General features: G+C 66.1%; 105 protein-coding genes (2 of these 105 cut by a window edge). 56 read left to right on the top strand and 49 right to left on the bottom strand.

Translation table 11 applies throughout. The features are described 5' to 3' along the window. The 4 genes in view from phnE to BLR24_RS16800 are tightly spaced (at most 31 nt apart) and all read right to left on the bottom strand, a layout consistent with a single transcriptional unit that may run on beyond the window. Positions 1 to 713: the 5' portion of a phosphonate ABC transporter, permease protein PhnE gene (gene phnE / locus BLR24_RS30740; protein ID WP_254787354.1), read on the bottom strand. It extends 79 nt beyond the left edge of the window; the window shows 713 of its 792 coding nt (coding positions 1-713); its start codon is at positions 711 to 713; its stop codon lies beyond the left edge, outside the window. An 8-nt stretch (positions 714 to 721) separates the two neighbouring features. Next, positions 722 to 1,573 (bottom strand): PhnE/PtxC family ABC transporter permease, encoded by an 852-nt coding sequence (locus BLR24_RS30735; RefSeq protein ID WP_254787352.1) that lies wholly within the window; start codon positions 1,571 to 1,573, stop codon positions 722 to 724. Beyond that, positions 1,570 to 2,409 (bottom strand): phosphonate ABC transporter ATP-binding protein, encoded by an 840-nt coding sequence (locus BLR24_RS16805; RefSeq protein ID WP_093018868.1) that lies wholly within the window; start codon positions 2,407 to 2,409, stop codon positions 1,570 to 1,572. The genes BLR24_RS30735 and BLR24_RS16805 overlap by 4 nt, the downstream gene beginning before the upstream one ends. 31 nt (positions 2,410 to 2,440) lie before the next feature. Beyond that, positions 2,441 to 3,298, bottom strand: a complete 858-nt coding sequence (locus tag BLR24_RS16800; protein ID WP_093018866.1) for a putative selenate ABC transporter substrate-binding protein — start codon at positions 3,296 to 3,298, stop codon at positions 2,441 to 2,443. 119 nt (positions 3,299 to 3,417) lie between these two features. On the opposite strand from BLR24_RS16800, the gene selD reads away from it, so the two are divergent. From selD to BLR24_RS16770, 6 genes are all read left to right on the top strand, one after another. Then, on the top strand, positions 3,418 to 4,506 hold the full coding sequence (selD, locus tag BLR24_RS16795) for a selenide, water dikinase SelD (RefSeq protein WP_093018864.1): 1,089 nt from the start codon (positions 3,418 to 3,420) through the stop codon (positions 4,504 to 4,506). 104 nt (positions 4,507 to 4,610) lie between these two features. After that, a complete protein-coding gene (locus BLR24_RS16790; protein ID WP_139188768.1) occupies positions 4,611 to 5,102 on the top strand; it encodes a hypothetical protein in 492 nt (163 codons plus the stop codon). 13 nt (positions 5,103 to 5,115) lie between these two features. Beyond that, positions 5,116 to 5,559: a ribonuclease HI family protein gene (locus BLR24_RS16785; RefSeq protein WP_093018860.1), complete on the top strand. Its 444-nt coding sequence runs from the start codon at positions 5,116 to 5,118 to the stop codon at positions 5,557 to 5,559. Positions 5,560 to 5,607: 48 nt separating this feature from the next. After that, the gene (locus BLR24_RS16780; RefSeq protein WP_055804087.1) at positions 5,608 to 5,856 is read left to right on the top strand and encodes a DUF3297 family protein; all 249 of its coding nucleotides are present in this window, start codon (positions 5,608 to 5,610) and stop codon (positions 5,854 to 5,856) included. 215 nt (positions 5,857 to 6,071) lie between these two features. Continuing rightward, complete coding sequence (locus BLR24_RS16775) at positions 6,072 to 7,886, top strand: pectate lyase (protein WP_093018858.1); 1,815 nt, start codon at positions 6,072 to 6,074, stop codon at positions 7,884 to 7,886. 23 nt (positions 7,887 to 7,909) lie between these two features. Further along, complete coding sequence (locus BLR24_RS16770; RefSeq protein ID WP_093018856.1) at positions 7,910 to 8,431, top strand: O-acetyl-ADP-ribose deacetylase; 522 nt, start codon at positions 7,910 to 7,912, stop codon at positions 8,429 to 8,431. Between the two features lie 21 nt (positions 8,432 to 8,452). Here the strand turns inward: BLR24_RS16770 and BLR24_RS16765 are convergent, their stop codons facing one another. Continuing rightward, positions 8,453 to 14,473: an alpha-2-macroglobulin family protein gene (locus tag BLR24_RS16765; protein WP_093018854.1), complete on the bottom strand. Its 6,021-nt coding sequence runs from the start codon at positions 14,471 to 14,473 to the stop codon at positions 8,453 to 8,455. Between the two features lie 151 nt (positions 14,474 to 14,624). Here BLR24_RS16765 and opgC point away from each other — a divergent pair, with 151 nt between their 5' ends. Further along, positions 14,625 to 15,767 (top strand): OpgC domain-containing protein, encoded by a 1,143-nt coding sequence (gene opgC, locus BLR24_RS16760; RefSeq protein WP_093018852.1) that lies wholly within the window; start codon positions 14,625 to 14,627, stop codon positions 15,765 to 15,767. 9 nt (positions 15,768 to 15,776) lie between these two features. Here the strand turns inward: opgC and BLR24_RS16755 are convergent, their stop codons facing one another. Genes BLR24_RS16755 through BLR24_RS16745 form a run of 3 tightly spaced genes read right to left on the bottom strand, consistent with a single transcriptional unit; the run spans position 15,777 to position 17,965 of the window. Further along, positions 15,777 to 16,577, bottom strand: a complete 801-nt coding sequence (locus BLR24_RS16755; protein ID WP_093018992.1) for an SGNH/GDSL hydrolase family protein — start codon at positions 16,575 to 16,577, stop codon at positions 15,777 to 15,779. A 34-nt stretch (positions 16,578 to 16,611) separates the two neighbouring features. Further along, the gene (locus BLR24_RS16750; RefSeq protein WP_093018850.1) at positions 16,612 to 17,364 is read right to left on the bottom strand and encodes an anti-sigma factor; all 753 of its coding nucleotides are present in this window, start codon (positions 17,362 to 17,364) and stop codon (positions 16,612 to 16,614) included. Positions 17,365 to 17,389: 25 nt separating this feature from the next. Beyond that, positions 17,390 to 17,965, bottom strand: a complete 576-nt coding sequence (locus BLR24_RS16745; protein WP_254787349.1) for an RNA polymerase sigma factor — start codon at positions 17,963 to 17,965, stop codon at positions 17,390 to 17,392. A gap of 165 nt (positions 17,966 to 18,130) precedes the next feature. Between BLR24_RS16745 and BLR24_RS16740 the strand changes: the two genes are divergently transcribed. Together BLR24_RS16740 and BLR24_RS16735 are read left to right on the top strand one after the other, a co-directional pair. Beyond that, positions 18,131 to 18,667 (top strand): hypothetical protein, encoded by a 537-nt coding sequence (locus BLR24_RS16740; RefSeq protein WP_093018846.1) that lies wholly within the window; start codon positions 18,131 to 18,133, stop codon positions 18,665 to 18,667. A gap of 13 nt (positions 18,668 to 18,680) precedes the next feature. Beyond that, positions 18,681 to 19,985, top strand: coding sequence for a tetratricopeptide repeat protein (locus tag BLR24_RS16735; protein ID WP_093018844.1), 1,305 nt, complete (start codon positions 18,681 to 18,683; stop codon positions 19,983 to 19,985). A gap of 12 nt (positions 19,986 to 19,997) precedes the next feature. Here BLR24_RS16735 and BLR24_RS16730 read toward each other — a convergent pair whose 3' ends face one another. Then, complete coding sequence (locus tag BLR24_RS16730; protein ID WP_093018842.1) at positions 19,998 to 21,473, bottom strand: rhomboid family intramembrane serine protease; 1,476 nt, start codon at positions 21,471 to 21,473, stop codon at positions 19,998 to 20,000. A 12-nt stretch (positions 21,474 to 21,485) separates the two neighbouring features. After that, complete coding sequence (argH, locus tag BLR24_RS16725) at positions 21,486 to 22,883, bottom strand: argininosuccinate lyase (RefSeq protein ID WP_093018840.1); 1,398 nt, start codon at positions 22,881 to 22,883, stop codon at positions 21,486 to 21,488. Positions 22,884 to 22,905: 22 nt separating this feature from the next. On the opposite strand from argH, the gene BLR24_RS16720 reads away from it, so the two are divergent. Genes BLR24_RS16720 through BLR24_RS16710 form a run of 3 tightly spaced genes read left to right on the top strand, consistent with a single transcriptional unit; the run spans position 22,906 to position 26,014 of the window. After that, a complete protein-coding gene (locus BLR24_RS16720; protein ID WP_093018838.1) occupies positions 22,906 to 24,006 on the top strand; it encodes a sensor histidine kinase in 1,101 nt (366 codons plus the stop codon). After that, a complete protein-coding gene (locus tag BLR24_RS16715) occupies positions 24,003 to 24,749 on the top strand; it encodes a LytR/AlgR family response regulator transcription factor (protein WP_093018836.1) in 747 nt (248 codons plus the stop codon). The genes BLR24_RS16720 and BLR24_RS16715 overlap by 4 nt, the downstream gene beginning before the upstream one ends. After that, a complete protein-coding gene (locus BLR24_RS16710) occupies positions 24,746 to 26,014 on the top strand; it encodes an AI-2E family transporter (RefSeq protein ID WP_093018834.1) in 1,269 nt (422 codons plus the stop codon). The genes BLR24_RS16715 and BLR24_RS16710 overlap by 4 nt, the downstream gene beginning before the upstream one ends. Positions 26,015 to 26,038: 24 nt before the next feature. On the opposite strand, the gene BLR24_RS16705 is transcribed toward BLR24_RS16710, so the two are convergent. Further along, positions 26,039 to 26,563 carry a GNAT family N-acetyltransferase gene (locus tag BLR24_RS16705; protein WP_093018832.1) on the bottom strand — a complete coding sequence of 175 codons (525 nt, stop codon included), beginning with the start codon at positions 26,561 to 26,563 and terminating at the stop codon, positions 26,039 to 26,041. Between the two features lie 48 nt (positions 26,564 to 26,611). On the opposite strand from BLR24_RS16705, the gene BLR24_RS16700 reads away from it, so the two are divergent. Further along, positions 26,612 to 27,562, top strand: a complete 951-nt coding sequence (locus tag BLR24_RS16700; protein ID WP_093018830.1) for a LysR family transcriptional regulator — start codon at positions 26,612 to 26,614, stop codon at positions 27,560 to 27,562. On the opposite strand, the gene BLR24_RS16695 is transcribed toward BLR24_RS16700, so the two are convergent. The 3 genes from BLR24_RS16695 to ppc form a co-directional block, all read right to left on the bottom strand. Continuing rightward, positions 27,543 to 28,790: an MFS transporter gene (locus BLR24_RS16695; RefSeq protein ID WP_093018828.1), complete on the bottom strand. Its 1,248-nt coding sequence runs from the start codon at positions 28,788 to 28,790 to the stop codon at positions 27,543 to 27,545. The genes BLR24_RS16700 and BLR24_RS16695 overlap by 20 nt on opposite strands. 169 nt (positions 28,791 to 28,959) lie before the next feature. Then, the gene (locus BLR24_RS16690) at positions 28,960 to 29,499 is read right to left on the bottom strand and encodes a hypothetical protein (RefSeq protein ID WP_093018826.1); all 540 of its coding nucleotides are present in this window, start codon (positions 29,497 to 29,499) and stop codon (positions 28,960 to 28,962) included. A 52-nt stretch (positions 29,500 to 29,551) separates the two neighbouring features. Next, entirely contained in the window at positions 29,552 to 32,398 is a 2,847-nt protein-coding gene (gene ppc / locus BLR24_RS16685; protein ID WP_093018824.1) for a phosphoenolpyruvate carboxylase, read from the bottom strand. An 81-nt stretch (positions 32,399 to 32,479) separates the two neighbouring features. On the opposite strand from ppc, the gene hemC reads away from it, so the two are divergent. The 4 genes from hemC to BLR24_RS16665 all read left to right on the top strand — a co-directional run bounded on the left by hemC (position 32,480) and on the right by BLR24_RS16665 (position 36,673). Then, entirely contained in the window at positions 32,480 to 33,406 is a 927-nt protein-coding gene (gene hemC / locus BLR24_RS16680) for a hydroxymethylbilane synthase (RefSeq protein WP_093018822.1), read from the top strand. Between the two features lie 19 nt (positions 33,407 to 33,425). After that, entirely contained in the window at positions 33,426 to 34,214 is a 789-nt protein-coding gene (locus tag BLR24_RS16675; RefSeq protein ID WP_093018820.1) for a uroporphyrinogen-III synthase, read from the top strand. Continuing rightward, positions 34,211 to 35,302 carry a uroporphyrinogen-III C-methyltransferase gene (locus BLR24_RS16670; RefSeq protein WP_093018818.1) on the top strand — a complete coding sequence of 364 codons (1,092 nt, stop codon included), beginning with the start codon at positions 34,211 to 34,213 and terminating at the stop codon, positions 35,300 to 35,302. Before BLR24_RS16675 ends, BLR24_RS16670 begins: the two co-directional genes overlap by 4 nt. 87 nt (positions 35,303 to 35,389) lie before the next feature. Continuing rightward, positions 35,390 to 36,673 (top strand): heme biosynthesis protein HemY, encoded by a 1,284-nt coding sequence (locus BLR24_RS16665; RefSeq protein WP_093018816.1) that lies wholly within the window; start codon positions 35,390 to 35,392, stop codon positions 36,671 to 36,673. Between the two features lie 123 nt (positions 36,674 to 36,796). On the opposite strand, the gene BLR24_RS16660 is transcribed toward BLR24_RS16665, so the two are convergent. Beyond that, complete coding sequence (locus tag BLR24_RS16660) at positions 36,797 to 40,024, bottom strand: Rne/Rng family ribonuclease (protein ID WP_093018814.1); 3,228 nt, start codon at positions 40,022 to 40,024, stop codon at positions 36,797 to 36,799. A gap of 561 nt (positions 40,025 to 40,585) precedes the next feature. Between BLR24_RS16660 and BLR24_RS16655 the strand changes: the two genes are divergently transcribed. The 4 genes from BLR24_RS16655 to BLR24_RS16640 are packed head-to-tail and all read left to right on the top strand — an operon-like array spanning position 40,586 to position 43,774. Beyond that, positions 40,586 to 41,683 (top strand): RluA family pseudouridine synthase, encoded by a 1,098-nt coding sequence (locus tag BLR24_RS16655; RefSeq protein ID WP_093018812.1) that lies wholly within the window; start codon positions 40,586 to 40,588, stop codon positions 41,681 to 41,683. Continuing rightward, on the top strand, positions 41,676 to 42,347 hold the full coding sequence (locus tag BLR24_RS16650; protein ID WP_093018810.1) for an HAD family hydrolase: 672 nt from the start codon (positions 41,676 to 41,678) through the stop codon (positions 42,345 to 42,347). Before BLR24_RS16655 ends, BLR24_RS16650 begins: the two co-directional genes overlap by 8 nt. A 10-nt stretch (positions 42,348 to 42,357) precedes the next feature. Further along, complete coding sequence (locus tag BLR24_RS16645) at positions 42,358 to 42,729, top strand: Rieske (2Fe-2S) protein (protein ID WP_093018808.1); 372 nt, start codon at positions 42,358 to 42,360, stop codon at positions 42,727 to 42,729. 1 nt (position 42,730) lies between these two features. Continuing rightward, entirely contained in the window at positions 42,731 to 43,774 is a 1,044-nt protein-coding gene (locus tag BLR24_RS16640) for a S49 family peptidase (protein ID WP_093018806.1), read from the top strand. Positions 43,775 to 43,788: 14 nt separating this feature from the next. On the opposite strand, the gene BLR24_RS16635 is transcribed toward BLR24_RS16640, so the two are convergent. The 3 genes from BLR24_RS16635 to BLR24_RS16625 are packed head-to-tail and all read right to left on the bottom strand — an operon-like array spanning position 43,789 to position 46,282. Continuing rightward, complete coding sequence (locus tag BLR24_RS16635) at positions 43,789 to 44,940, bottom strand: MFS transporter (RefSeq protein WP_093018804.1); 1,152 nt, start codon at positions 44,938 to 44,940, stop codon at positions 43,789 to 43,791. 2 nt (positions 44,941 to 44,942) lie between these two features. Beyond that, positions 44,943 to 45,704 (bottom strand): SAM-dependent methyltransferase, encoded by a 762-nt coding sequence (locus tag BLR24_RS16630; protein WP_093018802.1) that lies wholly within the window; start codon positions 45,702 to 45,704, stop codon positions 44,943 to 44,945. Beyond that, positions 45,701 to 46,282, bottom strand: coding sequence for a Maf family protein (locus BLR24_RS16625; protein ID WP_093018800.1), 582 nt, complete (start codon positions 46,280 to 46,282; stop codon positions 45,701 to 45,703). Before BLR24_RS16625 ends, BLR24_RS16630 begins: the two co-directional genes overlap by 4 nt. An 82-nt stretch (positions 46,283 to 46,364) precedes the next feature. Here BLR24_RS16625 and BLR24_RS16620 point away from each other — a divergent pair, with 82 nt between their 5' ends. The 22 genes from BLR24_RS16620 to nagZ all read left to right on the top strand — a co-directional run bounded on the left by BLR24_RS16620 (position 46,365) and on the right by nagZ (position 65,827). After that, positions 46,365 to 46,922, top strand: coding sequence for a YceD family protein (locus tag BLR24_RS16620; protein WP_093018798.1), 558 nt, complete (start codon positions 46,365 to 46,367; stop codon positions 46,920 to 46,922). Between the two features lie 146 nt (positions 46,923 to 47,068). Then, positions 47,069 to 47,251 (top strand): 50S ribosomal protein L32, encoded by a 183-nt coding sequence (gene rpmF, locus BLR24_RS16615; protein WP_007830466.1) that lies wholly within the window; start codon positions 47,069 to 47,071, stop codon positions 47,249 to 47,251. A 61-nt stretch (positions 47,252 to 47,312) separates the two neighbouring features. Next, positions 47,313 to 48,410: a phosphate acyltransferase PlsX gene (plsX, locus tag BLR24_RS16610; RefSeq protein WP_093018796.1), complete on the top strand. Its 1,098-nt coding sequence runs from the start codon at positions 47,313 to 47,315 to the stop codon at positions 48,408 to 48,410. Beyond that, positions 48,410 to 49,387 (top strand): beta-ketoacyl-ACP synthase III, encoded by a 978-nt coding sequence (locus BLR24_RS16605; RefSeq protein WP_093018794.1) that lies wholly within the window; start codon positions 48,410 to 48,412, stop codon positions 49,385 to 49,387. The genes plsX and BLR24_RS16605 overlap by 1 nt, the downstream gene beginning before the upstream one ends. A 51-nt stretch (positions 49,388 to 49,438) precedes the next feature. After that, entirely contained in the window at positions 49,439 to 50,392 is a 954-nt protein-coding gene (gene fabD / locus BLR24_RS16600) for an ACP S-malonyltransferase (RefSeq protein ID WP_093018792.1), read from the top strand. Positions 50,393 to 50,417: 25 nt separating this feature from the next. After that, positions 50,418 to 51,161, top strand: coding sequence for a 3-oxoacyl-ACP reductase FabG (gene fabG / locus BLR24_RS16595; protein ID WP_093018790.1), 744 nt, complete (start codon positions 50,418 to 50,420; stop codon positions 51,159 to 51,161). Positions 51,162 to 51,263: 102 nt separating this feature from the next. Next, positions 51,264 to 51,503: an acyl carrier protein gene (gene acpP, locus BLR24_RS16590; RefSeq protein WP_007830471.1), complete on the top strand. Its 240-nt coding sequence runs from the start codon at positions 51,264 to 51,266 to the stop codon at positions 51,501 to 51,503. A 96-nt stretch (positions 51,504 to 51,599) separates the two neighbouring features. Beyond that, the gene (gene fabF / locus BLR24_RS16585) at positions 51,600 to 52,844 is read left to right on the top strand and encodes a beta-ketoacyl-ACP synthase II (RefSeq protein WP_093018788.1); all 1,245 of its coding nucleotides are present in this window, start codon (positions 51,600 to 51,602) and stop codon (positions 52,842 to 52,844) included. A gap of 13 nt (positions 52,845 to 52,857) precedes the next feature. Then, a complete protein-coding gene (locus tag BLR24_RS16580) occupies positions 52,858 to 53,340 on the top strand; it encodes a hypothetical protein (protein ID WP_093018786.1) in 483 nt (160 codons plus the stop codon). Between the two features lie 9 nt (positions 53,341 to 53,349). Beyond that, positions 53,350 to 54,024 carry an RNA polymerase sigma factor RpoE gene (rpoE, locus tag BLR24_RS16575; protein ID WP_254787347.1) on the top strand — a complete coding sequence of 225 codons (675 nt, stop codon included), beginning with the start codon at positions 53,350 to 53,352 and terminating at the stop codon, positions 54,022 to 54,024. 17 nt (positions 54,025 to 54,041) lie between these two features. Further along, positions 54,042 to 54,704, top strand: a complete 663-nt coding sequence (locus BLR24_RS16570; RefSeq protein ID WP_093018784.1) for a sigma-E factor negative regulatory protein — start codon at positions 54,042 to 54,044, stop codon at positions 54,702 to 54,704. Between the two features lie 21 nt (positions 54,705 to 54,725). Further along, positions 54,726 to 55,796 (top strand): MucB/RseB C-terminal domain-containing protein, encoded by a 1,071-nt coding sequence (locus tag BLR24_RS16565; protein WP_093018782.1) that lies wholly within the window; start codon positions 54,726 to 54,728, stop codon positions 55,794 to 55,796. Between the two features lie 97 nt (positions 55,797 to 55,893). Next, positions 55,894 to 57,387, top strand: coding sequence for a DegQ family serine endoprotease (locus BLR24_RS16560; RefSeq protein WP_093018780.1), 1,494 nt, complete (start codon positions 55,894 to 55,896; stop codon positions 57,385 to 57,387). Positions 57,388 to 57,909: 522 nt separating this feature from the next. Continuing rightward, positions 57,910 to 59,721, top strand: a complete 1,812-nt coding sequence (lepA, locus tag BLR24_RS16555; RefSeq protein ID WP_093018778.1) for a translation elongation factor 4 — start codon at positions 57,910 to 57,912, stop codon at positions 59,719 to 59,721. A gap of 8 nt (positions 59,722 to 59,729) precedes the next feature. Beyond that, a complete protein-coding gene (gene lepB / locus BLR24_RS16550; protein WP_093018776.1) occupies positions 59,730 to 60,695 on the top strand; it encodes a signal peptidase I in 966 nt (321 codons plus the stop codon). 31 nt (positions 60,696 to 60,726) lie between these two features. Further along, positions 60,727 to 61,095, top strand: coding sequence for a DUF4845 domain-containing protein (locus BLR24_RS16545; protein ID WP_093018774.1), 369 nt, complete (start codon positions 60,727 to 60,729; stop codon positions 61,093 to 61,095). A 17-nt stretch (positions 61,096 to 61,112) separates the two neighbouring features. Next, positions 61,113 to 61,799 carry a ribonuclease III gene (rnc, locus tag BLR24_RS16540; RefSeq protein ID WP_093018772.1) on the top strand — a complete coding sequence of 229 codons (687 nt, stop codon included), beginning with the start codon at positions 61,113 to 61,115 and terminating at the stop codon, positions 61,797 to 61,799. Between the two features lie 8 nt (positions 61,800 to 61,807). Next, positions 61,808 to 62,773, top strand: a complete 966-nt coding sequence (gene era, locus BLR24_RS16535; protein WP_093018988.1) for a GTPase Era — start codon at positions 61,808 to 61,810, stop codon at positions 62,771 to 62,773. A 1-nt stretch (position 62,774) separates the two neighbouring features. Continuing rightward, positions 62,775 to 63,548 carry a DNA repair protein RecO gene (gene recO / locus BLR24_RS16530; protein ID WP_093018770.1) on the top strand — a complete coding sequence of 258 codons (774 nt, stop codon included), beginning with the start codon at positions 62,775 to 62,777 and terminating at the stop codon, positions 63,546 to 63,548. Beyond that, entirely contained in the window at positions 63,545 to 64,312 is a 768-nt protein-coding gene (locus tag BLR24_RS16525) for a pyridoxine 5'-phosphate synthase (RefSeq protein ID WP_093018768.1), read from the top strand. Before recO ends, BLR24_RS16525 begins: the two co-directional genes overlap by 4 nt. A gap of 13 nt (positions 64,313 to 64,325) precedes the next feature. Beyond that, positions 64,326 to 64,727: a holo-ACP synthase gene (acpS, locus tag BLR24_RS16520; protein ID WP_055804225.1), complete on the top strand. Its 402-nt coding sequence runs from the start codon at positions 64,326 to 64,328 to the stop codon at positions 64,725 to 64,727. Next, the gene (nagZ, locus tag BLR24_RS16515) at positions 64,724 to 65,827 is read left to right on the top strand and encodes a beta-N-acetylhexosaminidase (RefSeq protein WP_093018766.1); all 1,104 of its coding nucleotides are present in this window, start codon (positions 64,724 to 64,726) and stop codon (positions 65,825 to 65,827) included. Before acpS ends, nagZ begins: the two co-directional genes overlap by 4 nt. Before the next feature lie 7 nt (positions 65,828 to 65,834). On the opposite strand, the gene BLR24_RS16510 is transcribed toward nagZ, so the two are convergent. From BLR24_RS16510 to BLR24_RS16495, 4 genes are all read right to left on the bottom strand, one after another. After that, on the bottom strand, positions 65,835 to 66,362 hold the full coding sequence (locus BLR24_RS16510; protein ID WP_093018764.1) for a M48 metallopeptidase family protein: 528 nt from the start codon (positions 66,360 to 66,362) through the stop codon (positions 65,835 to 65,837). Then, positions 66,359 to 67,621 carry an Hsp70 family protein gene (locus tag BLR24_RS16505; protein WP_093018986.1) on the bottom strand — a complete coding sequence of 421 codons (1,263 nt, stop codon included), beginning with the start codon at positions 67,619 to 67,621 and terminating at the stop codon, positions 66,359 to 66,361. Before BLR24_RS16505 ends, BLR24_RS16510 begins: the two co-directional genes overlap by 4 nt. 2 nt (positions 67,622 to 67,623) lie before the next feature. Further along, positions 67,624 to 69,186: a lysine--tRNA ligase gene (gene lysS, locus BLR24_RS16500; protein ID WP_093018762.1), complete on the bottom strand. Its 1,563-nt coding sequence runs from the start codon at positions 69,184 to 69,186 to the stop codon at positions 67,624 to 67,626. Positions 69,187 to 69,309: 123 nt separating this feature from the next. Continuing rightward, entirely contained in the window at positions 69,310 to 69,957 is a 648-nt protein-coding gene (locus tag BLR24_RS16495; protein ID WP_254787343.1) for an LON peptidase substrate-binding domain-containing protein, read from the bottom strand. A 49-nt stretch (positions 69,958 to 70,006) separates the two neighbouring features. On the opposite strand from BLR24_RS16495, the gene BLR24_RS16490 reads away from it, so the two are divergent. Then, a complete protein-coding gene (locus tag BLR24_RS16490) occupies positions 70,007 to 70,567 on the top strand; it encodes a YggT family protein (protein ID WP_093018758.1) in 561 nt (186 codons plus the stop codon). A 144-nt stretch (positions 70,568 to 70,711) separates the two neighbouring features. Here the strand turns inward: BLR24_RS16490 and accD are convergent, their stop codons facing one another. From accD to BLR24_RS16395, 19 genes are all read right to left on the bottom strand, one after another. Next, positions 70,712 to 71,584, bottom strand: a complete 873-nt coding sequence (accD, locus tag BLR24_RS16485) for an acetyl-CoA carboxylase, carboxyltransferase subunit beta (protein WP_093018756.1) — start codon at positions 71,582 to 71,584, stop codon at positions 70,712 to 70,714. Between the two features lie 68 nt (positions 71,585 to 71,652). Next, a complete protein-coding gene (gene trpA, locus BLR24_RS16480; RefSeq protein WP_055804246.1) occupies positions 71,653 to 72,498 on the bottom strand; it encodes a tryptophan synthase subunit alpha in 846 nt (281 codons plus the stop codon). Next, positions 72,498 to 73,775, bottom strand: coding sequence for a tryptophan synthase subunit beta (gene trpB, locus BLR24_RS16475; RefSeq protein WP_093018754.1), 1,278 nt, complete (start codon positions 73,773 to 73,775; stop codon positions 72,498 to 72,500). The genes trpA and trpB overlap by 1 nt, the downstream gene beginning before the upstream one ends. Positions 73,776 to 73,825: 50 nt before the next feature. Continuing rightward, positions 73,826 to 74,551, bottom strand: a complete 726-nt coding sequence (locus BLR24_RS16470) for a phosphoribosylanthranilate isomerase (RefSeq protein WP_093018752.1) — start codon at positions 74,549 to 74,551, stop codon at positions 73,826 to 73,828. Further along, complete coding sequence (gene truA / locus BLR24_RS16465; RefSeq protein WP_093018750.1) at positions 74,548 to 75,360, bottom strand: tRNA pseudouridine(38-40) synthase TruA; 813 nt, start codon at positions 75,358 to 75,360, stop codon at positions 74,548 to 74,550. Before truA ends, BLR24_RS16470 begins: the two co-directional genes overlap by 4 nt. 26 nt (positions 75,361 to 75,386) lie before the next feature. Then, positions 75,387 to 78,200 (bottom strand): FimV/HubP family polar landmark protein, encoded by a 2,814-nt coding sequence (locus BLR24_RS16460; RefSeq protein ID WP_093018748.1) that lies wholly within the window; start codon positions 78,198 to 78,200, stop codon positions 75,387 to 75,389. Between the two features lie 166 nt (positions 78,201 to 78,366). Then, on the bottom strand, positions 78,367 to 79,509 hold the full coding sequence (gene asd, locus BLR24_RS16455; RefSeq protein WP_093018746.1) for an aspartate-semialdehyde dehydrogenase: 1,143 nt from the start codon (positions 79,507 to 79,509) through the stop codon (positions 78,367 to 78,369). Between the two features lie 92 nt (positions 79,510 to 79,601). Beyond that, positions 79,602 to 80,690 carry a 3-isopropylmalate dehydrogenase gene (leuB, locus tag BLR24_RS16450; RefSeq protein WP_093018744.1) on the bottom strand — a complete coding sequence of 363 codons (1,089 nt, stop codon included), beginning with the start codon at positions 80,688 to 80,690 and terminating at the stop codon, positions 79,602 to 79,604. Positions 80,691 to 80,728: 38 nt separating this feature from the next. Continuing rightward, positions 80,729 to 81,379 (bottom strand): 3-isopropylmalate dehydratase small subunit, encoded by a 651-nt coding sequence (leuD, locus tag BLR24_RS16445; protein ID WP_093018742.1) that lies wholly within the window; start codon positions 81,377 to 81,379, stop codon positions 80,729 to 80,731. Between the two features lie 24 nt (positions 81,380 to 81,403). Next, on the bottom strand, positions 81,404 to 82,825 hold the full coding sequence (leuC, locus tag BLR24_RS16440) for a 3-isopropylmalate dehydratase large subunit (RefSeq protein WP_093018740.1): 1,422 nt from the start codon (positions 82,823 to 82,825) through the stop codon (positions 81,404 to 81,406). A 50-nt stretch (positions 82,826 to 82,875) separates the two neighbouring features. Further along, positions 82,876 to 83,832 (bottom strand): LysR family transcriptional regulator, encoded by a 957-nt coding sequence (locus tag BLR24_RS16435; RefSeq protein ID WP_093018738.1) that lies wholly within the window; start codon positions 83,830 to 83,832, stop codon positions 82,876 to 82,878. Between the two features lie 234 nt (positions 83,833 to 84,066). Next, positions 84,067 to 84,207 (bottom strand): entericidin A/B family lipoprotein, encoded by a 141-nt coding sequence (locus tag BLR24_RS16430; protein WP_093018700.1) that lies wholly within the window; start codon positions 84,205 to 84,207, stop codon positions 84,067 to 84,069. A gap of 146 nt (positions 84,208 to 84,353) precedes the next feature. Next, positions 84,354 to 85,664, bottom strand: coding sequence for a citrate synthase (gene gltA / locus BLR24_RS16425; protein WP_055804278.1), 1,311 nt, complete (start codon positions 85,662 to 85,664; stop codon positions 84,354 to 84,356). 24 nt (positions 85,665 to 85,688) lie between these two features. After that, positions 85,689 to 86,012 (bottom strand): FAD assembly factor SdhE, encoded by a 324-nt coding sequence (locus BLR24_RS16420; protein ID WP_055804281.1) that lies wholly within the window; start codon positions 86,010 to 86,012, stop codon positions 85,689 to 85,691. 18 nt (positions 86,013 to 86,030) lie between these two features. Then, positions 86,031 to 86,732: a succinate dehydrogenase iron-sulfur subunit gene (locus BLR24_RS16415; protein ID WP_055804283.1), complete on the bottom strand. Its 702-nt coding sequence runs from the start codon at positions 86,730 to 86,732 to the stop codon at positions 86,031 to 86,033. A 27-nt stretch (positions 86,733 to 86,759) separates the two neighbouring features. Continuing rightward, entirely contained in the window at positions 86,760 to 88,568 is a 1,809-nt protein-coding gene (gene sdhA / locus BLR24_RS16410; protein WP_093018698.1) for a succinate dehydrogenase flavoprotein subunit, read from the bottom strand. Between the two features lie 13 nt (positions 88,569 to 88,581). Next, positions 88,582 to 88,947, bottom strand: coding sequence for a succinate dehydrogenase, hydrophobic membrane anchor protein (sdhD, locus tag BLR24_RS16405; RefSeq protein WP_093018696.1), 366 nt, complete (start codon positions 88,945 to 88,947; stop codon positions 88,582 to 88,584). 13 nt (positions 88,948 to 88,960) lie between these two features. Continuing rightward, entirely contained in the window at positions 88,961 to 89,407 is a 447-nt protein-coding gene (sdhC, locus tag BLR24_RS16400) for a succinate dehydrogenase, cytochrome b556 subunit (RefSeq protein WP_093018694.1), read from the bottom strand. A 233-nt stretch (positions 89,408 to 89,640) separates the two neighbouring features. Then, on the bottom strand, positions 89,641 to 90,399 hold the full coding sequence (locus BLR24_RS16395) for a GntR family transcriptional regulator (RefSeq protein ID WP_093018984.1): 759 nt from the start codon (positions 90,397 to 90,399) through the stop codon (positions 89,641 to 89,643). A 184-nt stretch (positions 90,400 to 90,583) separates the two neighbouring features. On the opposite strand from BLR24_RS16395, the gene BLR24_RS16390 reads away from it, so the two are divergent. From BLR24_RS16390 to BLR24_RS16370, 5 genes are all read left to right on the top strand, one after another. Continuing rightward, entirely contained in the window at positions 90,584 to 91,570 is a 987-nt protein-coding gene (locus tag BLR24_RS16390) for a malate dehydrogenase (protein ID WP_093018692.1), read from the top strand. Positions 91,571 to 91,584: 14 nt separating this feature from the next. Continuing rightward, on the top strand, positions 91,585 to 92,361 hold the full coding sequence (gene tam, locus BLR24_RS16385; RefSeq protein ID WP_093018690.1) for a trans-aconitate 2-methyltransferase: 777 nt from the start codon (positions 91,585 to 91,587) through the stop codon (positions 92,359 to 92,361). After that, positions 92,358 to 93,356, top strand: coding sequence for an HpcH/HpaI aldolase/citrate lyase family protein (locus BLR24_RS16380; RefSeq protein ID WP_093018688.1), 999 nt, complete (start codon positions 92,358 to 92,360; stop codon positions 93,354 to 93,356). Before tam ends, BLR24_RS16380 begins: the two co-directional genes overlap by 4 nt. A gap of 31 nt (positions 93,357 to 93,387) precedes the next feature. Continuing rightward, complete coding sequence (locus BLR24_RS16375) at positions 93,388 to 93,927, top strand: hypothetical protein (protein ID WP_093018686.1); 540 nt, start codon at positions 93,388 to 93,390, stop codon at positions 93,925 to 93,927. A gap of 76 nt (positions 93,928 to 94,003) precedes the next feature. After that, positions 94,004 to 96,592 carry a bifunctional aconitate hydratase 2/2-methylisocitrate dehydratase gene (locus BLR24_RS16370; protein WP_093018684.1) on the top strand — a complete coding sequence of 863 codons (2,589 nt, stop codon included), beginning with the start codon at positions 94,004 to 94,006 and terminating at the stop codon, positions 96,590 to 96,592. A 75-nt stretch (positions 96,593 to 96,667) separates the two neighbouring features. Here the strand turns inward: BLR24_RS16370 and BLR24_RS16365 are convergent, their stop codons facing one another. Continuing rightward, positions 96,668 to 97,504, bottom strand: a complete 837-nt coding sequence (locus BLR24_RS16365; RefSeq protein WP_093018682.1) for a helix-turn-helix domain-containing protein — start codon at positions 97,502 to 97,504, stop codon at positions 96,668 to 96,670. A gap of 134 nt (positions 97,505 to 97,638) precedes the next feature. Here BLR24_RS16365 and BLR24_RS16360 point away from each other — a divergent pair, with 134 nt between their 5' ends. From BLR24_RS16360 to BLR24_RS16350, 3 genes are all read left to right on the top strand, one after another. Continuing rightward, a complete protein-coding gene (locus BLR24_RS16360; protein ID WP_093018680.1) occupies positions 97,639 to 98,052 on the top strand; it encodes a hypothetical protein in 414 nt (137 codons plus the stop codon). A 152-nt stretch (positions 98,053 to 98,204) separates the two neighbouring features. Beyond that, positions 98,205 to 101,075, top strand: coding sequence for an aconitate hydratase (locus tag BLR24_RS16355; RefSeq protein WP_093018679.1), 2,871 nt, complete (start codon positions 98,205 to 98,207; stop codon positions 101,073 to 101,075). Then, positions 101,072 to 101,530, top strand: a complete 459-nt coding sequence (locus BLR24_RS16350) for a metallophosphoesterase family protein (RefSeq protein ID WP_093018677.1) — start codon at positions 101,072 to 101,074, stop codon at positions 101,528 to 101,530. The genes BLR24_RS16355 and BLR24_RS16350 overlap by 4 nt, the downstream gene beginning before the upstream one ends. 552 nt (positions 101,531 to 102,082) lie before the next feature. Here BLR24_RS16350 and BLR24_RS16345 read toward each other — a convergent pair. Together BLR24_RS16345 and BLR24_RS16340 are read right to left on the bottom strand one after the other, a co-directional pair. Beyond that, a complete protein-coding gene (locus BLR24_RS16345; protein WP_093018675.1) occupies positions 102,083 to 102,640 on the bottom strand; it encodes a TIR domain-containing protein in 558 nt (185 codons plus the stop codon). Between the two features lie 7 nt (positions 102,641 to 102,647). Next, entirely contained in the window at positions 102,648 to 103,502 is an 855-nt protein-coding gene (locus BLR24_RS16340; protein ID WP_093018673.1) for a macro domain-containing protein, read from the bottom strand. Positions 103,503 to 103,930: 428 nt separating this feature from the next. On the opposite strand from BLR24_RS16340, the gene BLR24_RS16335 reads away from it, so the two are divergent. The 4 genes from BLR24_RS16335 to BLR24_RS16320 are packed head-to-tail and all read left to right on the top strand — an operon-like array spanning position 103,931 to position 107,642. Next, on the top strand, positions 103,931 to 104,239 hold the full coding sequence (locus tag BLR24_RS16335; RefSeq protein ID WP_093018982.1) for a FeoA family protein: 309 nt from the start codon (positions 103,931 to 103,933) through the stop codon (positions 104,237 to 104,239). Further along, on the top strand, positions 104,232 to 106,130 hold the full coding sequence (locus tag BLR24_RS16330) for a ferrous iron transporter B (RefSeq protein WP_093018671.1): 1,899 nt from the start codon (positions 104,232 to 104,234) through the stop codon (positions 106,128 to 106,130). The genes BLR24_RS16335 and BLR24_RS16330 overlap by 8 nt, the downstream gene beginning before the upstream one ends. Before the next feature lie 28 nt (positions 106,131 to 106,158). Beyond that, the gene (locus tag BLR24_RS16325; protein ID WP_093018670.1) at positions 106,159 to 106,446 is read left to right on the top strand and encodes a DUF6587 family protein; all 288 of its coding nucleotides are present in this window, start codon (positions 106,159 to 106,161) and stop codon (positions 106,444 to 106,446) included. Between the two features lie 5 nt (positions 106,447 to 106,451). Continuing rightward, positions 106,452 to 107,642: an FAD-dependent monooxygenase gene (locus BLR24_RS16320; protein WP_093018668.1), complete on the top strand. Its 1,191-nt coding sequence runs from the start codon at positions 106,452 to 106,454 to the stop codon at positions 107,640 to 107,642. A gap of 17 nt (positions 107,643 to 107,659) precedes the next feature. Here the strand turns inward: BLR24_RS16320 and BLR24_RS16315 are convergent, their stop codons facing one another. The 5 genes in view from BLR24_RS16315 to kynB are tightly spaced (at most 58 nt apart) and all read right to left on the bottom strand, a layout consistent with a single transcriptional unit that may run on beyond the window. After that, positions 107,660 to 108,910, bottom strand: a complete 1,251-nt coding sequence (locus BLR24_RS16315) for an SMI1/KNR4 family protein (RefSeq protein ID WP_093018666.1) — start codon at positions 108,908 to 108,910, stop codon at positions 107,660 to 107,662. 58 nt (positions 108,911 to 108,968) lie between these two features. Further along, positions 108,969 to 109,805 carry a tryptophan 2,3-dioxygenase gene (gene kynA, locus BLR24_RS16310; RefSeq protein ID WP_093018664.1) on the bottom strand — a complete coding sequence of 279 codons (837 nt, stop codon included), beginning with the start codon at positions 109,803 to 109,805 and terminating at the stop codon, positions 108,969 to 108,971. A 16-nt stretch (positions 109,806 to 109,821) separates the two neighbouring features. Then, a complete protein-coding gene (locus tag BLR24_RS16305) occupies positions 109,822 to 110,307 on the bottom strand; it encodes a hypothetical protein (RefSeq protein ID WP_093018662.1) in 486 nt (161 codons plus the stop codon). A gap of 13 nt (positions 110,308 to 110,320) precedes the next feature. Beyond that, positions 110,321 to 111,607: a kynureninase gene (gene kynU / locus BLR24_RS16300; RefSeq protein WP_093018659.1), complete on the bottom strand. Its 1,287-nt coding sequence runs from the start codon at positions 111,605 to 111,607 to the stop codon at positions 110,321 to 110,323. Between the two features lie 10 nt (positions 111,608 to 111,617). After that, on the bottom strand, positions 111,618 to 111,737 hold the final stretch of the coding sequence (gene kynB / locus BLR24_RS16295; protein ID WP_093018657.1) for an arylformamidase. Its footprint extends 531 nt past the window's final position; only the last 120 of its 651 coding nucleotides appear in the window; its start codon lies beyond the right edge, outside the window — the gene reads right to left on this strand; it ends in the stop codon at positions 111,618 to 111,620.

Below are 111,737 nucleotides of genomic sequence, written 5' to 3'. Positions count from 1 at the left end.
ATCAGTACGGTCATGGCCTGCTGCTGTTGAAAGATCGATAAGTGAAAGTAGAGAAGCTGCCCCAGGCCACCGCCGCCGACGAAGCCCAGCACCGCGGCCATCCGGATGTTCATTTCCCAACGATACAGCGCATAGGCGATCCATTGCGGCAGCACGAGCGGAAGGCTGCCGTAGCCGAAGGCCGCCACCGCGCCGGCACCACCCAGCGCCAGCGCCTGCTCGGGTTCGCGCGGCGCGTTCTCCAGGCTTTCGGCGAACAGGCGGCCGAGCACGCCGGTGGTGTGCAGCGCGAGCGCCAGCGCGCCCGCAAACGGGCCGATGCCCGCGGCCAGCACCATGAGCGCGGCCCACACCAGCTCGGGCACGCTGCGCAAGAAGTTGAGGACGAAACGGCAGCCCTGCCGCACCAGCAGGCCCGAGCGGCCGGAGGCTGGCAGCGCGAGCGCGGCGGCGCCCGCGGCCGCCAGCAGCGTGCCGAGCGCCGACACGGCCAGCGTCTGCAGCGCGCCCCGTGCCGTCTTGGCAAGGAAGGCGCTCGAAAGATCCGGCGGAAAGAACTCGGCGATGAACTTGCTCATGAGGCCGATCGATTCGGCCGTGAAGAGAGCGCTGTAGTCGATGGCCAGGTAGGCGAAGCTGGCTACCACGCCCGCGAGCACCAGCGTCGATGCGACCCAGCAGCGGATGCAGCGAGGCGGTCCGGCCAAGTTCACGTGCCCTTTCATGCCAGCAACCGGCGCAACGCATTGCTCAGCGCGTCCGCGAGCAGCACCAGCACCAGGAACACCAGCAGGATGCTGCTGGCTTCGCCACCGTTGAGCATCTTCATCGATTGGTCCATGAGCTGACCCAAACCGCCCGCGCCCACGAAGCCCATCACGACCGAGGCCCTGACGGCGCATTCCCATCGGTACACGGTGTACGAGATGAGCTCCTGCCCGCAGTGCGGCAACAGGCCGTAAACCAGCGCGGCCATGCGGCCGCTGCCGCTTTCCATCAATGCGCGGGCAGGCCGCGTGTCGGTGGATTCGAGCACCTCGGCATATACCTTGCCAAGCATGCCGCCGTAGGTGATGGCCAGCGCCAGCACGCCGGCCGCGGGCCCGAGGCCGAGCGCGCGCACGAAGACCAGCGCCCAGACGATTTCGGGAATGGCGCGCAGCACCATCAGCACGGATCGCCCGGCTTGCCGCACCACTGCCGCCTGCGCACGCCCCGGGCCGGGCCCGATGCGCGACACCGAGAGCGCGCGCGTGGTCACGAAGGCCAGCGGCGCACCGATGAGGAAAGCCAGCGCAGTGCCCGCCGTGGCCATGGCCAGTGTCTCCAGCGTGGCCTTGCCCAGCATCGCAAGAAAGTCCGGCGCGGTCTCCGGCGGCATGAAGCCGGCCAGGAAGCCGCCGATGACCTGCAGGTTGCCCGGCGCGAACAGGGCAGAGGGCGCGAAGCCCGACAGCTGCAGCATCGGCCACGCGATGACGAGTGCGGCCAGGAGCCAGACCAGGCGCTGGCGCGCCAGCGGATCGCGCAGTGCAGGCAGCGTGCGTGGCGGCAGCGGTTGCGCGGTGGTCACAGGCAATCCGGGCGCTCGACGGGATTCGCGGAAACGGCGGCGAACGTCCTGGGCGCGATGTCCAGAGGCAGCCCGGGTGCCTGCATCGGCAACCCGCCCTCACTCGCATAGAGCGCCGCGAGCATCGGCTCCGTCACGTTGCCGACGGGCTCGTCGAACACCACCTGCCCGTTGCGCATGCCTACGATGCGCGGAAACCAGCGCAGCGCCAGGTCCACCGCGTGCAAGGAGGCCACGAGAGTGGCGCCCGTTGCTTCGCTCTGCGCCACCAGCTGCTGCAGCGTGGCGTCGGCCAGCGTCGGATCGAGCGCGGACACCGGCTCGTCGGCCAGCATCAGCGCGGGCCGCTGGTAGAGCACGCGCGCAATGCCCACGCGCTGAAGCTGGCCGCCCGAGAGCCGGTCACATCGGTCGAACAACCGGTCCTCGAGCGAGAGCCGCGACAGCACTTCGTGCGCGCCTTCGAGGTCCGACGGACGCAGCAGCGAACCGAGCGCGCGCATCGCGCTCCATTGCCCGAGGCGCCCCGAGAGCACGGCGGTGACCACGCGCAGGCGCGGCGCGATCGGCGGGCTCTGGTGCACGGTGCCGATGCGCGACCGCAGCTTGCGCAAGGCCGGTGCGGCCAGTCGCCAAGGTGCTTCGCCGAGCAGCTGCACCGTGCCTTCGCCGGGCCGCAGCGCGGCGCCGAGCACGCGCAGCAGCGTGGTCTTGCCGGCACCCGAGGGGCCGATGACGGCCAGCCGTTCGCCGCCGCGCGCGGCAAGCGACACGTTCTGCAGCGCGCGATGGCCGTTCGGGTGCACCAGCCCGGCGTCGTCGAGCGAAAAGCTCACGCGACGGCTCCGGCGGTGCGCCCCGACGGCATCACTTGACCAGACCGGCCGACTTGGCAGCGGCTTCGATGCCGTCGTAGTTCGACGACTTGGTGGGCACGAACTTGCTCGCGCGCTGCAGGTTCATGATCTCCTTCATGGCCGGGTCCGTGGGGTCGAGCTTCAGGAAAGCCTCGGTGAGCTTCTTGGTCAGTGCCGGGTCGAGGCCAGGGCGCACCGTCCAGTTGTAGTCGTAGTAGGTAGGGGTGGTGGCCAGCACGCGCACCTTGGCGGCGTTCGGGTTCTTGCTTTCGACCAGCTTTTCCCACACCGACGCATTCAGCACGCCGGCTTCGGCCCGCGACGCAGCCACGAAGGCCACGGTGGCGTCATGCGCGCCCGAGAAAGCGACGGTCTTGAAGTCCTTCTCCGGATCGATGCCGGCCTGCATCAGGAAGTAGCGCGGCATCAGGCTGCCCGAGGTGGAGGAGGGCGCGCCGAACGCGAAGGTCTTGCCCTTCAGGTCAGCCAGCGTCTTGGCGGTGCTATCGACCGGCACGATGAACTTGCTGGTGAACACCTCGTCTTCGGCACGCTGCACGATCGGCACCGCGCCGCCATTGGTGCGGATGCGGGCCTGCACGAAGGTGAAGCCGCCGAGCCAGGCCAGGTCGATCTTGTTCGTCGCCAGGCCCTCGACCACTGCGGCGTAGTCGGTCACGGGCGTGAACTGCACGTCCATGCCGGTCTCCTTCTTCAGGTAGTCGCCCAGAGGCGTGAACTTGCGCTGCAGTTCGGTGGGCGCCTCGTCGGGGATGGCGGACACGCGCAGCACCTTGCCTTGTGCCGAGGCACCCAGGGCGAGGACGGAGAGCGAAAGCGCAAGGGCAATGCGGAAGAGGGGTTTCATGGAATGGCGCAGGGTGGCGCAAGAGAGGACGGACAACCCTCGATTGTAGAAACCCGCGCGCGGACGCCATTCCTGGCCCCCTTCGATAATGGACGACCGCCTCTGATCCGAATTGCGCCATGACCGACATACCGACAGTTTCCGCCCCCAACCCGCTCAACCCACTGGCGCCGCTGCGCCTCACCAGCTTCTCGCACGGCGGCGGATGCGGCTGCAAGATCGCGCCCGGTGTGCTGTCGGAAATCTTGAAGAACAGCGGCGGCGGCCTGATTCCGCCCGAATTGATGGTGGGCATCGAAACCGCCGACGACGCGGCCGTGTACCGCCTGAACGACAGGCAGGCGCTGATCGCGACGACCGACTTCTTCATGCCGATCGTCGACGACCCCTACGAGTTCGGCCGCATTGCCGCCACCAACGCCATCAGCGACGTCTATGCGATGGGCGGCAAGCCGATCATGGCGCTGGCGCTGGTCGCCATGCCCGTCAACCAGCTGCCGGTGGAAGTCATCGGCGACATCGTGCGCGGCGGGCAGGACGTGTGCCGCGCGGCCGGCATCCCCATTGCAGGCGGCCACACCATCGATTCGGTCGAGCCCATCTACGGACTCGTGGTGATGGGCCTCGTCGATCCGGCTCACGTCAAGCGCAATGCCGAGGCGCGCGCGGGCGACGTGCTGGTGCTGGGCAAGCCGCTGGGCGTGGGGGTGCTCTCGGCCGCGCTCAAGAAAGAGAAACTGTCGGTTGCCGGCTACCGGCAGCTCATCGAAAACACCACGCGGCTCAACACACCGGGCATCGCACTGGCCACCATGCCCGGCGTGCACGCGCTGACCGACGTCACCGGCTTCGGGCTGGCCGGCCATGCGCTGGAGCTCGCGCGAGGCGCCGGGCTCACCGCCACCATCGACTGGCCGCGCGTGCCGCTGCTCGATGGCGTGGCCGCGATGGTGGCGGACGGCTTCGTCACCGGCGCCTCGGGGCGCAACTGGGCCGGTTATGGCGAGGACATCGAGCTGGCAGACGGCCTGCACGCCACCGCGCAGGCGCTGCTGAGCGACCCGCAGACCTCGGGCGGGCTGCTCGTGAGCTGCGCGGCTGAATCGGCCGATGCGGTGCTGCAGGTGTTTCGGGGCGAAGGCTTTGCGCAGGCCGCCGTCATCGGCCGGATGGAGCAGGGCCCCGCGCGGCTGCGCGTCTCGGCGTGAAAACCGCGAAGGCCACGCGGGCCGGCGCGAGGCGCGACTTCGGGCCAGAATGCGGCTCAGGGGAGACGCGGTCGTCTTCGGCAGTCCACAACGGAGGTCGCATGATGCGCACATCGGTTCTCTTCATTCCGACCCTCGCCGCTGCGGCCGTCGTCGCCGCCCTCGGCGCGCAGGCTGCCGACGTGGTCCGCTGCACCGATGCCAGCGGAAACATCGTCTACACCGACGGCCCTTGCCCCGCGGGCAGCAGGCTTTCGCGCCAGGTGCCCCTCACCGAGCCGCTGTCGGTGGTCCCGCCTGTTTCGTCCGGCGAAGCGCGCCGGCCGTCGTCCACGCCTCCGCCGCGCGCGGCGCTGCCGCAGCCGCAGGCCGGCAATGCGCCGCAGGGCCCCGCCATCATTCCGCGCAGCGTCGACGAGCCGCGCCAGGTGACCGAGCCGGCACCACCCGTCTACAGCTGGGGACCGGAGCCCTACTACGACGGTGGCCGCCCCATCGTTCGTCCACGGCATCCCCGCCCGCAGGAAGACCCGGGCCCGCCGCCGGGCCAGCGGCCCTGCCAGAACCTGGCCGGCATCAAGCGCAATAACTGCTGAGCCGCCGGAGCCGATGCCTCTTCGCCACTGGACCGTGTACTGCGACGGCAGCGCGATGCCGAACCCCGGCCGCATGGGGGCCGGCGCGGTCATCACCGAGCCCGACGGCACCCGCCACACCTTGTCGCTCGCGAGCCATGCCATTGGCTGCAACAATGAAGCCGAATTGAGGGCGCTGACGCTCGCGCTCGAAGAACTGAAGGCAAGGGGCGCGACGGCGGTGCTGGCCTATACCGACAACAGCATCCTCGTCGAGCAGCTCGGCGCGCCCGGTGCGAGGCCGATTGAACGCATGGCCGGCCTGTTCGAGGATGCCCGCGCCTTGCTCGGCTCGTTCGAAGAGGTGAGCCTGCGATGGGTGCCGCGGCACCGCAACCACGAGGCCGATGCGCTCGCGCGTGCCTCGCTGGGCTTTGCGCCCAAGCCTGCGGCCAGAACGACGAAGAAGAAACGCTAGCGCTGGCGACGATCGGGGGGATCGGAGAGACGCCATATCATCCGCGTCATGACAGAAGCCACTCCTCTCCCGCCTCTTCCCGACCACCTCTCCTGCGACCCGCGCAGTCCGCATCACGTGGCAGCCGTTTTCGAGCACGACGTCGGCATCCGCTTCAACGACAAGGAACGCCTCGACGTGGAGGAATACTGCATCAGCGAAGGCTGGATCAAGGTGCCCGCGGGCAAGACGGTGGACCGCAAGGGCAAGCCGCTCTTGATCAAACTGAAGGGCAGGGTCGAGGCGTTCTACCGCTAGGCCTCTTTGGCCTGATCCCTTCCGGGGCGTGCGCCCCGGGCTCCTTCCTGAAAAACATTTCCATACAAAAAAAGCCGCCCATCTTGCATCTTTAGTTGTCGTACAACTTGGAGATAAAACTGCCAAAAATGGCAGAATTTCCAGCGACTCATCGGACATCGTATGAGTTGAAAAGTACCAAAGCGGTCAAACCGCTCTTCAACTGGAGACATAAGATGAAACGCAGGAACTTCGTCATCTCGACCCTTTCCCCGCTGGCGCTGAGCGCATGCGGAGGCGGCGGCGGAGATGGTCCCACCTTTCCGCCGTTCCCAGTTCCCCCGCCCGCGCCGGCTCCCGAGCCGCCGCCAAGCACCGAGATGCTGGCGCGCAAGGCAATGCGGCGCGCCGCGGGCTTCATGGACGAAACGGTGTCGTACCGCGGCGGCTACGTGTGGGCCTACATGCCGGACTTCTCGACCCTCTGGGGCGAGATGGAGGCGCGCCGCACCATGTGCTGGATCCAGCCGCCGGGCACGCCGACCGCGGGGCACTGCATGCTCGACGCCTATCACGCGACGGGCGATGAACTCTTCTACAACGCCGCCGAGCGCACGGGGCTCGCGCTCATCGAGGCGCAACATCCGTCGGGCGGCTGGAACTACATTCACGACTTTGCCGGCGAAACATCGCTGCGCGACTGGTACGCCACCGTGGGCGCCAACGGCTGGCGCCTGGAAGAGTTCCAGCACTACTACGGCAACGCCACCTTCGACGACGCGGGCACGGCGGTGTCGTCGCAGTTCATGCTGCGCATGTATCTGGAGAAGAAGGACCCACGCTTTTTGGCGGCGCTGCAAAAAGCCATCGGCTTCGTCACGCAGGCGCAGTTCGTCGGCGGAGTGGCCGAAGGCGGGTGGCCGCAGCGCTATCCGCCGTCGCCCGACGCGATCTCTTCGATGCCCTTGCCCAATCCGCAGCAGCTGCCCGCGGGCGCTACGGCGGGCATGGAAGACGGCGACTACACGCGTCACGTCACCTTCAACGACGACGTGGCGGGAGAGAACATCAAGTTCCTGCTGATGTGCGTGGTGGCGCTTGGCGACCAGAGCCTGGTGCCGTACATCACCCGCGCAATGGACTGCCTGCGCCGCATGCAGCAGCCCGGGCCGCAGGCCGGCTGGGGCTTGCAGCACCTGGCCACGGACCAGAACGGCCGCCTGGCCGGAGAGCCTGCCGGCGCGCGCAGCTACGAGCCGAGATCGCTGGCCACGCACACCACGCAGACCAACGTGCAGCAGCTGTTCAACTACTTCCGCCTCACGGGCGACCGCGGCTTTCTTGCGCGCGTGCCCGAGGCGCTCGACTGGCTGGACAGCTGCAAGCTTACCGACACCATGATCGCGGAGAACCCACTGCTCAAGGGGCGTACGCATCCCACCTTCGTGGAGCTCGGCACCAACCAGCCGCGCTTCGTGCACCGCTACGGCTCGAACATCCACAACGGCGCTTACTATTTCGACCACGACCATCGCAACACGCCGAGCCACTACTCGGCGGGCCGCAACATCGACATTGCGGGCATGCGCCAGACCTACGCCCAGCTGAACGGCATGACCGACACCGCCATTCAGCAGATGGTTGCGGCTTCGCCGCTGCGCCATGGAGAGCAAAGGCCGCTGCCGAAGTACTTCTCGCTGCGCGAGGTGGACTTTGCCGACCTGTTCGCAGACCGCGTGATGACCAGCCCTGTGGTGAGCGCCACCGATGCGGTGGCAGTGATGGACAAGCTCGACCCGAAGGGCTATTGGCTCGCGCCGCTGTCGGCCGTGACCAACCCCTACAAGGGCGACGGTCCCACCACGCCGTACACGGGCGATGCCTATCGCAGCAAGCACGTGGGCGATGTGTTCGACACTTCGCCCTACGATCCGGCGGACCCGCCCTTCATCGAGCCTTACGTGAAAAAGGAGCAGCCGCAGGGAATCACGGTGGCCAGCTTCGTCAGCAACATGGGCAAACTCATCGCCTTTACTGCGCCTGTCGTCTAATTCGCGCTGAAGGGGGCCACGTCATGCAGAAAGCTCTTCGTGCCATTCGCGGCGACATCACCACGCTGCGGGTCGATGCCATCGTCAACGCAGCGAATTCTTCGCTGCTGGGCGGTGGCGGCGTCGATGGTGCGATCCATCGCGCGGCCGGACCCGAGCTCGTGCATGAGTGCCGCCTGCTGGCGGGCTGCAAGACCGGCGATGCCAAGCTGACCAAGGGCTACCGGCTGCCGGCTCGGTTCGTCATTCACACCGTCGGGCCGGTCTGGCGCGGCGGCTCGAGCGGCGAGCCGGGGCTGCTCGCATCGTGCTATCGAAAGTCGATGGAGCTCGCGGCGCAGTGCGGCGCACGGACTGTTGCGTTTCCGTCGATCAGCACGGGCATCTACGGCTACCCGATCGAACTCGCGGCGCCCATTGCGGTGGCGACGGTCCGGTCGGCGCTGACGGAGGGTGCCAGCGTGGAGGAGGTCACGTTCTGCTGCTTCTCGGACGCGGACCTTGCCGTGTACCAGGTGGTGCTTGCGGCAACGGGGGCTGCATAGAAAAGCAACCCCCGCCGAGCCTTACTTCGCCGCCTCCACTTTCACGCGCGCATTCGGCGTCTCGCCGAACATCTCCGGCGCATACATTGCCTCCACGCGGCTCGGCGGCAGCGCGAAGTCGCCCACGTTGTTGAGGCGCACGGTGTATTCGATCTTCACCACGCCTTTGGGCACGTACTCGTAGTAGCTGCGGAAGGCCTCGAAGCTGCGCTCTTCGAACGCCGGCCAGCCGGCGCCCGACTTCTTTTCGCCTTGCGTGGCGATCTGCGAGTCGCGGCCCAGGCCGCTACCCAGAATGGTGGCGCCGCCCGGAATCGGGTCGCTCACCACGACCCAGGTCATGTCCGCGCTGGCGCTCACCTCGACGGTCACGCGCAGCACGTCGCCGCGGGTGTACTTGCCCGCTGTGGCCTGCTCGACCGGCGTGATGGTCTTCTTGATGGCGTAGCCGGCGGCAAACGGCGCCTTCAGCTGCACCGCCGCAATCGACTGCATCGTGAGCCACGGCTTGCCGGTGCCCTGCTGGGTGACCAGCAGCGTGTCGCGCACCGGCGCGCCCGCGGGTGAAGCGGACCAAGGCAGGAACATGGTGTTGTTCTTCAGGTTGCCCGGCGATGCGGGCGCGCCAAAGAAAGTGGCCTGGTTGGGTGCACCGGCCGGGTCGGTGGTCTTCACGCGCGTGACGTTGCGCCAGTCGACCTGGGCCTTCACCGCACCCAAGGTGGCGGCGGTGACACCGGCCACCGGCGTGCTTTCGAACACCTTGGAGAACTTCTCGAGCGCGAGCCCGCCCCACAGGTTGGCGGTGGTGGTGTGCCAGGCGCCGTTCTGCTGGCGGCCGATGAAGCCGTTGGCCAGCTTGCCTATGTCGTCCTTCCAGGCCGGATCGTCCATCACGCTGAGCAAGAGGCGCGCGGTGTTGACGTCGCCGTTGGTCATGAGCCACCACCAATAGTCGTCCTGCTCGGTGCTGAAGACGAGCTTGGTGCCCTGGTACGACAGCCGGGCCTTCAGCACGTTGTTGGCCTCGTCCAGGCGCTGCTGGCGTTGCGGCACGTCCTGCACGCGCTTCAGGATGTTGAGCCAGTCGATCACGGCGCCGGTGGGCCACTGGTTCGGCGCAATCGTGATGCTGCCCAGCATGCTGCCCTTGGCCGAGCCGTAGCGCGACAGGGCCTCGAGCGCGGCGAGCTTGCGCACGTCCAGGTCCTTGCGCGGGCTCCAGAACTCGCGCTGGATGCGGCCTTCGACAAAAGCGATGAGGCCCGACTCCATCGGCGCGCGCGCTTCGTCGGGCAGCGCAAAGGCCGGGTTCAGTGCCGCCGCCTCATGCGTTGCCGCCAGCAGGTATGAGGTGAGGATGTCGCTGCCGCGGTTGGACTCGCCGTCGCGCGGCGGAAAGTAGCTGGCCAGGCCGTCGCTGTCCAGGTAGGTCGGCAGTTGGGCCAGAACGCCCTGCCACATCTTCGCGTCGCGCAGGCCGACCGACTTGCTGGTCTTCTGTTCGAGGCAGCTGAAGGGGTAGTTGGCGAACCAGTCGCGCACGCCGGGCAGGCCTTCGGCCAGCTTGGGTTGCAGCGACATCTTCAAGCCGCCGCGGCCGGGCAGGGCGTCGGCGGGCGGCGCCACGTCGAGCGTGAACGGACCGTCGAGCTGCACCAGCGTGGCCTGCTGCACCGTAAGCGGCACCGAGGGCACGATGCGCTGGCGCACCTTGAGCGCATCGCGTGCGCCGCCGAGCGTGTCTTTCGCCTCGATCTCCCACAGGATGGCTTCGGCGCGCGTCTGCGCGAGCTGCGCGGGCGCGGTCACGTTCCATGCCACTTCACGCGCTTCGCCGGCCGGAATGTCGACCGTCTGCGTCTCCAGCGTGAGCAGCGTGGCGCGCGGCGTGGCTTCCACCTTCATGGGTTTTTGCGTGGTGTTGCGCAGCGTGATCTGGGCGCGGAACTGGTCGTCCTCGCGCACCAGCGGCGGCAGGCCGCTGATGATCTGCAGGTCTTGCGTGGCCTGGATGCTGGCCTGGCCGGTGCCGAAGAGGCTGGTGCCTGAATCGGCCACGGCCACGATCTTGAAGGTGGTGAGCGCGTCGTTGAGCGGCACCGTCACCACGGCCTGGCCGTTGGCGTCGAGCACCACCTTCGGGTTCCACAAGAGGAGGGTGTCGAGCAGCTCGCGCGTCTGCCCCTTGCCGCCGCCACCGCCAGCGGGCACGGCCTTGCGCCCGTAGTGGCGCCGGCCGACGATTTCCATCTGCGCGGTAGACGTGCTCACGCCCCAGCTGCGCCGCTGCAGCATGGCGTTGAGCAGGTTCCAGCTGTCGTTGGGCATGAGCTCCAGCAAGGCCTGATCGACCGCGGCCAAGGCCACTTCGGCACCGGCTGCGGGCTTGCCGTCGGGCAGCTTGGCGGAGATGGTGATCTGCGCCTTGCTGCGCACCGGGTAGCTGGGTTTGTCGCTCGTGACGGTCACGTCGATCTGGTGCGCGCGCGTGCCGACGCGGATCTCGGCCATGCCGAGGCGGTAGGCGGGCTTGCTCAGGTCGACCATCGCGGTAGGGGCGACGTATTCCTTGCCTTCGTACCAGAAGGCGGTCCACCACTCGCGCGGTGCCTTGAAGCCCCAGGTGAAGAAGCTGTACCACGGCACCTCGCGCAGGCGGCCGCGCAGCGCGAGCACGCTCACATAGGCGTTCGGCCCCCACTCGGGCTTGACCTGCAGGCTCACGGTCGGGTCCTTGCCGTCGAGCTGCACGACGCGGGTTTCGATGATGCCTTCGCGTTCCACCGACACCAGCGCGGTGGCGAAGCGGAACGGGCTGCGCACCTGGAACTTGGCGGTCTCTCCGGGTTGGTAGCTCTTCTTCTCGGGCAGCACGTCGATGCGGTCGTTGTCCTCGCCGCCGAACCAGAGTTCGCCCTGCTTGGTCACGTAGACCGAGCTGGCGGCGCGGCTGTCGCGGCCGTCGCTGTCGGTGGCGCTGGCCACCAGCTCGACCTCGCCGGGTTCCTTCAGCTCGGACTCGCACAGCAGCAGGCCGCGCGCGTCGCTCTTGCCGCTGCAGACGGTGCCGATGTCCTTGGTCTCGGTCTTGTTGTCGTAGGTGTAGAAGCCGCCCACCATGCGCTTGCGGCTGGTGGTGGTGATGCGCGCCACGGCGCGCACGTTGAGCGTGACGCCGGCCTGGGGCTTGCCCGAAAGGTCGAGCGCGAGTGCCTGGTACTTGAGCTTCTGGCTCGTCGACACCCAGCCCTCGGTCTTGATGCCCGCGATGACCGACGCGGGCCACAGCGTCTGCGTGCTGCGGATGGTCTGCACCTCGCCGTTCGGATCGGCATAGGTGGCTTCGAGCAGCAGCTCGCGCGCGGCCTTGACCTTGGGCACCTTGTCGATCGTGACCTTGCCGGCGCCGTCCTTGTTGAGCGTGAGAGGCAGCTTGTCGGCAATCACGCGGGTGTCGCTGGCGCTGTTGATGTCTTCTTCGCCGCCTGCTGTGTCGGCCGCGGCCGCTTGCGCGCCATCGGCCTGCACGCGCGGCGGGTTGAAGCTGAAGGCGTCATGGTCGGCAAAGCTCAGGCTCTTGCCGCGCACCATGGCCGACACGCGCACCGGCAGGTTGGCGGCGCCGCCTCCGGCCACGTAGTTGATCTGCACGTCGGCCGGCACTGAGAGCGCGTTCACCAGCGGCTTCTTGTCGGTCGGGGCGATGCGGCCTTCGAGCACGGGCAGGCGGAATTCCTCGACGCGGAACTGGCCGGTGGAGAAGCTGCGGTTGCGGCCGCTCTCGTCGCCGTCGCCTTCGGAGTCGCCGCTGTCGGCATCCTTGCCCTTGCCGGTGCGCAGCATCACTTCGTACACGCCGAGCTTGGCGGCCGGCGGTATGGCGAAGGTGTTCTCCGCGCTCAGGCCGCCGGTCGGCGTCTTGCGCCAGGCCAGCGGCTGCGTGAATCGCTGGCCGCTGCCGGTGTGGGTCACCACCAGCGTGTCGGGCCGGTTCTCGGGCAGGCGGAAGCCCTTGCTGGTCTGGGTGCGGATCAGGTGCTTCATCGACACCGTTTCGCCGGCGCGCAGCAAGGTGCGGTCGAAGATGGTGTGCGCCACGCGGTCGGGCTCGGGCTGCAGGTTGGTCGGCACATTGAAGCGCCAGGGCTCGATGCCGCGCTGCCAGTCGCTCCAGGTGAAGGCCAGGTCCTCGACGCCCTTGTCGTCCTTGGCGCGGGCGCTGACGAACCAGGCGCCCGCGTTGTACTCGTCCGGGCCGTTGCAGTTGGGCGCCTCGGGCGAGACGCCCGTGAGGTTGACGATGCCGTTGGCGTCGGTGGTGCCGGTGGCCACGGCCTTGCCGTCGCAGCCGGACACGCGCACTTCGGCACCCGCCACCACCTTGCCCTTGTCGAGCGTGGTGACCCAGGCCATCGAGTTTTCGCGGCCGAGCTTGAAGTGCACGGCCAAGTTGGTGGCCAGCGCGGTGGTGCGCACGTACATCGTGCGGCTGGCGCCGTAGCGCTCGTCGAGCAGCGCGTCGCCCAGCTTTTGCGAGGCAATCTCGAGCACGTGGAAACCGGGCGTGAGCGGAATGCCGATCACTTCGAACGGGCGCGGATCGCCACTCTCGGCCTTGGGCATGTCGAGCGCCTTCACGCCGGACTGGCCCGCGAGAAGAGAGAGCATGCGGCTCTGCACGCGGCTGCGTTCGCTGGATTCAATGACGGCGGGCAGCGCGCCCTTGACGTCCTTGCGTGCCTGGTCGCGACTCACGGTGTACTCGTCGTAGCGACGCACCTTGCGAAACCACGCGATGATTTCGGCGTCGGTCTTCGGGTTCATGTCGCTGACCTTGCCGGGCGTGAGCGCCTGCACCATGAGCGCGGGCTCCACGCGCCGCACGGTCACCGGCATCATGGCCGGGGTGCCGGGTTCGGCGAGCCGTTCGACCACGCCGAAGGGCGAGGCTGCGAACTTGGCCAGCGGCGGCATGGCGCCGGTCGCCACCTTCAGCGGAAAAGTGCCGGGCGAAGCCAGCGGCCGGCCCGAAGCATCTTCGAACTTGGCCGGCAGCTCGATGGTGAACTTGGTGTCTTCCGCGAACGGCGGCGCGAAGCTCGCGGCGCTGACCACGTCGTCTTCGCTGGGCGTGCCGCCATCGTTCTCGAGTGTGGCGGCCACGGTCTTGCCGCCGCCCTTGAGCTGGATCTGCGAGGCCATCTTGCGCGTGACCGGCGCATTGAACTGCAGCTGCATCGGCCGTAGCGGCAGGCAGGCGGCCTGCGCGTTCTCGCGCTCGCAGGTGAAAGACACCGCGAACGGCTCGCGCACCTGAAAGCTCAGGCGGCGCTCCACGTTGTTGGCCACACCCGATGGCGTGGCCACGCCCTTGCCGTAGACGATCTGCACTTTGCTGCCCGGCGTGAGCGTGCGGTTGCATTGCAGCGCAATGAAGCGCAGCGGGTCCTTGGCGGCTTCCTTTTCGCGGCTGAAGGCCTTGAGCAGACCGGTGCGCTGCTCGTCGTTGAGCAGCTTGACCGGAATGCGCTCACCGATACCGTCCGCTGCGCACCAGACGTTCTGGCGCACGCTCTCCACCGTGGCCGCGCCGTTGAGTTCGAGCACGAACATCTGCTGCTCGTCGATCCGGCCATAGCTGCCCGGCATGAAGTTGCGCACGAACGGCCCGCCGCTATTGAATTGATAGCGATCCGACCCCGTCAGCTCGCCGCCGGCGCTGGGCTTGAAGGTGGGGATGCGCGTGACGGTGCAGCGCACGCCGGGCGGCAGGTCGTTCTCGAAGTCGTAGACCCACTGCTTGGCATCGGTCCAGCGGCCCGTGCCCTTGCCGGCTTGCGCGTCGGTGCAGCTCACGGCGAGCGGCGCCGGCGCCTTCGGGTCACCGAAATTGACGGCCGGCTGGTCGAACTTGGCGACGATCTGTCGCACGCGTGCCACTTCGCCTTGCGGCGTCAGGCTGGTGATCTGGAGGGCATGGCCCGGCGCGGCAAAAAAGGCACTGCCGGCCAGAAGCAATGCTGGAATGGTTCTTTTCAATTTTTTTCTCCACCTTGAAGCACGCGCAGCGTAGCCGATTTGCAAGGCGGTTCGGCTGTGCCAGTCGCCATATGCCTCGCTGCGACTTCATACAATCGGCACCGTCGTGCGTGCGCCGCGCGGACCGCCACCAAGACCTCGCCGCCGACCGATGAAACGCTACTGGGAAATAGACGCCTTGCGCGGGCTGATGCTCGTGCTGATGACCGTCACCCATTTGCCGACACGCCTCACCGACCCGCTGGGCCAGCCCTTCGGCTTCGTTTCGGCCGCGGAAGGCTTCGTGCTGCTGTCGGCCTTCGTGGCCGGGCTGGTCTACAGCCGCATCGGCCACGTGCGCGGCGTCGATTCGATGCGCCAGGCCTTCTGGCGGCGCGTGGTCAAGGTGTATCTCTGCCAGGCGGCGATCCTGCTGTTTCTGTTCACCGTGATCGCGGCGCTGGGGCTGCACATCGACCAGCCGGCGGTGAAGAACCTGGTGTCCTACTACCTCGCTGAGCCGCGCGACGGCTTCCTGTTCGGCTTGCTGCTCATCTACGAGCCCCCGTTGCTCGACATCTTGCCGATGTACATCTTCTTCATGCTGATGAGCCCGTGGGTGCTGGCTTTTGCCATGCGCCACGGCTGGATGCTGGTGATGGGCGCCAGCGCGACGCTGTGGGCGCTGGCGCAATTCGGCCTGAGCGAATGGATCTACGAGTTGGCGCAGCGGCACCTGGGCCTGCCGGTGCCGTTCCACGAAATGGGCGCCTTCAACACCTATGCGTGGCAGTTCCTGTGGTTTTCGGGCCTGTGCCTTGGCGCCAGCCGCAACCAGCCCGAGGCGCGGCCGCTGCGCTTTCCGGCCTGGCTGTGGGTGCCGGCGCTGGCCATTGCGCTCTATGGGTTCTGGTGGCGCCACCACGGCATCAACGGCCAGGCGCCGTTCGGTGGCGACGTGGAACTGAACCTGCTGTTCGACAAATGGCAGCTGGGGCCGCTGCGCATCGTCAACCTGGTGGCGCTGGGCATCCTGGCGGTGCGCTTCGGACCGTGGTTCATGCGCAAGATCCCGCGCCTGCACTGGCTGGAAGCCATGGGCTCGGCCTCGCTCCCCGTGTTCTGCGCGCACCTGGTGGCAGTGCTGCTGGTGTTGGCCTTCTATGGCGACAACCAGATGGCGCGGCCCTGGTGGGGAGACGGCCTGCTGCTGCTCACGGTGTTCGCGGGCATGTACGCGGTGGCGCGCTTCACGCGCGGGGCCGACCTGCCGCCGCCGGCGGACGATATGCCCACGGAGCCGGCGCGGGCCTGAGAAGGCGCTTCAGGGCGGCGAAGCCGCCGGCGAGGTCATCGGTAGCGGCATCGGCATCGGCACCGACGAAATGGCCGGCCCCGCTGCGGGCAGGCGTGCCGCGATGATTGACTGCCACAAGCGGTAGCCCTCGTCCGTCAGGTGCAGCCGGTCGCTGCGGAACAGTTCCGGCCGCGGCCGGCCGTCGGCGCCGAGCATGGGCGTGAAGATGTCGATGTATTCGCTGTCGGGCAGCCGGTTGAGGTAGGCCGAGATGACGTTGTTGGTTTCGCGGATCAGCGGCATCAGGTGCTCGCGCGAGGGACTCGGCTTGACCGAGATGAAGCTGATGCGCGTGTGGGGCAGCTCGGCGCGCACGGCGTTGGCAAACCGCGCAAAGCTTTCGAGCACCTGCAGCGGCGTGCGGCCTTCGGCCAGGTCGTTGTCGCCAGCGTACACCAGCACTTGCCTGGGCTTGTAGCGCACCACCAGGTCACGCGCGAACAGGCTGCAGTCGGCCATGGTCGAACCGCCGAAGCCGCGATTGACGATGCCGGGCACCTGGCGGAAATCCTGCGCGAGGTTCTTCCACATGCGCACGGTGGAACTGCCCACGAACACCACGCCGCCGGGTGGGGGAAATTGCTGCTGGTCGGTCCGGGCGAAGGCGGCGAGCTCGTTGTGCCAGCGCGCCTTTGCGGCAAGGTATTCGGAGGAAGCGTCCGCGGCGGTGGCGCCGTCCGCTTCGTAGGGGAAGGCGGCCGACGCGGTCTGGGCATGGGAGCCAAGCACTGTCGTCAGCAGTGCGGCCGCGAGAAGCGCGGATTTCATCGAAGGCGGCATCGGGAAGACAACAAGAAGCAAATCAGATGGTTTTCTCAATCAGGGCGCCCTTGAACACAACGGGACCCTTCGGACCGCTGCCCGGTGGCACGCCGCCCTTGGCTTCCAAGGTAACGGCCAGGGCCGGCACGGCGTGGACATCGGATTCTGACGCAGGCAGCCGCAATGCTGGCGCGTGGTCGAGCACGCCGAGCGAGCGAGGCGCACCGCCGGGCGGCAGGGCCCAGAGCTGCAGCGACTTGTCGCCGCCTTCGTCGTAGCTGCCCACGCGCTGCAGCAACAGCTGCCGCTTCCTGGGATCGAAGGTCACAAGCATCGAGGCGGTGGCCTTGTCGTCGGACAGCACCGCCACGTACTGGATCGCCGGCGCGTTCTGCAACTGGTCGCGCAGGTTCAGGCCGACCACCACCGCCATGACGGTGGCCAGCGCGCCGGCCGCCGCGGCGCCGCGCCAGAGTGCGAGGCTGCGCAGCCAGCCGCTCGGTGACGCAGAAGCGTTGGGGGTCGCACCGCGCTGCCGCTCGATGGCGTCCCGTGCCTGCTCGGCATCGATCATGTTGCGGATACGGGTCCACACCGCGGCGTCGGGGACGACCGGGCTTTGCAGCTCGGTCATGCTCGCGAGCCGACCCTGCCACACCAGCGCTGCGGCGCGCACGGGCGCCTGTTCGCGCGCCAGGGTCTCGAAACGCCTGCGGGCGCCGCCGCGCAACGTGCCTAGCGCATGGCTCGCGGCCAGCAGCTCGAGCAGTTCGGGATGGGCGAGAAGGTTCATTGAATGCGTGCCTTTGACGTCGCGGCTAGGCGAAGCGCCCCATGCACAGGCGCAGTTTTTCGAGTCCGCGCCGGATCCAGGTCTTGACCGTGCCCAGCGGCAGCTTGAGCTGCTCGGCCAGCTCGCCGTGGCTCAGCTCGCGCAGGTAGGCCAGGCTCACGACCTCGCGCTGGCGGGCCTCGAGTTGGCTCAGGCACTGGTGCAGCGCCCAGGCCTGCTCGCTGGCGTCGGCTGTGTCGGCGGGGTTGGGCGCGTCGGATTCGATGGTCTCGGCCATCAGCTCGTCGAACTCCTGGGTGAGCTGGGCGCGGTCGGCGGTGCGGCGGCGCAGCAGGTCGAGCGAACGGCTGCGCACGATCAGCCCCAGCCACGCAAGCGGCGGGCTCAGCGTGCCGCGGTAGTCGCCGGCCACGCGCCAGACCGTCATGAACGATTCTTGCAGCACGTCCTCGGCCCACTCGCGCTGCCGCACGACCCGCATCGCCAGGCCCATGAGTTTGGGCGCTGTCCGGTCGTAGAGCAGGCGCAGGGCGGCCTCGTCGCGGCGGCCGATGCGATCGATCAGCGCGATCAATTCGGCGTCGGGGCTCGGTGCTGTCATGGGCGGATTGTGGGGCATTGGCCTGCATGGAAAAGATACGGCCGGGCCGCTCGGGCGGATTCAATTCCTCGGTCGCGAAGCCCCGCCCGCCGCTCTCAGGAAACAATCGGCAACGTATACTGCCTCGCAAAATCGGAGCGGGACGCACCAAGGTGCGGGGCGGGAATGAAGCAAATTGCGATCGTTGTCGCGCTCTGCGTGGGCGCGTGGTACTTCTTTATCGGCGGGCGCAAGCTCGACGAGGCCATGGTGCGCCAGTACTACGAGAAAGAGGCGCACGCCATCTACTCGCGCGACGCGGAGAAGCTGTGCGAGCAGCTCAGCAAGAAGGCCGTCATCCAGAGCAAGACGGTCATGATGGGCCGCACGCAGGAGACCACCAGCGACCGCGAAGAGGCCTGCGATTCCGTGCGCAAGACCTTCAAGATGTTCGAGACGGTGGGCGAGGGCATGGGCGGCATTCTCACCATCGAGTACGAATACCACATCGACAGCGTCGAGATCGCGAGCGACCGCAAGAGCGCCACCGTCGCAGGCACCAGCGTGCTGAAGATGGGCGAGGCGGCGATGCAGTTCAAGAGCAGCTTCACGCAGCGTCTGGAGCGCGAGCTGGGCCAGATGCGGCTCGTGCGCGGCGACGACGTCACGGTGGTGCGCCTGGGTGGGCGCGGCGCCATGAGCCAGAGCGACTTCTTCAAGTAAGGGCGCCGCCATCATGCTCGCCAACGATTCGCTGCCGCCCCCGCCGCCTTTCTGGCACCGCCTCAACAGCTTCTTCGCGTTTCCGTTCCAGCTGCGGCCGTTGATGTACGGCCTGGGGCTCGCGTTCTGCAGCCTGCTGTTCGAGGCGCTTCCCTTTGTCCACCCGGGGCTGTCGCTGCTGCTCATCGAACTGGGTATCGTGCTCGCGGCCAGCCGCTATGGCTTCAAGGTGACCGCGCTCGGTTCGCGCGGCATCTGGCGCTCGGCCGATTTTCCGCGCGAGCTGAACGAGGACTGGGTCAGCCTGCCGTGGAAGCTGTTCGCCATTTCGGTGGTGCAGGGCGCGCTGATCGGCTGGCTGGCATGGTTCGAGCCGGTGCTCGGTACCGTGGCGCTGTTCGTGGTGTCGTTCACCTTTCCGGCCGCGGTGATCGTGCTGGTGCAGTCGGGCAGCTTCTTCCAGGCCATGAACCCCGGCCATGTGATGGATGCGATGCGCATCATCGGCTGGCCCTATGCGCTGCTGTGCTTCTTCCTGTTCCTGCTGAGCACGGGGGCGCAGATCGCCATCGGCGTGCTGCTGCCGATGATCAATGGGGTCATCGTGCTGCCGATCGCCAATTTCGCATTCATCTACTTCGGCTGGGTGATGGCGAGCCTGCTGGGCTACGTGATGTACCAGCACCACGACGCCTTCGGCATCGACCTCTTGCCCGGCGGCGGCGTGGACGACGGCGCGCCGGTGGACCGCCGCACGCCGGAGCAGATCGCCGCGCAGCGCACCGATGCCGAAGTGGCACAGCTGGTCACCGAGGGCGACCTGGCCGGCGCGCTGGGCGTGGCCTACGAGGCGCAGCGCGTGGCACCGGCCGACGACCTGGCGGCGCAGCGTCGCTACCACCGCGTGCTGCTGGTCTCGCCCGACAAGGCGGCCACCTTGCTCGACCATGCGCGCCGCTACATTCCGCTGCTGCTGCGGCGCGACCTGGCGTCCGAGGCGCTGAAGGTCTTCAGGGCCTGCCGCGAGAAGGACAAGGCTTTTGCGATCGACGACGCACCCACGGTGATGTTGCTGGCCAAAGCCGAATGGCGCAACGGCGATGCCCATGCCGCGCTGGCGCTGCTGTCGGGCTTCGATCGGCGGTTTCGCGGGCATGCGGCCATTCCGCAAGCCTATGAGCTGGCAGCTCGGGTGCTGGTGCAGGGGCTGGGCCGCACCGACATGGCGCAGCCCATTCTCACGACGCTCGAATCGCGTTTTCCCGACAGCGAGCAGACGCAGGAAGTGCGCTGGCTGCTGCGGCCCACGGCCTCCTGAGTTGCGGTCAGGCTAGGCGCGCTCGAGGGCGCGCGTCACCATGTCGTTGGGCGCGATCCGCAGCAGGTGCGGCAGCCATCCGACGGCCATGTCGCGCTCGCCGGCATGCAGCAGGCCATTGGCGCAGACCGACAGCGTGTCGGCCAGCTCGGGATGGTCGGGGGCGGTCTTCAGCAGCACGCGGCACAGCTTGTCGGCATCCTGGAACTGGCGCGCGCGTGTGAAGCGGCGCGCGAGCCGGGCCATGTCGTCGGGCTTGAGCCGGGCGCCCGGCTTGGCCTGGTCGAGGTAGGTGGTGTAGCTGGCGTGTTGCAGGGCCAGCGTGTCCGGATCGGTGGCCGGCAGGCGGAAGATGCGGCGCGCGGCGTGATGGAAGTCTTCGCCCGCGGGCTGCAGCCGCGCGGTGTTGAACCAGGCGCGCAGCGTGTCGGTGTCGCGGGGGCGCAGCGCGGCGGCGGCACGCCATTCGGCCGTGGCGGCCTCGAACTTCATGGCGGCGCCCAGTCGGCGCGCCGCGGCCACGTGGCGATCGAAGTCGCCGTTGTCGGCCGATTGTTCGGAGGCCACCGCCTCCGGCGTCTTCACCCGGCCCAGTGCCATGGCGCAGGCCATCAGCGTGGCGCCCGCCAGAAGGCCGCCCAGGTGCGCCATGTAGGCAATGCCCTGGCCGCCCACCAGATGCTGGAGCAACTCGTTGGCAATCCAGGCCGGCAGCAGCAGCAGGGCCGGCGCGGTGACGTAGTTGAAATAGAAGAAGAGCTGGTAGAAGAAGCGTATGCGCCGCAGCCGGTACATCACGGCGTACATGCCCATCAGCGCCGACACCGCGCCCGAGGCGCCGAGGCCGTAGCTGCCCTTGCCCGCATAGGCCCAGTCGGCCTGCATCGATGCACCCACCGCGCCCAGGATGTAGAAACTCAGGTAGGTGCCGCGGCCCAGCGCCAGCTCGACCGAAAACCCGAACAGGAAGAGGAACAGCATGTTGCCCAGCAGGTGTCCCGTGCTGCCATGCAGGAAGGCGGCGGTGACCCAGGTCCAGGGCTTGAATTCGGCGTCCTTGGTGTAGTCCTGCGCCCAGCGCTCGGTAAACGGCGCGGGCCGCATCGAGTCGTACTGCTGGCGGTCGCGCTTCCACTCGGCGTAGCGCGGATGGGTGGGCGTGACGACGGCGTCGGCCCGCAGTTTCTGCAGGAACACCTTCTCGTGCTGCATGCCGTCGAGCAGCAGCCCTGTTTCCTCGTGCGCCAGCAGGCGCCGGGCGGCCTTGGCGCGGGGCGAGCGCGTTTCCTCGAGCCAGGCCACGAAGGGCGGCAGCTCCAGCTCGGGCAGCACGCTGTGCGCGTAGTAGTGGGCCGCGCGTTCGTCGGCCTTTTCTTCGCTGCGCTGCGGGCCCCAGAACACGATCATGTTCACGAGGATCAGCAGCACCGTCATCCACGGTGGATTGCGCCAGCTCGGCTTGTTCTCGAGCGGGATGGCGTAGAACAAGTGGGCTTTCGCTCAGGCCAGTCGGGTGCGATGACGCGCGATTTGCGCTTTTACCTGCGCGGGCGCGGTGCCGCCAAGGATGTTGCGCGCATTGAGCGAGCCGCGCAGGCTCAGCACGTCGTACACGTCCTTTTCGATCTTCGGATTGAACTGCTGCAGCACGGCCAGCGGCAGCTCCGCGAGATCGACCTTGTGCGAGGTGGCGGCCTTCACCGCATGGGCCACGGTCTCGTGCGCGTCGCGGAAGGGCAGGCCCTTCTTCACGAGGTAGTCGGCCAGGTCGGTGGCGGTGGCGTAGCCGCGCAGGGCGGCGGCTTCCATGGCCTCGGGCTTCACGGTGATGCCGCCGATCATCTCGGCAAAGATCCGCAGCGTGTCCTTGAGCGTGTCGACGGTGTCGAACAGCGGCTCCTTGTCTTCCTGGTTGTCCTTGTTGTAGGCCAGCGGCTGGCCCTTCATCAAGGTGATGAGCGCCATCAGGTGGCCGACCACGCGGCCGGTCTTGCCGCGCGCGAGTTCGGGCACGTCGGGGTTCTTCTTCTGCGGCATGATCGAAGAGCCGGTCGTGAAGCGGTCGGCGATCTGGATGAAGCCGAAGTTCTGGCTCATCCAGAGAATGAGTTCCTCGCTCATGCGGCTGATGTGCACCATGCACAGGCTGGCGGCGGCGGTGAACTCGATGGCAAAGTCGCGGTCGCTCACGGCGTCCAGGCTGTTCTGGCACACGCCGTCCATCTTCAGGGTCCTGGCGACCAGTTCGCGGTCCAGCGGATAGCTGGTGCCGGCCAGCGCGGCGGCGCCCAGCGGCAGCCGGTTCACGCGCTTGCGCACGTCCTGCAGGCGCTCGGCGTCGCGGCTGAACATTTCTACGTAGGCCAGCATGTGGTGGCCAAAGCTCACCGGCTGCGCCACCTGCAGGTGCGTGAAGCCGGGCAGGATGACCTCGACGTTCTTCTCGGCGATGTCCACCAGCGACACCTGCAGCGCGACGAGCAGCTCGGCAATCAGGTCGATTTCGCCGCGCAGCCACAGGCGCACGTCGGTGGCGACCTGGTCGTTGCGGCTGCGGCCGGTATGCAGGCGCTTGCCGGCGTCGCCCACGAGTTGGGTCAGCCGGGCCTCGATGTTCAGGTGCACGTCTTCCAGGTCGAGTTTCCACTCGAAGGCGCCCGATTCGATTTCGCTGCGAATCTGCGCCATCCCACGCTCGATCTCGGCGTGGTCCTGCGTGGCGATGATGCCCTGGGCGGCCAGCATGCCGGCATGCGCCAGAGAACCCTCGATGTCGGCCTGCCACAGACGCTTGTCGAAGAACACGCTCGCGGTGTAGCGCTTCACGAGGTCGCTCATGGGTTCGGAGAACAGGGCCGACCAGGCTTCGGATTTCTTGTCGAGTTGGTTTTGAGTCATGGGAGCCGTTCGAGAGGCAATAATGGGTTGGTTACCCAATGTATCTGTGATGCGCAACCCGGCGATTTTATCGGCCACCTCCACCCCCACGCCTCCGTCCCCGCCGGAAAGAGGGCGTTTGCCTGCGCGCGGCAGCCCCGGGCTGTTCGACGCCTGCCAGATCGGCGTGGTTTTGCGCACGGTACTCTTCGTGGAAGCGCTGGTCGCGACCGCCACGCTCTTCGTGTCGTCCTCCCCCGCGGGATGGCTGGTGCAGACTGCCACCGTCACGGGCGGCGCCTTGCCTGCCACCTTGTTATGGCTGGTGGCCGCCTGCGGGCTCAAGAAACCGCTCGGGCGCCTGCCGCGGCAGGCGCAGTACGCGGCCGGTGCCGCGCTCGGTGCCCTGTCCGCGCTCTATGGCTGCGGCCTGCTACGGCTCACCGGCGTTCTTGGCACGGCGCCGTGGCTTGCCAGCGCCGTGGCGGGCGCCTTCATTGCGGGCCTGGTCATGGCCGCGATGGTGCTGCGGGCGCGCGGCCAGACGCCGGCCGCCATGACGGCCCGGCTGGAGGAACTGCAGTCGCGCATTCAGCCGCACTTTCTGTTCAACACGCTCAACAGCGCGATTGCGCTGGTTCGCGAGGAGCCCGCCAAGGCCGAGACCATGCTGGAAGACCTGGCCGAGCTGTTTCGCCAGGCGCTGGCCGACCCGGGCGAATCCGGCACGCTGGCCGACGAAATCGCGCTGGCCGAGCGCTACCTGGCGATCGAGCAGGTGCGTTTCGGCGACCGCCTGCGCATCCGCTGGGACCTCGATGCCGCGGCCAGCAACGCCCGGCTGCCGCCGCTGCTTTTGCAGCCGCTGGTGGAAAACGCCATCAAGCACGGCGTGGAGCCCAGCCCCGAGGGCGCCAAGCTGCGCATCCGCACCGAGCGCCGCGGCAGCGTGGTGGTGATCGAAGTGGTCAACAGCCTGCCGCCCCTGCGCTGGGCCGACGAGCCTTTGCCGCGCGGCCATGGCATTGCGCTGGCCAACGTGCGCGACCGGCTTCGGCTGCTGCACGACATGCAGATGCAGTTCAGCGCCGGCATGGATCAGAAGAATTACCGCGTACGCATTGCCATTCCCGCCGAACCATGACTCTCAAGACCCTGATCGTCGACGACGAAGCCCTGGCTCGCTCGCGCCTGCGAACCCTGCTGCGCGACTGCCAATCGCCCGCTGCCGAGGTGGTGGCCGAGGCCGCGCAGGGCGCCGAGGCACTGCAACACCTGGAGAGCATGGCGCTCGACCTGGTGCTGCTCGACGTGCACATGCCCGGCGTCGATGGCATCGAGGTGGCGCGCGCCTTGCGCAACCAGGCCGATGCGCCGGCCGTGGTGTTCGTGACCGCCCATGCGGCCCATGCGGTGACCGCCTTCGAACTCGACGCGGTCGACTACCTCACCAAGCCGGTGCGGGCAGAGCGCCTGCAGCAGGCGCTGCAGAAGGCCGAGCGCTATCTCAAGGAGCGGCGCGCGCTGCAGGCGAACGCCCTGCAGGAGAGCGTGCTCATCCAGGACCGCGGCCGCGCCGAGCGGGTGCCGTTGTCCGAAGTGCTCTACCTGAAATCGGAGTACAAGTACCTCACGGTACGCACCGCTTCGCGCAGCCACATCCTGGACGGCTCGCTGAATGAATTCGAGGAGCGGTATCCGGGGCGCTTTTTGCGGGTGCACCGCAATGCGCTGGTGGCACGCTCGGCCATCCGCGCGCTCGAGAAATACGACGACGGGGAAGACGCCGAAGGCTGGGCGCTGCGGCTCGACGCGATCCCCGAACCCGTCGCGGTGTCGCGGCGGCAACTGGCTGCAGTGCGCGAAGTGCTGAAGGAACCGCGATGAGCGACGACAAGAAAACAGCCGGCCAGGATGCGGCGGTGCAAGAGGAGCCGCAGGCCGTGGAGCCTCCGCCGGAACTGCCCCCCGAACCCGTGCCGGAGCCGCTGCGGGAAGCCACGGAACCGGAACCGGAAACAAAGCCCGAACCGGAACCCGAGCCCGACCGCGTGCTGCTGCACATGCCCGTCGACGTGCGCAGCGCAGCGCTGGTGGTGCTCGCCGTGCTGGCCAGCGTCTTTGCCTTGCAATGGGCGGCGGCGGTTTTCATTCCGCTGATGCTGAGCCTCCTGATGAGTTACGCGCTGTCGCCGCTGGTCGACGTGCTCGAGCGCTGGAAGGTGCCGCGCTGGATCGGTGCGGCGGTGATCCTGCTGGGCCTGGGGGGCGCCCTGGGCTGGACCGGCTATTCGTTGTCGAGCAGCGCCTCCGAGCTTCTCGACGCCTTGCCGGTGGCGGCGCAGAAGCTGCGCCAGGCTGCGCGCAGCGACAAGAACGCCGCCGCCACGCCGCTGGACAGCGTGCAGCAGGCTGCCGCGCAACTCGAACGCGCGGCCGAGGAAAACTCGGCCCGCGTCGCGGCGCGCAAAGGCGTGGCGCGCGTCATCATCGAGCGGCCGCCCTTCAACGTGCGCGAGTACCTGTGGAGCGGCACCGTTGGGCTGCTCGCCGCCGTGGGGCAGCTCACCCTGGTGGCCTTTCTCACCTTCTTCGCGCTGTGCTCGGGCAACACGTTCCGGCGCAAGCTGATCAAGATCACCGGCCCGAGCCTGGAGAAGAAAAAGATCACGGTGCATGTGCTGGACGACATCACGCAAAACATCGAGCGCTATCTGCTGGTGCAGATCCTGACCAGCGGACTGGTCGGCGTTGCCACGGGGCTGGCCTTCTGGTACATCGGCCTGGACAACGCGGCCGTCTGGGGCATCGTGGCGGCGGTGACCAATCTCATGCCGTACATCGGCTCGGTGATCGTCATGTCCGCGGCGGGGCTGGTGGCCTTCGTGCAATTCAACACCATCGAAATGGGCCTGCTGGTGGCCGGCACGTCGCTGGTCATCCACACCCTCGTCGGCAACCTGCTGGTGCCCTGGCTCACCAGCCGCACCAGCCGCATGAACCCCGTGGCGGTGTTCGTCGGCGTGATCTTCTGGGGCTGGCTGTGGGGCGTCTGGGGGCTGCTGCTGGGCATTCCCATCACCATGGTGATCAAGTCGATCTGCGACCGGGTCGAAGACCTGCAGCCGATCGGCGAGTTGCTGGGGGAATAGGCCGGGCCGGTGTGTCAGCCGGCCTCAGCGCAGCGCACGTTGCATGAGCACGGTATCGACCCACTGCCCGAACTTGAAGCCGACGTTGCGCAGCACGCCCACCGTCTCGAAGCCGAGGCTCTGGTGCACGCGCTGCGAACCCGCGTTGGCGCTGTTGCCGACCACTGCCACCATCTGCGTGAAGCCGCTCTCTGTGCAGCGTCGGATGACCTCCTGGAGCAGCGCCTTGCCGATGCCGTGGCCTTGCATGCCCGGCGCGACGTAGATCGAATCTTCCACCGTGTGGCGGTACGCCGAGCGGCTGCGGTAGGGGCTCGCATAGGCATAGCCGGCCACCTCGCCATCCTTCATGGCCACGAGATAGGGCAGGCCGCGCGCAATCACGTCGGCGCGGCGTGATTGCATCTGCGGGACCGTGGGAACTTCTTCCTCGAAGGAGCACAAATCGTGCAGCACGTAGTGGCCGTAGATGGCCTGCACGGCCGGCATGTGGTGCGGATCGGCATCGAGGATCTCGACCGCGGTGGAAGCAAGGATGGGTGAAGGCATGCGCCGATCTTGACGCCACGGTATCGATAAGTGAAGCTTCGTCGATCTATGCAAGGCATAAGAAATACTTTGGACAAGACACTGAACCTCGATCAGCTGAAATCGTTCGGACTGGTGATCGAAACCGGCAGCTTCTCGGCCGCGGCCGACCGGCTCGGCCTCACGCAGCCGGCGGTGAGCCTGCAGATCCGCCAGCTGGAGCGCAAGCTGGCAGTGCGCCTGGTGGAGCGGGTCGGCAAGCGCGCCAAGGCGACGCCGGCCGGCGTAGAGCTGCTGCGGCACACCCACCATATCGAGACCGCGGTGGAGAACGCCATCGACGCATTGGCGGACCATGCCAGCGGCGTCACGGGCCGCGTCCGCCTGGGCACCGGCGCAACGGCCTGCCTGTATTTTTTGCCGGCGCTGCTGCGCGGCCTGCGCGAGCAGTTTCCGGCGCTCGGCATCGTGGTGAGCACCGGCAACACCGACGACCATGTGCGCAGGGTGGAAGAAAACAGCATCGACCTTGCGCTGGTCACGCTGCCGGCCGCGGGGCGCTCGCTGAGCGTGGTGCCGGTGCTCGACGACGAGTTCGTCGCCATCGGCCGCAGCGATCTTGCGCCGCTGAAGGCGCGCGTGGCGCCCGCCGAACTGGCCGCCTTGCCGCTGGTGCTTTTCGAGCCCGCGGCCAACACGCGCAAGCTGGTCGACCGCTGGTTTGCGGCCGATGGCCTGCAGCCGCAGCCCGTGATGGAGCTGGGCAGCGTCGAGGCAATGAAGGAGATGGTGGCCGCGGGGCTGGGCTACGGCATCGTGCCGCGCATGGCCATGGCGGGCCGCGGCGCCCATCCCGGCCTGAGGGTGAGCCAACTGAACCCTCGCATGCACCGCACGCTGGCCGTCGTGATCCGGCGCGACAAGCCGGTCAACAAGGCGCTGCGCGTGGTGCTCGACGCGATCGTCGCGGCCGGCAAGAAGGGCAGGGCCGCGCCGCTTGCTACTCGGCCGAAAAAGTAGCCAGGGTGGAGCCACCGCGCGCGCGGCCCAGCGTGCCGACGATGAGCGCGGCAATCAGCACCAGCACGCCGCTGAGCACCATCGCGCTCGAGATGCCGTAGTTGTCGACCGTGACGCCGCCGATCAGCGCGCCGGAAGCAATCGCCACCTGGAAGCCGCTCACGAGCAGCGCCTGGCCGGCTTCGGGTGCATCGGGCACGGCTTCCATCATCCAGCCCGTGAGCGCCACCGGGATCAGGCCGAAGGCCACGCCCCAGATGAAGACCACCACCGCGCCGGCCACGAAGCCGCTGCCGATCACCGTGGACAGCAGCAGCGCCGTCGCAAGCATCAGCGCCGCGAGCAGGGTGGTGCCGCGCACGCTGCGCGCCACCAGGCTGCCGCCGATGAAGGTGCCGATGAATCCCACCGCGCCGTAGACCAGCAGCAGCGTGGAGACCGAGTTCGGCGCCAGCCCGAACACCTGCTGCAGCAGCGGCTTCAGGTAGGTGTAGGCCGCGAAGTGGCCGGCGATGAAGAACAGCACCGCGAGCAGGCCGACCTGGGCCATGCGCCGCGTCAACGGCGTGAGCAGGTCGCGCGCACCGATGGCGCGCACCGGCGGTATTGCGGGCAGCAGCCACAGCTGAACCACCAGCACCAGGGTCGCGAGCGCACCGGTCACCGCGAAGGAAGCGCGCCAACCGAACAGCGTGCCGAGGAACGAGCCCGCGGGTACGCCGAGCACCGTGGCGGCGGAGACGCCCGCCAGCACCAGCGACATGGCCCGGGCCTTCGAGGCATCGGGCACCAGCTGCGTGGCCGCGGCCGGCGCAAAGGTCCAGAAGCCACCGACGCTCAGACCCAGCATGAGCCGCGCGACCAGCATGGTGGCAAAGTTGGGCGCAAAGGCGGCGAGCAGGTTCGAGGCGATCAGAAGCGTGGTGAGCGCGATCAGCACGGTGCGCCTGTCGAGCCGGCCCGAGGCGACGATCAGCGCCGGCCCGGCGAAGGCGGCCAGCACGCCGGGCATGGTGATCATCAGGCCGGCCGTGCCGTCGGACACGTTCAGGCCGCGCGCGATGTCGGTCAGCAGGCCGATGGGCATGAACTCGGTCGACACCATCGCGAAGGTGCCGACGGCAATCGAGCCGACGGCCAACCAGGCGGAACGGGTGGAGCGGGCGACCTTGGCCGGCTCGTGCGCAAGATCGTCGAGGCAGGGGTTGCTGCTGGGTGAATTCATCATGAGAAGGAGTCCTGGGATCGCATCGGCGAAGCGCGGGCCGACACGTTGTTGCGAAAGAACACCCAGTGTCCAGGCGCAAGGGCCCTTCACAAAGGGGCTCGCCAGCAGTTGTCAGTTTCCCCAGGGCGAACAATCGACCCTTTTGCCTTGTCCGGCTCTACTCGATCCGCTAGATGTGGGCTGCGCGCGGCTGCAGCACGCGGCCGTCGGCGATGAAAGAGTCGCCCACCAGCACACGAAAGGCCTCACCTTCAGGGAAGTGCGCTTTCGCCGTGTCCGGCGTCAGCAATTCGACGTCGAGCGCATGTGGCGTTCCCCGCTCGAGCACTTCGCCCTGCGGCACGAACCATCGCGCGGAGAAGCCCTGGTTGCCCACCACCAGCGCACAGCGGTATTCCCCCTCGGACAGCGGCACGTTGTGCGAAAGCAGGGCGGTGGGACGCAGCGTGAGTTCGATCCGAAGATGCGGCGTGAACGCGCCCGCCGCGTCGAAGCTCACGGGCTCGGCCGGCGGCGTGCGCCGCGGCAGCTTGCCGATGAGCCAGCCAATGACGTTGCCGATGATGGGCACCCACAACACCATCAGCAGCGTGGCGATGTCGCGCGTGGTGGACCCGCGCTGCGCGTAGTGGCGCACGAGCCCACCCCCGATCGCCACGCACAGCAGGATGATGACGATGAGTTTGCGGCGGGACTGGATGGTGGTCATGAATGTGCAGGTGGAATCGGCCCGCGATTTCCTGATCGCTTCGCCGAGCCGTTCAACCGGTGTTGCGCAAGCCCGCCGCAACCCCGTTGATCGAGATGTGGATGCCGCGCTGCAGCCGCTCGCCGCCTTCGCCCGCACGATAGCGCCGCATCAGTTCGACCTGCAGGTGATGCAGCGGGTCGATGTACGGAAAGCGGTGGCGCACCGAGCGCTGCATCTCGGCATTGCCTTCGAGCCTCTGCTTGGCGCCGGTGATGAGGGTGAGCGCGTCGGAGGTGCGGTGCCATTCGGTGTCGATCATCGAGAACACCTTCTGGCGCAGCTTGCGGTCGGTCACGAGTTCGGCGTAGCGCGAGGCCAGCGCGAGGTCGCTCTTGGCAAGCACCATGTCCATGTTGGAGAGCAGCGTGCGAAAGAACGGCCACTGCGCATACATGCGGCGCAGCAGGGCGACGCGTTCCTTGCGCGCGGCCGGCGTTTCGGCCGACGCCAGGAACTGCTCCACGCCCGAGCCGAAGCCGAACCAGCCGGGAATGGTGAGCCGGCATTGGCCCCAGCTGAAGCTCCATGGCACGGCGCGCAGGTCGTCGATCTTGTGGCTCGGGTTGCGCGAAGCGGGACGCGAGCCGATGTTGAGTTCGGCAATCTCGCGGATCGGCGTGGAGCCGAAGAAATAATCGCCGAAGCCCGGGGTTTCGTACACCAGCTTGCGGTAGGCCGCCATGCTCGCAGTCGATAGCTCCCCGGCTGCCGAAAGGAATGTGGCGGGCGCCGACTTGGCCTGGGGCAGCAGCGTGGCTTCGAGCGTGGCGGCCACCAGCGTCTCGAGGTTGCGCCGGCCGATCTCGCGATTCGCGTACTTCGAGCCGATGACTTCGCCTTGCTCGGTGAGGCGGATCTGTCCGCGCACCGTGCCCGGGGGCTGCGCGAGGATGGCCTGGTAGCTCGGGCCGCCGCCGCGTCCCACCGTGCCGCCACGGCCATGGAACATGCGCAGACGGATGGGGTTGGTTTTCTTCTTCTTGTTGAGCTCGTCGAACAGCGACACCAGCGCGATGCCGGCGCGATAGAGCTCCCAGTTGCTGGTGAAGATGCCGCCATCCTTGTTGCTGTCGCTGTAGCCGAGCATCACGTCCTGTTCGGCGCCCGAGCGCTCGATCAGCGCCTGGATGTTCGGCAGCGCATAGAAGGCGCGCACGATGGGTGCGGCGTTGCGCAGGTCTTCGATGGTTTCGAAAAGCGGCACCACGATCAGGTCGCAGGTGGCGTTGCCGTTCATCGCGCCGCGCAACAGGCCCACTTCTTTTTGCAGCAGCAGCGCTTCGAGCAGGTCGCTCACCGTTTCGGTGTGGCTGATGATGTAGTGGCGGATGGCCGCCGCGCCGTATCGCGCACGCGCGATGCGCGCGGCCGCGAAGATCGCGAGTTCGCTCTTCGCGAGCGGCGAGTATTCGGCATCGGGCACGCGCAGCGGACGGGCGTCGTCGAGCAGCTTGAGCAGCAGCGTCTGCTTGGCCTCTTCGGCCAGCGAGGCGTACGCGGGCTCGATGCGCGCGGTGGCCAGCAGCTCGGCGATCACGGCCTCGTGCTTGTCCGAACTCTGGCGCAGGTCGACCGTGGCCAGGTGGAAGCCGAACACCTCCACCGCGCGGATCAGCGGCCGCAGGCGCGGTGCGGCCAGCACGGTGCCGTGCTTCTCGGCGAGCGACTGTTCCACGGTGTGGAGATCGGCCAGAAAATCCTCGGCCCGCGTGTAGGGGTTTTGCGGCGGCACGGCATGGCGCGCGGCCTCGCCGCCAGTCAGGTCGCGCAGTGTGGCCGCAAGGCGCGCATACACCCCGGTGAGTGCGCGGCGGTAGGGCTCGTCCTTGCGGTGTTCGCTGGTGTCCGGCGAGCGTTCGGCCAGCGCCTGCATCTCGACCGACACGTCCACCAGCGTGGCGGAAAGCGAGAGTTCGCTGCCCAGGTAATGCACTTCGGTGAGGTAATGGCGCAGTGCGAGTTCGGCCTGGCGGCGCAGAGCGTATTCGAGCGTTTCGGCCGTGACGTTGGGATTGCCGTCGCGGTCGCCGCCGATCCACTGGCCCATGCGCAGGAAGGGCGCCACCGAAGGCACGGTACCGCCCTGGCCCAGCGCCTTTTCGAGATCGGCATAGACGCGCGGGATTTCGCGCAGGAACGTGGCTTCGTAGTAGCTCAGCGCGTTCTCGATCTCGTCGGCCACGGTGAGCTTGGAGAAGCGCAACAGGCGTGTCTGCCAGATCTGCGTGACGCGGATGCGCATCTGCGTTTCGTTCTCGGCGAATTCGAGCGGGGAGAGCGCGTCTTTTCCGCCCGCGTAGGCGTTCTGGCGCAGCTTGATCTCGTCGCGCGTGGTGAGCAGCAGGGCAATGGCGCGCTCGGCGTCGAGGATGCTCTTGCGCTGCACTTCGGTCGGGTGCGCGGTCAGCACCGGCGACACGTAGCTGCGGGCCAGCGAAGCCACCACCTCGTCGGGCTTGATGCCGGCCTTGCGGATGCGCGCGAGGGCCGTTTGCAGATCGCCGTCGGCACTTTCGCCGGCGCGGTCGGCCTCGGTGCGGCGGCGGATCTGGTGCCGGTCTTCCGCCAGGTTGGCCAGGTGGCTGAAATAGGTGAAGGCGCGAATCACGCGCACCGTCTCGGCCGCGCTGAGACCCTTGAGCAGGTTCTTCAGCGCGCGGTCGGCCGCATGGTCGGCATCGCGGCGGAAGGACACCGACAGCGTGCGAATCTTCTCGACCAGCGCATAGCTCTCCTCGCCCTCCTGTTCGCGGATCACGTCGCCGAGGATTCGGCCCAACAGCCGGATGTCGTCGATCAGCGGCTGGTCTTCGGTTTGGCGGCGCTTGGGCGGGGCAGGGGTCTTGCTGGCTTTCATTCGATGTTGTTCCTGGACTTGAATGGGTGCGCCGCCTGCGTTGCTGCGGCGCAACATGCTAGCATTCCGGAGGTCTGAAACTTGTACTTTTTGGGAGCGGTCTTGAGCAATATCGTGATCGCCACGCGCGAAAGCCGGCTGGCCCTGTGGCAAGCCGAACACGTGCAAGCGCTGCTGCAAGAAAAAGGCCACGCGGTCAGCCTGCTGGGCATGACCACGCGTGGCGACCAGATCCTGGACAAGTCGCTCAGCAAGGTGGGCGGCAAGGGCCTCTTCGTGAAGGAGCTCGAGCTCGCGCTCGAGGAAGGCCGCGCCGACATCGCGGTGCATTCGCTCAAGGACGTGCCGATGGATCTGCCCGAGGGCTTTGTGCTGGCCTGCGTGCTGGAGCGCGAAGATCCGCGCGACGCGCTGGTGTCGCCGCGCTATGCCTCACTCGACGAACTGCCCCAGGGGGCTGTCGTCGGCACCTCCAGCCTGCGGCGCGTGGTGCTGTTGCGCGCCCTGCGGCCCGACCTCCGCATTGAGCCCCTGCGCGGCAATCTCGACACCCGCCTGCGCAAGCTCGACGAAGGCCAGTACGACGCCATCGTGCTCGCGGCGGCCGGGCTCAAGCGGCTGGGCCTCGAAGAGCGCATCCGGGTCGCATTCGAGCCCGACACCATGCTCCCGGCCGCGGGGCAGGGCGCACTCGGCATCGAGGTGCGGGCCGACCGCGCCGACCTGATCGCACTGCTTGCGTCCCTTTCGCACCGAGGCGATTGGCTGGCCACCGCCGCCGAACGCGCGGTCAGCCGCTCGATGGGCGGAAGCTGTTCGATGCCGCTGGCGGCCCATGCGCGTTGGCAGGCCGACGGCGCATTGCGCATCGATGCCGCGTGGGGCGATCCCGAGGGTAACGCGCCGTTGGTGCGAGTTCATGCAGAGGCTGAAGCGGCCGATTTTGCGCAGGCCGGCGTGCTCGGCGAGCAGGCCGCCGCGCTGCTGCGCGCCGCCGGCGCTCATTGAACCAGGCGACTCAACAGACATGGCTGCCGCCAAGCCCGTGATCGTGACGCGGCCGGCGCGCGAGGCCGTGCAGTGGGTGGATGAATTTCGCGCTGCGGGGCTCGAGGCGGCTGCGCTACCGTTGATCGCCATCGAGCCCGCCGTCGACGCCGATCCGCTCCGGGCCGCCTGGAAGCGCCTGTCGGACTACGCGGCGCTGATGTTCGTGAGCGCCACGGCGGTCGAGCATTTCTTTCTTTACGCGGAAGGCGCACAAGCAAAAGACGCGATCGCGGCGGGCCTGCGTTTCTGGGCCACCGGTCCGGGCACCGAGCGCGCGCTGCTGCGTGCGGGTGTGCCGAAAGAGGCCGTCGATGCACCTGCGACCGACGCCGCCCGCTTCGACTCCGAAGCGCTGTGGGAACGGGTGCGAACCCAGGTCTCGGCGGGCGTGCGCGTGCTGATCGTTCGTGGCGGCGATGCGGCCGGCCATCCGAGCGGACGCGACTGGCTCGCCAACGAAATCGAAGCCGCGCAGGGTTGCCGCGACACTGTGGTCGCCTATCGGCGCCTGCCGCCGTCCTTCGACGACGCGGCGCGCGCGCTGGCGCTCGAGGGCGCCGCGGGCCGTGCGATCTGGCTGTTCAGCAGCTCCGAAGCCATCGCGAACCTGTGCGATGCGATGCCCGGCACCAAGTGGCATGCGGCCAGCGCCGTGGCAACCCATGCCCGCATCGGCGAGGCCGCGCGGGCCGCGGGATTCGGTGTGGTGCGGGTGTGCAAGCCGCTGCGTGAGGCAATGATCGCGTCGATAGAATCCTTCACATGAGTGCCGCGTCCCCGTCCGACGACTTCTCCCCCCCATCCGCCACCGCGCCGGTGCCTGCCACGCTGGCGGCATCGCAGTCGCCGGAGTCGCTGGCGGCCGCCGCAACCACGCTCTCCCGCATCGGGCTCGGCCTCTTGGCCATCGTGTCCCTGGCTGCCCTGGTGATCGCCATTTCTCTCTGGCAGAAGGTCAGCGGTATGCAGGAGCAGCTGGCGCGCCAGAGCGCGGATGCGCAAGCCCAGTCGCTCGAGGCGCGCACGCTCGCGCGGCAGGCCATCGAGACCGTGCGCGACACCGCGGCGCGCGCTGCCCTCACCGAAACCCGCGTCGCCGAGGTCGCGCTCCAGCGCTCGCAGCTCGAAGAACTGATGCAAAGCCTTTCGCGTTCGCGCGACGAGAACCTGGTGGTCGACATCGAGTCGGCCGTGCGCCTTGCCCTGCAGCAGGCCCAGGTCACGGGCAGCGTGGAGCCCTTGCTTGCGGCCCTCAAGGCCGGCGATCAGCGCATCGCGCGAGCCGCCCAGCCCCGGCTTGCGCCGCTGCAGCGTGCCATGCAGCGCGATGCCGACCGCCTGCGCAGCAGCGCCAGTGCCGACAGCGGCGAAGCGCTGCAGAAGATCGATGAGCTGACGCGAAGCGTGGACGACCTGCCGCCGCTCAATGCGGTGGCCATGCGCGGCAACGGGCTCAATGCCTGGCAGGCCGAACCCATTCCGGCCGACGCACCCTGGTGGGAACGGGCGCTTCTCACGGTGCGCGCGGAGGCCCGGTCGCTGGTGCGGGTCGGGCGCATCGATCGTCCGGAGGCCGTGCTGCTGGCGCCCGACCAGACATTTTTCCTGCGTGAGAACCTCAAGCTCAAGCTGCTCAATGCCCGCCTCTCGCTGCTGTCGCGGCAGGTGGATGTCGCGCGCAGCGAACTCGCCACGGTTTCGGCAACGCTGAACCGTTACTTCGATCCGGCGTCGCGGCGCACACAGGCGGCTGCCACGCTGTTGCAGCAACTCCAGGCCCAGGTGAAGACTTCCGAAGCTCCGCGCATCGACGACACGCTGGCCGCGCTGGCAACCGCAGCCGCCGGGCGCTGATATGAGCCCCCACGCTCTTCACTTCGTGTATTCGCTGCCCCCCGAGGGGGCGCAGGCCTGCCTTGGGGCGGCCCGGCGGGAGGCCTGATGCGAGCGGCACTCTGGCTCCTGGCACTGTTCGCCATCGCGGCAGCGGTGGCTCTGTTTGCCGGCAACAACCAGGGCACGATCACCGTGTTCTGGCCGCCATGGCGGGTCGATCTTTCGCTCAACCTGGTGCTGGTGATCCTGCTCGGCGCTTTTGTCCTGCTGCATCTTGCGCTGCGAGGCTTGGCGGCGCTGTTCTCTCTGCCGACCCAGGCCCGCCAATGGCGGTTGCAGCAGAAGGAACGCGCGCTGCATTCGGCCTTGCTCGATTCGATGGTGCAATTGCTGTCGGGACGCTTCTCGCGCGCACGCAAGGCCGCGCAAGCTGCGCTGGTCCAGGAAAGAACGCTGGCGGCCCTCGATGCGAGCCTGCCGCAGGCCCATCAGGTTCGCGTGCTGTCGCACCTGCTGGCCGCCGAGAGCGCGCAGGCGCTGCAAGACCGGCCGGCGCGTGATGCGCATCTGCAGCAAGCCCTCAATGAAAGCGCCGACCGCACCATGCTGGCGAGCCCGGAGACGCGCGAAGGCGTGCAGTTGCGCGCCGCGCGCTGGGCGCTCGAAGACCGCGATCCTGCGGCGGCGCTGGCCCGGCTCGAAGAGCTTCCGCAAGGCGTGCAACGGCGAACCCTCGCCCTCCGTATTCGCTTGAAGGCGGCACGCCAGGATCGGCGCACGCTCGAGGCGCTGGAAACCGCGCGCCTGCTCGCCAAACACGGCGCGTTCTCGGACGCTGCGGCGCAAAGCATCGTGCGCGGCCTGGCAACCGAGTTGTTGTCCGGCGCGCACGATCCGGCGCAACTGCTTCGTGCCTGGACCGAGCTCGACACGACAGAACGCGAAATGCCCGAGGTGGCGATTCATGCCGCCCAGCGCATGGTGGCCCTGCGCGGCGACCTGGCACTGGCGCGCGAATGGCTGCTGCCTGCCTGGGAGCGCATGGTGTCGCAGCCCCGCGCACTGGGCGATATGCTGCGAGTCAAACTGGCGCGGGCGCTCGAAGCGGGGCTCGATTCAGTGGACGCCGACTGGCTCGCCCGCATCGAATCGGCCCAGCGAAACAATCCGCGCGATCCGAACCTGCAGTACCTCGCGGGCATGGCGTGCATGAAGCGACAGCTCTGGGGCAAGGCCCAGCAGTTGCTCACCCAGGCCGGCCTGGGCCTGCAGGACACGGACCTCTATCGCCGTGCATGGCTCGCGCTCGCAGAACTGGCCGAAGCGCGCGGCGATGCAGAGCACGCGGCCGAGGCCTGGAAACGCGCCGCGCAGACCGAGAAGGTCTGAAGGGCGCGGTTGGCTCGCCAGGCATTCACTGCTCCTGCGATGCCGCAGTTTCACTCTCCATAAAAAAACGGCGCCAGGATGGCGCCGTTTTTCATGGGCTCGGGCCGTCGGCCCGAAGCTTCTTCAGTTCACGCCTTGCGCGTCGGACGGTGCCTTTTCGAAAGGCAGCGTCATCGAACCGAGTTCGCGGCGGGTTTCGACAAGCACCAGCGGACCGGCATCGAGCACGATGGCCGGCGGGCGTTCGCGCGGCACATGCACCGGCTTTGGCTCGGCCGCCATGGCCGCACGGGCCTGCGCAATGCGATCGGCGTCGGAGTTGACCCACTGCAGGCCCGACCCCTCGGCGATTTGTGCCAGTTCGCTCAGCGGCAGTTCGAAGGGCTGAACCTTCGGCAAGGCGCGGCCGTTGGCGGCAGGCTTGCTGCTGCTTTCGATCACGATGGGCGCCGCGATGGGAACCACGACAGGCGTTGCGGCAACCGCAGCGACGGGTGCGGGTGCGGGTGCAGGTGCAATTGCGGGTGCCGGTGCAGGACGGTCGAAGTAGCTGCGCGGTGCGGGTGCTTCTTCGAACGCTGCAGCGCGGGCTTCGGCGTGTTCCGGCTGCTGCCGCATCGGCGCTTCATTCGCGTCGATCGGCGCGCCAGCCACGTTGGCTTCGCTCTCGTCGCGCGGACCGCGTTCGCGGCGGTCGCGGCCATAACGGTCGCGCGAACGACCGCGGCGCTCTTCGCCTTCGCGGCGCGGCGCCTGCTGCTCGTTGCCACCGGTCTCGCCTTCGTCGTTATTGCCAGGTGCGACGTCGGCCGGCTCGGCGGCGCGGAGACCCGCTTCATCGGCAGCTGCCGGTGCTTCGCCGTTGGCGAAACGCGGCTGGCCTTCACCGCGGCGATCGCGGCGGCCTTCGCCGCGCTCACCACGCGGGGCGCGCTCTTCACGGCCGCCGCGCGGGGCGCGTTCGGCTTGCGTGCCGTCCTGGGGGGCGGCGTTGTCGTCACCGGCCGCTTCGCGCGGTGCCTCGGACGCATTGCGCTGGTCGCCGCGTTCACCGCGGTCAGCACGTTCACCGCGCTCGCCACGTTCCCGGCGTTCGCCGCGTGCGCGGGGCGCGCGTTCTGCCGGTGCATTGCCTTCGTCGCCGGCCGGCGCGTTGGGCGCCAGTTGCTGTGCTTCGAGGTTGCCGTCGAGTTCGGCAGCCACCGGCCGTGCCTCGCGGCCTTCGCCTTCGCGGCGTTCGCCACGTCCGCCGCGGCGTTGTTCGCCTTCACGAGGACCGCGTGCTTCACGGGGTTCGCGCTGCTCGCGGGGTTCGCGTTGTTCGCGAGGCTCACGCTGCTCGCGCGGTTGGGCGGCTTCGCTGCGCAGTTCGCTGCTGCGGCCTTCACCACGGCGCTCGCCACCACGTCCGCCACGGCGTTCGCCGTCACGGCCACCGGAGCGGCCACCGTTTTCGCTGCGGCCTTCGCCACCGCGGCCACCGCGGCGCTGTTCGCCATCGCGGGCGCCGCGCGCTTCGCCGTCGCGGCCAGAGCGGCCGCCATCACGGCGCGTGGGCTTCGGTGCCTCGACCGGAATCACGGCCGGTGCGGGGGCCGGTGCCGGCGTGCCGCCGAACCAGCTCTTGAGGCGCGCGAAGAAGCCCATTTCGGCCGGAGCCGGTGCACTCGCCACGGGCGGTGCGACCGGCGCCGGGGCCACGGCGGGTGCGCGCACGGCTTCGGCCTTGGGCGGCACCACGGGCGCCGGGGCGTCGGGCAGCACGCCCTTGATGACCGGCGTCTGCTTGTTGGTGGGTTCCTGCGAACGGCGCGTCACGGCGGTCGGGTCTTCGATCTCGTCAGCCATCTTGTAGCTGGCTTCGATGTGGTCGAGGCGCGGATCGTCGTGCTTCAGGCGCTCGAGCTTGTAGTTCGGCGTCTCGAGCGTCTTGTTGGGCACCATCAGCACGGTGACGCGCTGCTTGAGCTCGATCTTGGCGATTTCGGGGCGCTTTTCGTTCAGCAGGAACGACGCCACTTCGACCGGCACCTGGACGTGCACGGCGGCCGTGTTGTCCTTCAGGCACTCTTCCTGAATGATGCGCAGGATCTGCAGCGCGCTCGATTCGGTGTCGCGGATGTGGCCCGAACCGCCGCAGCGGGGGCAGGGGATCGACGAACCTTCCGAGAGCGCCGGCTTCAAGCGCTGGCGGCTCATTTCCATCAGGCCGAACTTGCTGATCGAGCCGAACTGCACGCGGGCGCGGTCTTGGCGCAGCGCGTCGCGCAGGCGGCTTTCGACTTCGCGGCGGTTCTTCGACTCGTCCATGTCGATGAAGTCGATGACGATCAGGCCGCCCAGGTCGCGCAGGCGCATCTGGCGGGCCACTTCGTCGGCGGCTTCGAGGTTGGTGCGGGTGGCGGTTTCTTCGATGTCGCCGCCCTTGATGGCGCGGGCCGAGTTCACGTCGACGGACACAAGTGCTTCGGTGTGGTCGATCACGATGGCGCCGCCCGAAGGCAGTTGCACGGTGCGCGCATAGGCCGACTCGATCTGGTGCTCGATCTGGAAGCGGCTGAACAACGCGGCATCGTCGCGGTAGCGCTTCACGCGGGCGGCATGCTCGGGCATGACGTGCGCCATGAACTGCTGCGCCTGGTCGTAGATGTCGTCGGTGTCGATCAGGATGTCGCCGATGTCGTGATTGAAATAGTCACGGATGGCGCGAATGACGAGCGACGATTCCTGATAGATCAGGAAGGCGCCCTTGCCGCCCTTGGCGGCGCCGTCGATGGCGCCCCAGAGCTTGAGCAGGTAGTTCAGGTCCCACTGGAGTTCGGGCGCCGAGCGGCCGATGCCGGCGGTGCGCGCGATGATGCTCATGCCCTTCGGGTACTCGAGCTGATCCATCGCCTCCTTGAGCTCAGCGCGGTCGTCGCCCTCGATGCGCCGGCTCACGCCGCCGCCGCGCGGGTTGTTGGGCATCAGCACGACGTAGCGGCCGGCCAGCGAGATGAAGGTGGTAAGGGCCGCGCCCTTGTTGCCGCGTTCTTCCTTTTCGACCTGGACGACCAGTTCCTGGCCTTCCCGGATGACGTCCTGGATGCGCGCCTGGTTGGCGGAAACGCCTTCGGCGAAGTATTGCTTGGAGATTTCCTTGAACGGCAGGAAGCCGTGGCGGTCTTCACCGTAGTCGACGAAACAGGCTTCGAGCGAAGGCTCGACGCGCGTCACGACGGCTTTGTAGATGTTGCCCTTGCGCTGTTCGCGCCCTTCGATCTCGATTTCGTAGTCGAGGAGCTTTTGCCCGTCGACGATGGCCAGGCGGCGTTCTTCGGCCTGCGTGGCATTGATCAGCATCCGCTTCATGATGCGTTGTCCTTATATGTATCGTTCTACCGGCCCATGACGGGCCAACGATGCACGGACGACGCCCGCGAAACGAGGGGAATTGCCGCTTGGCCCCGGTTGCTGTCACTGCCGCGGCAAGCGCGAGCAGAGGCCTCTCGAGCATCAGCTCAAGAAGACAGCCGGGGTGGGGGCGCGTGGATGGGCGCGAGCCAGATTCGGTGTTGAGCAGCTATCTTATTGATAGCTGGTTGCGCAATGGTGGCGCGCGGTGCGGATGACTCGATGCCTGAGGCCGCTGGCAGAAGCCAGGTGGGCCAGCGCAGGCACATTTGAATCAGCAGCATCAACACAAGGGACTCGCTTCGATCCGCTTGCAGCTTGGAAGCTGCAGGCTGGGTATTCCGTATCGGTGTTTCGTGGGTGTCGGCTTGACTTGGGCGCAGGGTCTGCCACTTTGCGCAATTGCGCGGGGTTTGCAGTCTCGGCGCCAAAGCGGCATCGACCTCGCAGCGTTGTCCTGGGTGTTTGACTGCAGTGATCTAAACTTCTGTCTAATCAAGCACTTACACGACCGCGCTGGTGAAAAACATTATAGGTGCGAAGCAAAGCCCTGCGGCCGCTCCAAATCCCGCAGATCAAAAAGCCGCGGCCGATGCCGGGGCGCCGCACGCGTCCATCAAATTCATTACTGTGGACGCCGAATCCGCTGGGCAACGGCTGGACAACTTCCTGTTCCGCCATCTGAAGGGCGTCCCCAAGACACATGTCTACCGGATCATCCGGTCGGGCGAGGTGCGCATCAATAAGGGGCGGGCGCAGGCCGACTCCCGCATCGAGACCGGCGACGTGTTGCGGCTGCCGCCGGTGCGGATATCGCTGCGCGCCGAAGAGGGGGCCACTGCACCCGCGCCCGCGCGCGAATTTCCGGTGCTGCTGGAAGACGACGCGCTGATGGCCATCGACAAGCCCGCCGGCGTGGCGGTGCATGGCGGCAGCGGGGTGAGCTTTGGCGTGATCGAGCAGCTGCGAACGGCGCGGCCGGGCGCCAAATTCCTGGAGCTCGTGCACCGGCTCGACCGCGAGACCTCGGGCATCCTGCTGGTGGCCAAGAAGCGCAGCGCGCTGGTGGCGCTGCAAGACCAGTTCCGCGAGCGCGAGACGGGCAAGACCTACCTCGCGCTGGTCGAAGGTGCCTGGCCTGCCAACAAGAAGGTGCTCGACGCGCCACTGGCCAAGTTCCTGCTGCCGGGCGACGGTGCCGGCGCCGGCGAGCGCCGCGTGCGCGTGGTTGCCAAGGACCATCCCGACGCGATGCGCGCGGTGACGCTGGTGCGCGTGCTGGCGAGGCTTACGCTGCCGGGCGATGCCGCGCCGCTGTCTCTGCTGGCGGTCACCATCAAGACCGGCCGCACGCACCAGATCCGCGTGCACCTTGCATCGGCAGGTCATGCGATTGCCGGCGACGACAAGTACGGCGACTTCGAACGCCAGCGTGTGCTCCATAAACTCGGCCTCCGGCGCATGTTTCTGCATGCCTGGCGGTTGCAGTTCAACCATCCCTCGACCGGCGAGCGCGTGGCGCTGCAGGCCGGCCTGCCGCCCGAACTGCACGCGTTGATGCCGCCCCAGGCGCTCGAGGCGCTTGCCCAACATCCGACTCCTACGGCCAATGACTGAATCTTCCAGACCTCTGCGTTTCGACCTGATCGCCTTCGATTGGGACGGCACCCTCTACGACTCCACGCGGCTCATCGTGCGCTGCATCCAGGCAGCCGTGATCGATGTGGGCGGTGCCAAGCCCAGCGAGAACGATGCCGCATGGGTCATCGGCCTGGGCCTTGCAGAGGCCCTGGCGCGCGCGGCCCCCGACGTGCCGAAGGAAAAATACGCCGAGCTCGGCGCACGCTACCGCTATCACTATTTGCAGCACCAGGACGACCTTGTGCTGTTCGACGGCGTGCTGCAGATGCTCGATGCCTTGCGCGCGCGGGGCCACAAGCTCGCGGTGGCCACCGGCAAATCGCGCCGCGGCCTCAACGAGGCGCTGAAGTCGATGGCGCTGCGCGACCGCTTCGATGCGTCACGTACCGCCGACGAGACTTTCGGCAAGCCCCATCCGCGCATGCTGCTGGAGCTGATGGAAGAGCTCGACATTCCGGTCGAGCGCACGCTGATGATCGGCGACACCACACACGACCTGCAGCTGGCGCTCAATGCCGGCTGCGCCAGCGTGGGCGTGAGCTATGGCGCGCACGAGCCCGAGAGCTTCGACGTGCTGAAGCCGTTGTTCGTCGCCCACTCGGTGGCCAGCCTCGAGGCATGGCTTCTGGACAACGCCTGAAAATCTCGCGATGAGCGAAGAAAAGCCCATCCCCCTGTGCAACGCCTCGGACCTGGTCGAGGGGGGCCGGGCCGTGCCCTTTGATGTGGTTTACGGCGGCGAAACATGCCGCGCATTTGCCGTGCGCTTTGAAGGGCAGCCGCATGCCTATCTGAACCGATGCAGTCATGTAGCGATGGAACTCGATTTCCAGCCTGACCGCTTCTTCGACGACAGTGGGCAGTGGCTGCTCTGCGCCACGCATGGCGCGGTCTACAAGCCGGACACCGGCGAATGTGCCGGCGGCCCATGCCGCGGCGGCCTTGTGAAGATCGCCCTCAGCGAACGTGACGGCGTGGTGCACTGGCATACTGCCTGGAACCTCCATCCCCTGACTTTTTGAAATGACCGACCCGAACCGCACGGAACCCGAAGGTTTTGATCCTTTTGAGCCGGCCACTCCTATTGCGTCCTCGCAGGGCGCTCCAAGAAACATGGCCAAAGATCCCACGCAACGCCCAGGGTGGGAGCGCGCAACGCTCGAGAAGCTTGCCTTCGCCTCCCTGAACGAGCAAAGGGCCGCGCGCCGTTGGAAGACCTTCACGCGCCTTTCGTGGCTCGCGTTCTTCATCTTCCTGGTCTGGCTCGCGATGTCGCGCAACGCGCCGAGCGCCGCCAAGACCACGGCCCACACCGCTGTCGTCGAAATCAAGGGCGAAATCGCCAACGGCGGCGACGCGAGCGCGGAATTCGTCGTGGCGGCCATGAAGACCGCTTTCGAGGACGAGGGTGCCAAGGGCATCGTGCTGCTGATCAACTCGCCCGGCGGCAGCCCCGTGCAGGCCGGCATCATCAGCGACGAGATCAAGCGCCTGAAGGCCAAGCACAAGAAGCCGGTCTACGCGGTGGTCGAAGAAACCTGCGCCTCTGCCGCCTATTACATTGCCGCCGCCACCGACAAGATCTTCGTCGACAAGGCCAGCATCGTCGGCAGCATCGGCGTGCTGATGGACGGCTTCGGCTTCACCGGCGTCATGGACAAGGTCGGCGTGGAGCGACGCCTGCTCACCGCCGGCGAGAACAAAGGCTTCCTCGATCCGTTCAGCCCGATGAGCGATGCGCAGCGCGCTCATGCCCAAACCATGCTGAACCAGATTCACACGCAGTTCATCAACGTGGTGAAGGCCGGGCGCGGCGACCGGCTCAAGCTCGACACCCCGGGACTTTTCAGCGGCCTGTTCTGGAGCGGCGAACAAGCCGTTGCGTTCGGCCTGGCTGACCAGCTCGGCAATGTCGACTACGTCGCACGCGAGGTGATCAAGGCCGAAGAGGTGACCGACTACACGCGGCGCGACAACGTGGCTGAAAAGCTGGCCAAGAAATTCGGCGCCGCGATGGGCGACGCCACCGTGCGCTCGCTGCAGTTCGCTACGCCGGCGCTGCGCTGAGGTCGGCGGCCGGCTCAGCTTGGGCTGCCGCTGTCCGTGAAACGGGCCGATGCGGCCAGCGCCGCGGCAAAAACCACGACCACATAGAGCGCGGCCGTCAGCGAAGTGGCCCGGGCCAGCAGCCCGATGACGGCGGGTCCGGCCATGAAGCCCAGGTAGGCGATGGCCGAGACGGCCGCGATGCCCGTTGCGGCTTCGACGCCGGGCACGCGGGCCGATGCACCGAACAAGATCGGCACCACGTTCGCGAACCCCACGCCCACTCCCGCAAAGCCGATCAGCGCGAGCCAGGGCAGGTCGGTCAGCAGAACCAGCGTCATGGCCGCCGCCGCAAGCAAGCCGCTGCCGAGCAGCAGCGCAGCCGGCGAGAAGCGCGCACGCATCGCATCGCCACCGAAACGCGCGGCTGCCATGGCGGCCGAAAAGCTTGCATACGCCAGCGCGGCCTGCTTTTGCGGGCTGCCGAGTTCCTGCTGCATGTAGAGCACGCTCCAGTCGTAGATCGCGCCTTCGGCAATCAGGCCCAGCGCGGCGAGCAAGCCCAGCACCGCGAGCACGCCGCGAGGCAGCCGAAATGCGTGGTCGGCCGGGGATGCGTCGCTGGTGGCAGGCGGCTTGGGGAGCATGTGCCACGAAGACGCGGCCACCACCAGCACCATGGCCACCGCGACCCACAGGAGGTGGGCCTGGGCTTCGAGCCCGGCCGCCAGTGCCGCGCTGCCGCTCGCGGCGCCGGCCATGCCGCCCAGGCTGAACATGCCGTGCATGCCGCTCATCAGCGGTTTGCCGCCATGCAGCTCGAGTTGCGCCGCTTCGGCATTGATGGCCACGTCGAACACGCTGGTGACAAGACCGAAGACAGCCAGCAGCGCCAGCAGGAAGAGGTAGCCCGGCATGGCAATCAACCCGCCAAGCAGCAGCGCGTAGACGCAGCCGCAGAGGGCGGCCATGCGCCGCGGGCCGTGGCCGCCGATCCAACGCCCGGCGCTGGTCAAGCCGAACATCGCGCCGGCACCGGCCGCGAGCATGGCCAGCCCCAGTTCGGCTTCGTCGATGCCGTAGTGCGCCTTGACCGTTGGAACGTGCACGCCCCAGGTCGCAAAGATGAAGCCGGAAGAAAAGAACTGCGCGCGCGCGGCCCAGCGGGTGCCGGCAGTCACCACCATCGTCAGCGCCCGATCGCGAACACCGCGGGCAGGCGCTCGTCCGTCGGGCTTTGCGCCTTGGAGCGCCAGGCCTTCACCGTTTCGCTGCGCACCTGGGCTGTTGCGAGCGTCAGCCCGCGCGCCACGGCGAGCCGCGTGTTGTGCTGCAGCGTTTGCACGAGGGCCTGGAGCAGCGCGGCATTGCGGTAGGGGGTTTCGATGAAAAGCTGCGTCTGGCCGGTCTTGAGGGCCAGCGCCTCGAGTTCCCGGATGCGAACCTGGCGCTCGCCCGAATCCTGCGGCAGGTAACCGACAAAGGCAAAGTTCTGTCCGTTGAGGCCGCTGGCCGCCAATGCGAGCAGCAGCGACACGGGGCCGGTGAGCGGGACTACGGCAATGCCAAGCTCGTGCGCGGCGCGCGCCACCGAGGAGCCGGGGTCGGCCACCGCCGGCATGCCGGCTTCGCTGAGCAGGCCGACGTCGTGGCCTTCGAGTGCGGCGGCCAGCAATGGCTTGGCATCGAACTGGCCGGCGTGGTCGCCTTTCTTGTGCACCTCGCGCGGCAGTTCCCGGATGTCCTGTGCCTGCAGGGGCGCAGCCAGTGGAACGACTGCATCGATGCGCTTCAGGTAGGCGCGTGCCGACTTGGCGTTCTCGCAGATCCAATGGGTGATGCCGGCGGCCGCCTGCAGCGTACCGAGGGGCAAGGCGTCCTGCAGCGGCGCTTGTGTATCGCAGCCGAAGTCGAGCGGCGCGGGCACCAGGTAGAGCTTGCCGCGGGTCACAGCAGATCGACCCCGGCGGAACGCAGCATCCGGCAGGTGCGGATCAGCGGCAGGCCGACCAGGGCAGTCGGGTCGTCGCTGTCGATCGCGCTCAGCAAGGCGATGCCGAGGCCTTCGCTCTTGGCGCTGCCCGCGCAGTCGTAGGGTTGTTCGGCCTGCAGGTAGTGCTCGATGGCTGCATCGCTGAGTTCGCGGAACACCACCCGAACCGGCGCCAGGTCGCGCTGGACGAAGCCCGTGGCTTGGCAGACGACGGCCACGGCGGTCTGGAATACCAGCGTCTGGCCGCGCATCCGGCGTAGCTGGGCTGTGGCGCGTGCGTGGTCGCCCGGCTTGCCGAGCGCCTCGCCGGCGAGGTCGGCCACCTGGTCCGAACCGATCACCACGGCCTCGGGAAACCGCGCGGCAACTGCCTGGGCCTTTTCCAATGCCAGGCGCTCGGCCAGCTCGCGCGGGGTCTCTCCGCTCTGGGCGGTCTCGTCGACTTCGGGGGGCTGCACGTCGAAGGGTAGGTGGAGGCGGGCCAGCAATTCGCGGCGATAGCGTGAGGTCGAGGCAAGGATCAAGGGGCGTTGCATGGCGACGATTGTGCGTGAGCTGCCAAAAAGCCTTTGGCGGCGCTCCGCCAATTCCCGCGGCCGGCGCGCTAGACTGGAGCGGATGAAGAGAGAATTTGTTCCCGAACGGCTCGACGTGGCCGCCTTTGCCGCCGAAGCTGCGGCGCTTTCAGCCGACGATCCGGTCCCCAACTATCCCCGGCTGGCGCAGGAACTCGCTTTGCCGGCGCCTAATGCCGTGGTCAGCTGGGAAGCCGTGGGCGAGCAGCGCCCCGGCGCCTTGGGCAAGGCCGAGCCCTGGCTGCACTTGGTGGCCGAGGCGACCGTGCCGTTGGTTTGCCAGCGCTGCCTGGCGCCTGTGGACACGCTTGTTGAGTCGGACCGCTGGTTCCGTTTCGTGGCCGACGAGGCCACGGCCGACGCCGAGGACGACGAATCGGAAGAAGACCTGCTCGTCGTGAGCCGCGATTTCGACCTTCACGCACTGATCGAGGACGAGCTCCTGATGGAAATTCCCGTCATGCCGGTGCACGAGGTCTGCCCCACGCCGATCCAACTGTCGTCCAGCGACGAAGATTTCAACGCCGCGGAAGAAGCCAAGCCCAACCCGTTTGCGGTGCTCGGCGCGTTGCGTTCGCGCAAGCCGGAAGAGGGCAAGTAGCCCTTTTCCTCAGGCTAGGCTATAATCATGGGCTTCGCGCGCGCCGCCGTGAGCAGCAAGACAGACCAAGGCATTCCATACATGCCCCTGTATTGCCACCGCCAGAGAGCGCATCCAATCACTCACCTAACAGTCCAGGAGCCATCATGGCCGTCCAGCAAAACAAGAAGTCGCCTTCCAAGCGCGGCATGCACCGTTCCCACAATGCGCTGGTCGTGCCCGGCATCGCCGTGGAACCGACCACCGGCGAAACGCACCTGCGCCACCACATCAGCCCCAACGGTTTCTACCGTGGCCGCCAGGTGCTCAAGAACAAGTCCGAAGCCTGATCTCGCATCCCAAGGCCAAGGCCCGAAGCTACTTTTGCCGTAGCGTCGGGCCTTTGTTTTGATGGCTACGCCTTCTTCCCCCGAAATCACTGCTGCGCCTTCCGCAATCACGCTCGCCGTCGATTGCATGGGAGGTGACCATGGGCCGCGCGTCACGCTCGCGGCCTGCCGCGCGTTCCTTGAGCGGCACAGCGAAGCTTCGTTGCTGCTGGTTGGTGCGCCTGCCGCATTGGCCGGGTTTGCTGCGCATCCGCGTGCGCGCATCGTTGCCGCCAGCGAAGTGGTGGGCATGGACGATCCTATTGAAATCGCCCTGCGCAAGAAGAAGGACTCTTCGATGCGCGTTGCGATCCAGCAGGTCAAGGACGGTGCCGCTCAAGCGGCCATTTCGGCCGGCAATACCGGCGCCCTGATGGCCATTGCGCGCTATCTCCTGAAGACGCTCGACGGCATCGACCGCCCCGCCATTGCGCCCCAGCTCCCGAACGCCAAGGGCGGCGCCACCACGGTGCTGGACCTGGGTGCCAACGTCGATTGCGATGCCGAAGACCTGCTTCAGTTCGCCGTGCTCGGCTCGGCCCTGGTCTCCGCGCTCACCGGCAACGAGGCTCCATCGGTCGGCTTGCTCAATATTGGCGAGGAAGCCATAAAGGGCAGCGAAACGATCAAAAAAGCAAGCCAACTGCTGCGTACAGCCGCCAACTCGAAGGATTTGAACTTCTACGGCAACGTGGAGGGCAACGATATCTTCAAGGGCACGACCGACATCGTGGTTTGTGACGGCTTCGTTGGCAACGTCGCGCTGAAGGCCAGCGAAGGCGTGGCCTCGATGATCGGCGAGTTCATTCGTATCGAGTTTTCGCGCAATATTTTGACGAAAGCGGCGGCAATTGTTGCCTACCCGGTGCTAAAAGCGTTTAAAAATCGCTTGGACCATCGTCGGTACAACGGCGCTGCCCTGTTGGGCCTTCGCGGGCTGGTGTTCAAGAGCCATGGCTCGGCTGACGAAGTGGCTTTCGGCCACGCGCTGGATCGCGCTTATGATGCCGCTCGCAACAACCTGCTCGACCGCGTGCGGGCCCGCATTGCTCACGCCGCGCCATTGCTCGCGCGGCAGGAGCCGGCGGTGCCTGCCGACGCGGCGGCCCTTCACGTTTGATGAGCTCTTATTCACGCATCACCGGCACAGGCAGCTATCTGCCTCCGCGCCGGGTGACCAACGACGACCTTGCCAAGGAATTGGCAACACGCGGCATCGAGACTTCGAACCAGTGGATCGTCGAACGCACCGGCATCCACGCGCGGCACTTTGCGGCGCCTGAAGTCACGAGCAGCGATCTCGGCCTCGAGGCCGCCCGGCACGCGCTGGAAGCCGCGGGGCGCAAGGCGGAAGACGTCGACCTGATCATCGTCGCCACGTCGACGCCGGACATGGTGTTTCCGTCGTCGGCTGCCATTCTCCAGAACAAGCTCGGCATTGCCGGCTGCGCGGCATTCGATGTCCAGGCGGTCTGCAGCGGCTTTGTGTATGCGCTGACCGTGGCCGACGCGATGATTCGCACCGGCAGCGCGCGCTGCGCGCTGGTGATTGGCGCTGAAGTGTTCTCGCGCATCCTCGATTTCAACGATCGCACCACCTGCGTGCTGTTCGGCGACGGTGCCGGCGCAGTGGTGCTCGAGGCCAGCGACGAGCCCGGCATCCTCGCGAGCGACCTGCATGCGGATGGCAAGCATGTCGGCATTCTTTGCGTGCCGGGCCACGTCTCGGGCGGCAATGTGCTGGGCACGCCGCTGCTGCACATGGACGGCCAGGCCGTGTTCAAGCTGGCGGTGCGCGTGCTCGAAGATGCGGCACGCGCCACGCTTGCAAAGGCAGGCAAGACCGAAGCGGACATCGACTGGCTGATTCCGCACCAGGCCAACATCCGCATCATGGAAGGCACGGCCAAGAAGCTGAAGCTTCCGCGCGAGAAGCTCATCGTCACGGTCAACGAGCATGGCAACACCTCGGCCGCCTCGATTCCGCTGGCGCTCGACGAAGCCGTGCGGTCCGGCAAAGTGAAGAAGGGCGAAACCGTCATGCTCGAAGGCGTCGGCGGCGGCTTCACCTGGGGCGCGGTGCTATTGAACCTGTAGCCATTGCAATGCCCCTCGCGGTGGGGCTGCAGTGCGACATACGCTGAAACAATGAAATCCTTTGCTTTTGTCTTTCCGGGCCAAGGCTCGCAGGCGGTCGGTATGCTCGACGCCTGGGGCGACCACCCGGCCGTGGCCGAAACCCTGCGCGAAGCTTCCGAGGCGCTGGGCGAAGACGTCGCGGCGCTGATCAAGAACGGCCCCAAGGAAGAACTGGCGCTCACCACCAATACCCAGCCGGTGATGCTGGTGGCCGGCGTTGCCGCCTGGCGCGCATGGCTGGCCGACGGTGGCGCGGCCCCTTCCGTCGTTGCGGGGCATTCCCTTGGCGAGTACTCGGCGCTGGTGGCGTCTGGCGTTCTCAGCTTGGCGCAAGCCGCGCCGCTGGTGCGTTTTCGGGCGCGGGCCATGCAGCAGGCCGTGCCGGTCGGGATGGGTGCCATGGCGGCCGTCCTCGGCATGGAAGCGGCCAAGGTGGTGGCGAGCTGCGCGGAAGCAACAGCGTCCTTCGGCGCCGGAAGCGCCGAGATCGTCGAGGCGGTGAATTTCAACGACCCGATGCAGACCGTGATCGCGGGTAGCAAGGCGGCCGTCGACAAGGCCTGCGAGCTGGTCAAGGCCAACGGTGCCAAGCGCGCACTGCTGCTGCCCGTGTCGGCACCCTTCCACTCCAGCCTGATGAAGCCCGCCGCCGAGGCGCTGCGCGAAAAGCTGACCACGATCACGTTCGCTGCGCCGCAGATTCCGGTGCTGAACAACATCGACGTGGCCGTTGAAACCGATCCCGAACGCATCCGAGACGCCCTGGTGCGCCAGGCGGCCGGGCCGGTTCGCTGGGTTGAAAGCGTGCAGGCCTTGAAACTGCGCGGTGTAGCCGCCATCATCGAGTGCGGGCCGGGCAAGGTGCTGGCCGGTATGGTCAAGCGCATTGCCCCCGAACTCGAAGCCGCGTCCGTGTACGACCCGGCGACTCTCGCGGACACCCGACAACTGGTCGCCGGCTGAACGGCGCAAGGCCCCCGATACTTTTATGAGCATTCCCAAATTCGAAGGGCAAGTCGCCCTGGTCACCGGCGCGTCGCGCGGCATCGGCGCGGCGATTGCGCTTGAACTGGCGCACCGCGGCCTCAAGGTGGTCGGCACCGGCACCACCGAAGACAGCGCAGCAAAGATCACCTCGGCCTTGAGTGCCTTCGACGGCCGCGGCCGGGCGCTCAACGTGAACGACGCCGCAGCCGTCGAGGCGCTGATCGACGAAATCGTGCAGGCCTACGGTGCGATTCACGTGCTGGTCAACAACGCCGGCATCACGCGCGACACGCTCGCCATGCGCATGAAGGACGACGACTGGGATGCGGTGCTCGACACCAATCTCAAAGCCGTGTTCCGCCTGTCGCGTGCGGTGATTCGCCCGATGATGAAGCAGCGCTACGGCCGCATCATCAGCATCACGAGCGTGGTCGGTGCCTCCGGCAATGCCGGCCAGGCCAACTATGCGGCTGCCAAGGCCGGTGTCGCGGGCATGACCCGCGCACTCGCCCGCGAACTCGGCAGCCGCAACATCACGGTCAACTGCGTCGCGCCGGGCTTCATCGAGACCGATATGACCGCCAGCCTGCCCGAGGCTCAGCAGCAGGCGCTGCTCCAGCAGATCCCGCTGGGCCACCTTGGCAAGCCAGCCGACATCGCACATGCCGTGTCCTACCTTGCATCGCCCCAGGCGTCGTACGTGACGGGGCAGGAACTGCACGTCAACGGCGGCATGCACATGTAATTGCCGCAAGGCGCAAACTTTCCCCGTACCGGGTGCACGGCAAATGCCACAATGCGCCCGGCTAAAATCCACCGATTACCTACAACCCTCAGAGGGAACCAAATGAGCGATATCGAAGCACGTGTCAAGAAAATCATCGCCGAGCAACTCGGCGTGGAAGAGTCCCAAGTAACGAACGAAAAGGCTTTCGTGGCCGACCTCGGTGCGGACTCGCTCGACACGGTCGAACTGGTGATGGCACTCGAAGACGAGTTCGGCATCGAGATTCCCGATGAAGACGCCGAGAAGATCACCACGGTGCAAAACGCCGTCGACTACGCCACCAAGAATCAAAAGGCCTGATCGGGCCAGCTGGAACTGCCACGGCCGGCGGCGCTTTTCATCGAGCCCGTACGCGCCGACCGCAGTTGTTCAGCGCTTCCAGAAAGGTTTGCCGGCATGACCAAACGCCGCGTCGTCGTGACCGGACTCGGTTGCATCGCTCCTGTCGGAAACACCGCAACCGAATCCTGGGCCAACCTGTTGGCCGGGAAGTCGGGTATTGCGAACATCACCGCGTTCGATGCAAGCGCTTTCGCCTGCAAGTTCGCCGGTGAGGTCAAGGGTTTCGACATCACCCAATACATCTCGGAGAAAGAAGCGCGCCACATGGACCGCTTCATTCATCTGGGGCTTGCCGCCGCCATCCAGGCGGTGCAGGACAGCGGATTGCCGACCGGCGAAACGCTGTCCTATGAAGAAGCCGTGCGCATCGGCTGCAACATCGGCTCGGGCATCGGCGGACTGCCGATGATCGAACAGACGCATGGCGAATACGCGAGTCGCGGCCCGCGCCGCATTTCGCCGTTCTTCGTGCCGGCGTCGATCATCAACATGATCTCGGGCCATGTGTCGATCAAGTACGGCTTCAAGGGCCCGAACATCGCCGTGGTTACCGCCTGCACCACCGGCCTGCATGCCATTGGCACGTCGGCACGCATGATCGAGTACGGCGATGCCGACGTCATGATCGCGGGCGGCGCCGAGTCGACCATTTCTCCGCTCGGCATCGGCGGCTTCACCGCGCCGCGTGCACTCAGCACGCGCAACGACGATCCCGCCACGGCCTCGCGTCCATGGGACAAGGACCGCGACGGCTTTGTGCTGGGCGAGGGCGCCGGCGTGCTGGTGCTCGAAGAATACGAGCATGCCAAAGCGCGCGGTGCCAAGATCTACGCGGAAGTGGCGGGCTTTGGCCTGACCGGCGACGCGTACCACATGACCGCACCCGACGTCGACGGCCCCCGCCGCTCGATGGCCATGGCGCTGGCCAATGCGGGCGTCAACGCCGACGAAGTGCAGTACCTCAATGCACACGGCACCTCGACGCAGATCGGCGACGTCAACGAGACCAATGCGGTCAAGAAGGCCTTTGGCGACCACGCGAAGAAACTGGTCGTCAATTCGACCAAGTCGATGACCGGCCACTTGCTGGGCGGCGCCGGAGGCATCGAGTCGGTGTTCACGGTGCTGGCATTGCATCACCAGAAGAGCCCGCCGACCATCAACATCTTCAACCAGGATCCGGAGTGCGACCTCGACTACTGCGCCAACGTGGCGCGCGATCTCAAGATCGATGTCGCGGTCAAGAACAACTTCGGCTTCGGCGGCACAAACGGCACGCTGGTGTTCAAGCGCGCTTGAGCATTGCTCTTTCATGCACAGCGCACCGTCGGTGACATACCCGGTGGGGCGCTCGCGCGGTGCCACCCGGATTCTGGTCGCCACATGGGCCTTGGGCGCAGCGTGCGCGGGACTGTCGTGCTATCTGTTCGATAGTGCCGGTTGGCGCCAGTTGCTGCTGGTGCTGAGTGTGCTGTTGTCGGGCCTCGCGGCCGGGCTCGGGCTGCGAAGCGACGGCGCGGGGGTGCTGCACTTCGACGGATTGGGCTGGACGCTCACGGGCGCCCATCCGGGCCGTGCCGTTCATGCGGCCCGCGCCGCCGTCGCACTCGATCTCCAGTCGCTGCTGCTGGTCCGGCTGACCCAGCCGGGCCGCGCGAGCCGATGGATCTGGATCGAGCAGCGCGCCATGCCGGAACGCTGGCGCGACCTGCGCCGTGCGGTATATTCGCGCGCCCCGTCGGCGCCGCCCGCCGGCGAGCCTTGGCGAGCGACCGCTCCCGCCGATGCGCCCTGAACCTCCTCGATGACCACTTCTCCGCCGCCAGTGCCACCGGACTCCGGCTTGCCCGATGTGTCCGCCGAGGCGCCGCGTCCGGGCGAGGTCGACCTGCTGCTGGTCCAGCGCACGGTCGCGGGTGATCAGAAAGCATTCGAACTGCTGGTCATCAAATACCAGCGCCGGATCGAGCGCCTGATCGGGCGCATGGTGCGCGACGTCGATCTGGTCGAAGACATCGCGCAGGAAACATTCATTCGCGCCTACCGCGCGCTCCATCAGTTCCGCGGCGACGCGCAGTTCTACACCTGGCTTTACCGGATTGCGGTGAATACCGCCAAGAAGGCACTGGTCGACATGAAGCGCGACCCGACCATTTCCGAAAGCGCCATGCGGCCGTCTTCTGAAGACGACGATGAAACTTACCGGCCCGGAAACGAACCAATCAGCGACGAAACCCCCGAATCGGTCCTGGCGGCAAACGAAATCGCCCGCGTGGTCGAGGCGGCCATGGAGGCGTTGCCGTCCGAGCTGCGCCAGGCTGTCACCCTGCGCGAGATCGAGGGCATGAGTTACGAAGAGATTGCCGAGGTCATGGATTGCCCGATCGGCACCGTGCGCTCGCGTATTTTCCGGGCGCGCGAGGCCATTTCGGCCAGGGTCAAACCGCTGCTGGACAACCAGTCCGGCAAGCGTTGGTAGGTAAGCAGGTGAATGAAATGAATCAGACAATGACGGTTCGTGAGCAGGTGTCCGCACTGGCGGATGGTCATTTGCAGGGCGAGGACTTCGCGCGGGCCATCGAGGCTGTCTGCGCGGGCGACGAGGCCCATCGGGCTTGGCGTGCCTATCACGTGGTGGGCGACGTGTTGCGCGCGGGCGCGCATTCGCCATGCAGCGATAGCAATGCGTTCCTGGCCCGCTTTCAACAACGCCTGGCGGCCGAGCCTGCCGTCGCAGCCCCGGTTGTGGCGCCCGCCCCAGTGGCAGTTCACGCGGTGCGGCACAAAGCCGACGCGGCCAATGAGCCGGTCTTTCGCTGGAAGCTCGTGGCCGGCGCCGCCTCCCTGGTGGCTGTGGCTGCGATCAGCTGGACGCTGGTTGGAAACGGCGCCGCCGTTCCGTCGCAGGGTGCCCAGATGGCAGTCCAGCAGCAACCGGCAGCCAACTCGGTGCTGGCCGCCGCTGCCACCGGCAATCAGCAGCCCGCCGCTGCGCCGCTGACGCCGACCCGCGTGGTGGTCGGCAATGGAAGCCCGCAGGTCATGCTGCGCGATCCGCGGCTCGACCAGTTGCTCGAAGCGCACCAGCAAGCCGGCGGCGCCTCGCAAATGCCCTCCGGTTTCCTGCGCAACGCGACCTTCGAAGGCCCGACGCGCTGACGCGCGCCTGCCGCCCTTCCAATGACCGTCCAGATGCCGATTTCTGCACGCGCGTTTACGCTGGTGTTCGCTGCTTTTTGTCTGGTGCAGATCGCGGCGGCGCAGAGCCGGCCGGGTCCGGCCAACGCCAGGAGCGCGGCCTCGGTACAGGCCGGCGACGCGCCGCCCGCCATGGGCGTCGTCGAATGGCTGCAGCGCATGCACACGGGTGCGCGGCAGCGAAATTACGTCGGCACCTTCGTGGTATCGGCAGCGGGCGGCGATCTGTCGAGCGCACGCATCTGGCATGTACGCGACGGCGATATGCAGATCGAGCGTATCGAGGCCCTGTCGGGTCCGCCGCGCTCCACCTTCAGGCGCAACCACCACGTGATGACCTTCCTGCCCGAAGCGAAGGTCGTGAAGGTCGAGAAGCGCGAGAACCTCGATCTCTTTCCCAATCTCCCCGACAAACCCGATTCGTCGATCGGCGACTTTTACGATGTCCGTGCCATCGGCAAGGACCGCGTGGCCGGTTTCGACGCCGACGTGGTGCAGCTGGTGCCGCATGACGGGCTTCGCTTCGGATATCGCATCTGGAGCGAGCGCCGTTCCGGCCTGGTCATGAAGCTGCAGACCATCGACAGCGACTCTCGCGTGGTCGAGCAGTCGGCGTTTTCCGAGCTGCAGCTGGATGCACCGGTCAAGGCGCAGGCACTCGCGCAGATGATGGCCAATACCGGCGGCTATCGCATCGAAAAATTGGAGCTGGAGCGCACCAACGCGCAGGATGAGGGCTGGGTACTCAAGTCGCCGGTGGCCGGTTTCAAGCCGCGCAGCTTCTACCGCCGCCCGGCTGGCAGCGACAACAAGAGCGGGCAGGATCGAACCGTTCAGTGGACCTTCTCCGATGGCCTTGCCTCGGTGTCGCTTTTCATCGAGCGATACGATGAGAAGCGCGCGCCCCGTGACGGCGTGCTCACAATCGGTGCAACCAACGCCATTCGCCGGCGATTGCCCGAGCCGGCGAACGATTGGTGGCTCACGGCCGTGGGCGAGGTGCCGCAGCAGACGCTCAACGCATTTGCGCAAAACCTCGCGCGCACGCGCTGATCTGCCTCCTGGCCGCGCGCAGCTGGCGCTGAACCAACTCCGCACCACCGACTCATAGCTCTTCTTTTGGCCGCTCTGCACTTTTGAAAGAAAACCGATGATGTTCAAAGTCGAGGGACACAAGCTTCGTTCCTATCTCTTCGCATTCGGCGTCGCCTTTTCGGCTGCCACCGGTTTCCTGCCGGCATCGTCCGCCACGGCACAGACGCCGCAGGCGCGCGGATTGCCCGATTTCGCCGATCTGGTGGAGCAGGTGGGCCCCGCGGTGGTCGGGATTCGAACCGTCGAAAAGGTTTCCACGCGTGGCGGCAGCGGCGGGGAAATGGACGAGGAAATGCAGGAGTTCTTCAGGCGTTTCTTCGGCCAGCCGCTGCCCGGCAACCCGCGTCCGGGCCCGCGCCCGAACCGGCCGCAACAGCCCCAGGAGGAAGAGCGTCCGCGCGGCGTGGGCTCGGGCTTCATCCTGTCCGCCGACGGCTATGTGATGACCAATGCCCACGTGATCGAGGACGCTTCCGAGATTCTCGTCACCCTGACCGACAAGCGCGAGTTCAAGGCGAAGCTGATCGGCGCCGACAAGCGCAGCGACGTTGCCGTGGTGAAAATCGAGGCGACCAGCCTGCCGGTGGTGAAGGTCGGCGACATCTCGAAGCTGCGCGTCGGCGAATGGGTCATGGCAATCGGTTCGCCTTTCGGCCTCGAGAACACCGTGACCGCGGGCATCGTGAGCGCGAAGCAGCGCGACACTGGCGACCTGGTACCGCTGATCCAGACCGACGTTGCAATCAACCCCGGCAACTCGGGCGGCCCGCTGATCAACCTGCGCGGCGAAGTGGTCGGCATCAACAGCCAGATCTATTCGCGCTCGGGCGGCTACATGGGCATCTCGTTCTCGATCCCGATCGATGAAGCCATCCGTGTCAGCGACCAGCTTCGCGCCACCGGGCGCGTGTCGCGCGGCCTGATCGGCGTGACCATTGGCACAGTCTCCAAGGACGTCGCCGAATCGATCGGCCTGGGCAAGGCCCGTGGCGCGCTTGTGAACAGCGTGGTGCCGGGTTCTGCGGCCGACAAGGCCGGCGTGAAGGAAGGCGACATCATCACCAAATACGGCGACAAGGCGATCGAGACGCCGAGCGACCTGTCGCGCTCGGTGGCCAGCACCAAGCCCGGCGTCAAGAGCACGCTGACCTTGTTCCGCAATGGCGCTTCGCGCGAACTCGCCATCACCGTGGCCGAGGGCGATCCCGAAGCCAAGCCGGCCGGCAAGCGCCAGCAGGATCGCGAAGAGCCTCAGGCCAAGCCGTCGTCCGCGGCCAGCAAGTCGCTTGGCTTGGTGGTCGGCGACCTCACCGATGCCCAGAAGAAGGAGCTCAAGGTGCGCGGCGTGCGCATCGAGGCCGCCACCGACGCGGCCGCCAAGGCCGGGCTGCGCGAGGGCGACGTGATTCTCTCGGTCGGCAACATCGAAGTCTCGAGCGTCAAGGAGTTCGAGTCCGCGATTTCCAAGGCTGACAAGAACAAGCCGCTCAGCGTGCTGTTCCGTCGCGGTGAGTGGGCGCAATATGCCCTGATCCGACCTACACGCTGATCTGGCGCTGCCGTCAAGTGGCCCCACCCGTCAGTCGGGTTTGGGGCCTTTTTTTGAGGTGTTTGCGACGCTCGAGCGCGCGGTTTCAAAAAAATTTTCTGGGCTGAAAATGCGTCAGTCTTGTTTGCGTTCACTAACTTGTTGAGGGGCTTAGGACGGTTTTCGGTAGAATAGGGTTCATTGGGCGCTGAGTCCGTGCATAAGGAGGGGGGTTTCCTCCACCATGCGAGATGTCAGACAGCAGTCCACCGATGCTCCACAGATCGCCCACAAGTTGTTCATAGAGTGCTCCACCGATCCTGTGGATAAGTTGTTTATATCTTTGATGTTGTGGACCTGCAACGACCCGTTTCGACCCTGTCCCCGGATGTACGTGCCTCCCTTTTTGCCTACAATGAAGTTCCAACTACTGCAGTTGCCATTGCTTGTTGGTTCAGGGCGCGTCTCCAGAAGACGCGCCCTTTTTTCTTGCCTGTCGCACTCTGCGCACGAGCCAATTCAAGTACTTAAGCGTCCCCGTTGATGAATCACATCAGAAATTTTTCGATCATTGCGCACATCGACCACGGCAAGTCGACGCTCGCAGACCGTTTGATCCAACGTTGCGGCGGCCTCGCTGAACGCGAGATGGAAGCGCAGGTGCTCGACTCGATGGACATCGAAAAAGAGCGTGGGATAACCATCAAGGCACAGACCGCTGCGCTGCACTACAAGGCGCTCGATGGACAGGTCTACAACCTCAATCTGATCGACACGCCGGGCCACGTCGACTTCTCTTATGAAGTGAGTCGCTCGTTGTCGGCATGCGAAGGTGCGCTGCTCGTCGTCGATGCATCGCAAGGCGTCGAAGCGCAGACGGTGGCCAACTGCTACACCGCACTCGACCTCGGCGTTGAAGTGGTGCCAGTGCTCAACAAGATGGATTTGCCGAACGCGGATCCCGACAACGCGCGCACCGAAATCGAAGACGTGATCGGCATCGACGCGACCGACGCGATTCCATGTTCCGCGAAAACGGGCCTCGGCATCGACGAAATCCTCGAAGCCGTCGTTCACAAGATGCCCGCGCCGCGCGGCAATCCCGACGGCCCGCTGCGAGCGATGATCGTCGACAGCTGGTTCGACGCCTACGTCGGCGTCGTCATGCTGGTGCGCGTGGTGGACGGCCGGCTGGTGAAGGGCGAGCGCATCAAGATGATGGCGTCCGGCGCCATGTACAACGCCGACAACATCGGCGTCTTCACGCCCGCCAACGAACCGCGCCCTTCGCTCGAAGCGGGCGAGGTGGGCTACATCATCGCGGGCATCAAGGAACTGCAGGCCGCCAAGGTCGGCGACACCGTGACGCTGATCAAGCCGGGCACGGGCGGCGCGGCCGCCACTGCGACCGAGGCGCTGCCGGGCTTCAAGGAAATCCAGCCGCAGGTGTTTGCCGGCCTCTACCCGACCGAAGCGAGCGAGTACGACTCGCTGCGCGACGCGCTCGAAAAACTCAAGCTCAACGATTCGTCGCTGCGCTACGAACCTGAGGTGAGTCAGGCGCTCGGCTTCGGCTTTCGCTGCGGCTTTCTCGGCCTCTTGCACATGGAAATCGTGCAGGAGCGTCTGGAACGCGAGTTCGACCAGGACCTGATCACGACCGCGCCGAGCGTGGTCTACCAGGTGGTGCGCAACGACGGCGAAGTCATCATGGTCGAGAACCCGTCCAAGATGCCCGACGTCGGCAAGATGAGCGAGATCCGCGAGCCGATCGTCACCGTGCATCTCTACATGCCGCAGGAATACGTCGGCGCCGTCATGACGCTGGCCAACCAGAAGCGCGGCGTGCAGATGAACATGGCCTACCACGGCCGCCAGGTCATGCTGACCTACGAGATGCCGCTCGGCGAGATCGTGCTCGACTTCTTCGACAAGCTGAAATCGGTCAGCCGCGGCTACGCCTCCATGGACTACGAGTTCAAGGAGTACCGCGCGTCCGACGTGGTCAAGGTCGACATCCTGCTGAACGGCGAGAAGGTCGATGCGCTGTCCATCATCGTGCACCGAAGCCAGTCGCAGTACCGCGGCCGGGCCGTGGTGTCGAAGATGCGCGAGATCATTTCGCGCCAGATGTTCGACGTTGCGATCCAGGCGGCCATCGGGGTCAACATCATCGCGCGTGAGACAATCAAGGCCCTGCGCAAGAACGTTCTTGCCAAGTGCTACGGCGGCGACATCACCCGCAAGAAGAAGCTGCTCGAGAAGCAGAAAGCGGGCAAGAAAAGAATGAAGCAGATCGGCTCGGTCGAGGTCCCGCAAGAGGCCTTCCTCGCGATTCTGCAAGTCGAAGACTGATCTCAAAAATGGCATTCATCACTACTTTGGTCCTCGCGGCCTTTGCCAGCTACGTCGGTGCCTGGTACTTTGGCGCCATCGAAGGCAACTTCGCACTGCTGCTGTTCCTGGCCACCGTGGTCACCGGGCTTTACTGGCTGGCCGAGCGCTTCTACTTCCAGCCCCGGCGCGAGCGCGCCGCCGCCGCGCTCGAAACCTCGCTCCACGAACGCAACGCGCGCCTGGCCGGCCAGGGCATCACGCAGGTCGACACGGCCGATGCCAAGGCCAGCGATCGCCTGCTCATGCAGCCGTGGTGGCTCGACTGGACGGCCGGGCTGTTCCCGGTCATCCTGGTGGTGTTCCTGCTGCGCTCGTTCCTTTACGAGCCCTTCAAGATTCCGTCAGGCTCGATGATGCCGACGCTGCTGACCGGCGATTTGATCCTGGTCAACAAGTTCACCTACGGCCTGCGCTTGCCGGTCATCAATACCAAGATCACCGACGGCACACCGCTGGCGCGCGGCGACGTGGTCGTGTTCCGCTACCCGCCCAAGCCGAGCATGGACTACATCAAGCGCGTGGTCGGCATTCCCGGCGACGAGGTGGCCTACCTGAACAAGAAGCTCACCATCAACGGGCAGCCGGTCTCCAAGTCCTCGATGCCCGACTATCTCGACAGCGATTCGATGCGCCTGCTCAAGCAGTTCAACGAAGACCTCGGCGGCAAGCAGCACAGGTTGCTCAACGACGATGCCGGCCCGGCCTTCGTCCAGGGCGCCGCCGACTTCCCGTTTCGCGAAAACTGCCGCTACTCCGTCGAAGGCGTGGTTTGCAAGGTGCCCGCCGGCAACTACTTCATGATGGGCGACAACCGCGATAATTCGGCGGACTCGCGTTTCTGGGGTTTCGTGCCGGACAAGAACATCGTAGGCAGGGCGTTCTTCGTCTGGATGAACTTCGGCGACCTGGGTCGCATCGGTCCATTCCAATAAGCAGTCAGCATTGTTCGAGGGGTAAGAGGGCATGAGAGCTAATCGGTCCATCCGCAGCAGGGCCGCGCACCAGCGCGGCATCTCGTTCATCGGTCTGGTGTTTGTCGCCGTGGTGCTGGGTTGCCTGGGCGTCGTCGTCGCGCAGGTCATCCCGACACTGATCGAATACCAGGCGATCGACAAGGCCGCCAACAAGGCCAAGGAAGGCACCACCGTGCCTGAAGTGCGCGCCATCTTCGACCGGGCGCAGGCCATCGACGACTTCAAGTCGGTCTCCGGCAAGGATCTCGACATCAAGAAGGTCGGCGACAAGGTCGTCGTGTCGTATGCCTACGAGCGGGAGATTCCCCTGTTCGGCCCGGCCTTTCTGGTGCTCAAGTACAAAGGCGAGACCCGCTGAACGCGGCGACACGCAAGGTGGACGGCAGCCTCGCGGCGCTGCAGGAGCGCCTCAAGCATTCGTTCTCCGACCCGCGGCTGCTTCAGCTCGCGCTCACGCACCGCAGTTTTTCGGCTGACCACAACGAGCGCCTCGAGTTTCTCGGCGACTCGGTGCTCAATCTCGCGGTCTCGCACCTGCTCTACACCCGCCTCTCGGCCCTGCCCGAAGGCGACCTGTCGCGCGTGCGGGCCAACCTGGTCAAGCAGGACACCCTGCATCGCCTGGCGCTGGAACTGCAGCTGTCGCCGCTGCTGCGGCTCGGCGAAGGCGAGGCGCGCTCGGGCGGGCCCAGCCGGCCTTCGATCCTGGCCGATGCGCTCGAAGCGCTGATCGGCGCGGTCTACCTCGACGCGGGCTTTGCGGCCGCGGAGGCGCTGGTGCGCCGGCTTTACGAGTCGGTCGAGATCAACCCGCGCATGGACGCGGTTGCCAAGGATCCGAAGACCGAATTGCAGGAATGGCTCCAGGGCCACAAAATGAAGTTGCCGGTGTACCGCGTGGCGGCCACGCTCGGTGCCGCGCACAAACAGACTTTCGATGTCGAGTGCGAGGTGCCCGAGCTGGGCCTGCGCGAACGCGGCATCGGTGGCTCGCGACGCGCCGGCGAGCAGGCTGCCGCGGCAGCCATGTTGATCCGGCTCAAGGCACGCGGAGCCGCGTGAAACCAGAAATGAACGACGCTATAAATTCAGCAGCAACTCCCGAAGACGCAGCGGGAGATACGGTCCCCACCGGGCCCCGGCACTGCGGCCTGGTGGCCATTGTGGGCAAGCCCAACGTGGGCAAGTCGACGCTGCTCAACGCGCTGGTGGGCCAGAAGATCAGCATCACCTCGCGCAAGGCACAGACCACGCGGCACCGCATCACGGGCATGCGCACTATCGGTGCAACCCAGTTCGTGTTCGTCGATACGCCGGGTTTCCAGACCCTGCACGCCAACGCGCTCAACAAGTCGCTCAACAAGACCGTGCAGGGCGCGGTCGGCGATGTGGACCTGATTCTTTTCGTGGTCGAGGCGGGCAGCTTCACGCCCGCCGACGAGCGGGTGCTCAAACTGCTCGGCAAGGGCATTCCGACCGTGCTTCTGGCCAACAAGCTCGACAACGTGCACCGCCGCGGCGACATCGCACCCTGGCTGCAGACCATGCAGGCGAAGCACCCCTTCGCCGAGTTCGTGCCGATGTCGGCCAAGAATTCCAAGGACGTCGAGCGCCTGTTCGGCATCTGCGAAAAATACCTGCCCGAACAGCCCTGGTTCTACGCCGAAGACGAACTCACAGACCGCAGCGAGAAATTCCTCGCGGGCGAACTGGTGCGCGAAAAGCTGTTCCGCCTCACCGGCGATGAACTGCCCTATACCTCGACGGTGATCATCGACAAGTTCGAGGAAGAGCCGCCGCAGAAGAAGGGCCAGAAGCGCCTCTTGCGCATTGCCGCCACGATCGTGGTCGAGCGCGATGGCCACAAGGCCATGGTGATCGGCGACAAGGGCGAGCGCATCAAACGCATCGGCATGGAAACCCGCGTCGAGCTCGAAAAGCTGGCCGACGCCAAGGTTTTTCTCGAACTGTGGGTGAAAGTGCGCTCCGGCTGGGCCGACGACGAGGCCCGCGTGCGCTCGTTCGGTTACGAATGAAGTGGCGACTGCCCACCGCGTTTCGCACGAACCGGCGTATGTGCTCCATCGCTACGACTGGAGCGAATCGAGCCTGATCCTGGAAGTCTTCACCCGGCACCACGGGCGTATCGCGCTGGTGGCCAAGGGGGCGAAGCGGCCGAGCTCCAATTTCAGGCCGGTGCTGCTTCCGCTGCAGCCGCTGCAGCTCAACTACGGCGGCGACGCTGAAATCCGCACGCTCAAGGGCGCCGAGTGGATGGGCGGTCACGTCATGCCGACCGGCGAGGCGCTGCTTTCGGGCTATTACGTCAACGAACTGCTGCTGCGCCTTCTGGCGCGAGACGACGCCCATGAAGCCCTGTTCGACGCCTATGCAGGCGTGGTGCAGGTGCTGGCCAGCGAGCATGCCGGTGCACAGGCGGCCACCCACGCCGCCGCGTTGCGCGCCTTCGAGCTGCTGCTGCTGCGCGAAGTGGGCCTCTTGCCGTCGCTCGACGTGCAGACCCTCACGCTCGAGCCACTGGTGGCCGACCAACGCTACACCCTGGTGCCGGAGGCCGGCCTGCGGCTGGCGGGTGACGACGAGGCCGCGCTGGCTGGCGCCGACTGGCAGTCGCTGCAGGGCGTGCTGGACGACCGCGCGCCGTTCACCGCCACGCTGCGCGAGATCGCGATCATGAACGCCGGCAGCAACAGTGCCCTCAGGAACCAGCTGCGCACCTTGCTCAACTACCATTGCGGTGTGTCCACGCTGCGCACGCGGCAGATGATGAGAGATTTGCAAGCCCTATGAGCACAACATCCGGCCATTCCGCTACCACTTCGCTGTCGGTCAACCTGAACAAGGTGGCCCTGGTGCGCAACACGCGCGCTCTCGGCATTCCGAGCGTGCTTGTGGCCGCCAATGCCTGCCTCGCCGCGGGCGCGCAGGGCATCACCGTGCATCCACGGCCGGATGCGCGACATATCCGCGCGCACGACGTGAGCGACCTGTCCGCGCTACTCGCCAAGGACTGGCCGGCGATCGAATTCAACATCGAAGGCAATCCGTTCCACAACCTGATGGACTTCGTGCGCGAGTTCAAGCCGCACCAAGCCACCTTTGTGCCCGATAGCGAGACTCAGTCGACCAGCGACCACGGCTGGAGCTTTCCGGAAGACGCCGAGCGCCTGCGTCCCTTGATTGCCGAGGCCAAGGCCCTGGGCGTGCGCGTGAGCCTGTTCATGGACCCCATTCCGGAATTGATGGCTGCGGCCAAGGAAGTGGGCGCGGACCGCGTCGAGCTGTACACCGAAGGCTATGCCGCATCGCGTGGCACGCCGAACGAGCAGGCCGTGCTCGCGCGCTATGTCGAATCGGCGCGCGCCGCAGAGGCGGCGGGCCTTGGCGTCAATGCGGGCCACGACTTGAGCCGCGACAACCTCACAGCGTTTCTGCGCGCCGTTCGCGGCGTCCAGGAGGTCTCGATCGGCCATGCCTTCATCGCCGATGCGCTCGAGCTCGGCTACGCCGCCACGACGCGGGAATACCTCCGCTGCATCCAAGAGGCGCAGTGAACGCGCAAGCGGAATGATCTACGGCATCGGCACCGACATCTGCGACCTGCGGCGTATCGGCGCAACGTTCGAGCGCCAGGGCGAGCGCTTTGCCCACCGGGTGCTGAGCGACGCCGAATTCGCGGTCTGGAAAGCCCGCAGCGCGCGCTGGCCCAAGCGCGGTCTGAGCTATCTTGCGACGCGTTTTTCCGCCAAGGAGGCCTTCAGCAAGGCCATTGGCCTGGGCATGCGCATGCCGATGAGCTGGCGGCTCTGCGAGATCGCGAACCTGCCCAGCGGCAAGCCCGTCATCGTGCTGCACGGCGAGCTCAAGGACTGGTTCGAGGCCAAGGGCCTGACGGCCCACGTCACGGTGACCGACGAAACCGAATATGCCGCGAGTTTCGTGGTGGTCGAATACAAGAACGAGGCATGACCCTGGCAACGACAAGCAATCACTCGCCCCTCATCATCGACGTGGCGGGCACGGAACTCAGCGACGCGGACCGCCGCCGCGTCACCAACCCCCTGGTGGGCGGCGTCATCCATTTCGCCCGTAACTGGCGAGACCGCGCCCAGATGGCGGCGCTCAATGCCGAGTTGAAGGCTCTCCGCCCCGACCTGCTGATCTGCGTCGATCACGAAGGCGGCCGCGTGCAGCGGTTTCGCACCGACGGCTTCACGCGCCTGCCTTCGATGCGTGCACTTGGCGAACTGTGGATGCGCGATGCCATGCGTGCCACGCAGGCCGCAACGGCAACTGGCCAGGTTCTTGCCGCCGAACTGCGCGCCTGCGGCATCGACTTCAGCTTTGCGCCGGTGCTCGACCTGGACTACGGCGGCAGCAGTGTGATCGGCGACCGCAGCTTTCACCGCGACCCGCGCGTGGTGGCGCTGCTCGCCAAGAACGTGATGCACGGCATGCTGCAGATGGGCATGCGCCATTGCGGCAAGCACTTTCCCGGGCATGGTTTCGTGACGGCCGATTCGCACGTGGAAATTCCGGTTGATCGGCGCAGCCTCAAGGCGATCCTCGCCGACGACGCGCGGCCTTATGACTGGCTCGCCGGCACGCTCACGGCGGTGATGCCGGCGCACGTGATCTATCCGAAAGTCGACAAGCGGCCCGCGGGGTTTTCGTCCCGTTGGCTGAAAGAGATCCTGCGCAGCCGGCTTTCATTCGATGGTGCCATCTTCAGCGATGACCTGAGCATGGAGGCGGGGCGCTACATTGATGGCGAATTGCTGAGCTATGCCGATGCCGCACTTGCGGCGCTGGATGCAGGCTGCGACCTCGCGATGCTGTGCAACCAGAGCATCGGCGATGGCCGGCCACTCGACGAGTTGCTCGATGGCTTCGCCGTGGCAGCCAGGGCAGGGCGCTGGCAATCTGACGCAAAGAGCGAGATGCGGCGGCGGGCACTGCTGCCGGAGTCGCCATCGACCGACTGGAGCGCGATGGTCGAATCGGAAGGCTACAAAGGCGCCAGGCAAGTGCTGGCGAAGGCCAGACTCGCGTCGCCCGTGAGCGCCTGACGAAGCGTTACGCCGCGCCGACCGGCGGCGGATTGGCCCACAGCCGCTCGCCGCCTGAGTCCAGGTGCGTCAGGTACAGCCGCACGTCGAACTCCAGCCGGTGGTAGCTCGGCTCCATGTGCTCGCACAGCGCATAAAAGCTCTTGTCATGGTCCCGCTCCTTCATGTGCGCGAGCTCATGGACCACGATCATGCGCAGCCACTCCAGCGGCACCTCCCTGAACAGGCTCGCCACCCGGATTTCGCGCTTGGCCTTGAGCTTGCTGCCCTGCACGCGCGAGACCGTGGTGTGCGTGCCGAGCGCATTGCGGATCACATGCAGCTTGCTGTCGAATGCCACCTTGGACAGCGGGGGCGCCTTGCGCATGAAATCGCTCTTGAGTTCGCTCACGTAGTCGTAGAGCGCACGGTCGGTCTGCACCTCGTGCAACGGGCCGGGATAGCGGCTGCGCAGCAAGGGCGCGAGCCCTTCGGTTTCGACCAGTTGCTGAACCTGAGCCAGCAGGGTGGGTGGATACCCCGCGAGGTATTTCATGCCGCCGGCCCCACGCAGGCCAGCCCGGTCGCCACGCCCCCGAACAGGTCACCCTCGACAAGATTGACGCCGGCAAAGCTCCTCTGCAAGGCCTGCTGGAACGGCCGCAGCGCCGAGGAGCCTCCGGTCAGATAGATGGCGTCGAGGTCGCCGCTGCGCAGCCCGGCGCGCTTGACGCAGGCGTGCGCGCACGCAATGACGTTCTCGAGCAGTGGAGAAAGCTGCTGCGCCATGTCGGCGGGCGAGAGCGACGCGCTCAGGCCCGGCTCTGCGCACGAAAGGTCGATGGCACTGGTCGCATCGCTCACCGAGGCATCGATCTTGGCCTGCTCGACCTCACTGGCAATGCGATGGCCGTGCCGCTCTTCGAGCACCGCCATCAGCCGGTCGTGCAGCCGCGTGTTGCTGTAGCTGGTGCGCAGATCCTTCGCCTGCCGCACCGCCTTGGCCGCATAGAGCCAGTTGATCAGATGCCAGGACGAGAGCTCGAAAAAGACCTTGCTCGGCACTTCGCGCCCCTGCGCGCCGGTGTGGCGAAAGCCGAATTCCGGCATGACGCGATCGAGGTTCAGGCGCTGGTCGAAGTCGGTCCCGCCGATGTGCACGCCGCTGGTGGCCAGCACGTCGTCGCTGCGGTCGTCGCGCATGGCGCGGTCTGGCCCGACGCGCACAACGGTGAAGTCGGAGGTGCCGCCCCCGACGTCGACGATCAGCACCAGCGACTCCTTCGTGATGCGCTGCTCATAGTCGAAGGCCGCGGCAATCGGTTCCAGCTGAAAAGCGATGTCGCGAAACCCGGCCGCACGGGCCGCGTGGCGCAGGCTTTCTTCCGCGCGTTCGTCGCGCTTGGAATCGTCGTCCACGAAATGAACCGGCCGGCCGATAACCACGCGCTCCGGCACCCGGCCCAGTTCGCGGCCCGCCCGTGCGGCGAGTTCGCGCAGAAAGCGCGCGATGATGTCCTCGAAGCTCACGAGCCCGTCGTAGACGGCCGTTTTTTCTTGCATCAGCGCGCTGCCGAGCAGGCTCTTCAGCGAGCGCATCAGGCGGCCTTCGACGCCCGCAAGATAGAGCGCGATGGCCTCGCGGCCGAAGTGCGTCGTACGGTCTTCAGCGTTGAAGAAGATCGCGGTGGGCAGGGTGGTGGCTGTGCCCTCGATGGGCAGCAGCCGGGCCACGCCATCGACCCGGCAGGCCACGGCGGAATTGGAGGTGCCGAAGTCGATGCCGATCGTCGGCAGCGACGACGGTAACTTCACGCTCAAGATTCCCTGCGCAGCGCCGGGAACAGGATCACGTCGCGGATGCTCGGCGAATCGGTCAGCAGCATCATCAGCCGGTCGATGCCGATGCCGCAGCCGCCGGTAGGCGGCATGCCGTATTCGAGCGCACGCACGAAGTCGTGGTCGTAGAACATGGCTTCGTCGTCGCCGCTGTCCTTGGCGGCCACCTGCGCGTTGAAGCGCGCGGCCTGGTCTTCGGCGTCGTTGAGCTCGCTGAAGCCGTTGCCGAACTCGCGGCCCGTGATGTAGAGCTCGAAGCGCTCGGTCACTTCCGGGCGTTCGTCGTTGGCGCGCGCCAGCGGCGAGATCTCGGTCGGATGCTCCATGATGAAGGTCGGCTGCCAGAGCTTCTCTTCGACCGTCTCTTCGAAGTACATCACCTGCAGGCTGGCAAGGCTGCGCTGCGAGAGCTTGTCTTTTTCTTCGCTGAGGCCGATCTTGCGCAGCGCATTGATGAGCCAGGTGCTGTCGTCGACGCCATCACCGGCCTCGGTGTGCTTGAGGATGGCTTCGCGGATCGTCAGGCGCTCGAAGGGCTGGGTCAGGTCGACTGGCTTGCCCTGGTAGGTGAGCTGCTGGGTGCCCACGGCCTTGTCGGCGATGGTGCGGATCAGCGTCTCGGTGAAGTCCATCAGGTCGCGGTAGTTCCAGTAGGCCGCGTAGAACTCCATCATCGTGAACTCGGGGTTGTGCCTCACCGAGATGCCCTCGTTGCGGTAGCTCCGGTTGATTTCGAACACGCGCTCGAAGCCACCGACGATCAGCCGCTTGAGGTAGAGCTCGGGCGCGATGCGCAGGAACATCTCCTGGTCGAGCGCGTTGTGGTGCGTCTTGAAGGGCTTGGCGTTGGCACCGCCAGGAATGGGATGCAGCATCGGCGTTTCGACTTCGAGGAAGTCGTTGGCCACCATGAACTCGCGCAGGGCGCTCACGGCCTTGCTGCGCGCAGTGAAGCGCACGCGCGCCGCTTCATCGGTGATCAGGTCGACGTAGCGCTGGCGGTACTTCTGCTCCTGGTCGGCCATGCCGTGGAACTTGTCGGGCAGCGGACGCAGGCTTTTGGTGAGCAGGCGCAAGCGGGTTACCTTGACCGAGAGTTCGCCGGTCTTGGTCTTCATCAGCGTGCCTTCGGCACCGACGATGTCGCCCAGGTCCCAGCGCTTGAACTCGGCGTAGGCTTCTTCGCCGATGGCATCGCGCGTCACGTAGAGCTGGATGCGGCTCGTGGCGTCCTGCAGCGTCGCAAAGCTGGCCTTGCCCATCACGCGCTTGAGCATCATGCGGCCCGCCACGCTCACCGCAACAGCCTGCGCGTCGAGCGCTTCGGCGTCAGTGGCGCCATGCGCCTCGATCAGCGCGGCGGCGCGGTGGCCCGGCTTGAAGTCGTTCGGGAACGCAACGCCCTTGCCCTCGGCCTGCGCGGTGCGCATCAGCTTGAGCTTTTCGCGGCGCTCAGCGATGAGCTGGTTGTCGTCGACGGCAGGCGCGGGGGCCGGAGCCGCTGCAGGCGTGGGAATAGAGGGAATCAGGTGATCGGACATGGAGAGCGGAGGAGGGCGCAACGGGAGCGTGCGCAACCTGCCATTTTAGCCGATCGGGTTCGAATGAAACCGGCCTCCAGCGCCCGCCAATCCTGTATGAAATGCTATTTAAAAAGTAGCAACCTATTCAGTGATGCCCGCGCGTGCGAGCAGATCGCTGACCAATTCGAGCCGCATCAGCGGGCTGTCGAGTTCCATGAGCCGTTGCCTGAGTTCGAGTTGCATGGGCACCAGTTCGCACCAGCGGTTGGCCACCCAGCCACAATCGTCGAACCGGTAGGGCTCGCCGACAGGCAAGCGCACGCTTTCGGCACCCTGCGTACGGCGGCGTTCTTCAAGGGCGTCGACCAGGCGCCGCAGCGCCGTGGCGGTGTGCTGAAGGTCGCCCGGAATCTCGATGGCCGCATCCTCGAGCACCGCCTCCACATCGGCCACCCACAGACCGTATTTCTGAAGTTCGGCGCTGCGAATCCGAAAGCGCTGCGTGCCGACGCATTCGATCTGCAGCAGGCCGCTTTGGGGCGAATCGAATTCGCGGATGACGGCCAGCGTGCCGACGGCGGCGAAGCTTTCCGCATCGGCGCCTGCCTTGCGCACCTCGCTGCCGCTCGTGAGGCTGACGACGCCGAAAGGCGCATCGGCCTTGCGGCATTTGCCGATCATGTCGAGATAACGTACCTCGAAAATACGCAGCGGAAGCACGCCGTCTGGAAACAGGACCGTGCCGAGCGGGAACAATGGCAGTGAATGAAGGAGGGGCTGTGTCGTCATCGAAGAACCTTGCATGGCTATCATCGCATTCCGCTCACGACCGCGCCCCATGCTCTATCAGATTCCCTCGTTCCTTCTCGACGTGATCGTCGGCCTGCTCGGCGGCGCCTGCCTGCTGCGCCTCTACATGCAGTACCACCGGGTGCCGTTCGGCAATCCGCTCGGCCGCTTCGTGTTTGCAATGACCGACTGGATCGTGCTGCCGCTGCGCCGCATCGTGCCTGCGGTCAAGCGCTGGGACCTGGCGAGCCTGATTGCCGCATGGCTGCTGGTGCTCGCGAAGTTCCTGTTGCTGTGGCTGCTGATGGGCAACCTGGGCCGGATCGCGGCCTTGCCGCTGGTCTCCCTGGTGGGGCTGCTGCAGCTGGCGGTTTCAGGCCTCACGGCGCTGCTGGTGGTCTATGCCGTGCTGTCGTGGATACCGGGTGCGTCGCCGATGCTGCTCGACCTGATCTCCCGGCTGGCCGAACCGCTGGTCCGGCCGTTTCGGCGCTTCATTCCGCTGATCGGCGGCGTGGACCTGTCGCCCCTGGCCGCCATCGTGGTGCTGCAGGTGATTGCGATCGTGCTGGGCAACCTGCTGGTCTGGGCTTATCGACTCGGCGCTTGAACCCAGCGCCGACTGGGGCTTGTTCGCGCAAGGGCGCTCTGATTCGAGAAACACCGCGGAACCGGCTTCGCCGGGCCGCAGGTGTTGCCCCCGGTAGGGGGAGGGCGAAGCGGACACGAAGTGCCGCGCAGCTTGGGGGCGAGCCTAGCTCACTGCGTCGGCGGGCTGGCGCAGCAGAATCGCCAGCGTGCTCGCAATGGTCTTGCGTAGTTCGCGGCGGTCGCTGATGAAGTCGATCGCGCCCTTGGTCTGCAGGAACTCGGCGCGCTGGAAGCCCTCGGGCAGCGTCACGCGCACGGTCGACTCGATCACGCGCGGGCCGGCAAAGCCGATCAGCGCCTTGGGCTCCGCAATGACCACGTCGCCCACGAAGGCGAAGCCGGCCGAGACGCCGCCCATGGTCGGGTCGGTCAGCACGCTGATGTAGGGCAGGCCCTTTTTCGCGAGGCGCGTGAGCGCGGCATTGGTCTTGGCCATCTGCATCAGCGAGAGCAGGCCCTCCTGCATGCGCGCACCGCCCGTGGCGGTGAAGCAGATGAACGGCACCTTCTGCTCGATGGCCGTCTCGACGCCGCGCACGAAGCGCTCGCCAACCACGCTGCCCATGCTGCCGCCCATGAACTCGAATTCGAAGCAGGCCACGACCACGCTGATGCTGTGGACCGAGCCGCCCATGACGATCAGCGCGTCGGTTTCGCCGGTGTTCTCCAGGGCTTCCTTGAGCCGCTCGGGGTACTTGCGGCTGTCCTTGAACTTGAGTGCGTCCACGGGGAGCACTTCCTGCCCGACTTCGTAGCGGCCTTCGGCATCGAGGAAGGCGTCGAGCCGCGCACGTGCACCGATGCGGTGATGGTGGTTGCAGCTCGGGCAGACGTTCTGGTTGTGCTCGAGATCGGTCTTGTAGAGAACGGTCTCGCAGGCGGGGCATTTGATCCACAGGCCCTCGGGCACCTGGCGGCGCTCCGACGGGTCGGTTTGTGCGATCTTGGCGGGTAGCAGTTTTTCAAGCCAGCTCATAGGACTCCGGATTTAGCTCCCCTCTCCCGCATGCGGAAGAGGGGCTTGGGGGTGAGGGGCACCCGCGATTATCGGCCAGCCGCGTTCTTGGGGGTAGCCGCGGGCAGCGCATCGAGCGCCTCGCGGATGCCGGCAAGGAATTCGCTCACCGCGGGCACGACCTTTTCGCGCGGCTGTCCGTCGATCAACTGGATGATCTTCGTGCCGATCACGACCGCATCGGCGGCCGAACCCACGGCCTGCGCCGTGCGCGCATCGCGGATGCCGAAACCCACGCCCACGGGGATGTTCACGTGCTCGCGGATGCGCGGGATCATCTGGCCGACCGCCTCGGTGTCGAGGTGGCCGGCGCCCGTCACGCCCTTGAGCGAGACGTAGTAGACGTAGCCGCTCGCGATGCGCGCGACCTGCGCCATGCGCTCGCTGGTGCTGGTGGGCGCCAGGAGGAAGATCAGGTCGATGTTTGCGGCCTTGAGCTCGGCGGCGAAGCCTTCGCATTCCTCCGGCGGGTAATCGACCACCAAGAGGCCGTCTACGCCTGCTGCCGACGCGTCGCGAATGAAAGCCTTTTTGCCATGTACGAGGTCATAGCGCTCGACCGGATTCGCGTAACCCATCAGCACCACGGGCGTGGCCGTGTCCTGCTGGCGGAACGCGGCCACCATGGCAAGCACCTGCTTCATGCCGATGCCCATGGCCAGCGCGTCTTCGCCGGCTTTCTGGATCACCGGCCCGTCGGCCATGGGGTCGGAAAACGGCACGCCGAGCTCGATCACGTCGGCGCCCGCCGCGACCATGCCGTGCATCAGTTCAGGCGTGATGTCCGCGTAGGGGAAACCTGCGGTGACGTAGGGGATGAGGGCGCGGCGGCCGTCTTTTTTCAGCGCGTCGAAGGTGGCAGCAATGCGGCTCATCACTTGCCTCCCTTCACGCTCAGGCCGCGCATCGAGGGCCGGTCGTAGAAGTCGACGCCCGACAGGTCGGCCACGGTTCCGATGTCCTTGTCGCCGCGGCCCGAGAGGTTCACCAGGATCGACTGGTCCGGCCGCATGGTTTTTGCGAGTTTCATGGCATAGGCCACGGCGTGGCTCGATTCGAGGGCCGGAATGATGCCTTCGGTGCGGCACAGGTAGTGAAAGGCTTCGAGCGCCTCGGTATCGGTGATGCCGACGTATTCGGCCCGGCCGATGTCGGCCAGGTAGGCATGCTCGGGGCCCACCCCCGGGTAGTCGAGGCCCGCGCTGATGCTGTGGGTCTCGGTGATCTGGCCGTCTTCGGTCTGCAACAGGTAGGTGCGGTTGCCATGCAGCACGCCCGGGCTGCCGCGCAGGATCGAGGCCGCGTGCTTGCCGCTGTCGAGCCCTTCGCCTGCCGCCTCGACGCCCACCAGGCGGGTGCCCGCGAACGGAATGTAGGGGTGGAAGATGCCCATGGCATTGCTGCCGCCGCCGACGCAGGCGACCACCACGTCCGGCTGCCGGCCTTCGGCCTCGCCGGTGATGCCTTGCGCTGCGAGCATGGCGGGCATCTGGTCGATGCACTCGGTGCCGATCACGCTCTGGAAGTCGCGCACCATCGTCGGATAGGGGTGCGGGCCGGCCACGGTGCCGATGATGTAGAAGGTGTTTTCCACGTTCGTCACCCAGTCGCGCATCGCCTCGTTGAGTGCGTCCTTCAGCGTCTTGCTGCCCGACTCCACCGGCACCACGGTGGCGCCGAGCAGGTTCATGCGATAGACGTTGGGACTCTGGCGCTTCACGTCCTGGCTGCCCATGTAGACCACGCATTCGAGCCCGTAGCGCGCGCAGATGGTGGCCGTGGCCACGCCATGCTGGCCGGCGCCGGTTTCGGCGATCACGCGGGGCTTGCCCATGCGGCGTGCGAGCATCGCCTGGCCGATCACGTTGTTGATCTTGTGCGCGCCCGTGTGGTTGAGGTCTTCGCGCTTCAGGTAGATCTGCGCGCCGCCCATTTCGCGGCTGGTGCGCGCTGCGTGGTAGACCGGCGAGGGCCGGCCGACGAAGTGCTTCAGCTCGTAGTGGAATTCGGCGAGAAACGCCGGATCGTCCTTGAACTTCGCATACGCGTCGCGCAGCTCGTTGATCGCGTGGGTGAGCGTTTCGCTCGCGAAGGTGCCGCCGTAGTTGCCGAAATGGCCGGTGGCGTCGGGTTGCTGGTAATTGCTTTGCATGGTTCTCGATCGGTGGGCCGCAGCCCCAAATCACGATCGGGGTGCGGCAGCTAACTGGAGAAGGACGCGTCGGGCGCCGAGGCGTCCGAAGTGCTCGCCGCATCTGCGGCTCTCACGGCGGCTATGAATTGCCGGATTTTTGCGGTGTCCTTCAGGCCCTTGTTCCCGGGTCCGTCGATTTCGACGCCCGAGCTCACATCAACGGACAGCGTCTTGCAGCGCGTCCGCAGGATGCGAATGCCATCGCTCACGTTTGCAGGTGTGAGCCCACCACTCAAGACGAGGTGAGCGTCGACGGCGGGTGGAAGAAGTGACCAATCGAATGCCTTGCCGCCACCGCCATAACCTTCGACATGGGCGTCGAGCAGGATGGCCTGGGCGTGGGAGTAATCGGACGCGTATTTTACGAGGTCGAAGCCCGCTCCGGCAGCCCCGAGCGGAATGCGCGCGGCACGCATGTAGCGAAAACGGCCCGGGCCGGTGGATTCCTCGCACTGTTCCGGCGATTCTTCGCCGTGAAACTGCGCGATGGCGCCCTTCACTCGAGCAAGCGATGCTATGACTTCAAGAGCATCCTCGTTGACGAACAGCAGCACGGGGGTGATGAAAGGAGGCAGCCGGGAAGCCAGCTCGGCGGCGCGAGCGGCCGTCACCGCGCGGGGGCTCGCGGGATAGAGCACGAAGCCCACGGCATCGGCGCCCGCCTCGACCGCGGCATCGACGTCGGCCTCACGTGTGAGGCCACAGATCTTGATGCGGGTGCGGGGGTGCGTCATGGCGGCCCATCATAAGGAGCACCGCCGGCCTGCAGCGTGGCCTCCGCCGGCAGACCCCACTTGGCGTCGTACAACGGCCCGAGAAAATACAGTCCGTCGGCGGAGAAGGTGGGCGCCGCCACCTTGCGGCTGCGGGCTTCGAGCACCTCGGTGATCCACTCGGGCTGCTCGTCGCCGCGGCCGATGCGCACGAGGCAGCCCATCAGGTTGCGGATCATGTGGTGCAGGAAGGCATCGGCCTCGAATTCGAAATGCCAGCGGCAGCGGTCGCCCGTGCCGACACGCGTGATCTCGATGCGGCGCAGGTCTTTGACCGGCGATCGCGCCTGGCAGGCAGAGGCGCGGAAGGAGCTGAAATCGTGCTGCCCGACCAGCAGCGCGGCCGCGCTGCGCATCGCATTGCCGTCGAGCGAGTGCATCGACCAGCCGACGCGGCCGGAGTCGAGGCTCGGCCGAACGGGCGATTGCGACAGCACGTAGAGGTAGCGGCGCGCCAGCGCGCTGGCGCGGCAGTGGAATTCGTCGGGCACTGGATGCGCCCATTGCACCGCAATGTCGTCGGGCAGATAGCGGTTGGTGCCGCGCATCCAGGAGAAGGGTTCGCGTTCGACGGTGGTGTCGAAGTGCACCACCTGCATCAGCGCGTGCACGCCCGCGTCGGTGCGGCCGGCGCACAGCGTGCCGATGGGCTGTGCGGCGAATTTGCCCAGCGCGGCTTCCAGCTTGTCCTGCACCGTGCGGCCCGAGCGCTGGCTTTGCCAGCCCTCGTACGCCTGGCCGTTGTAGCGGATGCCTAGCGCCAGCCTCACGAATTCAAAAGACGGAAAAAAGCCGCTCAGCGCAGCTCGGCGAGCAGTTGCCTCGCTTGCGACTTGAGGTCGCCACCGCTTTCAGCCTCGACTTCTTCCACCAGCGAGCGGGCGCCTTCGACGTCGCCGATGGCCTGCAGTTCGCGCGCCAGCGACAACTTGACCGCATGGGGGCTGTCGTCGTCGCCATCGTCGTCCTCGGGCATGGTGGCGGCGGGCCGCGTTGCTTCTGCGGTGCCGGCCGCCGGGCGGGCGGGAAGGCCAGCCAGCGCGCTCATGTCAAATTCGATGAAGCCTGAATCCGCCGGAAGGCCGCCGCGCAGCGCTGCCGGACGGGTGTTGTCATCGGCTTCGCCGAGTGCCGCAGGGCGCGAGACCGGCGCCAGGGCGCCGGGCGCCGTGTCGAAATCGTTCTCGAGATCGACCGGTGCAGCGGCCGCGTGCGCATGGCCGTTGGACAAGGGAGCGGCTGCTGCTGCGGGTGCTGCATAGGCTGCCTTCGGCAAGCTGGCGCTCACAGGGGCCGGGCTGGGCGCCGGAGGCTGGCTCAGGTCCAGATCGAAGTCCAGCGGTGCGACCGAGGGCACGAAGGCCGGAGTGGGCGCCACTGCGACGGGAGGCGCGACAGGTGCGGGGGTGGGCGGAACTGCAGCGGGTCTGGCCGCCGAGGCAAGAGCGCCTGCAAAGGCGGCGCTTTCGGCCTGGCTCACGCCGCGGGGCGCGCCCGATTCGTACAGCGGATTGCCCGGATCGAGATCCTTGCCCATTTCGGAGACGCGGTTCCAGTCGGAGCCGGTGCCGTTGGTCAGCTTGTGCACTTCGGTTGCCAGGCCCTCGAAGGCCCGCACGTCGCGGCGCTTGGCATGGATCTCGAGCAGCTTGAGGTGAATGGCCGTGCGGTCGGGGCTCACGCGCAGGGCTTCGCGAAGGATCTCCTCGGCCTGCAGGTCGCGGCCATAGGCCAGGTACACGTCCGCTTCGGCGACGGGGTCGACGTCGCCCGCGTCGAGCTGGCTCGGCGAGTACGACAGCGACGAAACCGTGGAGTCGCCGCGGTGCTTGGTGTCGACCGATTCGCCGCCGCTGGCACCGAAGAAGGAATCCTTCGGGATGCGGCTTTCGAGGAACACGCTTTCACTCATTTCCTCGCGCCGGCGGCCCAGCACGCGGTACAGCAGGAAGCCGACCAGCAGCGCGATCAGCGCCGCGCCGGCAAGCATCAGCGGGTTGTCGAGCAATTCTTCGAAGAAGCCGCGTTCCACCGGAGGCGGCGGCGGCGCTGCCTTGACCACCGGCTTGGGTGCCGGTGCGGGGGCTGCTGCGGCGGCGCTCGCTGCTGCTGCGGGAGCGGCAGGTGCCGCTTCGGAGGGGGCGGCAGCGGCGGTAGCGGCGGGCGTCGCGTTGGCGGGAACAGCGGCGGCTGGTGCCGCTGGCGGAGTTGCGGGGGTCGACGCGGCGGCCGGTGTCGCGGCTGGCACGACAGGCGCGGCTGGCGCGGCTGGCGCTGCGGTCGCGGCAGGCACGGGAGCCACCGGTGCGGGCGCTGCCGCCGGTGGCGACGCCGTGGCGGCCACGCCCGGATTGGGTACCGAAATGCCCGGCGTTGCAGGCGCCGGTGCCGAACCCGCTGCCGGTGCCGCTGTGCCAGTGGCCGCCTTGAGCTTGGCGAGTTCGTTGATGTTCTTGGAAAGCTCCGCCACGCGGTTGTTGCTGTCCTGGGCCTGACGGGTCTGCGCAACCTTTTCCTCGGCGGCGCGGGCCGTCGCGCTGCCTTGCGAGATCGTCAGCTTGTCGGGGGCGCTTGCGGCAGCATTGCGGTCTTCGACATTGGCCTGCAGCTTGCCCGTGGCCTTGCGGCTGGCGGCGGCCACGTTCGAGGTGGGAGCGTTCTCGGCCAGGCGCTGGCGGTAGGCCCCGAAATCGCGGCTTTGCGCGGTGATGGTGCGCCGCGCTTCCGATGGAAGGATGGCGCCGGCTTCGGTGGCGCTCGGCAGGTCGAGCACGGCGCCCGCCCTCATGCGATTGATGTTGCCGCCGACGAAGGCATCGGGATTGGCGAGCAACAGCGCCACCAGCATCTGGTCGAGCGAAATGTCGGCGGGCTTGTAGGCACCGGCAATCTTGCTGGCGGTATCGCCGCGCTGCACCGTGACCTGCTCGCCGCCGCTCGCGGGACGGGCCGTGGCCGCGGCACTGGGAGCTTGCGGTGCTGCCGACGCGGGCGCTGGCGCTGCCGCAGGAGCGGCGACTGGTGCTGCCGGTGCTGCGGCCGCACGCTCGCGGCGTGCGCGGGCTGCGGCAGCGGCGGGGCGTTCCACAGGGGTGCTCACCTGGGGCGTGGCGGGCGCGATCGGTGCGCTCGGCGCTGCCTGGCGGGTCGCGGGCGGATCCAGCAGCACGGTGTAATCGCGCACCATGCGGCCCGTCGAACCATTGGCTTCGACGAGCAGATCGATGAAGGGGTCGTTGAGCGGACGGGTGCCGGTCAATCGGACAACGTACTGGCCGCCGGCGCGGCGTTGCAGCGTTGCCTTGACGTCGCTCAAGGCGGAGTTGTACGGAACGCCTGCCTTCTTGAAGGCGTCAGCATTGGCGACGTTGATCTTCAGGCTGTCCGCGTCGGCGGCAGCCATCTCGGTCACGTCGATCTCGGCGCGAAGCGGTTCGCCCAGCGCCGATTGCACCTTCAACTGCCCCAGTGCAAAAGCGCTGGCGTCGGTGCTTGCAACGCCCAGAACCACCGCAACGGCTGCGCCCAGAACGGAAAGGCGAAGACCGTTTAAGGGGAGTGAAGGGCGAGCGGCCGATGGGCGGGCCGCGGGCAACAGATGTCGTGTCATGCTGATAGGGGCGGCTCAGGCCCAGAAATTGTAAGAGGACGTTAGCATCATCACCGGGTGCTGACAAGGCGGTGCGCCCGTTCTACCCAGTGCGCGCATACTTACGCACACATTTAATGTTGCCATAAGGCAACACTTTCGGTCTGGGAAGAGCCTTGGCGCCCCATCAGGCCTCTAGCAGGATGCGCAGCATGCGGCGCAGCGGTTCCGCCGCGCCCCACAGCAACTGGTCGCCGATGGTGAATGCACCGACGTATTCGGGGCCCATTGCCAGCTTGCGAATGCGGCCCACGGGAATGTTCATGGTACCCGTCACGGCCACTGGCGTGAGGTCAGTCAGGGTGGCTTCGCGGGTGTTCGGCACCACCTTCGCCCAGGCGTTGTCGGCTGCGATCATCGCTTCGATGTCCGCCTGCGGCACGTCCTTCTTGAGCTTGAAGGTCAGCGCCTGGCTGTGGCAGCGCATGGCGCCAACGCGCACGCAGAAGCCGTCGACCGGCACCGCGGCGCTGCCGAAGCCCGCGCCCTGGCCCAGAATCTTGTTGGTCTCGGCGCCGGCCTTCCATTCTTCCTTGGACATGCCATCGCCCAGATCCTTGTCGATCCAGGGAATCAGCGAGCCTCCGAGCGGGGCGCCGAAGTTGGCCGTTTCAGAGGCGCTCAGGTTCTGCTGCTTGTGCAGCACCTTGCGGTCGATCTCGAGAATGGCCGACTTGGGGTCGTCCAGCAGGGCGCGCACTTCGGCGTTGAGCGTGCCGAACTGCGTCAGCAGCTCGCGCATGTGCTGTGCACCGCCGCCCGAGGCTGCCTGGTAGGTCATGCTGGTCATCCACTCGACCAGGCCGGCCTTGTAGAGGGCGCCCACGCCCATGAGCATGCAGCTCACGGTGCAGTTGCCGCCGATCCAGTTCTTGCCGCCATTGGCGAGCGCGTTCTGGATCACCGGCAGGTTGACGGGGTCGAGCACGATGATCGCGTCGTCCTGCATGCGCAGGGTGGAGGCGGCATCGATCCAGTGGCCGGTCCAGCCGGCGGCGCGCAGCTTGGGGAACACCTCGCTGGTGTAGTCGCCGCCCTGGCAGGTGATGACGATGTCGCACTTCTTCAGCGCTTCGATGTCGTTCGCATCCCTGAGCGCGGTTTCGTTCTTCGCCATGGCCGGGGCCTTGCCGCCGGCATTGGAGGTCGAGAAGAACAGCGGCTCGATGAGTCCGAAGTCGCCTTCGGCCTGCATGCGGTCCATCAGGACCGAGCCGACCATGCCACGCCAGCCCACGAGGCCGACCAGAGGTTGAGATGCGTTCGCCATTTCAGTTTGCCCTATTAAAAGAAAGAAAAAAGTTGTCTTTTCTTGCCCCCGACTCGTCGAGCCGGGGAGGGGCGTGACGAAGCGGGCTGCGGTTAGCCGGTAATCGTCTTTTTGGTGATTGCTGCAACGACCGCGTCGCCCATCTCACGGGTGCCGACGCGCTTCGTACCTTCTGACCAGATGTCACCCGTGCGGAGCCCCGAGGCGAGCACGTGCTTGACCGCCGACTCGATACGGTCGGCAGCTTCGGCTTGGTTGAGTGAAAAGCGGAGCATCATGGCAGCGGACAGTATTGTAGCCAAAGGATTGGCAACCCCTTTTCCGGCAATGTCGGGCGCGCTGCCGTGGCTGGGCTCGTACAGGCCCTGGTTGCTCGAATTGAGCGACGCCGAGGGCAGCATGCCGATGGAGCCGGTGAGCATGGCGGCCTCGTCCGAAAGGATGTCGCCGAACATGTTGCCGGTGACGATCACGTCGAACTTCTTGGGCGCCTTCACGAGCTGCATGGCCGCGTTGTCGACGTACATGTGGTCGAGCTCGATGTCCGGATAGTCCTTGTGCACCTCGGTGACTACGTCCTTCCAGAACTGGAAGGTCTCGAGCACGTTGGCCTTGTCGACGCTGGTCACGCGCTTGCTGCGCTTGCGGGCCGCTTCGAAGGCGACGCGGGCGATACGCTCGACCTCGGGGCGCGAATAGCGCATGGTGTCGAAAGCCTCTTCGGCGCCTGGAAAGTGGCCGTCCACCGCCGTGCGGCGGCCGCGCGGCTGGCCGAAGTAGATGTCGCCGGTCAGCTCGCGAATGATGAGGATGTCCAGGCCGGAAATCAGTTCGGGCTTGAGGCTCGATGCGCCCACCAGCTGCTCATAGCAGATGGCGGGACGGAAGTTCGCGAACAGGCCGAGGTTCTTGCGCAGCCCCAGGATCGCCTGCTCCGGACGCAGCGGGCGGTCGAGCTTGTCGTATTTCCAGTCGCCGACGGCGCCGAACAGCACCGCGTCGGCTTCCTTCGCGAGCTTGAGCGTCGATTCGGGCAGCGGATGGCCGTGCGCCTCGTAGGCCGCGCCGCCGACCAGTGCGGATTCCATTTCGAACGAGAGGTCGAGCGCGTCGAGCACCCTGATGGCTTCGGCCACGATTTCAGTGCCGATGCCGTCACCCGGGAGAACTGCGATTTTCATGATTTGGTCTGAAGTTGAAAACGAAATGCGAAGGGCGATCAGGCGATCATCGTGTGCGCGAGCCAGGGCTTCTGTGCCAGGCGCTCGGCCTCGAAAGCCTTGATCTTGTCCTGGTGGCGCAGCGTCAGGCCGATGTCGTCCAGCCCGTTGATGAGGCAATACTTGCGGAAGGCCTGCACGTCGAATGCAAATTCGCCGCCGTCGGGCTTCACCACCACCTGGCGCTCCAGGTCGATGGTCAGCGTGTAGCCGGGGAAGGCAAGGGTCTCGTCGAACAGCTGCGCCACCTGCGACTCGGGCAGCACGATGGGCAGGAGGCCGTTCTTGAAGCTGTTGTTGAAGAAGATGTCGGCATAGCTCGGCGCAATGATCGCGCGAAAGCCGTACTGGTCGAGCGCCCACGGCGCATGTTCGCGCGACGAACCGCAGCCGAAGTTCTTGCGCGCCAGGAGGATCGACGCGCCCGCGTAGCGCGGCTGGTTCAGCACGAAGTCGGGGTTCGGCTTGCGGCTGGCCGGGTCCTGGCCCGGAAAGCCGGCGTCCAGGTAGCGCCACTCGTCGAACAGGTTCTGGCCGAAGCCCGTCTTGCGGATCGACTTCAGGAACTGCTTCGGAATGATTGCGTCGGTATCGACGTTCTCGCGGTCCATCGGGGCCACGAGGCCCTTGTGCACGGTGAATTTCTGCATGTGATGTCTCCAGGTCAGGCCAGATCAGGCAAAAGTGCGCACGTCGACGAAGTGGCCGTGCACGGCGGCCGCGGCAGCCATGGCCGGGCTCACGAGGTGGGTGCGGCCACCGGCGCCCTGGCGGCCTTCGAAGTTGCGGTTGCTGGTCGATGCGCAGCGCTCGCCGGGCTCCAGGCGGTCGGCGTTCATGGCCAGGCACATCGAGCATCCGGGCTCGCGCCATTCGAAGCCCGCGGCCTTGAAGATCACGTCGAGGCCTTCGCGCTCGGCCTGTTCCTTCACCACGCCCGAACCCGGCACCACCAGTGCGAGCTTCACGTTCTTCGCGACCTTCTGGCCGAGCTTCTTCACCACGGCGGCGGCTTCGCGCATGTCTTCGATGCGGCTGTTGGTGCACGAACCGATGAACACCTTGTCGACGAAGATGTCGTTCATCGCCTTGTTGGGCTCCAGGCCCATGTAGACCAGCGCGCGCTCGATGGCGCCGCGCTTGCTGGCGTCCTTTTCCTTCTCGGGATCGGGCACGCGGCCGTTGATGTCGACCACCATCTCGGGCGAGGTGCCCCAGGTCACCTGCGGCTGGATCTGCGTTGCGTCGAGTTCGACCACGGCGTCGAAGTGCGCACCCGGATCGGATTGCAGCGTGCGCCAGTAGCTCACGGCCTGTTCCCACTCCACGCCCGTGGGAGCGAGCGGACGACCCTTGACGTAGTTGATGGTTTTTTCGTCCACCGCCACCAGCCCGGCGCGCGCGCCAGCCTCGATGGCCATGTTGCAGACCGTCATGCGGCCTTCCATGCTCAAGTCGCGAATGGCCGAGCCCGCGAACTCGATGGTGTAGCCCGTGCCGCCCGCGGTGCCGATCTTGCCGATGATCGCCAGCACGATGTCCTTGGCCGTGCAGCCGAGCGGCAGTTTGCCTTCGACCTTCACGAGCATGTTCTTCGCCTTTTTGCCGAGCAGTGTCTGCGTGGCCATCACGTGCTCGACCTCGCTGGTGCCGATGCCGTGCGCCAGCGCGCCGAAAGCGCCGTGCGTGGAGGTGTGCGAGTCGCCGCAGACCACCGTCATGCCAGGCAGCGTAGCGCCCGATTCGGGCCCGATCACGTGCACGATGCCCTGGCGCTTGCTCAGGAACGGAAAGAACGCGGCAGCGCCGAATTCCGCGATGTTCTTGTCCAGCATGGTGACCTGCTCCTTGCTGGTCGGGTCGGCAATGCCTTCATAGCCACGCTCCCAGCCCGTGGTGGGCGTGTTGTGGTCGGCCGTGGCCACCACCGAGCTGATGCGCCACAGCTTGCGGCCGGCCACGCGCAGGCCCTCGAAGGCCTGCGGGCTGGTGACTTCGTGCACCAGGTGGCGGTCGATGTAGAGGATCGCGGTGCCGTCTTCCTCGGTGTGGACGACGTGTTCGTCCCAGATCTTGTCGTAGAGCGTGCGTGCCATGTCGGTCTCTTGCTTTCGTGGGGAGGTGAATTGTCTTGTTTTCTGACGCGCTATGCGAAAAGCGGCTCGGCGGCATCGTGAGCGGCCGCCGCAGTCGTGTGCAAATGGTTGACCAGCGTGCGCGCGGCCACCGGCAGGGTCGAGAAGTCGCGCGCCACCAGGCGGATCTCGCGTGCGGCCCAGGCGTCGTTCAGCGCCACGCTGCGAAGGCGGCTGCCGATGCCCGCCTGCAGCAGCTCGAAGGCGCGCTGCGGCATCACGCCGATGCCAAGCCCGTTGTCGATCATGCGGCACATGGCGTCGAGCCCGGTCACGTGGATGCGCAGCTTGACGCTGCGGCCCGCTTCCAGGGCGGCCTGGTGCATGGCCACGTAGATCGAGCTGTTGGTGTGCAGCCCGACATGGTCGAAATCCAACGAGGCGACGAAATCGAGCGGCCCCTGCGCGGCGAGCGAGTGCCCGTCGGGCACGATCAGCGCCAGCCGGTCGTGGCGGTAGGGCAGCGTCTGCAACTCGTTCGTGCCGCCCGGAACGTGGCAGATGCCGAGGTCGGCCGCGCCTTCCTGTACCGCGCGCACCACCTCGTTGCTGAGGTGCTCTTCCAGGTCGATCTTGATCGCGTCGTGCTCGCGCGTGAAGGCGCCCAGATCTTCGGGGAGAAACTGCACGATGGCCGAGATGTTGGCATGCACCCGCACATGGCCGCGCACACCCTCGGCGTATTCGCTGAGTTCGCCCTGCATCTTCTCGAGGCTGTAGAGCACCGAGCGCGCATGGTGCAGCAGGCTTTCACCCGCGGGCGACAGATCGACCCCGCGCGCATGGCGGTAGAGGAGGGTGGTGCCCAGGGTCGCTTCCAGGTCCGACAGCCGTTTGCTGACGGCCGAGGCGGCAATGAATTCGCGTTCCGCCGCCCGCCCGATGCTGCCGAGTTCGCAAACGGCCACGAACAGCTGCAGCGACGTGAGGTCGATGCGCCGGGCGAAATTGCGTTCGGAAGTGCTCATGGGGCTTGTTGACATCGCGTCTGGCGATGAGTTTTCCCATTTTCCCAGGGTTTTGGCGAAGCTGCCATCGTCATGTGCGATGGGTTCGTTGCCCTGGGGCGAGGAGTCCCAGTCGCCCCAAACGACAACACGCCCCGCGCCTCGCAACGTAGCGAGGGGCGAGGCGTGGTCTGCGCAGTGCGTGGAGCTGTCGTCCAGCCTGCGAGTTTCAAAAGGCCGGAAGGCCCGGAGTGCCTACTGGCGCTTCTTGGCGGCGTCCTCGACCTTTTCGCCACTTTTCTGGATGTCCTGGCCGGCACCTCTGAAGGTGTTGCAGCCACCCAGCGGGACGGCGAGTGCGAAAGCGACGGCGATCAGCGCGGCAATTTGCTTCATGACGGGTCTCCTGAAGGCGTTGAAAAAGGCGACCCGAAGCCGGGCCTCCGATGCACAACGTACCGATACCGTGCCGCGGGCCCTGTCAGCCAAGACGCAAAAAAGCTGCCCGAGGGCAGCTTTCCAGGGTGAGCGTCGGGGCGCCTTCAGCGTTGGCCGATGGGCTTGACGTCGCGCTTGGGCGAGCCTTCGAACAGCTGGCGCGGGCGGCCGATCTTGTACTCGGGGTCGCCGATCATTTCGTTCAGCTGGGCAATCCAGCCCACGGTACGAGCCAGCGCGAAGATCGCGGTGAACAGCGGCACCGGGATGCCGATGGCGCGCTGCACGATGCCCGAATAGAAGTCGACGTTCGGGTAGAGCTTGCGCGACACGAAGTACTCGTCTTCCAGGGCGATCTTTTCCAGTTCCTTGGCCAGCTTGAAGAGCGGATCCTGTTCCAGGCCCAGCTCGGTCAGCACTTCGTTGCAGGTCTCCTGCATCAGCTTGGCGCGCGGGTCGTAGTTCTTGTACACGCGGTGGCCAAAGCCCATGAGCTTGACGTTCGAGTTCTTGTCCTTGACCTTCTTGATGAACTCGCCAATCTTCTCGACGCCGCCTTCCTTCTGGATGTCGTAGAGCATGTTGAGCGCCGCTTCGTTGGCGCCGCCGTGGGCCGGGCCCCAGAGGCAAGCCACGCCGGCCGCAATGGCCGCGAACGGGTTGGTGCCCGACGAGCCGCACAGGCGCACGGTCGAGGTCGATGCGTTCTGCTCGTGGTCGGCGTGCAGGATGAAGATGCGGTCGAGCGCGCGCTCGAGCACCGGGTTCACCTTGTACTCCTCGCACGGCGTCGCGAACATCATGTGCAGGAAGTTGCCCGCATAGCTGAGTTCGTTCTTCGGGTACATGTAGGGCTGGCCCACGGTGTACTTGTAGGCCATGGCCACGAGCGTCGGCATCTTCGCGATCAGGCGGATCGCGGCGATCTCGCGGTGCTCGGGATTGTTGATGTCCGTGCTGTCGTGATAGAAGGCCGACAGTGCGCCCACCAGGCCGGTCATGATGGCCATCGGGTGTGCGTCGCGGCGGAAGCCGCGCAGGAAGAACTGCATCTGCTCATTGACCATCGTGTGGTTGGTCACGAGCTTGGTGAAGTTGGTCTTCTTGGCCTGGTCCGGCAGCTCGCCGTACAGCAGCAGGTGGCAGGTTTCGAGGAAGTCGCAGTTGGTTGCGAGTTGCTCGATGGGATAGCCGCGGTACAGCAGTTCGCCCTTGTCGCCGTCGATGTACGTGATGGCCGACTGGCATGCAGCGGTCGACATGAAACCCGGGTCGTAGGTGAACATGCCGGTCTGCGCGTACAGCTTGCGGATGTCGATCACGTCGGGGCCGACGGTGCCCTTGTAGATCGGCAGTTCGACGCTGTCACCACCGTTGCTGAACGACAGCGTGGCCTTGATATCGGAAGCTTTCATTTCGGGTTTCTTTCAGAGGAGTATTCAGGAGGGCGAAGAGGAAACGGAGGTTGCGGGACGCTGTGCGCCGTCGGTACGCATCAACTGCAGCAGTTCGACCACCTCGGCCCCGGCCCATGCGGGCTCGGGCTCCTTTCTTCGCAGCAGAAGATCGAGGAGGTCGTTGTCCGACAGGTCCATCAATGTCTCCATCGCTCCCGCCTGACCGTTGGTCATGTGGGATTCGTGCCGCTCGAAGAAGCGGGCGATGAACAGGTCGTTCTCTAGCAAGCCGCGCCGGCAGCGCCATTTCAGCTTGCTCAGCGCTCGTTCGCTGATCGGCTGTGCGAGTTCGGCGGCGGTTTGCATGGTTTCTCTAGAAAAAGTTCAGATGGCGCGGCGCACCATCAATTCCTTGATCTTGCCGATCGCCTTGGTCGGATTCAGGTTCTTCGGGCACACGTCGACGCAGTTCATGATCGTGTGGCAGCGGAACAGGCGGTACGGGTCTTCGAGGTTGTCCAGGCGCTCGGCAGTAGCTTCGTCGCGGCTGTCGGCGATGAAGCGATAGGCCTGCAGCAGGCCGGCCGGGCCCACGAACTTGTCGGGGTTCCACCAGAAGCTCGGGCAGCTGGTGGAGCAGCTCGCGCACAGGATGCACTCGTACAGGCCGTTGAGCTCGTCGCGCTCTTCGGGCGACTGCAGGCGCTCCTTCTCGGGCGGCACGTTGTCGTTCTGCAGGTACGGCTTGATCGAGTTGTACTGCTTGAAGAACTGCGTCATGTCCACGATCAGGTCGCGAATCACCGGCAGGCCCGGCAGCGGCTTCAACACGATCGTGCCCTTGAGCGTGAGCATGTTGGTCAGGCAGGCGAGGCCGTTCTTGCCGTTGATGTTCATCGCGTCGGAACCGCAGACGCCTTCGCGGCACGAGCGGCGGAACGACAGCGTGGGATCTTGCGCCTTGAGCTTCATCAGGGCGTCGAGCAGCATGCGCTCATGGCCGTCGAGTTCGATCTCGATCGTCTGCATGTAGGGCTTGGCGTCCTTGTCCGGGTCGTAGCGGTAGATCTGGAATGTGCGCTTCATCGTGAAACCTTGTGATGTTGTTCTTGTTTAGAACGTACGGACCTTGGGAGGAACGGAGTCCACCGTCAGCGGCTTGAGGTTGACCGGCTTGTACGAGAGGCGGTTGTCCTGGCTGTACCAGAGCGTGTGCTTCATCCAGTTGGCGTCGTCGCGGCCGAGCGGCGCGACCGGGTCGTCCGCCGGGCGCTCGTAGTCTTCCACCGTGTGTGCGCCGCGGCATTCCTTGCGTGCGGCCGCCGAGACCATCGTGGCCTGCGCCACTTCGATCAGGTTGTCGACTTCCAGCGCTTCGATGCGCGCGGTGTTGAACACCTTGGACTTGTCCTTCAGGCCGATGGCGTTGACGCGCTTGCGCACGGCAGCGATCTTGACCACGCCTTCGTCCATCGAGGCTTGCTTGCGGAACACGGCCGCATGCTGCTGCATGACCGAGCGGATTTCGCCGGCCACGTCCTGCGCGTATTCGCCGTCGGTGGTCGCTTCGAGCCGGTTCAGGCGCTCCAGCGTGCGGTCGGCCGCATCCTTGGGCAGTTCCTTGTGTTCCTTCAGCTTGTCGTTGAACTCGACGATGTGGTTGCCGGCCGCGCGGCCGAACACCAGCAGGTCGAGCAGCGAATTGGTGCCCAGGCGGTTGGCGCCGTGCACGCTCACGCAGGAGCATTCGCCCACGGCATAGAGGCCGTTCACCACGGCGCTGTTCTGCTCGCCCTGCTGAATCACGACCTGGCCGTTGATGTTGGTCGGAATGCCGCCCATCTGGTAGTGGATGGTCGGCACCACGGGAATCGGTTCCTTGGTGATGTCGACGTTGGCGAAATTCACGCCGATTTCGTACACCGAGGGCAGGCGCTTGTGGATGGTCTCGGCACCGAGGTGGTCGAGCTTCAGCAGCACGTAGTCCTTGTTGGGACCGCAGCCGCGGCCTTCCTTGATTTCCTGGTCCATCGAGCGCGAAACGAAGTCGCGCGGTGCCAGGTCTTTCAGGGTGGGCGCATAGCGCTCCATGAAGCGTTCGCCGTTGCTGTTCAGCAGGATGGCGCCTTCGCCGCGGCAGCCTTCGGTCAGCAGCACGCCGGCACCGGCCACGCCGGTCGGGTGGAACTGCCAGAACTCCATGTCCTGCAGCGGAATGCCCGAGCGCGCGGCCATGCCAAGGCCGTCGCCGGTGTTGATGAAGGCGTTGGTCGAGGCCTGGAAGATGCGGCCCGCGCCGCCGGTGGCCAGCAGCACGGTCTTGGCCTGCAGGATGTGCAGGTCGCCGGTTTCCATTTCGAGCGCCGTGACGCCGACCACGTCGCCTTCGGCATCGCGGATCAGGTCGAGGGCCATCCACTCGACGAAGAACTGGGTGCGGGCTTCCACGTTCTTCTGGTAGAGCGTGTGCAGCATTGCGTGGCCAGTGCGGTCGGCCGCGGCGCAGGCGCGCTGAACGGGCTTTTCGCCGTAGTTGGCCGTGTGGCCGCCGAACGGACGCTGGTAGATCGTGCCGTCGGGGTTGCGGTCGAAGGGCATGCCGAAGTGCTCGAGCTCGTACACGACCTTCGGTGCTTCGCGACACATGAACTCGATCGCGTCCTGGTCGCCAAGCCAGTCGGAACCCTTGATCGTGTCGTAGAAGTGATAGTGCCAGTTGTCCTCGCTCATGTTGCCGAGCGATGCGCCCACGCCGCCTTGGGCAGCCACGGTGTGCGAACGGGTCGGGAACACCTTGGACAGTACCGCCACGTTCAGGCCCGCGCGGGCCAGCTGCAGCGATGCGCGCATGCCGGAGCCGCCGGCACCGACGATGACGACGTCGAACTTGCGCTTGGTGATTTGGTCTTTTGTGTAGGTCATGGTGGGGACGGGGTCAGATCTTCCAAAGCACTTGAATGGCCCAACCCGCACAACCGACAAGCCAGACGATGGTGAAAATTTGCAGGGCGAGGCGAATGCCGACGGGCTGGACGTAGTCCATCCACACATCGCGCATGCCGACCCACACGTGATAGAGCAGGGAAACGATCACGGCGAAGGTCAGCACCTTCATCCACTGCGCGGCGAAGATGCCGGCCCAGAGGTCATAACCGAGAGGGCCGCGCGTGAAGATCAGCTGTGCGAGCAGGATGATCGTGAAGAGCGCCATCAGGCCGCCCGTGATGCGCTGGCTGAGCCAGTCGCGCAAACCGTAATGTGCGCCGACGACGATGCGCTTGGAGCCGTAATTCACAGACATGGTTGGCTCCTTCTCAGTACAGGCCGAACAGCTTGGCGCCGAGCACCACGGTGAGCAAAACGCTCAGGACCAGCGTGACCAGGGCGGAGCTGTGTCCGAACTCCTTGGTGACGGCGGCGTGGCTCACATCCATCCAGAGGTGGCGCAGGCCGGCGATGAAGTGGTGCAGGTAGGCCCAGATCAGCGCGAGAACCACCAGCTTCAAGAACCAGCCTGGAACGAAACCAAGGCCGCTGTTGAAGGCGGCCTTGAACCTGGCGAACGAATAGTCTGACGAGAGCGAGGTGTCGAACATCCAGATGATGAACGGCAGCAGCAGGAACATGATCACGCCGCTCACGCGGTGCAGGATCGACACGATGCCGGCCGGCGGCAACCGGTAGGTCGTGAGATCGGTGAAGGCGTTGATGTTTCGGAATTCGCGGCGCGGTGGCCGGGGAGGGGTTGCAAGCTCTGACATTGGGGGAAGGCTTTCGTGGCTTGGTGGCTTGTTCTGATGTTCTGAGAGCGAACGCTTTTGTTTCTTCTGCGGAATGCAAACAACGCAAAATTCTATTGCAATGCACCATTGCCCGGCGGCGGGGCCCGTGTCGGGGCAGCGCTACAGTCGGATGCTATGGAGTTGGTAGCGTGCTGCGCGCGGGTCGCGGGCGCTTCGATGCGGTTCGGTCGTGAGGCCATCTGGATGCGATCTCAGCCGAGCTGGTTGCGGTAGTGGTGCGTGTCGGTGCGATACAGGCCGCGGCGTAATTCCATCGGCGTGTCGTGATACGTATGCGCCAGGCGCTCCACGCTGAGCAGGGGCATCTGCCGCGACACATCGAGCAGCGACGCCTGCTCCGCATCGGGCAGCACGGCGCGGATTTTTTCTTCGGCGCGCACCATACGCACGCCGAATTCGGTTTCGAACATCGCGTACATCGGGCCCGGCCAGGCTCGCAGCCGTTCGGCGGTGAGGCCCTTGAATGGCGCGCCGGGCAGCCAGAGATCCTCGAGGATGGTGGGCACGCCCCCATAGGCGAGCACGCGCCGCACCTGCAGCACCGCATCTCCGGTGCGCAGGCCCAGCGCACGCGCCACGTCGGCGGAGGCGCGCTGGCGGCGGCAGTCGACGATGGTGCGCTCGGCGGGGCCTTCGGTGCTCGGGGTGCCGACGTCGGGCACGAGCTTGAGAAAGCGGTATTGCACATGCTGCTCGGCATGCGTGGCGACGAAGGTGCCTTTGCCCTGGCGCCGCACCACGAGGTTTTCGGCGGCGAGTTCGTCGATGGCCTTGCGCACCGTGCCCTGGCTCACGCGATAGCGCACTGCCAGGTCCATCTCGCTCGGAATGGGCTCGCCCGGCTTCCACTCGCCGGCCTGCAGGCTCTGCAGGATCAATGTCTTGATCTGCTGGTAGAGCGGACTGAAGGAGGGCGTCGCAGATTCTTCGAGGACGTTGGCGGCATTCATGGCAGCGGTGGGGTGCGCCGTGGCGGAACCTCCGAGCATATCTTATATAAGACATAAGACGGCGTTCATCGAATCGGCTTAAAATGCGGACCGGCCTGCGCCGCGGGAAGGATTCCCGCCCTGCAGCACCGTCGGCGCCAAGCGCGCCCGCCGATACCGTTTCACTACCTTCTGGAGTCTTCCCATGAGCAAAAAGCCCGTCCGCGTTGCCGTCACCGGTGCCGCCGGTCAAATCGGTTACGCCCTGTTGTTCCGTATCGCGTCCGGCGAAATGCTCGGCAAAGACCAGCCGGTCATCCTTCAGCTGCTCGAAATCCCCGATGAGAAGGCCCAGAAGGCCCTCAAGGGCGTGATGATGGAGCTCGACGACTGCGCCTTCCCGCTGCTGGCCGGCATGGAAGCCCACGGCGACCCCATGACCGCCTTCAAGGACGCCGACTACGCCCTCCTGGTCGGTTCGCGTCCGCGCGGCCCGGGCATGGAGCGTGCCGAGCTGCTGGCCGTCAACGGCGCCATCTTCACGGCCCAGGGCAAGGCGCTGAACGCCGTTGCCAGCCGCAACGTCAAGGTGCTGGTGGTCGGCAACCCGGCCAACACCAATGCCTACATCGCGATGAAGAGCGCCCCCGACCTGCCGCGCAAGAACTTCACCGCCATGCTGCGCCTGGACCACAACCGCGCCGCGAGCCAGATCGCCGCCAAGACCGGCAAGGCCGTGGCCGACATCGAAAAGCTGGTCGTGTGGGGCAACCACTCGCCCACGATGTACGCCGACTACCGTTTTGCCACCATCAACGGCGACAGCGTCGCCAAGATGATCAACGACCAGGAATGGAACGCCAACACCTTCCTTCCCACCGTCGGCAAGCGCGGCGCGGCCATCATCGAAGCGCGTGGCCTGTCGTCGGCTGCCTCGGCCGCCAACGCCGCCATCGACCACATGCGCGACTGGGCTCTGGGCACCAACGGCAAGTGGGTCACCATGGGCATCCCGTCGGACGGCCAGTACGGCATCCCTAAGGACACGATGTTCGGCTTCCCGGTCACCTGCGAGAACGGCGAGTACAAGCTCGTCGAAGGCCTCGAGATCGACGCCTTCAGCCAGGAACGCATCAACAAGACCCTGGAAGAGCTGCAGGGCGAACAAGCCGGCGTTGCGCACCTGATCTAAGCAGGCTGGCCGGCATGCTCGACTGGAACCCCGCGCTCTACCGTCGCTACGAGGACGAGCGCACCCGACCCGCACAGGAACTCCTGGCGCGGGTGCCGTTGCCGGAGGCCGCCCGCGTGGTCGACCTCGGTTGCGGGCCGGGCAATTCCACCGAGCTGCTGTTCCACCGGTTCCCGAAGGCGCAAGTCGTCGGGACCGACAACTCCGAAGCCATGCTGGCCAGTGCGCGCGAGCGCCTGCCGCAAGCGCGCTTCGAGTTGAGCGACATCGCGACCTGGGCGCCGCAAGAAGCGCCCGACCTCATTTATGCCAATGCAGCCCTGCAATGGGTGCCGGACCACGAAAAGCTGATCCCGCGCCTGTTCGCCGCGCTGGCCCCGGGTGGCGTGCTCGCCATCCAGATGCCCGACAACCGCGAGGAGCCCACGCACCGCCTGATGCGGGCCGTGGCGGCCGAGGCGCCCTGGGCCGAGCCCATCGGCGATGCCGACCGGCTGCGCACCTTGCTGCTGCCGCTTGGCGGCTACTACGACCTGCTGGCGCCCGATGCGGCCAAGGTCGATGTGTGGCACACCATCTACCAGCACCCGATGGCCGATGCCGCGGCCATCGTCGAATGGGTGCGCGGCACGGGCCTCAAGCCTTTCGTCGACCGGCTGCCGACTGACCTGCAGGCCAGCTATCTCGCCGAGTACGAGCGCCGCGTGGACGAGGCCTATCCTGTCCGCACCGACGGCAAGCGCCTGCTGGCCTTTCCACGCATGTTCATCGTGGCGCAGAGAAAAGCATGACGAAGTCCGTTCATCCCGGCGAAGTGCTGCTCGGCGCGCAAGCGGGCGCCGTGACGTTGCCCGTGTGCGATCACTACAGCGGCGTTGAAGCGCGCATGAAGAAGAGCCTGGCGCTGCAGGCCGAGATGGCCGATGAATTCGGCGCCTGCGTGTTCGACGTCACGCTCGATTGCGAAGACGGTGCCCCGGTGGGCGGCGAGGCGGAGCATGCCGCCCTCGTGACCGAACTCGCGCTGGCCGCCAAGCCCGGCATGCGGGTCGGCGTGCGCGTGCATCCTGTCGATCACCCGGCCTTTGTCGGCGACGTGATCACCATTGCCGGCCGCGCGGGCCACCGGCTCAGCCACCTGATGGTGCCCAAAGTCGAGTCCGTCGCCGATGTGGTGCAGGCGGTGGCGGCACTCGAGGCCGCGGACGCAGACGCGCTGCCGCTGCACGTGCTCATCGAATCGCCGCTGGCCGTGCACAACGCGTTCGAGATTGCGGCGCATCCGCGCGTGCAATCGCTGAGTTTCGGCCTGATGGACTTCGTTTCTGCCCATGCGGGCGCCATTCCCGCCGATGGGATGGGGGCTGCCGGCCAATTCACGCATCCACTGGTGGTGCGTGCCAAGCTGGCCATCGCATCCGCGGCGCATGCATACGGCAAGGTGCCGTCGCATTGCGTGGTTACCGAGTTCAACGATACCGGCGCCATGCGCATGGCAGCCCGCAAGGCGGCCACCGAATTCGGCTACACACGCATGTGGAGCATTCATCCGAACCAGATCCGGCCCATCCTCGAGGCGTTTGCGCCGGACGAGGCGCAGATTCAAATCGCCACAAAAATCATTACAAATGCGGCCCTCGCAAATTGGGCTCCGACCCAAATCGATGGCACATTGCACGACCGCGCGAGCTATCGCCATTTCTGGCAAGTGCTGACGCGTGCCCACGCAACAGGGCGCGTGTTGCCTCCAGAGGCAAAAGCCTGGTTTGCACTCGCGGCCTCCTGAAACTCCTGAATCCAGCCTCAAGGAAACACCCATGAAGAAAATTGTTCTGATCGCAGCCCTGGCCCTGGCGCTCCCGTTTGCCGCCACGGCGCAGACCACTGCCCCCAAGGCCGAAGCCAAGAAGGCGCCCCCCAAGAAGCAGGTCACCCGCAAGGCCGCCAAGGCCGTCGAGGAAGTCACGCCCATCGCCGATGAAACCAATATCGTGCTGACCGACTCCGACCTCGAAGTCGCCAAGCGCGTTTCGCTTGGCAAGGCCCAGTGCGAGCTCGGCGCCGACGTGACCGTGGCCGCCGACGAGAAGAAGCCCGGCTTCTTCAACGTGTCGACCAAGGGCGTGAAGTACCGCATGCACCCGGTTGAAAGCCGCACCGGCGCCATCCGCCTCGAAGACCCCCGCGCAGGCGCCATGTGGCTCCAGCTGGGCAACAAGTCGATGCTGATGAACCAGAAGGCGGGCCTGCGCATTGCCGACGAATGCCAGACGGCAGAGCAGGTTGCGTTTGCCGAAGAAATGAAGAAAAACCCGCCGAAGAGCCTGTTCGAAGGCGCTGACGCAGCCAAGAAGTAAGAGTCCCCCAGGGGTGCGGCGCGGCTCTTGCTTGCCGTACCGCACGCCCGCCAGCCCAGTTTCCGGAGAAAAGAAGATGTTGCAAGCCTACGTTGACCATGTTGCCGAACGCGCCGCGCTCGGTATTCCGCCGCTGCCATTGAGCGCGAAGCAAACCGCCGAAGCGATCGAGCTCCTCAAGAGCGCGAATGCCAAGGACGGTGCTTTCCTGCTCGATCTGCTCACCTATCGCGTGCCCGCCGGCGTCGATGACGCGGCCAAGGTCAAGGCGAGCTACCTGGCGGCCGTGGCCCACGGTACCGAGAAGAACGCGTTCATTTCGCGTGCCCGTGCCACCGAATTGCTCGGCACCATGCTCGGCGGCTACAACATCAGCCCCATGATCGACCTGCTCGACGACGCCGAAGTCGGCGCCGTGGCGGCCGAAGGCCTGAAGAAAACCCTGTTGATGTTCGATCAGTTCCACGACGTCAAGGAAAAGGCCGACAAGGGCAACGCCCACGCCAAGGGCGTGCTGCAAAGCTGGGCCGATGCCGAATGGTTCACCAGCCGCCCCGAAGTGCCGCAAAGCATTACCGTCAGCATCTTCAAGGTGGCTGGCGAAATCAACACCGATGACCTGTCGCCCGCACCCGATGCGACGACGCGTCCCGACATTCCGATGCACGCCCTGGCGATGCACAAGAACGCCCGACCCGGCATCGTCCCTGAAGAAGACGGCAAGCGCGGCCCCGTGAAGTTCATCGAAGACCTGCGCGCGCGCGGCCACCTCGTGGCCTACGCCGGCGACGTGGTCGGCACAGGTTCGTCGCGCAAGAGCGCCACCAACTCGGTGCTGTGGTTCACCGGCGAAGACATTCCCTTCGTGCCGAACAAGCGTTTCGGCGGCGTCTGCCTCGGCGGCAAGATCGCTCCCATCTTCTACAACACGATGGAAGACTCGGGCGCACTGCCCATCGAGCTCGACGTGACGCAGATGAACATGGGCGACGTGGTCGAGCTGCGTCCCTACGAAGGCAAGGCCCTGAAAGACGGCAAGGTCATCGCCGAATTCCAGGTCAAGAGCGACGTGCTGTTCGACGAAGTGCGCGCCGGTGGCCGCATTCCGCTGATCATCGGCCGCGGCCTCACGGCCAAGGCGCGCGAAGCGCTGGGCCTGCCCGTCTCGACGCTGTTCCGCCTGCCGCAAAGCCCGGTCGACACCAAGAAGGGCTTCTCGCTCGCACAGAAGATGGTCGGCCGCGCCTGCGGCCTGCCCGAAGGCCAGGGCGTTCGCCCGGGCACGTATTGCGAACCCAAGATGACCTCGGTCGGCTCGCAGGACACCACCGGCCCGATGACGCGCGACGAGCTGAAAGACCTGGCCTGCCTGGGCTTCTCGGCCGACCTCGTGATGCAGTCGTTCTGCCACACGGCGGCGTACCCGAAGAAGGTCGATGTCAAGATGCACCATGAACTCCCCGATTTCATGGCCAACCGCGGCGGCGTTTCGCTGCGCCCGGGCGACGGCGTGATCCACAGCTGGCTCAACCGCCTGCTGACGCCCGACACCGTGGGCACCGGCGGCGACAGCCACACCCGTTTCCCCATCGGCATCAGCTTCCCGGCCGGCTCCGGCCTGGTGGCCTTCGCGGCCGCCACCGGCGTGATGCCGCTGGACATGCCCGAATCGGTGCTCGTGCGCTTCAAGGGCAAGATGCAGCCCGGCGTCACGTTGCGCGACCTGGTCAACGCCATTCCGCTGTACGCCATCAAGTCGGGCCTGCTGACCGTGGCCAAGCAAGGCAAGAAGAACATCTTCTCGGGCCGCATCCTCGAAATCGAAGGCCTGCCTGACCTGAAGGTGGAGCAAGCCTTCGAGCTGAGCGACGCCTCGGCCGAACGCTCGGCCGCCGGCTGCACGGTGCACCTGAACAAGGAACCGATTCAGGAGTACATCAACAGCAACATCACGCTGATGAAGTGGATGATTGCCGAAGGCTACGCCGACGCCCGCACGCTGGCACGCCGCATCGCCGCGCAGGAAGCCTGGCTTGCGGACCCGCAATTGCTCAAGGGCGATGCCGACGCCGATTACGCCGCCGTCATCGATATCGACCTGGCCGAGATCCACGAACCCATCGTGGCCTGCCCGAACGACCCTGACGACGTGAAGACGCTCAGCGACGTGGCCGGTGCCGTGATCGACGAAGTGTTCATCGGCTCGTGCATGACCAACATCGGCCACTTCCGCGCCGCGTCGAAGCTGCTCGAAGGCAAGCGCGACATCCCGGTCAAGCTGTGGATTGCACCGCCCACCAAGATGGACGCGCAGCAACTCACCGAAGAAGGCCACTACGGCGTGTTCGGCAATGCCGGTGCGCGCACCGAAATGCCGGGCTGCTCGCTGTGCATGGGGAACCAGGCACAAGTGCGCGAAGGCGCCACGGTCATGTCGACCAGCACCCGCAACTTCCCGAATCGCCTGGGCAAGAACACCAACGTGTACCTGGGCTCGGCCGAACTGGCCGCGATCTGCTCGCGCCTCGGCCGTATCCCGACGCGGGAAGAGTACATGGCCGCAACGGGCGTGCTCGATGCGTCGAGCGCCCAGATCTACCAGTACCTGAACTTCGACAAGATCGACGACTACAAGACCGAAGCGAACGCTGCTGTGGTGGCCTGATCCACGCGCAGCTTCGCAACCTGAAGAGCCCCGCTTGCGCGGGGCTTTTTTACGTGCGGCGCAAGTTTGCTTTTCTCAGCCGGCCGCCAATGCGGTCAGCGCCGCAGCCGTCTGCGCATCCGCCGGGAAGAACGACTCCACCGCCAGCTCCTGCAAGGTGACGTCCACAGGCGTTCCAAAGATGGTCGTGGTGCTGATGAAGCTCAGCACGCCGTTCGGCGTGGCCAGTTGAAAGGGCACTACGACGCCCGAGAGGTCGGTGTCCACCGCGGGCGTGTCATGGCTCACCTGGGGCGTGGGGTAGGCCTCGAGCTCGTCGTGCAGGGCCTGTAGCGCCGCGTCGCCCGTCGCGGCGATCTGCTGCTGCAATCGTTCGAGCAGATGGGCGCGCCACTGCGCCAGATTGGCAATGCGCGAGGCCAGGCCGTCGGGGTGCAGGCTCAAGCGAAGCACGTTGATGGGCGGTTTCACCAGCTCGGGCGCGGCACCGGCCATCAGCATTGGCACCAGCGCGTTGTGCGCCACCAGGTTCCAGTGGCGGTCCACCGCCAACGCGGGAAAGGGCTCATGGCCTTTGAGCACCAGGTCCACCGCACGCCGTGCCGACGCCATGGCGGGGTCGTCGAGCGAGCGCTGCCTGTACATCGGCGCGAAGCCCGCCGCCACTAGGAGCGCATTGCGCTCGCGCAGGGGCACTTCGAGCCGCTCGGCCAGGCGCAGCACCATTTCGCGGCTGGGGGCGGCGCGGCCGGTTTCCACATAGCTCAGGTGGCGGGTCGATACCTCGGCCTCCTGGGCGAGGTCGAGCTGGCTCAGCCGGCGGTGCGTGCGCCAGTGCCGCAGGTGGACGCCGAACGGGTCGCGCGCGCCGGGCTGGCTGGCCTTGGACGAGTGGGGGCGGGAAGTGTTCATGGCCCCGATTCTGGCGTGGCGCCAGGGCCGCGCCATGACCTCACAGGTTATCGACTGTGTGCGCAGCCTTCGGAATCATTGGCTCCAACGCGGCAGGACAGGCTTGCGGCGTAACCAACCCAAAGGAGATTCTCATGTCCGTCTTTGCATCCCCCCGCTTCCTGCCCAACGTGATGTGGGCCGACGCCGCCTCCTGCGCCGCGACCGGTGCGCTGCAGGTTGCGTTCACCGGCGCTCTCGCACGGCTGACCGGACTGCCGGCACCGCTGCTCCTGGGAACGGGCGTGTTCCTGCTGGCCTATGCAGCAGCCGCCGCCTTCATGGCCAGCCGCCGCACACCGCCTCGCACGTTGATCGGCCTCGTCGTGGTCGGCAACTTCGGCTGGGCCCTGGGATGCATCGCGCTTCTGATGAGCGGCATGTTCGCAGTCACCGCGCTGGGCATGGCCTGGGTGCTGGCGCAGGCACTGTGCGTCGTGGTGCTGGCCGAACTGCAATGGACCGGTTTGCGCCGCACGCGTGGCGGCACGAACATGGCGATTGCCTGAGTGTGGGCGTGCCCGCCGCACCGATTTGGCGGGCTTTTTTCGCCATGAGGAAAAGGTCGGCGCAAGAGCGCGGCAGGGAAGGCAGACTACAACAATTGACATTGATCCCCGCTATCCTTGAGGTGCTTCCACGAACTAACAGGAGTTCCTCAATGGCCAAAGCACCGGCACACGCTTTTGCGTCCACCCTCAAGACCTTCAAGACCGCATCGGGGAAAGCCGGCAAATACTGGTCGCTCAAGGAACTGGCCAGGCAATATCCCACCATCGAACGCCTGCCGGTGTCGATCCGTGTCGTGCTCGAGTCGGTGCTGCGCAATTGCGACGGGCAGAAGGTCTCGCCCAAGCACGTGGAAGAGCTGGCCCATTGGTCGCCCAACGCAGAACGCACCGATGAAATCCCGTTCGTCGTGACCCGTGTGGTGCTGCAAGACTTCACCGGCGTGCCGCTGTTGGCCGACCTGGCCGCAATGCGCAGCGTGGCCGCCAAACTCGGCAAGTCGCCCAAGACCATCGAGCCGCTGGTGCCCGTCGATCTGGTGGTCGACCACTCGGTGATGGTCGACTACTACGGCACGCCCAAGGCGCTCGACCTGAACATGAAGCTGGAGTTCCAGCGCAACAACGAGCGCTACCAGTTCATGAAGTGGGGCATGCAGGCCTTCGACACGTTCCGCGTCGTGCCGCCCGGCTTCGGCATCGTGCACCAGGTCAATCTCGAATACTTTGCGCGCGGCGTCTACAAGAGCTCGAGCGACACCGCCGACGTGCCCACCTACTACCCGGACTCTCTGGTGGGCACCGACAGCCACACCACCATGATCAACGGCGTGGGCGTGGTCGGCTGGGGCGTTGGCGGCATCGAGGCCGAGGCCGCCATGCTGGGCCAGCCGGTCTACATGCTGACGCCTGACGTGGTGGGCTTCGAGCTCACCGGCAAACTGCGCGAAGGCGTCACGGCCACCGACCTGGTGCTGTTTGTCACCGCCATCCTGCGCGCCGAAAAAGTGGTGGGCAAGTTCGTCGAATTCTTCGGCCCAGGCGCCGCCTCCATCGCCGTGCCCGACCGCGCCACCATCGGCAACATGGCGCCTGAATACGGCGCCACCATGGGCTTCTTCCCGGTCGATGAAATGACCGTGGCGTATTTCGAAGGCACCGGCCGCACCAAGGAAGAGGTCGAGCTCTTCGAGGCCTACTACAAGGCGCAGGGCCTGTTCGGCATGCCCGCGCCGGGCGACATCGACTACACCAAGATCGTCAAGCTCGACCTCGGCACCGTGTCGCCGAGCCTCGCGGGCCCGAAGCGGCCGCAAGACCGCATCGACCTGGGCCACCTGTCGACCAAGTTCTCTGAACTCTTCAGCAAGCCCAACGATGCCAACGGCTTCAACCAGCCGCCCGAGCGGCTGAAGCTGCGCTATCCGCTGACCACGAACGGCCAGGGCGACGACGAGGAAGCCGCCCCCCCGCCGCCGGGCGCACCGCGCGAAGTGGTCGAGATGGTGGCCAACCGGTCGACCAAGGCGGCTGCCCACGTGAGCGCCACCGCGCCGGCGGCGCCCAAGGCCGGTGGCGTGACCATCGGCAACGGCGACGTGCTGATCGCGGCCATCACCTCGTGCACCAACACCTCCAACCCGAGCGTGATGCTCGCGGCCGGCCTGCTGGCCAAGAAGGCGGTGGAGGCGGGCCTCACCGTCAAGCCGCACGTCAAGACCTCGCTCGCGCCCGGTTCCCGCATCGTCACCGAATACCTTGAGAAAGCCGGCCTGTTGCCGTACCTCGAGAAACTGGGCTTCTATCTGGCCGGGTACGGCTGCACCACCTGCATTGGCAATGCGGGCGACCTCACGCCCGAGATCAACGATGCCATCGTCAAGAACGATCTTGTCGGCGCGGCTGTGCTCTCGGGCAACCGCAACTTCGAGGCGCGCATCCATCCGAACCTGAAGGCCAACTTCCTGGCTTCGCCGCCGTTGGTGGTGGCTTTTGCCATTGCCGGCAACGTGATGGTCGACCTCATGACCGAGCCCGTGGGCAAGGGCAAGAACGGCAAGAACATATACCTGGGCGACATCTGGCCGACGACTAAGGAGATCGACCAGAACCTGCGCTACGCGATGAACGCCAAGTCGTTCCGCGAGAACTACGACAAGGTCAAGAGCGACCCCGGCAAGTTCTGGAGCAGCATCCAGGGCACGGCGGGCCAGGTCTACGATTGGCCCAAGTCGACCTACATCGCCGAGCCGCCGTTCTTCTCAGACTTCAAGATGGCGCCGCATGCGTCAGACGCGGGTTTCAAGAGCGCGCGCATCATGGCGCTCTTCGGCGACTCGATCACCACCGATCACATCTCGCCGGCCGGCTCCATCAAGGAAAGCTCGCCCGCGGGCATCTGGCTCAAGGCACATGGCGTGGCCAAGGCCGACTTCAACAGCTACGGCTCGCGGCGCGGCAACCACGACGTGATGATGCGCGGCACCTTCGCCAACGTGCGCATCAAGAACCTGATGATCCCGCCCGACATCAACGGCACGCAGGAAGAGGGCGGCGTCACGCTGTTCCAGCCGGGCAACCAGAAGATGTTCATCTATGACGCCGCCATGAAGTACATGGAGCAGGGCGTGCCGACGGTGGTCTTCGGCGGCGAGGAATACGGCACGGGCTCGTCGCGCGACTGGGCCGCCAAGGGCACGCAGCTCTTGGGCATCAAGGCCGTGGTGGCGCGCAGCTTCGAGCGCATCCACCGCGCCAATCTGGTTGGCATGGGCGTGCTGCCGCTGCAGTTCCGCGGCGCCGATTCGTGGCAGACGCTGGGCCTCAAAGGCGACGAAAAAATCGACGTGGTGATCGGCGGCCAGCTCAAGCCGCAGATGGACGTGAAGCTGGTCGTGCATCGCGCCGACGGCTCGCACCAGGAGGTGACGGTGCGCCTGCGCATCGACACGCCGATCGAGGTGGATTACTACAAGCATGGCGGCATCCTGCCGTTTGTGCTCAGGCAGTTGCTGGCGGCTTGATTCGCGTCGGCCTCATTTCCGATACTCACGGCCTGCTGCGTCCGCAGGCCGTCGCCGTCCTGCAGGGCAGCGACTTCATCGTGCACGGCGGAGACATCGGCGATGCGGGAATCCTCGACGCGCTGAAGGCCATCGCGCCGCTCACGGTGGTGCGGGGCAACAACGACCGCGAGCTGTGGGCAGCGCGGATTCCGGAAACGGAATTCCTGCAAGTCGCCGGGGTGCTTATCTATGCGGTACACGACCTGTCGCAGATCGACATCGACCCTGCGGCAGCGGGCGTTCGCGTGGTGGTTTCCGGCCACTCCCACAAGCCGAAGATCGAGGAGCGCGGCGGCGTGCTCTACGTCAATCCGGGCAGCGCCGGCCCGCGCCGGTTCAAATTGCCGATTGCGGTCGCCGAACTGATCGTGATGGACGACGCAGTCACGGCGCGCATCGTTGAACTGGCCTGAGCAGCGAGAAAATGAAGCACGTCGCGATAACTTACCTGCTCCCAGTGCGATAAATCTTGGGCGTCCGGCTTGCTTCGACTGCAAGCGAATTGCTTGGGGACTAAACGGAATCGATGAGCCTACATAGCGGCTATCGAAGTCCGTGCTTCATCCGCGAGCTGGTCACAGAACACCGCGTTGGCTCTCACCCAAAGGGCAAGGAACGCGCCTCGAACTATTGGCTCAGGTACAAAATCGATCTGGATGCCGAGTTGGTTGAAGATGACATGTGGCTCCCTGTTTGCCCTAGACACCTCATCCCGATGGAGAGCTCAAGCAGGGCAGGCTTTCCGGTGAAGCGCTGCGCGCGGTTTCCGGCAGAGTCGACAAGAAGCTTGCTGTGCTTGTCGGGACTCTAGGGTGTTCGGGGGGGCGCCTAAAGTCTTGATCCCGTCGCCCCACAGCCGCAGGTCGGACCCGCACGCAGCTACCAGAAGGACGCCCCGCAGAATTTGGCGCCGCGCACTAACTGCACCTCGTGGCCGAAGCATCAATGAAGCTCAGGTATTCGCCTCAATCGCTGATGCCGAAGTTGCGGTACGCCTCGTCGCTGTAGACGCCCTTCCCGCCACCAGAGGGGAATTTATTGTGCGAGAACTGGCCGATTGCATCGTTCAGGGCGGCCTTCTTGAAAGGGATGTGGATGACATGAGCACTCCCGTTATTTATACGCGTTGCGAGTGCCTGGGGCCAGTATTGTGAGAGAGCCGCCGGATTGCGGATCGGCTTCTCGTAGATCGAGTACGTCGCAATGATCGGAATTTGATAGCGATCTATTGCCTGCTCGATTTCAAAGGGAACCCAATCATTGTCAAGGCGAGTCGTCTCACCAATCACGAGCACCATGTTCTTCGAATTCTTGAGTCGCTCATGCAGTGACCTTCTCAACGTGGCATGTAGACTCGAATCGCGGACGGCCGCCGCCTTGTCATGGCTATTGATGATCGTAAAGTCATCATCGGTCTTTGCAGACCAGGCCTTCATTAGATTGTAGTAATCAATGTCAGTTTTGCCGGGACGGTTGTTTCCGTCCGCATGAAAGGCGACGTACGTTCCATTTCGGTAGGCCATTGTTCATCTACTCCTTCCAGTGCTTTTTTACGTCTCTGAGGTCAATTTGGTCAAAGCGGTCGCGATGCAACACTATGCGAATTTTGTTGGTAATTGGCTTTGCCTTTGTTTCGGTGATCGCAGACAGGATAATTAAGTTCAACAAATCGCGAGTCGGTAGTCCAAGCCCAGACAAACCGCTTCCTACCAGCGGTACGTTTACAGGGTGACCGTTGGCTTCCGAACGCGCACGTTTCCAGAGGTCATTTAAGGCCTGCCACATTAATGTTACATCTGAAAATGCCTTGCAATCCTGAGGATTTGTCTTTGCAAATGCAAAACACAGGTATCTATCCTGATTCACGGCGACGAGCGCACTTGCCCCTATCGGATAGGCTTTCGTCTTGCCTTCCACCTTTTCTGGAACATCCACGTACTGCACCATCTTTAGTTCGTCATCCACTTGCTTGTCGAATGAATCAGGGTGGCCGCCAAAAGAGCTTCTGATGAAAATTCCATGCAAGCTCTTGTCTGAAACTGGTCTGCCGAGTTTGCTGTCGAAAAATTCATTCACCGCAATCACGCGAATCCCGTCCTGGGCAAATAGGTCATCAAAAAGAATCTCGATGACTGCATTGGAGTTCGCCACGCTGATCTCGATGCGCGACGGTTTCCAGACCCTTTTCAAGGCATAGATCACACTGATCGCAATGACAATCCAAAGGGCGAACTTGCCCTTCAGCTCAATACCCGGCACGAAGAAGTCAATCCCTTGCCCTAATGTCGACAGTACACTGAAGGCAGTAAATCCATATACGAGCAGGAGGAGGGGTTGCCGCCGTATACCCACAATGAGATCGATTAAGGATTGAATCGGGCGCATGCTGAAATCAAATTTTGAATGGATTACCCGTTGTACGGTAGCGAGCTCTCACCAAGTTTGTGTCTGCGTCGCGCACTTCGGGTCCGTTCCGTTTTGGAACGTGGATTGGAGACGTCCAGCGGCACAACCATGGCTAGGCGAGATGGTGCCAGCCAGTTGCCGGTCGCTACCGTCGGCTTCCGGCCGATTCCGGCTGTTGGTCCGCATTCTGCCGTGCTCACGGCCGGCACTCCGCAGCGGCGAGCGCGGGTGCCCCTCGGCGCCGGCTAACGAAAGCTCAGTGGCGCCTTGCCGAGGCGAGCCCACGTTTCGAGAAAAGGGCAGACCTGCATGGTCAAAGGGCCAAGGTCAGGTTTCTGCGATTGAGAATTGATAGCATCTAGGCTTTGCTCATTTGGCGCGCTCGGATTCCGGCGCACTTTCTTACCGTGCAAACCAACAATTTCGGCGCCGCGCCGGCATCGTCCAGCCTGCGGCTCGACCAGCTTCCCGACAACCAATGGGCCACGGTGCTCGACGTGGCCCGCCCGGATGGCGCGGATGACCGCGACCTCGTCCTGCGCCTGACCGAAATCGGCTTCGTGCCGGGCGAAGCCGTGCGCATCGTTGCTAGCGGCCTCCCCGGGCGAGAGCCCCTGGCGGTGCGGCTGGGCCACACCACTTTTGCATTGCGCCGCCACGAGGCCGCGCTGATTCACGTGGCACCGGGCGTGCTGGAAGGCGCACGCCATGGTTGAAGCCGTCATCCAGGGGCCGGGGCGCCTCGCGGCCACCGCACAGCCGGGGCGCATTGCGCTGCTGGGAAATCCCAACTGCGGCAAGACGGCGCTCTTCAACCTGCTCACCGGCAGCCGCCAGAAGGTGGCCAACTACGCCGGCGTGACTGTAGAGCGCAAGGAAGGCCTGCTGCGCACCGCATCGGGCCGCCGCGTGTTCGTGCTCGACCTGCCGGGCGCCTACAGCCTCAACGCGCTTAGCGCGGACGAAGCCGTGACGCGCGACGTGGTCACCGGCAAGAGCAGCGAGCCGTTGCCCGACCTGCTGGTGTGCGTGACCGACGCCACCAACCTGCGGCTCAACCTGCGGCTCGTGCTCGAGGCCAAGCGCCTCGGGCTGCCGATGGTGGTGGCGCTCAACATGACCGACATGGCCAAGAAGCAGGGCATCGCCGTCGACACGGCCGTGCTCTCCCGCGAACTGGGCGTGCCGGTGGTCGAGACGGTCGGCGTGCATTCGGGCGGCGCACAGGGCCTGCTCGAGGCCCTGGATGCGCCGGTGGCCGCCGCCGCGCCGCAGCAGCCCTGGCAGGCGCCGGGGCTCGACGACGTGCTCGCCACGCAGCGCGAAGTGCGCCGCATCCTCGGCATTGCCGTGCGCGAGCCGGTCGGCAGCCTGGCCACCAGCGACCGCATCGACCGCGTGGTGATGCACCCGGTGTGGGGCATGCTGGTGCTCGCCGCCACGATGTTCCTGATGTTCCAGGCGGTGTTCAGCTGGGCCAACGTGCCGATGGACGCCATCAAGGCTGGCACCGAGGGCCTGGGCAACCTGCTCAAGGCCCACATGCCCGAAGGCATGCTGCAGAGCCTGCTGGTCGACGGCGTCATTGCCGGCGTGGGCGGCGTGATCGTGTTCCTGCCGCAGATCCTGATCCTGTTCCTGTTCATCCTGGCGCTCGAAGATTCGGGCTACCTGCCCCGCGCCGCATTCCTGCTCGACCGCGTGATGGGCACCGTGGGGCTTTCGGGCCGTTCCTTCATTCCGCTGCTGTCGAGCTTTGCCTGCGCCATTCCCGGTGTGATGGCCACGCGCACCATCAGCAATTGGCGCGACCGCATCACCACCATCATGATTGCGCCGCTCATGACCTGCTCGGCGCGCCTGCCGGTCTACGCGCTGCTGATCGCGGCCTTCATTCCGGCGCGCACCGTGGGTGGCGTGTTCAACCTGCAGGGCGTGGTGCTTTTCGCGCTGTATGTCTTCGGCATCGTCTCGGCGATGGCGGTGGCCTGGGTGATGAAGCGCTTCCGCGACAACCAGCAGCATTCGCCGCTGATGATGGAGCTGCCGGCGTACCGCTGGCCCAGTCTTCGCAACCTTGCTGTGGGTTTGTATGAACGAGCCTGGATCTTCCTCCAGCGCGTGGGCACGATCATCCTCACGCTCACCATCCTGCTGTGGTTCCTGTCGACCTTTCCGTCGCCGCCCGAAGGCGCCACGGGCCCCGCCATCCAGTACAGCCTGGCCGGCATGATCGGCCGCGGGCTCGAACACATCTTTGCGCCCATCGGTTTCAACTGGCAGATCTCTATCGCGCTGGTGCCGGGCATGGCGGCGCGCGAGGTGGCGGTGGGCGCGCTCGGCACGGTGTATGCGCTCTCGGCCAGCGGCGACGACGTGGCGGGGCAGCTCGAGCCGCTGATCGCGGGCAGCTGGTCGCTTGCCACCGCGCTGTCGCTGCTGGTCTGGTACGTGTTTGCGCCGCAGTGCATCTCGACCCTGGCGGCGGTCAAGCGCGAGACCGGATCGTGGCGCTACGTGTGGATCATGGCGGGCTACCTGTTCGGCCTCGCTTATGCGGCATGCTTCATCACCTATCGCGTCGCGGTGGCGCTCGGAGCAGGTTAAAACCTGCAATGAAAGGCTTGAAGAAGAAATGACACAGCAACTGATCGTCGGATTGATCGTCGCGGCCGCCGCGTTCTACGCGGTCTGGCGCTGGATGCCCGCGGGCTGGCGGCGCAGCGCGGCGCGCAAGCTCGCGACGGGCACGCACCGTGCCGGGCTGGTCGACCAGCAGCGCGCCGACCAACTGGCCGCCTCGCTCGCCAAGACTTCGGGCTGCGGCTCCTGCGACAGCTGTGGCAGCTGCGGCCCCAAGGCAGCCGGCAAGAAGGAATCCGACGAAGCCGGCCGCGGCGCGCTGTCCACGCACAGCCGCTGAGGCCGATGCCCGCACACATCCTCGTCGTCGGGGGCGGCATCGGGGGGCTCGCCAGCGCGCTGGCACTCTCCGGCGGTCGCCACCGGGTCGACGTCTTCGAGCAGGCGGCCGCGATCGGCGAAATTGGCGCCGGCATCCAGATTGGCCCCAACGTCACGCGGCGTCTCCAACAGCTGGGCTTGGCCGATGGCCTTGCGGCCGTTGCTGCATGCCCCGAGGCATTGGTGGTCCGGAGTGCCGGCAGCGGCGCCGAGCTGGCCCGCCTGCCATTGGGTGATGCCATGCGCCACCGCTATGGCGCCCCCTATCTTTGCGTGCATCGCGCCGATCTGCATTCGTTGCTGCTCGAAGCCGTGCGCGCGCGCGGCACCGGCGCCCTGGTGACCGATGCGCGCATCGCGCAGGTCGAGGTCGGCGACGATCTCGTGTGCGTATCGAGCAGCGGCGCGCGGGCCTGGGAGGGCGAGGCACTGGTCGGTGCCGACGGCCTCTGGAGCGTGGCGCGCCAGCGGCTCGATTCGCCATCGGCGGCCGAGCCTCCCCGTGTCACGGGCCACACGGCCTGGCGCGGGATCGTTGCGCAGACTGATTTGCCGCAGGCGCTGCGTCGCCAACGGATCGACGTGTGGCTCGGCCCGCGCCTGCACGCGGTGGCATACCCGGTGCGCGGCGGCGCCTGGCTCAACGTGGTCGTCATCGCCGAAGCCGCACCAGCCGGCGATGCGCAGGACTGGGACCAGGCCAGCAGCCTGGCCGCGCTGCAGCAGGCCACGGGACGCAGCGGCAGCGGCAGCGGCCTGCAAGCCTTGCTCGAAGCCATGCCTGGCTGGCGCGCCTGGACCCTCAGCGACCGCCCTCCGCTAAGTTCCGCAGCCGAGATGGCCCACGAGCGCGTCGCGTTGGTGGGCGATGCCGCGCATCCGATGGTGCCCTACCTCGCGCAGGGCGCGGGCATGGCCATCGAGGACGCGGTGGCCTTGGCCGAAGCGCTCGGCGAAGGCGCGGCGGCCGAGGTGCCGGCCGCCTTTGGCCGCTATGCCGAGGCACGCTGGCAGCGCAACGCCATGGTGCAGGCAAGGGCTCGCCGCAACGGGCAGGTCTTTCATGCCACCGGCCCCATGCGCCTGGGCCGCGACATTGCGATGCGCGCGCTGGGCGCGCGACTGCTCGACCAACCCTGGCTGTACGGGGGCTGACGGCCGCCGCGCCAGGCTCAGAGCCTGAACGCCTGCAGGTGTTCGATGCGCTCGGCCAATCCCTCGGCACCGAGGTAGTGGCCATGGGAGCCATCGCGAACTTCGAGCAGCGTGGCCTCGAGTTCGGCCAGCATCGCATCGCGTTCAGCAGCGAATGCGGGCTGCACGTCGATGCCGGCCTGCGCGCAGGCATCGGCGATCAGGTGCGCGCTCGCCGGCGCACCGCAGGCAGCGCAATTGACGATGGCGCCCACGCTGGCCTCCGCACCGTTGGCGAGCAGTGCGCTCGTGAGTTCGGGCGAAATCTGGCCGTCGATGTTGCGCAAGGCGTCGGCCGCCACTGGCGCACCCGCGCGCACCAGCGCCATGGCCGCGGCGAAGGCGTCCTTGCCGATGGCCACGTCGGTGGCCAGTGCGCTGCCTTGCTGCGGGCCGTCGAAACTCACGCCCGCGGCCGCGAGCTCGGCCACCAGGTCCGCGTCGTCGGTGGCTAATGCATGGTGCAGCGCCGCACGTGCCGTCGCCGGCAATCTGCGCAGCGTTCCATCCGCCAGCGGCGTGCGCCAGTCGATCACGGCGCGGCAATAGAAGGCCACCAGCTTGTCCATCAAATCGAGATCCAGGCCGTGGTCCTGGTGCCTGTCGTCGAGGTACTGGAGCAGGGCCTGGCCCGAGAAATAGTCGCTCGTGGGCGTCAGCGGGTTTTCGTCGAGGTGCAGGGCCGCAAAGGCGCCGCGCAGATCGGGTGCGATGGTGCTCACGCCGTCTTCGTGCAGCGCATGCGTCCAGGCCGGCGGCAGTCCCTGTTTCCATGCGGTGATGTGCCCGTGCTGGGGACCGGGCTCGACCACCGCGTAGACGCGGTCGAGGTATTCGAAGCCGCCGAAGGGCAGGTGCGTGAGCTTGCCGCTCCAGGGGCGGCTTTCTTCTTTGGCGGCCTCTTCTGCCAACTCCTGTTCATGCCCGATCCAGCCCTGCAGATCGCGATAGCCGTCGCTGCCGTCCCAGAAAAGCTCCGACCAGCTGACGGATTCCACGTTGCCGTTCATCAGCAGCGACAGGTCGTAGTCGAGCCGGCCGCCGGCCGTTTGCCGCCACAGCGTGGCCAGGGCCTCGGGAATCGGCCCCGCGCACTGCGCTTCGATTTCGGCAATGCGCGGCTCGGCCATGGGTGGTTGCGCATCGAAGATCACGCGGTCCGCGAACAGGACCACGCGATGCTCGCGCAGGGTTGCAAGCTCTTCGAGCGAGAACTGGACATCGTTCATGGCAGTGCCTCCGTTGTTGCCAATGTAGCGGTTTGTGCAAACGAGGCAACAACTCGCATCAAAGATCGGTGCGCAGCTTCCAGATTTCGGGGAACAGCACCACGTCGAGCATCTTGCGCAGATAGCTCACGCCGCCCGTGCCGCCGGTGCCGCGCTTGAAGCCGATCACACGCTCCACCGTGGTCACATGGCGAAAGCGCCAGAGACGAAAGGCGTCTTCGAGGTCGGTGAGTTTTTCGCCGAGCTGGTACAGCTCCCAGTGGTCGTGCGGGTTGCGGTACACGATGAGCCATGCCGCCTCGACGCCGTCGCTGGCCTCGTAGGGCTGGGTCCAGTCGCGCTCCAAGTGGTCGGCGGGCACCGGAAGGCCACGGCGCGCGAGCAGCTTCAGCGACTCGTCGTAAAGCGAAGGCGAACGGTAGGCCGCGTCGACCTGCGCCAGCAGATCGACCCGGTGCGCATGCGGCTTGAGCATCGCGGCGTTCTTGTTGCCGAGCGCGAATTCGATGCAGCGGTACTGCGCGCTCTGGAAGCCGCTGGAGTTGGCCAGGTACGGGCGCATTGCCGTGTATTCGGGCGGCGTCATGGTCGAGAGCACGGTCCATGCGCTCACCAGCTGTTCCATGATGCGGCTCACGCGCGCGAGCATCTTGAAGGCGTCGGCCAGCTTCTCTTCGGCGATGCAGCGGGTGGCGGCGCGCAGCTCATGCAGCATGAGCTTCATCCAGAGTTCGCTGGTCTGGTGCTGCACGATGAACAGCATCTCGTCGTGCGCGGGCGAGAGCGGATGCTGCGCATTGAGGATCTCGTCGAGGTGCAGGTAGTCGCCGTAGCTCATCGACTTGCTGAAGTCCAGCTGCGCCTTCTCTTCGTGAACGATTTTTTCGGTGCTCATGATGTTTGCTGGCCAGTCATCGCGAGACCACGGCGGTGTAGGAGGGGCGACCCGGGATCGAGTCTTTCCGGGGGTAGACGAAGCGCACGACATCGGTCTTGCGCTTGAAATCCTGGTAGGTCTCGCCGCCGGGAATGCGGCCCTTTTCGGCAGGGGCATAGCCCGCGGCGCGAACCTCCTTGATCAGCCGGTCGAAGGCGGCCTTGTCGGTCAGCGAGAGCTCGACGCTGTTCTCGCTGGCGCGGCTTTCAACATAGGTGGACTTCATGAGGCGGACGGTCTCGTCATCGACCATCTTGTCGTATTCGATCATGCTGACCTGGTCTGTCACCGTCCTGTCGACGTAGGAGAAGCCCTGGGCCTTGACTTGCTGGCGGAAGGCATCGGGCGTGAGCGCGGCGAAGGCTTTGAGTTGCTCCAGCGTGAAGCTGGCTTGCTGTGCAAAGGCCGGTGCGGCCAGCATCAGGAGCGATGCGAAGAGGGCGATCAATCGGTGTTTCATGGGGAGGTTCTGCTCAGGTCACTGCGTTCTTGCGGTTGAATTCTTCGCGCTTCCACTCGCCGGATTCGAGCACCTGCACCAGGTGCTCGACGGAGTTCCACACGTCCTCGAAGCCCAGGTACAACGGCGTGAAGCCGAAGCGCAGGATGTCGGGCATCTGCGAATCACCGGCGCGGTAGTCGCCAATCACGCCGCGCGCGATCAGCGCCTGCACGATGGCGTACGCGCCTTCACCGCGGCTCAGGCACACCTGCGAGCCGCGCTGTGCGTGTTCGCGCGGCGTGACCAGCGACAGGCCCTGGCCCGCGCAGCGCTCTTCGACAAGTTCGATGAAGAGGTCGGTGAGTGCGAGCGACTTGGCGCGCAGCGCGGCCATGGCGCCTTGATCCTTGTCGAATGCTTCGGCGGCAAGCACGGTGTCCAGGCCGCATTCCAGCCCCGCCAAAGCGACGATCGGCTGCGTGCCGCAGAGGTAGCGGCCCACACCCGGTGCGGGCCGGTAGTGCGGCGTGAACTCGAAGGGCGCCGCGTGACCCCACCAGCCCGACAGGGGCTGCTCGAATTTGCCCGCATGCCGCGTATGAACCCACGCGAAGGCGGGCGCGCCCGGCCCGCCATTCAGGTATTTGTAGCCGCAGCCGATGGCGTAGTCGGCATTGCTGTCGTTGAGCGCCACAGGCACGGCGCCAGCGCTGTGCGCCAGATCCCATACGGTCAGCGCGCCGGCGGCATGCGCCGCGGCGGTGATGGCCTTCATGTCATGCATGGCGCCGGTGCGGTAGTTGACGTGCGTGAGCATCAGCACGGCCACTTCGTCGGTCAGCACCGAACCCGGGCCTTGCAGTTCGCCCGCCTCGATCAGCTTGAGCGTGAAACCGCGTTCGCGGCAAAGGGACTCGGCGATGTAGAGGTCGGTCGGGAAGTTGCTGCGCTCGCTCACCACCAGCTTGCGCCCGGTGTCCTTTTGCTGCGAGAGCGCCGCGAAGAGCACTTTGTAAAGGTTGACCGAGGTGCTGTCGGTGCACACCACTTCGCCCGGCGCTGCGCCGATCAGCCGCGCCACCTTGTCGCCCAGGCGTTGCGGCAGGTCGAACCAGCTCGCGGTGTTCCACGAGCGGATCAGGCCCTGGCCCCATTCCTGGGTGACGACTTCGGCGATGCGCGCCGGCGCGGCCGTGGGCAGCACGCCGAGCGAATTGCCGTCGAGGTAGATCACGCCTTCCGGCAGTGTGAATTGGTCGCGCAGCGGGCGCAGCGCGTCTTGCGCGTCGAGCGCGCGGCAGTCTTCAAGAGTCGTCATGGGCAGGGTTTCAGCGTGAAAGTTCGCGCAGCACGGCGCGGACGGGGGAGGCATCGGCGCTGACCAGCTTCAGCGGCAGCGCGATGAGTTCGTAGTCGCCCTCGGGCACCTCGTCGAGCACGAGGTTCTC

The organism is Variovorax sp. OV700, from assembly GCF_900099805.1.
Lineage (GTDB): Bacteria > Pseudomonadota > Gammaproteobacteria > Burkholderiales > Burkholderiaceae_C > Variovorax.
Note: the sequence above shows the minus strand (reverse complement) of the source record. Positions and strands in the feature narration are given on the sequence as shown.

Coding starts and splice junctions, on each gene's coding strand:
- asd (WP_093018746.1), bottom strand. CDS start 79,509: ATGGCGAACGCATCTCAACCTCTGGTCGGCCTCGTGGGCTGGCGTGGC.
- sdhD (WP_093018696.1), bottom strand. CDS start 88,947: ATGTCTGTGAATTACGGCTCCAAGCGCATCGTCGTCGGCGCACATTAC.
- BLR24_RS16365 (WP_093018682.1), bottom strand. CDS start 97,504: ATGAACACTTCCCGCCCCCACTCGTCCAAGGCCAGCCAGCCCGGCGCG.
- kynA (WP_093018664.1), bottom strand. CDS start 109,805: ATGAGCACCGAAAAAATCGTTCACGAAGAGAAGGCGCAGCTGGACTTC.
- BLR24_RS16495 (WP_254787343.1), bottom strand. CDS start 69,957: ATGACGACACAGCCCCTCCTTCATTCACTGCCATTGTTCCCGCTCGGC.
- leuC (WP_093018740.1), bottom strand. CDS start 82,825: ATGGCACGCACGCTCTACGACAAGATCTGGGACGAACACGTCGTCCAC.
- lepB (WP_093018776.1), top strand. CDS start 59,730: ATGGCATTCATCACTACTTTGGTCCTCGCGGCCTTTGCCAGCTACGTC.
- BLR24_RS16665 (WP_093018816.1), top strand. CDS start 35,390: ATGCGAGCGGCACTCTGGCTCCTGGCACTGTTCGCCATCGCGGCAGCG.
- BLR24_RS16675 (WP_093018820.1), top strand. CDS start 33,426: ATGGCTGCCGCCAAGCCCGTGATCGTGACGCGGCCGGCGCGCGAGGCC.
- ppc (WP_093018824.1), bottom strand. CDS start 32,398: ATGAAAGCCAGCAAGACCCCTGCCCCGCCCAAGCGCCGCCAAACCGAA.
- BLR24_RS16420 (WP_055804281.1), bottom strand. CDS start 86,012: ATGCAAACCGCCGCCGAACTCGCACAGCCGATCAGCGAACGAGCGCTG.
- BLR24_RS16750 (WP_093018850.1), bottom strand. CDS start 17,364: ATGAACCTTCTCGCCCATCCCGAACTGCTCGAGCTGCTGGCCGCGAGC.
- era (WP_093018988.1), top strand. CDS start 61,808: ATGAACGACGCTATAAATTCAGCAGCAACTCCCGAAGACGCAGCGGGA.
- BLR24_RS16770 (WP_093018856.1), top strand. CDS start 7,910: ATGCAGAAAGCTCTTCGTGCCATTCGCGGCGACATCACCACGCTGCGG.
- BLR24_RS16545 (WP_093018774.1), top strand. CDS start 60,727: ATGAGAGCTAATCGGTCCATCCGCAGCAGGGCCGCGCACCAGCGCGGC.
- BLR24_RS16690 (WP_093018826.1), bottom strand. CDS start 29,499: ATGACCACCATCCAGTCCCGCCGCAAACTCATCGTCATCATCCTGCTG.
- BLR24_RS16670 (WP_093018818.1), top strand. CDS start 34,211: ATGAGTGCCGCGTCCCCGTCCGACGACTTCTCCCCCCCATCCGCCACC.
- BLR24_RS16650 (WP_093018810.1), top strand. CDS start 41,676: ATGACTGAATCTTCCAGACCTCTGCGTTTCGACCTGATCGCCTTCGAT.
- lysS (WP_093018762.1), bottom strand. CDS start 69,186: ATGTCCGATCACCTGATTCCCTCTATTCCCACGCCTGCAGCGGCTCCG.
- BLR24_RS16325 (WP_093018670.1), top strand. CDS start 106,159: ATGACACAGCAACTGATCGTCGGATTGATCGTCGCGGCCGCCGCGTTC.
- leuB (WP_093018744.1), bottom strand. CDS start 80,690: ATGAAAATCGCAGTTCTCCCGGGTGACGGCATCGGCACTGAAATCGTG.
- BLR24_RS16460 (WP_093018748.1), bottom strand. CDS start 78,200: ATGACACGACATCTGTTGCCCGCGGCCCGCCCATCGGCCGCTCGCCCT.
- BLR24_RS16620 (WP_093018798.1), top strand. CDS start 46,365: ATGAAGAGAGAATTTGTTCCCGAACGGCTCGACGTGGCCGCCTTTGCC.
- fabD (WP_093018792.1), top strand. CDS start 49,439: ATGAAATCCTTTGCTTTTGTCTTTCCGGGCCAAGGCTCGCAGGCGGTC.
- rpmF (WP_007830466.1), top strand. CDS start 47,069: ATGGCCGTCCAGCAAAACAAGAAGTCGCCTTCCAAGCGCGGCATGCAC.
- trpB (WP_093018754.1), bottom strand. CDS start 73,775: ATGCAAAGCAATTACCAGCAACCCGACGCCACCGGCCATTTCGGCAAC.
- rpoE (WP_254787347.1), top strand. CDS start 53,350: ATGACCACTTCTCCGCCGCCAGTGCCACCGGACTCCGGCTTGCCCGAT.
- BLR24_RS16320 (WP_093018668.1), top strand. CDS start 106,452: ATGCCCGCACACATCCTCGTCGTCGGGGGCGGCATCGGGGGGCTCGCC.
- trpA (WP_055804246.1), bottom strand. CDS start 72,498: ATGAGCCGCATTGCTGCCACCTTCGACGCGCTGAAAAAAGACGGCCGC.
- BLR24_RS16775 (WP_093018858.1), top strand. CDS start 6,072: ATGAAACGCAGGAACTTCGTCATCTCGACCCTTTCCCCGCTGGCGCTG.
- opgC (WP_093018852.1), top strand. CDS start 14,625: ATGAAACGCTACTGGGAAATAGACGCCTTGCGCGGGCTGATGCTCGTG.
- BLR24_RS16415 (WP_055804283.1), bottom strand. CDS start 86,732: ATGAAGCGCACATTCCAGATCTACCGCTACGACCCGGACAAGGACGCC.
- BLR24_RS16370 (WP_093018684.1), top strand. CDS start 94,004: ATGTTGCAAGCCTACGTTGACCATGTTGCCGAACGCGCCGCGCTCGGT.
- argH (WP_093018840.1), bottom strand. CDS start 22,883: ATGACTCAAAACCAACTCGACAAGAAATCCGAAGCCTGGTCGGCCCTG.
- BLR24_RS16745 (WP_254787349.1), bottom strand. CDS start 17,965: ATGACAGCACCGAGCCCCGACGCCGAATTGATCGCGCTGATCGATCGC.
- sdhC (WP_093018694.1), bottom strand. CDS start 89,407: ATGTCAGAGCTTGCAACCCCTCCCCGGCCACCGCGCCGCGAATTCCGA.
- fabF (WP_093018788.1), top strand. CDS start 51,600: ATGACCAAACGCCGCGTCGTCGTGACCGGACTCGGTTGCATCGCTCCT.
- sdhA (WP_093018698.1), bottom strand. CDS start 88,568: ATGACCTACACAAAAGACCAAATCACCAAGCGCAAGTTCGACGTCGTC.
- BLR24_RS16330 (WP_093018671.1), top strand. CDS start 104,232: ATGGTTGAAGCCGTCATCCAGGGGCCGGGGCGCCTCGCGGCCACCGCA.
- kynU (WP_093018659.1), bottom strand. CDS start 111,607: ATGACGACTCTTGAAGACTGCCGCGCGCTCGACGCGCAAGACGCGCTG.
- BLR24_RS16490 (WP_093018758.1), top strand. CDS start 70,007: ATGCTCTATCAGATTCCCTCGTTCCTTCTCGACGTGATCGTCGGCCTG.
- BLR24_RS16735 (WP_093018844.1), top strand. CDS start 18,681: ATGCTCGCCAACGATTCGCTGCCGCCCCCGCCGCCTTTCTGGCACCGC.
- fabG (WP_093018790.1), top strand. CDS start 50,418: ATGAGCATTCCCAAATTCGAAGGGCAAGTCGCCCTGGTCACCGGCGCG.
- BLR24_RS16355 (WP_093018679.1), top strand. CDS start 98,205: ATGGCCAAAGCACCGGCACACGCTTTTGCGTCCACCCTCAAGACCTTC.
- BLR24_RS16380 (WP_093018688.1), top strand. CDS start 92,358: ATGACGAAGTCCGTTCATCCCGGCGAAGTGCTGCTCGGCGCGCAAGCG.
- BLR24_RS16315 (WP_093018666.1), bottom strand. CDS start 108,910: ATGAACGATGTCCAGTTCTCGCTCGAAGAGCTTGCAACCCTGCGCGAG.
- BLR24_RS16375 (WP_093018686.1), top strand. CDS start 93,388: ATGAAGAAAATTGTTCTGATCGCAGCCCTGGCCCTGGCGCTCCCGTTT.
- BLR24_RS16640 (WP_093018806.1), top strand. CDS start 42,731: ATGACCGACCCGAACCGCACGGAACCCGAAGGTTTTGATCCTTTTGAG.
- BLR24_RS16570 (WP_093018784.1), top strand. CDS start 54,042: ATGAATCAGACAATGACGGTTCGTGAGCAGGTGTCCGCACTGGCGGAT.
- BLR24_RS16565 (WP_093018782.1), top strand. CDS start 54,726: ATGACCGTCCAGATGCCGATTTCTGCACGCGCGTTTACGCTGGTGTTC.
- BLR24_RS16705 (WP_093018832.1), bottom strand. CDS start 26,563: ATGCCTTCACCCATCCTTGCTTCCACCGCGGTCGAGATCCTCGATGCC.
- BLR24_RS16560 (WP_093018780.1), top strand. CDS start 55,894: ATGATGTTCAAAGTCGAGGGACACAAGCTTCGTTCCTATCTCTTCGCA.
- lepA (WP_093018778.1), top strand. CDS start 57,910: ATGAATCACATCAGAAATTTTTCGATCATTGCGCACATCGACCACGGC.
- BLR24_RS16395 (WP_093018984.1), bottom strand. CDS start 90,399: ATGAATGCCGCCAACGTCCTCGAAGAATCTGCGACGCCCTCCTTCAGT.
- BLR24_RS16345 (WP_093018675.1), bottom strand. CDS start 102,640: ATGGCCTACCGAAATGGAACGTACGTCGCCTTTCATGCGGACGGAAAC.
- acpS (WP_055804225.1), top strand. CDS start 64,326: ATGATCTACGGCATCGGCACCGACATCTGCGACCTGCGGCGTATCGGC.
- BLR24_RS16340 (WP_093018673.1), bottom strand. CDS start 103,502: ATGCGCCCGATTCAATCCTTAATCGATCTCATTGTGGGTATACGGCGG.
- BLR24_RS16525 (WP_093018768.1), top strand. CDS start 63,545: ATGAGCACAACATCCGGCCATTCCGCTACCACTTCGCTGTCGGTCAAC.
- BLR24_RS16700 (WP_093018830.1), top strand. CDS start 26,612: ATGCAAGGCATAAGAAATACTTTGGACAAGACACTGAACCTCGATCAG.
- leuD (WP_093018742.1), bottom strand. CDS start 81,379: ATGCAGAAATTCACCGTGCACAAGGGCCTCGTGGCCCCGATGGACCGC.
- tam (WP_093018690.1), top strand. CDS start 91,585: ATGCTCGACTGGAACCCCGCGCTCTACCGTCGCTACGAGGACGAGCGC.
- BLR24_RS16360 (WP_093018680.1), top strand. CDS start 97,639: ATGTCCGTCTTTGCATCCCCCCGCTTCCTGCCCAACGTGATGTGGGCC.
- BLR24_RS16470 (WP_093018752.1), bottom strand. CDS start 74,551: ATGACGCACCCCCGCACCCGCATCAAGATCTGTGGCCTCACACGTGAG.
- nagZ (WP_093018766.1), top strand. CDS start 64,724: ATGACCCTGGCAACGACAAGCAATCACTCGCCCCTCATCATCGACGTG.
- plsX (WP_093018796.1), top strand. CDS start 47,313: ATGGCTACGCCTTCTTCCCCCGAAATCACTGCTGCGCCTTCCGCAATC.
- BLR24_RS16720 (WP_093018838.1), top strand. CDS start 22,906: ATGGGTTGGTTACCCAATGTATCTGTGATGCGCAACCCGGCGATTTTA.
- BLR24_RS16625 (WP_093018800.1), bottom strand. CDS start 46,282: ATGCAACGCCCCTTGATCCTTGCCTCGACCTCACGCTATCGCCGCGAA.
- acpP (WP_007830471.1), top strand. CDS start 51,264: ATGAGCGATATCGAAGCACGTGTCAAGAAAATCATCGCCGAGCAACTC.
- selD (WP_093018864.1), top strand. CDS start 3,418: ATGACCGACATACCGACAGTTTCCGCCCCCAACCCGCTCAACCCACTG.
- BLR24_RS16580 (WP_093018786.1), top strand. CDS start 52,858: ATGCACAGCGCACCGTCGGTGACATACCCGGTGGGGCGCTCGCGCGGT.
- BLR24_RS16695 (WP_093018828.1), bottom strand. CDS start 28,790: ATGATGAATTCACCCAGCAGCAACCCCTGCCTCGACGATCTTGCGCAC.
- BLR24_RS16740 (WP_093018846.1), top strand. CDS start 18,131: ATGAAGCAAATTGCGATCGTTGTCGCGCTCTGCGTGGGCGCGTGGTAC.
- accD (WP_093018756.1), bottom strand. CDS start 71,584: ATGAGCTGGCTTGAAAAACTGCTACCCGCCAAGATCGCACAAACCGAC.
- BLR24_RS16800 (WP_093018866.1), bottom strand. CDS start 3,298: ATGAAACCCCTCTTCCGCATTGCCCTTGCGCTTTCGCTCTCCGTCCTC.
- BLR24_RS16715 (WP_093018836.1), top strand. CDS start 24,003: ATGACTCTCAAGACCCTGATCGTCGACGACGAAGCCCTGGCTCGCTCG.
- BLR24_RS16790 (WP_139188768.1), top strand. CDS start 4,611: ATGCGCACATCGGTTCTCTTCATTCCGACCCTCGCCGCTGCGGCCGTC.
- BLR24_RS16605 (WP_093018794.1), top strand. CDS start 48,410: ATGAGCTCTTATTCACGCATCACCGGCACAGGCAGCTATCTGCCTCCG.
- BLR24_RS16660 (WP_093018814.1), bottom strand. CDS start 40,024: ATGAAGCGGATGCTGATCAATGCCACGCAGGCCGAAGAACGCCGCCTG.
- BLR24_RS16390 (WP_093018692.1), top strand. CDS start 90,584: ATGAGCAAAAAGCCCGTCCGCGTTGCCGTCACCGGTGCCGCCGGTCAA.
- BLR24_RS16780 (WP_055804087.1), top strand. CDS start 5,608: ATGACAGAAGCCACTCCTCTCCCGCCTCTTCCCGACCACCTCTCCTGC.
- BLR24_RS16430 (WP_093018700.1), bottom strand. CDS start 84,207: ATGAAGCAAATTGCCGCGCTGATCGCCGTCGCTTTCGCACTCGCCGTC.
- BLR24_RS16435 (WP_093018738.1), bottom strand. CDS start 83,832: ATGAGCACTTCCGAACGCAATTTCGCCCGGCGCATCGACCTCACGTCG.
- BLR24_RS16710 (WP_093018834.1), top strand. CDS start 24,746: ATGAGCGACGACAAGAAAACAGCCGGCCAGGATGCGGCGGTGCAAGAG.
- BLR24_RS16645 (WP_093018808.1), top strand. CDS start 42,358: ATGAGCGAAGAAAAGCCCATCCCCCTGTGCAACGCCTCGGACCTGGTC.
- gltA (WP_055804278.1), bottom strand. CDS start 85,664: ATGAAAGCTTCCGATATCAAGGCCACGCTGTCGTTCAGCAACGGTGGT.
- BLR24_RS16635 (WP_093018804.1), bottom strand. CDS start 44,940: ATGGTGGTGACTGCCGGCACCCGCTGGGCCGCGCGCGCGCAGTTCTTT.
- BLR24_RS16755 (WP_093018992.1), bottom strand. CDS start 16,577: ATGAAATCCGCGCTTCTCGCGGCCGCACTGCTGACGACAGTGCTTGGC.
- BLR24_RS16785 (WP_093018860.1), top strand. CDS start 5,116: ATGCCTCTTCGCCACTGGACCGTGTACTGCGACGGCAGCGCGATGCCG.
- BLR24_RS16510 (WP_093018764.1), bottom strand. CDS start 66,362: ATGAAATACCTCGCGGGGTATCCACCCACCCTGCTGGCTCAGGTTCAG.
- BLR24_RS16305 (WP_093018662.1), bottom strand. CDS start 110,307: ATGAAACACCGATTGATCGCCCTCTTCGCATCGCTCCTGATGCTGGCC.